General features: G+C 39.2%; 109 protein-coding genes, 1 rRNA gene, 2 pseudogenes and 1 riboswitch (1 of these 113 running past the window's edge). Of the genes and pseudogenes, 54 read left to right on the top strand and 58 right to left on the bottom strand.

Annotation, left to right across the window (positions count from 1 at the left end):
• On the bottom strand, nucleotides 1-266 hold the beginning of the coding sequence (locus tag FTU62_RS05315) for a LysR substrate-binding domain-containing protein (RefSeq protein WP_078190935.1). 628 nt of this gene lie to the left of the window's left edge; the window shows 266 of its 894 coding nt (coding positions 1-266); the start codon lies at nucleotides 264-266; its stop codon lies off the left edge, out of view.
• A 190-nt stretch (nucleotides 267-456) separates the two neighbouring features.
• Here FTU62_RS05315 and FTU62_RS05310 point away from each other — a divergent pair, with 190 nt between their 5' ends.
• The gene (locus FTU62_RS05310) at nucleotides 457-1,158 is read left to right on the top strand and encodes an HAD family phosphatase (RefSeq protein WP_180102060.1); all 702 of its coding nucleotides are present in this window, start codon (nucleotides 457-459) and stop codon (nucleotides 1,156-1,158) included.
• A gap of 90 nt (nucleotides 1,159-1,248) precedes the next feature.
• Here FTU62_RS05310 and FTU62_RS05305 read toward each other — a convergent pair whose 3' ends face one another.
• From FTU62_RS05305 to FTU62_RS05290, 4 genes are all read right to left on the bottom strand, one after another.
• Nucleotides 1,249-1,566, bottom strand: coding sequence for a hypothetical protein (locus FTU62_RS05305; protein ID WP_373686486.1), 318 nt, complete (start codon nucleotides 1,564-1,566; stop codon nucleotides 1,249-1,251).
• Nucleotides 1,567-1,789: 223 nt separating this feature from the next.
• Entirely contained in the window at nucleotides 1,790-3,289 is a 1,500-nt protein-coding gene (locus FTU62_RS05300; RefSeq protein ID WP_171319206.1) for a succinate CoA transferase, read from the bottom strand.
• A 133-nt stretch (nucleotides 3,290-3,422) separates the two neighbouring features.
• A complete protein-coding gene (locus tag FTU62_RS05295; protein WP_180008861.1) occupies nucleotides 3,423-4,592 on the bottom strand; it encodes a thiolase family protein in 1,170 nt (389 codons plus the stop codon).
• Between the two features lie 101 nt (nucleotides 4,593-4,693).
• Complete coding sequence (locus FTU62_RS05290; RefSeq protein WP_180102059.1) at nucleotides 4,694-6,472, bottom strand: acyl-CoA dehydrogenase C-terminal domain-containing protein; 1,779 nt, start codon at nucleotides 6,470-6,472, stop codon at nucleotides 4,694-4,696.
• A 605-nt stretch (nucleotides 6,473-7,077) separates the two neighbouring features.
• Here FTU62_RS05290 and FTU62_RS05285 point away from each other — a divergent pair.
• Nucleotides 7,078-7,683: a TetR/AcrR family transcriptional regulator gene (locus tag FTU62_RS05285; protein WP_078190941.1), complete on the top strand. Its 606-nt coding sequence runs from the start codon at nucleotides 7,078-7,080 to the stop codon at nucleotides 7,681-7,683.
• Nucleotides 7,684-7,749: 66 nt separating this feature from the next.
• On the opposite strand, the gene FTU62_RS05280 is transcribed toward FTU62_RS05285, so the two are convergent.
• The 5 genes and pseudogenes from FTU62_RS05280 to cysK form a co-directional block, all read right to left on the bottom strand.
• On the bottom strand, nucleotides 7,750-7,944 hold the full coding sequence (locus tag FTU62_RS05280) for a heavy-metal-associated domain-containing protein (protein WP_078190942.1): 195 nt from the start codon (nucleotides 7,942-7,944) through the stop codon (nucleotides 7,750-7,752).
• Between the two features lie 66 nt (nucleotides 7,945-8,010).
• The gene (gene cueR / locus FTU62_RS05275; RefSeq protein ID WP_180102058.1) at nucleotides 8,011-8,430 is read right to left on the bottom strand and encodes a Cu(I)-responsive transcriptional regulator; all 420 of its coding nucleotides are present in this window, start codon (nucleotides 8,428-8,430) and stop codon (nucleotides 8,011-8,013) included.
• 1 nt (nucleotide 8,431) lies between these two features.
• Nucleotides 8,432-10,870: a copper-translocating P-type ATPase gene (locus FTU62_RS05270; RefSeq protein ID WP_373886326.1), complete on the bottom strand. Its 2,439-nt coding sequence runs from the start codon at nucleotides 10,868-10,870 to the stop codon at nucleotides 8,432-8,434.
• A gap of 72 nt (nucleotides 10,871-10,942) precedes the next feature.
• Nucleotides 10,943-11,050: pseudogene (locus FTU62_RS17605) on the bottom strand (cation transporter); the annotation flags it as partial.
• A gap of 625 nt (nucleotides 11,051-11,675) precedes the next feature.
• Nucleotides 11,676-12,674 (bottom strand): cysteine synthase A, encoded by a 999-nt coding sequence (gene cysK / locus FTU62_RS05265; protein WP_180102056.1) that lies wholly within the window; start codon nucleotides 12,672-12,674, stop codon nucleotides 11,676-11,678.
• Nucleotides 12,675-12,956: 282 nt separating this feature from the next.
• Between cysK and FTU62_RS05260 the strand changes: the two genes are divergently transcribed.
• From FTU62_RS05260 to gcvH, 11 genes are all read left to right on the top strand, one after another.
• Nucleotides 12,957-13,274, top strand: coding sequence for a helix-turn-helix transcriptional regulator (locus FTU62_RS05260; protein ID WP_078193801.1), 318 nt, complete (start codon nucleotides 12,957-12,959; stop codon nucleotides 13,272-13,274).
• 302 nt (nucleotides 13,275-13,576) lie between these two features.
• Nucleotides 13,577-15,313, top strand: coding sequence for a SulP family inorganic anion transporter (locus FTU62_RS05255; RefSeq protein WP_180102055.1), 1,737 nt, complete (start codon nucleotides 13,577-13,579; stop codon nucleotides 15,311-15,313).
• Between the two features lie 204 nt (nucleotides 15,314-15,517).
• A complete protein-coding gene (gene sstT, locus FTU62_RS05250; protein ID WP_078193803.1) occupies nucleotides 15,518-16,711 on the top strand; it encodes a serine/threonine transporter SstT in 1,194 nt (397 codons plus the stop codon).
• 34 nt (nucleotides 16,712-16,745) lie between these two features.
• Nucleotides 16,746-17,420, top strand: a complete 675-nt coding sequence (locus FTU62_RS05245; RefSeq protein ID WP_180102054.1) for a YoaK family protein — start codon at nucleotides 16,746-16,748, stop codon at nucleotides 17,418-17,420.
• A 12-nt stretch (nucleotides 17,421-17,432) separates the two neighbouring features.
• A complete protein-coding gene (locus FTU62_RS05240) occupies nucleotides 17,433-17,969 on the top strand; it encodes a DUF2058 domain-containing protein (RefSeq protein WP_168377529.1) in 537 nt (178 codons plus the stop codon).
• Nucleotides 17,970-18,214: 245 nt separating this feature from the next.
• Nucleotides 18,215-19,465: a mechanosensitive ion channel family protein gene (locus tag FTU62_RS05235; protein ID WP_180102053.1), complete on the top strand. Its 1,251-nt coding sequence runs from the start codon at nucleotides 18,215-18,217 to the stop codon at nucleotides 19,463-19,465.
• Nucleotides 19,466-19,780: 315 nt separating this feature from the next.
• Nucleotides 19,781-21,064: a sensor domain-containing diguanylate cyclase gene (locus FTU62_RS05230; protein WP_257223065.1), complete on the top strand. Its 1,284-nt coding sequence runs from the start codon at nucleotides 19,781-19,783 to the stop codon at nucleotides 21,062-21,064.
• Between the two features lie 94 nt (nucleotides 21,065-21,158).
• Nucleotides 21,159-23,033 (top strand): ABC transporter ATP-binding protein, encoded by a 1,875-nt coding sequence (locus FTU62_RS05225; RefSeq protein ID WP_180102052.1) that lies wholly within the window; start codon nucleotides 21,159-21,161, stop codon nucleotides 23,031-23,033.
• Entirely contained in the window at nucleotides 23,011-23,460 is a 450-nt protein-coding gene (locus FTU62_RS05220) for a MaoC family dehydratase (protein WP_180102051.1), read from the top strand. The genes FTU62_RS05225 and FTU62_RS05220 overlap by 23 nt, the downstream gene beginning before the upstream one ends.
• Nucleotides 23,461-23,609: 149 nt before the next feature.
• The gene (locus tag FTU62_RS05215) at nucleotides 23,610-24,638 is read left to right on the top strand and encodes an AraC family transcriptional regulator (protein WP_180102050.1); all 1,029 of its coding nucleotides are present in this window, start codon (nucleotides 23,610-23,612) and stop codon (nucleotides 24,636-24,638) included.
• 72 nt (nucleotides 24,639-24,710) lie between these two features.
• Nucleotides 24,711-25,085, top strand: coding sequence for a glycine cleavage system protein GcvH (gene gcvH / locus FTU62_RS05210; protein ID WP_180102049.1), 375 nt, complete (start codon nucleotides 24,711-24,713; stop codon nucleotides 25,083-25,085).
• Between the two features lie 97 nt (nucleotides 25,086-25,182).
• Here gcvH and FTU62_RS05205 read toward each other — a convergent pair whose 3' ends face one another.
• Entirely contained in the window at nucleotides 25,183-26,373 is a 1,191-nt protein-coding gene (locus FTU62_RS05205) for a PilT/PilU family type 4a pilus ATPase (RefSeq protein WP_180102048.1), read from the bottom strand.
• A gap of 270 nt (nucleotides 26,374-26,643) precedes the next feature.
• Nucleotides 26,644-27,726, bottom strand: a complete 1,083-nt coding sequence (locus FTU62_RS05200) for a 3-deoxy-7-phosphoheptulonate synthase (RefSeq protein WP_180102047.1) — start codon at nucleotides 27,724-27,726, stop codon at nucleotides 26,644-26,646.
• A gap of 699 nt (nucleotides 27,727-28,425) precedes the next feature.
• Here FTU62_RS05200 and FTU62_RS05195 point away from each other — a divergent pair.
• Nucleotides 28,426-30,009 (top strand): annotated as a pseudogene (locus FTU62_RS05195) (ATP-binding cassette domain-containing protein).
• 122 nt (nucleotides 30,010-30,131) lie between these two features.
• On the opposite strand, the gene FTU62_RS05190 reads toward FTU62_RS05195, so the two are convergent.
• The 3 genes from FTU62_RS05190 to FTU62_RS05180 all read right to left on the bottom strand — a co-directional run bounded on the left by FTU62_RS05190 (nucleotide 30,132) and on the right by FTU62_RS05180 (nucleotide 33,732).
• Nucleotides 30,132-31,301, bottom strand: coding sequence for an acyl-CoA desaturase (locus FTU62_RS05190; RefSeq protein ID WP_180102046.1), 1,170 nt, complete (start codon nucleotides 31,299-31,301; stop codon nucleotides 30,132-30,134).
• 35 nt (nucleotides 31,302-31,336) lie between these two features.
• Nucleotides 31,337-32,356: a flavin reductase family protein gene (locus FTU62_RS05185; RefSeq protein ID WP_180102045.1), complete on the bottom strand. Its 1,020-nt coding sequence runs from the start codon at nucleotides 32,354-32,356 to the stop codon at nucleotides 31,337-31,339.
• 260 nt (nucleotides 32,357-32,616) lie between these two features.
• Complete coding sequence (locus FTU62_RS05180; RefSeq protein ID WP_078193885.1) at nucleotides 32,617-33,732, bottom strand: S-(hydroxymethyl)glutathione dehydrogenase/class III alcohol dehydrogenase; 1,116 nt, start codon at nucleotides 33,730-33,732, stop codon at nucleotides 32,617-32,619.
• A 125-nt stretch (nucleotides 33,733-33,857) separates the two neighbouring features.
• On the opposite strand from FTU62_RS05180, the gene FTU62_RS05175 reads away from it, so the two are divergent.
• A complete protein-coding gene (locus FTU62_RS05175) occupies nucleotides 33,858-35,414 on the top strand; it encodes a phospholipase D family protein (protein ID WP_180102044.1) in 1,557 nt (518 codons plus the stop codon).
• A gap of 71 nt (nucleotides 35,415-35,485) precedes the next feature.
• Here FTU62_RS05175 and FTU62_RS05170 read toward each other — a convergent pair whose 3' ends face one another.
• Nucleotides 35,486-36,175 (bottom strand): class I SAM-dependent methyltransferase, encoded by a 690-nt coding sequence (locus FTU62_RS05170; RefSeq protein WP_218948585.1) that lies wholly within the window; start codon nucleotides 36,173-36,175, stop codon nucleotides 35,486-35,488.
• Nucleotides 36,176-36,313: 138 nt separating this feature from the next.
• Between FTU62_RS05170 and FTU62_RS05165 the strand changes: the two genes are divergently transcribed.
• Nucleotides 36,314-36,751 carry a hypothetical protein gene (locus tag FTU62_RS05165; RefSeq protein ID WP_180035746.1) on the top strand — a complete coding sequence of 146 codons (438 nt, stop codon included), beginning with the start codon at nucleotides 36,314-36,316 and terminating at the stop codon, nucleotides 36,749-36,751.
• 107 nt (nucleotides 36,752-36,858) lie between these two features.
• On the opposite strand, the gene FTU62_RS05160 is transcribed toward FTU62_RS05165, so the two are convergent.
• Both FTU62_RS05160 and FTU62_RS05155 read right to left on the bottom strand, forming a co-directional pair.
• A complete protein-coding gene (locus tag FTU62_RS05160; protein ID WP_180102043.1) occupies nucleotides 36,859-37,467 on the bottom strand; it encodes a uracil-DNA glycosylase family protein in 609 nt (202 codons plus the stop codon).
• A gap of 39 nt (nucleotides 37,468-37,506) precedes the next feature.
• On the bottom strand, nucleotides 37,507-38,223 hold the full coding sequence (locus tag FTU62_RS05155) for an SGNH/GDSL hydrolase family protein (protein ID WP_180102042.1): 717 nt from the start codon (nucleotides 38,221-38,223) through the stop codon (nucleotides 37,507-37,509).
• 227 nt (nucleotides 38,224-38,450) lie between these two features.
• Between FTU62_RS05155 and FTU62_RS05150 the strand changes: the two genes are divergently transcribed.
• A complete protein-coding gene (locus tag FTU62_RS05150; RefSeq protein ID WP_180102041.1) occupies nucleotides 38,451-39,815 on the top strand; it encodes an alpha/beta hydrolase-fold protein in 1,365 nt (454 codons plus the stop codon).
• Nucleotides 39,816-39,879: 64 nt separating this feature from the next.
• On the opposite strand, the gene FTU62_RS05145 is transcribed toward FTU62_RS05150, so the two are convergent.
• The 5 genes from FTU62_RS05145 to FTU62_RS05125 all read right to left on the bottom strand — a co-directional run bounded on the left by FTU62_RS05145 (nucleotide 39,880) and on the right by FTU62_RS05125 (nucleotide 45,158).
• A complete protein-coding gene (locus FTU62_RS05145) occupies nucleotides 39,880-40,926 on the bottom strand; it encodes a fatty acid desaturase (RefSeq protein ID WP_180102140.1) in 1,047 nt (348 codons plus the stop codon).
• Between the two features lie 300 nt (nucleotides 40,927-41,226).
• Nucleotides 41,227-41,970 (bottom strand): SDR family oxidoreductase, encoded by a 744-nt coding sequence (locus tag FTU62_RS05140; RefSeq protein WP_078190968.1) that lies wholly within the window; start codon nucleotides 41,968-41,970, stop codon nucleotides 41,227-41,229.
• Nucleotides 41,971-41,989: 19 nt separating this feature from the next.
• Complete coding sequence (locus FTU62_RS05135) at nucleotides 41,990-42,688, bottom strand: histidine phosphatase family protein (RefSeq protein WP_078193820.1); 699 nt, start codon at nucleotides 42,686-42,688, stop codon at nucleotides 41,990-41,992.
• Nucleotides 42,685-43,806, bottom strand: coding sequence for a phosphotransferase family protein (locus FTU62_RS05130; RefSeq protein WP_180102040.1), 1,122 nt, complete (start codon nucleotides 43,804-43,806; stop codon nucleotides 42,685-42,687). The genes FTU62_RS05135 and FTU62_RS05130 overlap by 4 nt, the downstream gene beginning before the upstream one ends.
• Before the next feature lie 110 nt (nucleotides 43,807-43,916).
• A complete protein-coding gene (locus tag FTU62_RS05125) occupies nucleotides 43,917-45,158 on the bottom strand; it encodes an acyl-CoA dehydrogenase family protein (protein ID WP_180102039.1) in 1,242 nt (413 codons plus the stop codon).
• Nucleotides 45,159-45,251: 93 nt separating this feature from the next.
• Here FTU62_RS05125 and FTU62_RS05120 point away from each other — a divergent pair, with 93 nt between their 5' ends.
• The 5 genes from FTU62_RS05120 to FTU62_RS05100 all read left to right on the top strand — a co-directional run bounded on the left by FTU62_RS05120 (nucleotide 45,252) and on the right by FTU62_RS05100 (nucleotide 49,674).
• On the top strand, nucleotides 45,252-46,169 hold the full coding sequence (locus FTU62_RS05120) for a LysR family transcriptional regulator (RefSeq protein WP_180102038.1): 918 nt from the start codon (nucleotides 45,252-45,254) through the stop codon (nucleotides 46,167-46,169).
• Nucleotides 46,170-46,386: 217 nt separating this feature from the next.
• A complete protein-coding gene (locus FTU62_RS05115) occupies nucleotides 46,387-46,941 on the top strand; it encodes a thermonuclease family protein (RefSeq protein WP_180102037.1) in 555 nt (184 codons plus the stop codon).
• Between the two features lie 139 nt (nucleotides 46,942-47,080).
• Entirely contained in the window at nucleotides 47,081-47,854 is a 774-nt protein-coding gene (locus tag FTU62_RS05110; RefSeq protein WP_180102036.1) for a DUF805 domain-containing protein, read from the top strand.
• A gap of 190 nt (nucleotides 47,855-48,044) precedes the next feature.
• Complete coding sequence (locus FTU62_RS05105; protein ID WP_180102035.1) at nucleotides 48,045-48,491, top strand: MarR family winged helix-turn-helix transcriptional regulator; 447 nt, start codon at nucleotides 48,045-48,047, stop codon at nucleotides 48,489-48,491.
• On the top strand, nucleotides 48,475-49,674 hold the full coding sequence (locus FTU62_RS05100) for an MFS transporter (RefSeq protein ID WP_180102034.1): 1,200 nt from the start codon (nucleotides 48,475-48,477) through the stop codon (nucleotides 49,672-49,674). Before FTU62_RS05105 ends, FTU62_RS05100 begins: the two co-directional genes overlap by 17 nt.
• Nucleotides 49,675-49,681: 7 nt before the next feature.
• On the opposite strand, the gene FTU62_RS05095 is transcribed toward FTU62_RS05100, so the two are convergent.
• Nucleotides 49,682-50,668 carry a GlxA family transcriptional regulator gene (locus FTU62_RS05095; protein ID WP_180102033.1) on the bottom strand — a complete coding sequence of 329 codons (987 nt, stop codon included), beginning with the start codon at nucleotides 50,666-50,668 and terminating at the stop codon, nucleotides 49,682-49,684.
• 122 nt (nucleotides 50,669-50,790) lie between these two features.
• Here FTU62_RS05095 and FTU62_RS05090 point away from each other — a divergent pair, with 122 nt between their 5' ends.
• Nucleotides 50,791-52,578 carry an acyl-CoA dehydrogenase gene (locus FTU62_RS05090; RefSeq protein WP_180102032.1) on the top strand — a complete coding sequence of 596 codons (1,788 nt, stop codon included), beginning with the start codon at nucleotides 50,791-50,793 and terminating at the stop codon, nucleotides 52,576-52,578.
• Nucleotides 52,579-52,734: 156 nt separating this feature from the next.
• Here the strand turns inward: FTU62_RS05090 and FTU62_RS05085 are convergent, their stop codons facing one another.
• The 5 genes from FTU62_RS05085 to FTU62_RS05065 all read right to left on the bottom strand — a co-directional run bounded on the left by FTU62_RS05085 (nucleotide 52,735) and on the right by FTU62_RS05065 (nucleotide 58,109).
• Complete coding sequence (locus FTU62_RS05085) at nucleotides 52,735-53,337, bottom strand: nitroreductase family protein (RefSeq protein WP_180102031.1); 603 nt, start codon at nucleotides 53,335-53,337, stop codon at nucleotides 52,735-52,737.
• A 205-nt stretch (nucleotides 53,338-53,542) separates the two neighbouring features.
• Nucleotides 53,543-54,034, bottom strand: a complete 492-nt coding sequence (locus FTU62_RS05080) for a hypothetical protein (RefSeq protein ID WP_180102030.1) — start codon at nucleotides 54,032-54,034, stop codon at nucleotides 53,543-53,545.
• A gap of 359 nt (nucleotides 54,035-54,393) precedes the next feature.
• A complete protein-coding gene (fumC, locus tag FTU62_RS05075) occupies nucleotides 54,394-55,788 on the bottom strand; it encodes a class II fumarate hydratase (protein WP_180102029.1) in 1,395 nt (464 codons plus the stop codon).
• A gap of 199 nt (nucleotides 55,789-55,987) precedes the next feature.
• A complete protein-coding gene (locus FTU62_RS05070) occupies nucleotides 55,988-56,995 on the bottom strand; it encodes an SDR family NAD(P)-dependent oxidoreductase (RefSeq protein WP_180011423.1) in 1,008 nt (335 codons plus the stop codon).
• Between the two features lie 517 nt (nucleotides 56,996-57,512).
• Entirely contained in the window at nucleotides 57,513-58,109 is a 597-nt protein-coding gene (locus FTU62_RS05065; RefSeq protein ID WP_180102028.1) for a phosphatase PAP2 family protein, read from the bottom strand.
• A 314-nt stretch (nucleotides 58,110-58,423) separates the two neighbouring features.
• Between FTU62_RS05065 and tusD the strand changes: the two genes are divergently transcribed.
• From tusD to FTU62_RS05045, 4 genes are read left to right on the top strand one after another with little or no spacing between them, the layout of a single operon-like run.
• The gene (gene tusD, locus FTU62_RS05060; protein ID WP_180102027.1) at nucleotides 58,424-58,792 is read left to right on the top strand and encodes a sulfurtransferase complex subunit TusD; all 369 of its coding nucleotides are present in this window, start codon (nucleotides 58,424-58,426) and stop codon (nucleotides 58,790-58,792) included.
• A gap of 44 nt (nucleotides 58,793-58,836) precedes the next feature.
• Entirely contained in the window at nucleotides 58,837-59,187 is a 351-nt protein-coding gene (locus FTU62_RS05055; protein ID WP_111884337.1) for a hypothetical protein, read from the top strand.
• A 13-nt stretch (nucleotides 59,188-59,200) separates the two neighbouring features.
• Nucleotides 59,201-59,488, top strand: coding sequence for a DsrH/TusB family sulfur metabolism protein (locus FTU62_RS05050; RefSeq protein WP_180102026.1), 288 nt, complete (start codon nucleotides 59,201-59,203; stop codon nucleotides 59,486-59,488).
• Between the two features lie 48 nt (nucleotides 59,489-59,536).
• Nucleotides 59,537-59,848, top strand: a complete 312-nt coding sequence (locus FTU62_RS05045) for a TusE/DsrC/DsvC family sulfur relay protein (RefSeq protein WP_111884335.1) — start codon at nucleotides 59,537-59,539, stop codon at nucleotides 59,846-59,848.
• Between the two features lie 82 nt (nucleotides 59,849-59,930).
• On the opposite strand, the gene FTU62_RS05040 is transcribed toward FTU62_RS05045, so the two are convergent.
• Nucleotides 59,931-60,410: a helix-turn-helix domain-containing protein gene (locus tag FTU62_RS05040; protein ID WP_078191046.1), complete on the bottom strand. Its 480-nt coding sequence runs from the start codon at nucleotides 60,408-60,410 to the stop codon at nucleotides 59,931-59,933.
• A gap of 149 nt (nucleotides 60,411-60,559) precedes the next feature.
• A complete protein-coding gene (locus FTU62_RS05035) occupies nucleotides 60,560-61,459 on the bottom strand; it encodes a LysR family transcriptional regulator (RefSeq protein ID WP_180102025.1) in 900 nt (299 codons plus the stop codon).
• Nucleotides 61,460-61,556: 97 nt separating this feature from the next.
• Between FTU62_RS05035 and FTU62_RS05030 the strand changes: the two genes are divergently transcribed.
• Nucleotides 61,557-62,009, top strand: coding sequence for a CidA/LrgA family protein (locus FTU62_RS05030; RefSeq protein WP_111884333.1), 453 nt, complete (start codon nucleotides 61,557-61,559; stop codon nucleotides 62,007-62,009).
• Nucleotides 62,006-62,716 (top strand): LrgB family protein, encoded by a 711-nt coding sequence (locus tag FTU62_RS05025; protein WP_180102024.1) that lies wholly within the window; start codon nucleotides 62,006-62,008, stop codon nucleotides 62,714-62,716. Before FTU62_RS05030 ends, FTU62_RS05025 begins: the two co-directional genes overlap by 4 nt.
• A 67-nt stretch (nucleotides 62,717-62,783) precedes the next feature.
• Here FTU62_RS05025 and FTU62_RS05020 read toward each other — a convergent pair whose 3' ends face one another.
• The 15 genes from FTU62_RS05020 to FTU62_RS04950 all read right to left on the bottom strand — a co-directional run bounded on the left by FTU62_RS05020 (nucleotide 62,784) and on the right by FTU62_RS04950 (nucleotide 80,851).
• Nucleotides 62,784-63,530, bottom strand: coding sequence for an adenosylcobinamide-GDP ribazoletransferase (locus tag FTU62_RS05020; RefSeq protein WP_180102023.1), 747 nt, complete (start codon nucleotides 63,528-63,530; stop codon nucleotides 62,784-62,786).
• Entirely contained in the window at nucleotides 63,527-64,150 is a 624-nt protein-coding gene (locus tag FTU62_RS05015; protein WP_180102022.1) for a histidine phosphatase family protein, read from the bottom strand. Before FTU62_RS05015 ends, FTU62_RS05020 begins: the two co-directional genes overlap by 4 nt.
• On the bottom strand, nucleotides 64,151-65,203 hold the full coding sequence (gene cobT / locus FTU62_RS05010; RefSeq protein WP_180102021.1) for a nicotinate-nucleotide--dimethylbenzimidazole phosphoribosyltransferase: 1,053 nt from the start codon (nucleotides 65,201-65,203) through the stop codon (nucleotides 64,151-64,153).
• Nucleotides 65,200-65,721, bottom strand: coding sequence for a bifunctional adenosylcobinamide kinase/adenosylcobinamide-phosphate guanylyltransferase (gene cobU, locus FTU62_RS05005; RefSeq protein WP_180102020.1), 522 nt, complete (start codon nucleotides 65,719-65,721; stop codon nucleotides 65,200-65,202). The genes cobT and cobU overlap by 4 nt, the downstream gene beginning before the upstream one ends.
• Nucleotides 65,718-66,392 (bottom strand): 2'-5' RNA ligase family protein, encoded by a 675-nt coding sequence (locus tag FTU62_RS05000; protein ID WP_180102019.1) that lies wholly within the window; start codon nucleotides 66,390-66,392, stop codon nucleotides 65,718-65,720. The genes cobU and FTU62_RS05000 overlap by 4 nt, the downstream gene beginning before the upstream one ends.
• A gap of 190 nt (nucleotides 66,393-66,582) precedes the next feature.
• A complete protein-coding gene (mtlD, locus tag FTU62_RS04995) occupies nucleotides 66,583-68,754 on the bottom strand; it encodes a bifunctional mannitol-1-phosphate dehydrogenase/phosphatase (RefSeq protein WP_180102018.1) in 2,172 nt (723 codons plus the stop codon).
• A gap of 234 nt (nucleotides 68,755-68,988) precedes the next feature.
• On the bottom strand, nucleotides 68,989-70,209 hold the full coding sequence (locus FTU62_RS04990; RefSeq protein ID WP_180102017.1) for an MFS transporter: 1,221 nt from the start codon (nucleotides 70,207-70,209) through the stop codon (nucleotides 68,989-68,991).
• A 111-nt stretch (nucleotides 70,210-70,320) separates the two neighbouring features.
• Entirely contained in the window at nucleotides 70,321-72,588 is a 2,268-nt protein-coding gene (locus FTU62_RS04985; RefSeq protein WP_180102016.1) for a TonB-dependent receptor, read from the bottom strand.
• A gap of 15 nt (nucleotides 72,589-72,603) precedes the next feature.
• On the bottom strand, nucleotides 72,604-73,875 hold the full coding sequence (locus tag FTU62_RS04980) for an MFS transporter (RefSeq protein ID WP_257223074.1): 1,272 nt from the start codon (nucleotides 73,873-73,875) through the stop codon (nucleotides 72,604-72,606).
• Nucleotides 73,851-74,243, bottom strand: a complete 393-nt coding sequence (locus FTU62_RS04975) for a hypothetical protein (RefSeq protein WP_180102014.1) — start codon at nucleotides 74,241-74,243, stop codon at nucleotides 73,851-73,853. Before FTU62_RS04975 ends, FTU62_RS04980 begins: the two co-directional genes overlap by 25 nt.
• On the bottom strand, nucleotides 74,240-74,872 hold the full coding sequence (locus tag FTU62_RS04970; RefSeq protein ID WP_180102013.1) for a GNAT family N-acetyltransferase: 633 nt from the start codon (nucleotides 74,870-74,872) through the stop codon (nucleotides 74,240-74,242). The genes FTU62_RS04975 and FTU62_RS04970 overlap by 4 nt, the downstream gene beginning before the upstream one ends.
• Before the next feature lie 54 nt (nucleotides 74,873-74,926).
• Nucleotides 74,927-76,762, bottom strand: coding sequence for an IucA/IucC family siderophore biosynthesis protein (locus FTU62_RS04965; RefSeq protein WP_180102012.1), 1,836 nt, complete (start codon nucleotides 76,760-76,762; stop codon nucleotides 74,927-74,929).
• Nucleotides 76,762-78,219, bottom strand: a complete 1,458-nt coding sequence (locus tag FTU62_RS04960) for a lysine N(6)-hydroxylase/L-ornithine N(5)-oxygenase family protein (protein ID WP_180102011.1) — start codon at nucleotides 78,217-78,219, stop codon at nucleotides 76,762-76,764. The genes FTU62_RS04965 and FTU62_RS04960 overlap by 1 nt, the downstream gene beginning before the upstream one ends.
• Nucleotides 78,212-79,996 (bottom strand): IucA/IucC family siderophore biosynthesis protein, encoded by a 1,785-nt coding sequence (locus FTU62_RS04955; RefSeq protein WP_180102010.1) that lies wholly within the window; start codon nucleotides 79,994-79,996, stop codon nucleotides 78,212-78,214. The genes FTU62_RS04960 and FTU62_RS04955 overlap by 8 nt, the downstream gene beginning before the upstream one ends.
• A gap of 585 nt (nucleotides 79,997-80,581) precedes the next feature.
• A complete protein-coding gene (locus FTU62_RS04950; protein WP_180102009.1) occupies nucleotides 80,582-80,851 on the bottom strand; it encodes a hypothetical protein in 270 nt (89 codons plus the stop codon).
• A 464-nt stretch (nucleotides 80,852-81,315) separates the two neighbouring features.
• On the opposite strand from FTU62_RS04950, the gene FTU62_RS04945 reads away from it, so the two are divergent.
• Complete coding sequence (locus tag FTU62_RS04945; RefSeq protein WP_180102008.1) at nucleotides 81,316-81,993, top strand: hypothetical protein; 678 nt, start codon at nucleotides 81,316-81,318, stop codon at nucleotides 81,991-81,993.
• Between the two features lie 363 nt (nucleotides 81,994-82,356).
• Here FTU62_RS04945 and ybaK read toward each other — a convergent pair whose 3' ends face one another.
• Nucleotides 82,357-82,824: a Cys-tRNA(Pro) deacylase gene (ybaK, locus tag FTU62_RS04940; protein WP_180022788.1), complete on the bottom strand. Its 468-nt coding sequence runs from the start codon at nucleotides 82,822-82,824 to the stop codon at nucleotides 82,357-82,359.
• Nucleotides 82,825-82,977: 153 nt separating this feature from the next.
• On the opposite strand from ybaK, the gene FTU62_RS04935 reads away from it, so the two are divergent.
• The 7 genes from FTU62_RS04935 (at nucleotide 82,978) to FTU62_RS04905 (ending at nucleotide 89,851) form a co-directional block, all read left to right on the top strand.
• Nucleotides 82,978-83,880 carry an acyl-CoA thioesterase II gene (locus FTU62_RS04935; RefSeq protein WP_180102007.1) on the top strand — a complete coding sequence of 301 codons (903 nt, stop codon included), beginning with the start codon at nucleotides 82,978-82,980 and terminating at the stop codon, nucleotides 83,878-83,880.
• Between the two features lie 81 nt (nucleotides 83,881-83,961).
• A complete protein-coding gene (locus FTU62_RS04930) occupies nucleotides 83,962-84,597 on the top strand; it encodes a CDP-alcohol phosphatidyltransferase family protein (protein ID WP_180102006.1) in 636 nt (211 codons plus the stop codon).
• 47 nt (nucleotides 84,598-84,644) lie between these two features.
• Nucleotides 84,645-86,399: a bifunctional alpha/beta hydrolase/class I SAM-dependent methyltransferase gene (locus tag FTU62_RS04925; RefSeq protein ID WP_180102005.1), complete on the top strand. Its 1,755-nt coding sequence runs from the start codon at nucleotides 84,645-84,647 to the stop codon at nucleotides 86,397-86,399.
• Between the two features lie 18 nt (nucleotides 86,400-86,417).
• Nucleotides 86,418-87,770 carry a phosphatase PAP2/dual specificity phosphatase family protein gene (locus FTU62_RS04920; protein ID WP_180102004.1) on the top strand — a complete coding sequence of 451 codons (1,353 nt, stop codon included), beginning with the start codon at nucleotides 86,418-86,420 and terminating at the stop codon, nucleotides 87,768-87,770.
• Nucleotides 87,767-88,195: a hypothetical protein gene (locus FTU62_RS04915; RefSeq protein WP_180102003.1), complete on the top strand. Its 429-nt coding sequence runs from the start codon at nucleotides 87,767-87,769 to the stop codon at nucleotides 88,193-88,195. Before FTU62_RS04920 ends, FTU62_RS04915 begins: the two co-directional genes overlap by 4 nt.
• Before the next feature lie 61 nt (nucleotides 88,196-88,256).
• Nucleotides 88,257-88,907 (top strand): 1-acyl-sn-glycerol-3-phosphate acyltransferase, encoded by a 651-nt coding sequence (locus tag FTU62_RS04910; RefSeq protein ID WP_180060120.1) that lies wholly within the window; start codon nucleotides 88,257-88,259, stop codon nucleotides 88,905-88,907.
• The gene (locus FTU62_RS04905) at nucleotides 88,907-89,851 is read left to right on the top strand and encodes a phosphatidate cytidylyltransferase (protein ID WP_180102002.1); all 945 of its coding nucleotides are present in this window, start codon (nucleotides 88,907-88,909) and stop codon (nucleotides 89,849-89,851) included. Before FTU62_RS04910 ends, FTU62_RS04905 begins: the two co-directional genes overlap by 1 nt.
• 460 nt (nucleotides 89,852-90,311) lie before the next feature.
• Here the strand turns inward: FTU62_RS04905 and FTU62_RS04900 are convergent, their stop codons facing one another.
• Entirely contained in the window at nucleotides 90,312-91,526 is a 1,215-nt protein-coding gene (locus tag FTU62_RS04900) for an alkane 1-monooxygenase (RefSeq protein ID WP_180102001.1), read from the bottom strand.
• 181 nt (nucleotides 91,527-91,707) lie between these two features.
• Here FTU62_RS04900 and FTU62_RS04895 point away from each other — a divergent pair, with 181 nt between their 5' ends.
• Entirely contained in the window at nucleotides 91,708-92,658 is a 951-nt protein-coding gene (locus FTU62_RS04895; RefSeq protein ID WP_180102000.1) for an AraC family transcriptional regulator, read from the top strand.
• A 370-nt stretch (nucleotides 92,659-93,028) separates the two neighbouring features.
• Here FTU62_RS04895 and lpxB read toward each other — a convergent pair whose 3' ends face one another.
• A complete protein-coding gene (gene lpxB, locus FTU62_RS04890; protein ID WP_180101999.1) occupies nucleotides 93,029-94,201 on the bottom strand; it encodes a lipid-A-disaccharide synthase in 1,173 nt (390 codons plus the stop codon).
• 139 nt (nucleotides 94,202-94,340) lie between these two features.
• Nucleotides 94,341-94,568, bottom strand: a complete 228-nt coding sequence (locus FTU62_RS17600; RefSeq protein ID WP_180101998.1) for a helix-turn-helix domain-containing protein — start codon at nucleotides 94,566-94,568, stop codon at nucleotides 94,341-94,343.
• 386 nt (nucleotides 94,569-94,954) lie between these two features.
• Here FTU62_RS17600 and FTU62_RS04880 point away from each other — a divergent pair, with 386 nt between their 5' ends.
• From FTU62_RS04880 to FTU62_RS04870, 3 genes are all read left to right on the top strand, one after another.
• Nucleotides 94,955-95,851, top strand: coding sequence for a sulfite exporter TauE/SafE family protein (locus FTU62_RS04880; protein ID WP_078193863.1), 897 nt, complete (start codon nucleotides 94,955-94,957; stop codon nucleotides 95,849-95,851).
• Nucleotides 95,852-95,978: 127 nt separating this feature from the next.
• Entirely contained in the window at nucleotides 95,979-97,070 is a 1,092-nt protein-coding gene (locus tag FTU62_RS04875) for a 3-deoxy-7-phosphoheptulonate synthase (protein ID WP_143221612.1), read from the top strand.
• Nucleotides 97,071-97,127: 57 nt separating this feature from the next.
• Nucleotides 97,128-97,652 carry a protein tyrosine phosphatase family protein gene (locus tag FTU62_RS04870; RefSeq protein WP_078191020.1) on the top strand — a complete coding sequence of 175 codons (525 nt, stop codon included), beginning with the start codon at nucleotides 97,128-97,130 and terminating at the stop codon, nucleotides 97,650-97,652.
• Here FTU62_RS04870 and ispF read toward each other — a convergent pair.
• Nucleotides 97,640-98,128, bottom strand: coding sequence for a 2-C-methyl-D-erythritol 2,4-cyclodiphosphate synthase (gene ispF, locus FTU62_RS04865; protein ID WP_078193864.1), 489 nt, complete (start codon nucleotides 98,126-98,128; stop codon nucleotides 97,640-97,642). The genes FTU62_RS04870 and ispF overlap by 13 nt on opposite strands.
• A 100-nt stretch (nucleotides 98,129-98,228) precedes the next feature.
• Between ispF and FTU62_RS04860 the strand changes: the two genes are divergently transcribed.
• Nucleotides 98,229-98,879 (top strand): hypothetical protein, encoded by a 651-nt coding sequence (locus FTU62_RS04860; protein ID WP_180101997.1) that lies wholly within the window; start codon nucleotides 98,229-98,231, stop codon nucleotides 98,877-98,879.
• 93 nt (nucleotides 98,880-98,972) lie between these two features.
• On the opposite strand, the gene FTU62_RS04855 is transcribed toward FTU62_RS04860, so the two are convergent.
• A complete protein-coding gene (locus tag FTU62_RS04855) occupies nucleotides 98,973-100,214 on the bottom strand; it encodes a D-amino acid dehydrogenase (protein ID WP_180101996.1) in 1,242 nt (413 codons plus the stop codon).
• A 134-nt stretch (nucleotides 100,215-100,348) separates the two neighbouring features.
• Nucleotides 100,349-100,439, bottom strand: a riboswitch (glycine riboswitch).
• A gap of 229 nt (nucleotides 100,440-100,668) precedes the next feature.
• Between FTU62_RS04855 and FTU62_RS04850 the strand changes: the two genes are divergently transcribed.
• Nucleotides 100,669-101,442, top strand: coding sequence for a hypothetical protein (locus FTU62_RS04850; protein ID WP_111884305.1), 774 nt, complete (start codon nucleotides 100,669-100,671; stop codon nucleotides 101,440-101,442).
• A 175-nt stretch (nucleotides 101,443-101,617) separates the two neighbouring features.
• A complete protein-coding gene (locus FTU62_RS04845; protein ID WP_180101995.1) occupies nucleotides 101,618-102,145 on the top strand; it encodes a hypothetical protein in 528 nt (175 codons plus the stop codon).
• Nucleotides 102,146-102,245: 100 nt separating this feature from the next.
• Here FTU62_RS04845 and FTU62_RS04840 read toward each other — a convergent pair whose 3' ends face one another.
• From FTU62_RS04840 to prmB, 4 genes are all read right to left on the bottom strand, one after another.
• Entirely contained in the window at nucleotides 102,246-102,458 is a 213-nt protein-coding gene (locus FTU62_RS04840; protein WP_180101994.1) for a hypothetical protein, read from the bottom strand.
• Between the two features lie 110 nt (nucleotides 102,459-102,568).
• A complete protein-coding gene (locus FTU62_RS04835; RefSeq protein WP_180101993.1) occupies nucleotides 102,569-102,760 on the bottom strand; it encodes a hypothetical protein in 192 nt (63 codons plus the stop codon).
• A 409-nt stretch (nucleotides 102,761-103,169) separates the two neighbouring features.
• Complete coding sequence (gene aroC / locus FTU62_RS04830; RefSeq protein WP_180101992.1) at nucleotides 103,170-104,264, bottom strand: chorismate synthase; 1,095 nt, start codon at nucleotides 104,262-104,264, stop codon at nucleotides 103,170-103,172.
• 13 nt (nucleotides 104,265-104,277) lie between these two features.
• A complete protein-coding gene (gene prmB, locus FTU62_RS04825; RefSeq protein ID WP_078193871.1) occupies nucleotides 104,278-105,288 on the bottom strand; it encodes a 50S ribosomal protein L3 N(5)-glutamine methyltransferase in 1,011 nt (336 codons plus the stop codon).
• Nucleotides 105,289-105,599: 311 nt separating this feature from the next.
• On the opposite strand from prmB, the gene FTU62_RS04820 reads away from it, so the two are divergent.
• The 10 genes from FTU62_RS04820 to FTU62_RS04775 all read left to right on the top strand — a co-directional run bounded on the left by FTU62_RS04820 (nucleotide 105,600) and on the right by FTU62_RS04775 (nucleotide 114,535).
• Complete coding sequence (locus FTU62_RS04820) at nucleotides 105,600-105,905, top strand: hypothetical protein (RefSeq protein ID WP_078191029.1); 306 nt, start codon at nucleotides 105,600-105,602, stop codon at nucleotides 105,903-105,905.
• A 157-nt stretch (nucleotides 105,906-106,062) separates the two neighbouring features.
• On the top strand, nucleotides 106,063-107,436 hold the full coding sequence (locus tag FTU62_RS04815) for an AarF/ABC1/UbiB kinase family protein (protein ID WP_180101991.1): 1,374 nt from the start codon (nucleotides 106,063-106,065) through the stop codon (nucleotides 107,434-107,436).
• Nucleotides 107,437-107,677: 241 nt separating this feature from the next.
• Nucleotides 107,678-108,964, top strand: coding sequence for an acyl-CoA dehydrogenase family protein (locus FTU62_RS04810; protein ID WP_180078946.1), 1,287 nt, complete (start codon nucleotides 107,678-107,680; stop codon nucleotides 108,962-108,964).
• A 29-nt stretch (nucleotides 108,965-108,993) separates the two neighbouring features.
• Nucleotides 108,994-110,193, top strand: a complete 1,200-nt coding sequence (locus FTU62_RS04805) for an acyl-CoA dehydrogenase family protein (protein WP_180101990.1) — start codon at nucleotides 108,994-108,996, stop codon at nucleotides 110,191-110,193.
• A gap of 89 nt (nucleotides 110,194-110,282) precedes the next feature.
• A complete protein-coding gene (locus tag FTU62_RS04800) occupies nucleotides 110,283-110,768 on the top strand; it encodes a GNAT family N-acetyltransferase (protein WP_078193892.1) in 486 nt (161 codons plus the stop codon).
• Between the two features lie 342 nt (nucleotides 110,769-111,110).
• Entirely contained in the window at nucleotides 111,111-111,695 is a 585-nt protein-coding gene (locus FTU62_RS04795) for a lytic transglycosylase domain-containing protein (RefSeq protein WP_180101989.1), read from the top strand.
• Nucleotides 111,696-112,175: 480 nt separating this feature from the next.
• A complete protein-coding gene (locus FTU62_RS04790; RefSeq protein WP_078193877.1) occupies nucleotides 112,176-112,535 on the top strand; it encodes a hypothetical protein in 360 nt (119 codons plus the stop codon).
• Nucleotides 112,536-112,587: 52 nt separating this feature from the next.
• Nucleotides 112,588-113,547 carry a hypothetical protein gene (locus FTU62_RS04785; RefSeq protein ID WP_111884298.1) on the top strand — a complete coding sequence of 320 codons (960 nt, stop codon included), beginning with the start codon at nucleotides 112,588-112,590 and terminating at the stop codon, nucleotides 113,545-113,547.
• Between the two features lie 9 nt (nucleotides 113,548-113,556).
• Complete coding sequence (locus FTU62_RS04780; protein ID WP_078193879.1) at nucleotides 113,557-114,093, top strand: ATP/GTP-binding protein; 537 nt, start codon at nucleotides 113,557-113,559, stop codon at nucleotides 114,091-114,093.
• A gap of 10 nt (nucleotides 114,094-114,103) precedes the next feature.
• Complete coding sequence (locus FTU62_RS04775) at nucleotides 114,104-114,535, top strand: roadblock/LC7 domain-containing protein (RefSeq protein WP_180035694.1); 432 nt, start codon at nucleotides 114,104-114,106, stop codon at nucleotides 114,533-114,535.
• A gap of 11 nt (nucleotides 114,536-114,546) precedes the next feature.
• Here the strand turns inward: FTU62_RS04775 and FTU62_RS04770 are convergent, their stop codons facing one another.
• Entirely contained in the window at nucleotides 114,547-114,987 is a 441-nt protein-coding gene (locus FTU62_RS04770) for a hypothetical protein (RefSeq protein WP_180035693.1), read from the bottom strand.
• Between the two features lie 250 nt (nucleotides 114,988-115,237).
• Nucleotides 115,238-115,343 (bottom strand): 5S ribosomal RNA (rrf, locus tag FTU62_RS04765); the annotation flags it as partial.

Raw genomic sequence — 115,343 nt, 5'->3', positions numbered from 1 at the left:
TCAAAATTAATCGTAAAATTATTAATGGCTTCGACTTTACTCAAGGCTTCGCTGACTAAAGGAAATAATTGACGCGATAACTCCGTAGGCACCATTTCATTACCAATACGTAAAAATAAGGGGTCGTTATAATGCTGTCGTATTTTATTTAAAATATTACTGACTGTAGGCTGACTCATCTGCAAGTGTTCAGCAGCTTGTGACACATTTTTGTACTTATAAACATGAAAAAAAATGCTAAGAAGTTTACAGTCCAATTCAAACACGAAAGATTTAATCCCTAATTAAATATTGCAAGTTATGCTGTGCATCATCTGCTGAATTATACAAAAAGCCAATAACGAAATATTACTTTTATTGCAGATGAAACGCCAGTTTAGCCTGCTCAGTTGCATTTGGCTTTTCAACACTCCAATCAGTCCGCATAATAGACCCAGCACGAATTTGGATATCAACATGCTTCAAGGAAAAAAACTGGTTTGTTTTGATTTAGATGGCACACTTATCGACTCTGTTGGCGTGTGGAATCAGGTTGATGCAGATTTGATTCAACAGTTGACTGGACAAACCATCCAATTGGATTTAATTCAACGTGAACGTGACATTCAGCTGCAATTATTTAAAAACACACCAGACCCTTACTTAATGTACTGTAACTATCTAAAAGATACTTATAAGATTGAACAACACACAGCAGATCAAATCAAACAGCAACGATATACCATTTCACAGCATTTTTTAGAACATATCATCTTGCTTAAACCACATGCAGCGTTATTTGTTCAACAGCTCATTCAGCAAGGCATTCAGGTGGCAATTACCACCACGACCAGCTTGCAAAATATTTATCGATATCAAAAAAATATCAACATTTATCCAAAGCTGCATTTTGAAAATAGTTTTGATCTGATCCTGACCCGTGAAAGTGTCAAAAATATTAAGCCGCATCCTGAAGTCTATTTACAGGCGATTGAACATTTTGCCGTTCAACCTGAAGAATGTTTAATTTTTGAAGATTCACTCATTGGTGTAGAAGCCGCAAATGCTGCGGGTATTGAAGTCGTTGCCGTGTATGATGCATATTCAGAACACGAAATTGAGCAAATCAAAAATAAAGCGGATTATTTTATCCATGATTTCTCTTCGGTTTTGAACTGAGTTAAAGCAAATAAACATTCGCTTTAAAGTTAAAAAAGCAGCCCAATTTAGAGGCTGCTTTTGATATTTTTGCATCAATAGATAATTGATCTATTTTACTTTTTTATAAATTGATCCAGACCCGACTAAATTTCCAGTTTTTTCGTCAATCGCAAATTCAACAGCACCTGTCCCAGAGTTTACAGCCAGTAACCCAGATTCAGCAACAGACGCAGGTACAGGATTTTTCTTTTCAGATTTACCACTTTGTTTATCTTTTAAAGTATTAGTAATGAAATAGTTTTCACCATTTTTACTAATAATCAGCGCATTTTCAAGTTGCGGATCTACTGCGGTATTTTGCCATGTTCCTGCATAATCAGGCGCTGGACTTTGTTTACATGCACTGAGGAGAACTGCGAACAACATCGCAGAAAAAAATTGAATCTTTTTCAAAATACTGACCTTCTTTGTCAATGAGTTTTGCATTATAGAAAGCCTTGAAGAGAACTTAAGACCGTTCATGTTGTGCAAAAGTTTCAAACTAAGTGGCGCTGTTTTTCTTTTGTCATGTTTTGAAACATTTGTAGTCTTTCATAATAAATAAGCCCACTTGATCGTGGGCTTATTTAAATATTTTCAATCTTTAGATTTATACGATTTGACGCATTGAACCGGTTTCTTCAAATGTGGCATGCCAAGACAAAGCCTCTTTTAAAATATGCGGCGTTTGACCACCAAGCTCACATGCGCGTTCAAAGTAGCTCAACAATGCTGCGCGATAATCTGGATGTGCACAGATTTCAATGACTTTACGTGCACGCTCACGTGGTGAAAGACCACGTAAATCTGCCAAGCCCTGCTCTGTAACCACGATGTCAACGTCATGGTCAGTATGGTCGGTATGACTCACCATTGGCACCACAGATGAAATCGCACCACCTTTTGCAATCGACTTGGTTACGAAAATGGCAATGTGCGCATGACGAGTAAAGTCTCCTGAACCGCCAATACCGTTCATCATTTTCGTACCCGTCACATGGGTCGAATTTACGTTTCCGTAAATATCAAACTCAAGCGCAGTATTAATCGCAATAATGCCTAAACGTCGAATGATTTCAGGGTTATTGGATAGCTCTTGTGGACGTAACACAATTTTGTCTTTGTACTGATCAAAATTGTTCATCACATGCTGTGCACAAGGCTCAGACAGCGTCATTGAACAGCCTGAGGCAAATTTCATTTTTCCAGAATCAATTAGCTGGAAAGTACAGTCTTGTAGTACTTCTGAATACATTTCCAAATCATGGAAATTAGAATGCTCAAAACCAGCAAATACAGCATTGGCAATCGAACCCACACCTGACTGTAGCGGGCCTAAATTTTCAGGCAAACGCCCTGCTGCTACTTCACCTTCAAAGAAATCAATCAGGTGCTGAGCAATCGCTAGGGTTTCAGCATCAGGTTCATCCATTTTAAACTGGGTATCTGGCAGATCATTCAACACAATAGCTGAAATCTTATCGGGGCTGACATTGATCCCAATCGTACCGATACGTTCACCGACCTGAGTCAGTGGAATTGGCCCACGGTTTGGTCGCGCTTTCGGCACATAAATATCATGTACACCTTCTAGCACTGGGTTAATCGTATTATCAATTTCAATAATCACATGATCTGCCATTTCAATGAAATTGGCTGAGTTACCACATGAACCTGTCGGAATAACTTGACCATCTTCTGTAATTGCAGTCGCTGCAATAACGGCCACATTAATGCGCGGTAAATTATGATGACGAATATTATCGGCCATTTCAGACAAGTGTTGGTCAATATACATGACCTCGCCAGCGTTAATGGCTTTACGTAAACCAGGATCTGCCTGATACGGATAACGACGTTCTATCGCATGCGCCGCATTGAGGCGACCATCGATACTATTTCCTAAACTAGCACCCGTTGCCAACGTGATACGAAGAGGATGTGAAACTGCATGATCTGCAAGTGCCAATGGAACCGTCTTTGCCTCACCTGCACCACCAAAACCACTTAAACCAACCACTGAACCATCTTGAATTAACTCAATCGCTTTTTCAGCAGACATTACTTTGTCGCGAAGGGAGAGTAAGCGAATGCGATCTAAACCATTCATAATTAAATCTCAAAAAATAAATATCTCAAAATAAACATCTTTTTTCGCCATCCCAGCGAACTGAGATAACGTTTGTTATTGCTTATCTAAAAACGTACTTATCTAAAAGCTTACTTATATAAATTGAGGCAAATTAAATCAGTTCAACCGCAATTGCAGTTGCTTCACCGCCACCAATACACAGTGCTGCGACACCTTTTTTACCGCCAGTGCGTTTTAAGGCATGAATCAGCGTCACAATAATACGTGAACCTGATGAACCTAGTGGGTGACCAAGTGAGCAAGCACCACCATGAATGTTCACTTTTGCTTCATCTAAGTTAAATCCATCAATCGCCAGCATTGTAACCATGGCAAATGCTTCATTGACTTCCCACAGGTCAACTTCTTGTGCATCCCAACCGGCTTGTGCAAGTACTTTCTCAATAGCACCGACTGGAGCAATCGTGAACTCTGACGGATGCTGTGAATTTGTAGCATAAGCAACGACTTTTGCTAGTGGTTTTAAACCACGTGCTTGAGCCGTTTCTTCTGATGTAACCACCAAAGCAGATGCACCGTCAGAAATTGAGCTGGCATTGGCAGCTGTGATCGTGCCGTCTTTTTTGAATGCAGGACGCAGTGTAGGGATTTTTTCAGGCTTAGCACTTAAAGGCTGTTCATCTGTGTCAACAACGACGTCACCTTTACGGCTTTTAACAGTAACTGGTACGATTTCATTTTTGAAGAAACCGCCTTGAATCGCTGCAACGGCTTTATTGAGTGAGTTGATGGCAAAAGCATCTTGCTGTTCACGGGTATAGCCTTTTTTATCTGCCATATCTTGTGCCAGAATACCCATCGATAAACCTGTCTCAGCATCTTCTAAGCCTTCTTGGAACATGTGATCTGTGGTTTTACCATGACCCATACGATAGCCTGAACGCGCTTTTTCAAGTAAATATGGCGCATTTGACATCGACTCCATACCACCAGCAACCACAATATTAGCAGAACCGGCTTTAATCGCATCAGCTGCTTGCATCACTGCCTTCATGCCTGAACCACAAATTTTATTAATCGTGGTGGCACCCGTTGTATCTGGTAAGCCTGCTTGACGCATCGCTTGGCGTGCAGGACCTTGTTTAAGACCAGCCGGTAATACACAGCCAAAAATAACTTCGTCAATATCTGTAGGTTCTAAACCTGCACGTGCAACAACAGCCTGAATCGCTGCAGCACCTAAGTCTGGGGCTGTACAAGATGAAAGTGAACCCTGAAAACCACCCATCGCTGTACGTACGCCATCTACAATTACAATCATTTCTTATTTCATCCTGTTTTAAATCTTTTAACCCCAAGGAACCATGACTGGTTCCTCAGATTTTCCATCTTAATGTTTTTCACAGTGGTTTCGATGAAACCTTAAGATTGAGCGGTGAAGTATTCTTCAGATAGCTGCATGATAAGTTCAGAACCTGCTTTAATGCGTTGAGCACGAGCAGCAAGGTCAGGTAGAACTTTATCAACATAGAAATCTGCGAGTACCAGTTTGTTTTGGAAGAAGCTCTCTGTTTTTGCTGCCGCAGCTTTGCTAATACGTGCAAACATATAAACAAAGCTGAGTAAACCAACTGCATGCAGATAATCGACTGCAACCGAACTGCTAAAGTCTAGTGTAGTTTTAGATTGTTCAATAATGAATTGCGTTAATGCTTCAACTTCGTCAGAAACTTGCAATGCTGCAGATTTAACTTTTGAATCTGCCATGGTTGCAGCAAAATCACGAATTTCAGTAATGTATTCGGCAATAAATGCACCATTACATTTCGTGGTTTTGCGTCCAATTAAATCAATCGCTTGTACGCCATTTGTGCCTTCGTAAATCTGCGAAATACGTAAGTCACGAATGCATTGCTCCATGCCCCATTCACGGATATAGCCATGACCACCAAAGCACATTTGCGCTTCTAAAGTAGCTTGTAGGGCTGTATCTGTTAGGTAGGCTTTTGCAATAGGTGTCAATAAAGCCACGCGGTCATTGGCTTTTTTCACTGCAGCTTCGTCAGTTGAATATTTTGTAATATCCAGTTGCTGACCAACATACACAGCAAATGCACGCGATGCTTCGTTGTTGGCGCGTACATTCAACAACATACGACGTACATCACCATGTACTAAAATAGAGTCTGCTGGTTTTTCAGGAGATTTCACACCTGTCGCAGAACGACCTTGTAGACGATCAGTCGCATACTGTGCAGCATTTTGGTAAGCAAATTCTGCTGCGCCAATCCCTTGGATACCCATCGATAAACGTTCGTAGTTCATCATGACAAACATCGCCGCAAGACCTTCGTTTTCTTTACCAACGATATAACCTTTGGCACCATCAAAGTTCATAACACACGTTGCAGAACCTTTAATACCCATCTTGTGTTCAATTGAACCCGCTGAAACAGCATTACGTTCACCGACTGAGCCATCGGCATTGACATGGAATTTTGGAACGATAAACAATGAAATACCACGTGAACCCGCAGGTGCATTTGGCGTTTTTGCTAACACAAGATGGATGATGTTTTCACACAGATCATGTTCACCACTGGTGATGAAAATTTTCGTGCCTGTAATATTAAATGAACCATCTTCATTCGGCTCTGCTTTGGTTTTAATGATCCCCAAATCAGTCCCTGAATGTGGTTCAGTTAAACACATAGTGCCTGACCATTCACCCGTATAAAATTTTGGAAGATAGGTTTCTTTTTGCTCTTGCGAAGCACGGTCATTAATCGCCATACCTGCACCCACAGTCAGCAGTGGATACAACATAAATGATGGATTGGTACTCCAAATCATTTCGTCAGCAAGTACTGTCAACATTTTCGGCATGTTTTGGCCGCCCCATTCTTCAGAAGCGCCTAAACCAACCCAACCACCTTCAGCGAATTGTTTAAAAGCGTCTTTAAACCCTGTAGGCGTAGTAACAACACCATTACTAAACTGCGCACCACCTTCTTCATCTGCAGTACGGTTCAAGTCTAGAATAACGTTTTTAGAAAACTTAGCCATTTCTTCTAAAATGGCATTTGCAGTCGCCATATCAATATGAGCTAAGTTTTCATTTGACTGCCAGAACTCATCTGCATTGAATACATCATTTAAGATGAAGTCCATGTCCTTTAACGGCGCATTGTATATTGGCATTGTACTTTCCTTTTCTACAGGCTTTGTCAGCGTCTTTGACAAAGTACTTTTTTAAAGTTGCACGCTCCCGCACAAAATCATCAAATCAATTTTGTGTGGATTTTTTAAAGATCTGTTTTTTCAGATAGATATCTAAAATGGATATAGATAATGTGTTTTTACCGACAAGTGGAAAATAACCACCTGATATTTTGAGCAGCATTATTTTATTACAATTAAATAAATTTATTGAATTGAATAAATTTATAATTGGTAATTGATTAAAACCAAACATAATAGTACCTATAATCATGTTTAATTTAGGGTGTATTAATAACATAACAACCAAGACCGTTTTGTTAAATGCTGCTTTTGTTGTAAAAGCGAAAAGACAATAAATTAAAAAAAATAAAAATGGAATTTTATTTCAAAAAAATGACCTCAAGGGTTCAGTTTTATTGACATTAATTTTATGCTATGAATTCTATATGTTTTACGCACTCTACTAATGTGTTTATTTTTAAACCAATTTATGTAATATTTGAGACCATAGTGGAATGTAAGATTCACAAGATTTAGCTTAAGCTAGGCTTGTTCACCCTCAAGATGTTTATGGAACAGTTATCATGAGTTCAGTACGCCAACAAAATTTTATCCTTCGCAAGGAAAAAATTTTAGCCATGGCAGAAACCCTGCTATTAGATAATAATCAAGACATCACCTTAAGTGAGTTAGCTTGTGAACTAGATATTGCCAAAGGCACGATTTATAAACATTTTAAAAGTAAAAACCAATTATATTTAGAACTGATTATTTTAAATGAAAAAAGATTATTAGAAATTTCAAAAAAATATAATCATGATATTAAAACTTATGTTTCACAATATATGCTTTATAATATGTTGAATTCTAATAGAACTATATTATTACATGTCATTGAAGAACGCTTAACCAATAATGAACGTAAATTAAAAGAGTTATTTGAAGAGCTCTATCGTGTTCGTGAAGAACGTATTATTGAAATTAAGGATATGACCAGTGATTATCTAAAATCACTTGAAAGCGCAATGTCGATACGTGATTATTTATCTTATATTTGGACGGTCACTTATGGTGCATCCCTACTCCTCAATTCAACGCATTATCAAAAATCAATCGGTTCACGTGAACGCTTAATCAAGCTATATATTAATCAGGCGCTGATGACGCCAGATAAAATTTCAGCCGTATAGAATTGATTTATAAATAAAAAAGCCGAACAATTGTTCGGCTTTTTTATTCATTAAACAATATCTAGGTTATGCAATCACAGGTGGGAAGCCATCTTCGGTTAAAGCGCTAATCAATTGCTCTGCACTGGCACTAGATTCAACGTCAACTAATTTTGTAGCTACATCAATAGTGACCGTTGCATTTTCGTCTAAGTCTTTAATCGTTGCTGTTACGCTACGGGCACAACCACCGCATGTCATATTATCAATACGAAATTTCATGATATTCATCCTTCTTTTCTAATAACAACACTATAAACCTTGCCACGATTGTAAGGTCAAGCGGATTTAAATCTTTGCTGTATGGCAGCACTCAGCCATGCCCGTTTCGATTTGCTTTAAAATCGTACAATCGGCTTGATCATTACCGGCACAGCCATCTACAGATTGTTGCAAGATCTCAACCATGGCCTGTAAGTCTGCGATTTTTTGATTTAAGGTCTGGATATGTTTTAACGCCAATGCTTTAACTTCTACACTTTGCCGACTTTGATTTTTCCAAAGTCCAAGTAAATCTTTCATTTGTTCAGAAGAAAAACCTAAATCACGCGCATGTCTTAAGAAACTCAAGGTTTTAATATCGGCTTCTGAATAAATTCGATAGCCGGCATCGGTGCGCTGCGCATTATTTAACAGCCCAATCGATTCATAATAGCGGATCATTTTTGCAGAAATGCCCGAAGCTTTTGCTGCTTGTCCAATATTCATCTCAAGACTCCTGAAAAACTGGCCCTTTAAATGCTTTTAAACGTAAGGCATTTGACACAACAAACACCGATGAAAGTGCCATTGCACCTGCGGCGAACATAGGTGAAAGCAATATGCCAAAGAATGGATATAACACACCTGCAGCGACAGGAATCAATGCTGCATTGTAAATAAATGCCCAAAATAGGTTTTGGCGAATATTATTCATCGTCGCAGTACTCAGTGCGATCGCTGTCGGTACCATTTGTAAATTACCCGACATAAGCACAACGTCCGCGGCCTCTATCGCCACATCTGTCCCTGTACCAATCGCCATGCCGACATCTGCTTGCGCAAGTGCAGGCGCATCATTAATGCCATCGCCGACAAAACAAACAACACCATGTTCTTTTTGCAATTGTTGTACAGATTGCACTTTTTGGTCTGGCATTACTTCAGCGATCACATGATCAATCTTCAACTGTCGTGCTATGGCAGTGGCAGTATGTCGGTTATCGCCTGTAATCATGGCCACTTTCAGCCCTAAATCATGCAAAGCTTGAATGGCTGTAAAGGTTGTAGCTTTGATCGGGTCGGCTACAGCAACAATAGCAGCAAGCTGTTGATCGATCGATACATAGAGCGGGGTTTTCCCTTCATTGCCCATGCGTTCCGCCAGTGATGAAAAGATTTGTGTATCTAAACCAAGTTTATGCATCAAATGATCTGCACCGATAAAAATGCTTTGTCCTTCAACAACGGCCTGAATCCCAGCACCAGTCACGGAATCAAAATGCTCAACCTCTAAAAGTTGCACTTGCATCTCTTTTGCAGCTTGAACAATGGCATATGCAATCGGATGCTCAGATTTCTGCTCTACAGAGACCAATAACTGAAATACGCGATCTTTATCAAAAGCTTCAGTGACTTCAAAATCTGTCAGTTTCGGTTTACCTTCCGTCAATGTCCCTGTTTTATCGGCTGCAACCACTTGAGTATTTTTGAGTTGTTGTAAGGCTTCACCTTTACGGAACAATACTCCAAGCTCTGCAGCTCGCCCTGTACCGACCATAATAGACGTTGGTGTTGCCAAACCCATTGCACATGGACATGCGATGATCAGTACTGCTACAGCATTGACTAAGGCATAGGTTAAATTCGGTTCAGGTCCAACTACATACCAAACTAAAAAGGTGATCAACGCCAACGCCATTACCACCGGTACAAACCATAACGTGACTTTATCCACCAAAGCTTGAATCGGTAATTTTGAACCCTGAGCCTGTTCAACCATATGGATAATTTGTGCCAAAACAGTATCTTGACCTACCGCAGTGGCTTGTATTTTCAAGGCCCCATTTTGGTTAATCGTTCCACCGACAACTTGATCACCGGCTTTTTTCTCGACAGGAATTGGCTCGCCACTGATCATGGATTCATCAATATAACTGTTCCCAGACACTACAGCACCATCGACTGGGCAACGTTCACCAGGCCGTATTTCAATCAACATACCTGTTTCAACATCACTAATCGGCAAATCTATATAGCTACTAGATTGCTCAACACGTGCTGTTTTGGGTTGCATGCCGACTAAGTATTGAATAGCTTGCGAGGTTTTACCTTTGGCTTTCGCCTCCATAAAACGCCCCAAAAGAATCAACGCCACAATTACTGCGGCTGCTTCAAAGTACACATGAACCGTACCTTGCGGTAATAATTGCGGAGCAAATGTTGCAACACAAGAAAAACTATAAGCAGATAAAGTCCCGACTGCGACCAAAGAATTCATATCTGGGGCAAGTCGCGCAAGTGCTGGTATGCCGTGCTGATAAAAGCGTCTTCCGGGTAGGATTAACACCAAAGTGGTTAATATAAACTGAATATACCAACTATTTTGTGTCCCTAAATTATGCGCAATAAAATGATGAAAAGCTGGAATCATGTGTGATCCCATCTCCAAGATAAAAACAGGAACAGCGAGTACCAATGCGATGATTAAATCACGTTTGAGTAACCGAGCTTCGTCGGCTTTTTTTTCTGCCATTGTCGGTTGTTGCTGCGTAGCAATGCTAGCACTGTATCCCGCTTTTTTAACTGCCGCGATCAATTCTTGTGTTTTTGAAGCGGGAGCCTGAACAAAGGCTTTTTCACTGGCTAAATTTACCGTTGCTTTATTGACACCGTCTACAGCGTTTAAGGCTTTTTCAACCCGTGCCACACATGAAGCACAGGTCATTCCATCAATATTTAATTCAATATTGGGCTGTGCAATATGAAAACCTGCTTTTTCTACAGACTTCGCCAATGCAGAATTTTCAACAGATGCCAATGCCGTAATCGTGGCTTTTTCAGTTGCCAAATTCACTTTTGCATCGATGACTTCTGGAACTGTCTTTAATGCTTTTTCAACACGTGCAACACACGATGCGCAAGTCATCCCTTCAATTTCAAGCTCAATCTGCTTCTGTGCAACACCAAAACCTGCCTTTTCAACGGCCTGAATTACAGCAGAATAATCCACATTTTTATCACTCTGAACATGTGCTGTTTCAGTGGCTAAATTCACTTGAGCATCAGTGATGCCATCGACTTTTTTTAAGGCTTTTTCCACCCGTGCCACACAAGAAGCACAGGTCATCCCTTCAATAGCAAGTGTGCCATCAAAAAGTTTGTGTTCTGTCGAATCTGTCATGGCAACATCCCAATCATATGTGCTTGTTTTAGGCTATAGCTTAAACTTTACCACAATGGGAAGGTCAAGTTTTTCTGACTCACAGCAAGGCTTTTTTTTACGATATAAAAAATTGCGAATATTCAAAAATATAATCAATAATATTGAATAATCATTTTTCAATTAGTTTGTTTTTCTGATATTAAAACTACACATTTCCTCATTATTCAGTAAGATAGAGATTCGTGACCACCAAACGAATTACTCTCTTTCGCATGTACAAACTGTCGAACATTTGCTTTAACTGCGCATATTTGTGTGCTTTTTTATTTTTAATTTTAAGTTGGAGTCTAGATCATATTGATGTTTGGCTCACTCAAGTGGTTATCCCTGCTGTCACGATATGCATACTCTTAGGCTTCCTGTTTAAATACATCGCTAGAAAGTTAGGACATGAACCGCCTAAACGAAAAATTAAACAACAAAATCCCAAAAACGATGATCAAGACGCGGCTTAAGACACTTATAAATAGCAAAATCATCAATAAAAAAGCCCATTCAAATGAACGGGCTTTTTTTCATGTCAGAATTATTAGTCAGCACTAATATCTTCAAATAAAACTGAAGAAAGGTAACGTTCACCACCATCCGGTAAAATGACCACAATGGTTTTGCCTGCATTCTCAGGACGTGCAGCAAGTTTTGCCGCAGCTGCCATTGCCGCGCCACTAGAGATACCCACTAAAATACCGTCATGAGTAGCCGTTTTACGCGCCCACTCAATTGCTTCAGCACTTTCAATACCGATCACTTCATCAACAAGGTCTAGATCTAAGTTACCCGGAATAAAGTTAGCGCCAATCCCCTGAATTTTGTGTGGCCCTGGAGTCAGTGTTTCGCCTTTTTTCGCTTGGGCAATAATCGGAGATTCAGCCGGTTCTACCGCAACAGAATAAAGCGGCTGATGTTTCACTTTTTCAAAATAGCTTGAAATGCCTGAAATCGTACCGCCTGTACCTACACCTGAAACTAAAATATCCACTTTACCACCGGTCGCTTCCCAAATTTCTGGGCCAGTGGTCAATTCATGAATTTTAGGGTTTGCAGGGTTTTCAAACTGTTGTGGTAAATAATACGTTTCAGGATGTTCAGCAACGAGGCGCTGTGCTTCTTCGACCGCACCTTTCATGCCTTTAGCAGGTTCAGTCAATACGAGATTTGCACCAAAAGACTTTAACACCTTACGGCGTTCAATACTCATACTTGCTGGCATGGTTAATGTAATTGCATAACCTTTCGCTGCTGCAACAAATGCCAAAGCAATCCCTGTATTGCCACTTGTAGGTTCTACAATATGCATACCCGGTTTTAATAAGCCTTTTTCTTCTGCATCTGCAATGAGAGCTGCACCTACACGACATTTCACTGAAAATGCTGGGTTACGGCTTTCAACTTTAGCCAAGACCGTTGCATCTGACTGAATCGCACGATTAATACGAACCAAAGGTGTATTACCAATCGCTTCAGCGTTATTACTATATACCGCGATACCTAAATTACTCGTTGCTGGAAAAGCTGAATCTGTTGTCATGACTATTTATCCCTTGTGTATTTATTGAATACGATCTTTAGATGATACAATTATTTTCAAAGTGTGCATGATTTTTTAAGCTAATGTCTTATATTTATGTGCATTTTGTGAAAGCTTGCACTAAAATCAAGCAATAAATTTAACTGATTAACTAAATTTAAACTTATAAAAATTAATGATATTTGATTTCATAAAAAACCATAGAAATTGTCTTATTTATTCAATGTATTAAGCCGTGATATCCGTATACTTGAGCTGTTGTTAATCGTATGGACATATCCAATGAATACCGATCTGGAAATCACTACTATGCGTGATTCTGCCGAATTAGTCGTGGGCGTTTTAAAGTCGCTGGCAAATACGGATCGTCTACTAATTTTATGTCATCTAGCACAGCAAGAATTGAATGTGTCTCAGATTGAAGAAATCACTGATATTAAACAGCCAACCCTCTCACAACAACTGATGATGTTACGCAAAAGTGATGTTGTGACCACGCGTCGTGATGGAAAGCAAATTTATTATTCAATCAAAGATGCAAATTTAGTTCAAGTTCTCAATACTCTTTACCAATTGTATTGTAACCAATCTTATAAATAACACTCAGTTATTTTAAAATTTCAAGCCAGACATGCTGTTCTTGCACCACTATAGATGAATTATCGCAATGGACAGCAATTCAATACCTTAATTTACCCTCCAGACTTCTTTTAAATATCAATAATTATTTCGAATATCCTAAGCTTTAAAACAGCTTATCCTTTTCATTAATTCATTTAGAATGATGGTTTCTTATATATCCCACAAATGTACTGCAATGTTGTACGCTCAAAATTTATTGCACAAGACTTCTTAGCATTTTTTATGCATAATATATATGAAATTGTGATTTAGATAAGTTTATGTCAGATTTAAAACCTCATATCTTACAGAAATTTCCAGCTTGGCAGTGGTTACAGCACTACAGCCCCGTGAAATTTAAATCTGATGTACTTGCTTCGCTGATCGTGATTGCCATGTTGGTTCCTCAAGGTATGGCCTATTCCATGCTGGCAGGTTTACCTCCAATCATGGGTTTATATGCCAGTATTTTACCGATGATTGTCTACGCCCTCATTGGTGGAAGCTCAACCTTATCGATAGGCCCTGTGGCAATCATTTCGATGATGACTTTCGCCACGCTCAATCCGCTATTTGAAGTTGGTTCGCCTGTTTATATTGAAGCAGCTACACTTTTGGCCTTAATGGTCGGCCTGATTTCTCTGCTGCTAGGTGTACTACGTTTTGGTTTTTTAATTCAGCTGATCAGTCATCCTGTCATTAAAAGCTTCATTATTGCCTCGGCTCTGCTCATTGCACTAGGTCAGTTTAAGTTTCTTGTCGATGTCCCGCTAAAAGCCAACAACATCCCTGAGTTTGTTTTGAGTCTGTGGGAATACCTGAGTTTGACTCACTTCACTTCACTCATTTTTGGTGTGCTGGCCATACTGTTTTTAATCTATGTACCAAAAATGTTGGCCACTCAATCAATTCAATCTCGATTCGGCTCTACTGCCTTTCTAAGTAAAGCACTTCCATTGATACTAGTGGTGATCTCAATTGCATCGGTGATGTTATTTGACCTGCAAAATGTCGGCATTAAAACCGTCGGTGAAATTCCTTCAGGATTTCCACCCTTAAGCTTTCCACATTGGAACTGGGAACTGGTACAAACCTTACTGCCCGGTGCAACAATGATTGCCATGATCAGTTTTGTTGAGTCACTGTCTATTGCCCAAGCCACTGCCTTACAACAACGCAGCCAACTCAATAGTAACCAAGAGTTGATCGCTTTAGGTTTAGCCAATCTAAGCGCAGGTGTTAGCTCTGCCTTTCCTGTGACGGGTAGCTTATCGCGTACAGTTGTTAATGCAGATGCAGGTGCAAAAACACCGATGGCTGGCGTGTTGTCGTCATTGCTGATTATCGTTGTCAGTCTCTACTTCACTGGTTTTTTCCAAGACTTACCTTTAGTCATTTTGGCGGCCACGATTATTGTTTCTATTTGGAAATTAGTCGACTTTAAACCTTTTGTGGATACATGGCGTTATTCAAAAGCTGATGGTATTGCGATGTGGGTGACCTTTTTCGGTGTGGTGTGTATCGACATTTCTACTGGTCTCATTATTGGTATTATTTCTACCTTTATTCTGTTGTTATGGCGCATTAGTCGTCCACATATTGCGGTGATCGGCTTGGTTGAGGGCACACAGCACTTCCGCAATGTACAGCGCCATCATGTCTATACCGCACCACATATACTCTCGCTCCGTATAGATGAAAATATCTCGTTTTTAAATGCCAATACGCTTAAAGGTTTCTTGATCAATGAAGTCAGTGAAAATATTGATCTAGAGCATGTTGTTATCAACTGCTCAAGCGTCAGTTCAATTGACCTCAGTGCCTTAGAAATGTTGGAAGATTTAAATGCTGAATTATCAAAATTAGATATTCGACTGTATTTTTCCGAGGTCAAAGGTCCTGTCATGGACAAATTGCAGCACTCAAAATTACTCGCGCATTTGAGTGGTCAAATTTTTCTCACCCACTATCAAGCCGTTACAGAGCTTGCGACAGCCAGTTCTGAGTACCAAATTTAAAGGCCTATTAGCTCACTGTTTAATCAATGCGAATTTGATAAACAGTGAGTTTTGAAGGGTTTACATTTTAATACACAAAAATAGATTATAAAAAACAAAGGTTTATTTTTAAATTAAATTATTTTTTAAGCATGCGACATTTTCGTATAAAATACAGGGCTAATTTTCATCATTTTGTCATTGTAATTCTGACAAGGCTCTCCTATGTTTTCAGCATTTACACGCTTGAGTTTAGTAACCCGAATTATTATCGCCATTATTTTAGGTGTATTGGTTGCTGTTGTTGCTCCAGGCGTTGCACCCTATTTAAGTTTGCTTGGTGATTTATTCATTAAGGCATTGAAATCCGTAGCACCGATACTGGTCTTTGTACTTGTGCTGTCATCCATTGCAAATTTCAAAGTGGGTAGTAGTAATGCATATATTAAACCAATTATATTGATGTACGCTATTGGTATGTTCCTTGCTGCTTTAAGTTCAGTAGTAGCAAGCCTATTATTCCCTAGTACATTAATTCTTGATGTTGCTGCAGAAAACCTTGTGCCGCCAGGCAGTCTTGCTGAAATATTGAAAAACTTATTATTAAGTTTTGTCGCAAACCCTGTTACAGCAATTTCTGAAGCAAATTTCATTGGTATTTTGGCTTGGGCTGTTGCCTTAGGTATTGCATTTCGTCATGCATCAGAGAACACCAAAGTCTTTTTATCTGACGCTGCTGATGCAGTGAATAAAGTGATCCGTTTAGTGATTAACTTTGCACCTATAGGTATCTTCGGTTTGGTTGCTGTTACATTTGCCGACTCAGGTCTAAAAACGCTTGTTAGTTATGCGCACTTACTTGCGGTATTACTCGGTACCATGTTCTTTGTAGCTTTGGTCATTAACCCACTAATGGTGGCATTTATGACTCGCTCAAACCCGTTCCCATTGGTTTTCCAATGTCTACGTGAAAGTGGTATCACTGCATTCTTTACACGTAGTTCCGCTGCAAACATTCCAGTTAACTTAGACCTTGCAAAGCGTCTTGGTGTACCAGAGTCAACTGCAAGCGTAGCGATTCCTTTAGGTGCAACTGTCAATATGGCAGGTGCATCGGTCACAATTACAGTCCTCACACTAGCAGCAGTTCATACTTTGGGCATTTCTGTTGATTTCAGCACAATGTTGATTTTATCAGTCGTTGCTACCGTTTCTGCATGTGGTGCTTCAGGTGTGGCTGGTGGTTCATTATTACTTATTCCAGTGGCTTGTGGTCTGTTTGGTATTTCAAGCGATATCGCGATGCAAGTTGTAGCCATTGGTATGGTTATTAGCGTACTTCAAGATTCAACTGAAACCGCTTTAAACTCTTCGACTGACGTATTATTTACAGCTGCAGTAGACCGTGGTTTAAGATAATATCCTGATATTGGATACTTTTTAAGGCGAGGCCATGCCTTTACAGACTTTACCGCTTTGGATACAACTGGGTGCTTTTTTCCTCGCAGTGAATGCAGGAATGATTAATGTACTTGGACTGGTGACCATCTTGCACCAGTCAGTATCTCACATGACCGGTAATGTCAGTATGTTAGCCATGGCCTTCATTGCATGGCAGCCAAATACGATTATTTATTTGATTTTAGTCTTGCTCTGTTATGTGATTGGCTCATTTTATAGTGGGCTTATTCTTGGAAATAGTCACTTTAGCTTAACCAGACGTTATGGCGTCCCATTAAGCTTGGTGGCTTTTTTTATTGTCCTGTGTTGGCTACTATTGCCTTATTTTCCACGTTACGCTTTGCTTTGGGCATGTGTGGCGATGGGTGTACAAAATGCAATGGTTAGCCACTATAAAGGTACCATTATTCGTACCACACACCTTTCTGGTGTTTTGACGGACTTAGGTTTGGCTTTGGGTTATAAAGCCCGTGGACTTCCGGTTGAGTCGAAACGTGTGGTCTTACATTTATTAATTTTGGCGGGATTTATCGTCGGTGGCATACTTGCCAGTTGGCTTTATCCTTATTTAAAATTAAACGCATTCTTGATTCCTGCCGCACTCAGTTTAATCATGAGCGCGGTATATTGGATCATCTATTTTCATTATCGACATATACACGATTAGTTGGAACGTACTATGGTTAAAAATGCATTACAGGCGCAACTGCTTAAAGCAGGTCTGGTCGATAATAAAAAGGCAAAAAAATTGTCTAAACAAGCCGTACATGAAAAACGTACTGGTGAAAGTAAAGATGCTGAAATCAAGGCGAAAATTGAGCAAGATCAGCAGCAGAAAATGGCCAAAGATCATGCTTTAGAGCAGGATCGTAAAGCAGTTTTGCAAGAAAAAGAATTAAAAGCTGCCATCATGCAAATGATTAATCAGCATAAAATTCGTGATACCGATGGCGAATCGACCTATCAATTTATCGATGATGCCAAGATCAAAAAGCTTTATATCAATCAGCAAATTTATAATGCCTTGGTTGCTGGCAGTCTTGTTATTGCACGGGAAAATAGCAACTATGCTTTTTTACCAAAAGAATTAGCCGACCGTATTAATGCGAAAATGGAAGGCTTTATTATTGTGAATAATTCTGAAGTGAATGAGCAAACCACGGATGAAGAAGATCCATATGCAGCTTATGTAATTCCTGATGATTTAATGTGGTAAGCATTTCATATCGCTAATGAAGCTCCTAATTAGGGGGCTTTTTTTAGCTCAACATTTATTTATTTTAGTTCATCAATTAGGTTATACCTTCAAAAAATCATTTTTAGCACAAATAAGTAACATTATGGACTATACATGTCGTAACTCCGTAAAGTTTACGAGTATAAAATTGCTTATATAACCATCATAATTACAATAGTTTGATCATTAAGCCTTTCATTTACTTCAATAAGAGTAGGATAATTTTGGAAAAATTTCAGTTCATTAAAAATATTCAAGATTGGTCAGATCAATACCCTTGGTTAGAAATGCTGACATCGCTCAGTTTCATTATTATTTTTGCCATCATTGCAAATTTTATCGCCAAGCAAATTGTGGTGCGTGGAATTCGTAAGCTCGTTTCTAAAATGGCCTTTAGCCATAGTCAAATTTTGTCAGAACATAGTGTGATTAAACGCTTTGCTAACATTGTTCCAGCAATTGTGATCTTAAATGGCATAACTACAGTCCCACATTTATCTGTGAAATTTATTTCAATCGTGCAGATGGCTTGTCAGGCTTTTATCTTCTTGACCATTGCTTTGGCCATTTCTGAATTATTGAATATTTTTAATCTGATTTACCAACGTAATCCAAAATCTAGAAACAAACCGATTAAAGGCTATTTGCAGTTGGTCAAATTGATCATTTTTTTGGTGTGTGGCCTGATGATTTTAGGTACTTTCCTGAAAAAAGATGTATTTACATTACTCGCAGGCTTTGGTGCTATGGCGGCCGTGCTCATGTTGGTTTTTCAGAACACCATTTTGTCACTGGTGGCTTCGGTACAAATTTCTTCTTATGATATGGTGCGAATTGGTGACTGGATTGAGATGCCGTCGCTTAATGCAGATGGCGATGTCATTGATATGTCATTACATACTATAACCGTACAGAACTTTGATAAGACTTTTACCACGATTCCAACCAATAAATTGGTGACTGATACCTTTAAAAACTGGCGTGGTATGGCTCAGTCAGGTGTTCGTCGTATCAAACGCTCACTTTATATTGATCAAAGCTCTATTCATTTCATGACACAGGATGAGCAAAACAAACTCAAAGAATTTTTATTATTAGATCAATATCTTGATCATAAGCATGAAGAGCTTGCTCAGTTTAATCAGCAACTTTCAAATCAATCGAAATATAATCAGCGCCGTTTAACCAATCTTGGGACCTTTCGTGCCTATGTAGAATTCTACTTACAACAGCATTCAGGCATTGCCCAACACCAAACGATTTTGGTGCGTCAGTTACAACCCACGAGTGAAGGCATACCTTTAGAGATTTATGCTTTTAGTAAAACAATTGCATGGAAAGATTATGAAGCGATTCAATCTGATATCTTTGACCATCTGATTGCAATCACACCTGAGTTTGGTCTTAAAATCTATCAAGCTCCTTCTAGTGCCGATTTTAAAGACCTCGTTCAACCAAATGCCGATAGAAGCTAAGAGCTAAACTTTCCTCTCCCCATGTATATTCAAAGAAGAAATTCTGCAAATTTAAAAAGTCACAATGGCTTTTGAATATACATGGGGCTATCGGTTACCCCCCCTCTACTTCCGCAATTACTTTAGATCATGCGATATAAGGAATAAAATCGAATCAGATAAATGCGCTAATCGCTCGATTCCTTAAAAATATAATTCATCCGAAACAACTAAATATAATTAAAAAATCAGAACAAATACTATACAAATGTAGACATTTTTAGATACTATTTGTTAACAGTTGCATAAAAACGCTTCTAAAATAGGAACTTGATCATGGAAGGCCCCAATCAACCTTCTCGGAAATCAGTTAAAAACGAATCACAATTACTCATAGAATCGATGAATCGCACTTCTGCCAAACATACGCTCATACAGGCAGAAGCATGTGACCTAGAGAATCGTGTCCGTATTGAGCGTGCTTTATCCGACCCGATTGCACGTATTCCGGCACAGTTTAAAAATGCTTATTACAAATTTTTGTACTATAACCAGAAAGACTATTTAAAACTGGTCAACTATTTCGCTCAATTGGCTTTTTTAATCTATTTTTGGGCAGATCGCTATGTCCTGCCAGACGTAGAAATGCTTTCAGGTGTGATTCGTATCATTGCCATTATTGGTGCATTTAGCCTGAACTATGTTCTGTTTAAATATATCAAACAGATTAAATTGCTCGATTTGATTTTGCCACTCGCCACTTGCCTTTCAGCGATACTCTGGTTTGAGATATTACTTCAGTCGCAAAATGAACTGGTGCATAGTTATCAATATGCTGCCATTATTTTGATTGTATTGGGTAATTTAAGTATTCATGTGCATTTTCGCCCTTCGATCATCACCTCAGCCATGATCACGGCAGCGATCCTTTTTGGCGCATGGCGCATTAATGATTTTGGTGATTTTACAATATTTTTATTGGTGTACGTTCCTGTGCTGCTGTTCAGTATGTATATCTGCTGGAACTCTACGCTCAACTCTCGTAAAACGTTTCTAAGAGCGCTGCTAGATGACTGGAACTTTCATACCCTGCGCAAAATTGCCCATACGGATGAATTAACCCAGTTAAGCAATCGTCGCCAATTTGTACATGCCGCCAATAAAAAAATCCAAGAAACCCCGATGACGGTCTGTACCAGTCTGTTGATTTTTGATGTCGATCATTTTAAAGCGATTAATGATCAATACGGACATGATGTCGGCGATCAAGTGCTATGCCAAATTGCTGAAATTGCACGGAAAGAAATGCGTTTTTACGATATATTGGCGCGTTTCGGGGGTGAAGAATTTATTGTACTTTTGCCTTATACCGTCCCAGAAGATGCATTAAAAATTGCTGAACGGTTAAGACATAAAATGGAACAATACCAGTTTTATATAGATGGTCAATTGCTGAAATTTTCGATCTCCATTGGTGTTTCCAAAATTGACCCTGACCACGCCAAACTTGATCAGTTAATTAAACAGGCCGATATTGCTCTATACGAAGCAAAACGCCAAGGTCGTAATCGGGTTGTACATTTTAATTCTATGAACTTTTGCAGCCAAGCTTTTAAGTAAATAAACAAATCAAAATGGAGAAAAACCAGCGAATCCATTACACTCAGAGCTGAAGAAAGAAAGATTAATTACAGTAAAATCTCAGGTTATCTGCATGCTTAAATGGTTTGAAAATTTAGTTGACGCTTATCCTGAACAGGACTTGAATAAACCATTGCCGACAAAATTTTTCCCCTTTGTATGGCAAGCTGCGACGGGTGTAAAAAAATACCTATTGTTATTGGTACTCTGTACAGCTGGTGTAGCGAGTTTTGAAGCATTGCTTTATTCCAAAATTGGCGATTTAGTCAATTGGATCAGTAAGTCTCAACCTGAAACCTTTTTACAGCAGCACCAGACCAATCTGACCATTTTGAGCTTTATTTTATTGGCAAATATCTTCTTTTCTTGCCTTCAAACCATTATTAAACATCAGATTCTATATAGCACCTTTCCAATGCGCCTACGTTGGAGATTTCATAACTTATTACTGAAACAAAGTTTAGATTTCTTCCACAACGACTTTGCAGGTCGTTTATCTGCCAAAGTCATGCAAACTTCACTGGCTGTACGTGAGTTTTGGATTATTCTTGGTGACATGTTGGCCTATGTCTTCATTTACCTGATTTCGATCACCGTGATTTTAGGTGCTATATCGCCACTGTTGATTGTTCCATTATTACTTTGGCTGGCTTTATTTATTGGTTCTGCATGCTATTTCATCCCAAAATTAAGCAAAATTTCAAATGAACAAGCCAATGCACGCGCAGTAATGACTGGTCGTGTCACCGATGCCTACACCAATATTCAAACGGTGAAATTGTTTGCCCATGCAGGACGCGAAAGCCAATATGCCAAAGCCTCTATGAAAGAGTTTATGGTGACGGTGTATAAGCAAATGCGTCTTGCAGCAAAATACAATATCGCGACGAATTTGCTGATCATAGTTTTATATGGTGGTGTACTTGGAACAGCTGTTTGGCTTTGGATGGATGGTCAAGCTGAGCTTGGGGTCATTGCAGCAGCGACCGCCATGATTTTAAAACTCAGTAGTATTTCCGAGTTTATGATGTGGCAAACGTCTGCCCTTTTTGAAAATGTCGGGACAATTCAAGATGGTATGAAGACTATGGGCCGCCCGATTCATATTCAAGATAAACCTGATGCAACCGACTTAAAAGTACAGCAAGGCGAAATTAAATTTGAAGATGTCAGTTTTGCTTATAATGATAAAAAGGTCATCAATCAATTTAATTTAACCATTCGACCAGGTGAAAAAATCGGTATAGTCGGGCGTTCAGGTGCCGGAAAATCGACATTAATTCAACTTTTACTCCACTTTTACGATATCAACCATGGTCGTATTTCGATTGATGGCCAAAATATAGAAGATATTACCCAAGATAGCTTGAGAAAAAATATTGCTTTGGTGACCCAAGACACCTCGTTATTGCATCGCACGGTTGAAGAAAATATTAAATATGGCCGTCCGAATGCGACTGATGAAGAAATGTATGATGCAGTACGCAAAGCGAAAGCTGATGAATTCATTCCTCAATTGATCGATTTACGTGGTCAACGTGGCTATGACGCATTTGTTGGTGAACGTGGTGTTAAATTATCTGGCGGTCAGCGTCAACGTATTGCAATTGCTCGAGTATTTTTAAAAGACGCACCAATTTTAATTTTAGATGAAGCCACAAGTGCGCTCGATTCAGAAGTCGAAGCTGCGATTCAATCGAGTTTAGATGATTTGATGCAAGGCAAAACTGTGATTGCCATTGCGCATCGACTCTCAACAATTGCGCAAATGGACCGATTGATTGTCTTGGATCAAGGACATATTGCTGAGCAAGGCACCCATGAAGAGCTTGTCGCTTTGAATGGTATTTATGCACACTTGTGGCAGCGTCAAACCGGTGGATTTTTAATAGAACAACATAAAGTAGAATCAAAGGAAGATGAAAATGCTGTATCTGGAAGACCTTAAAGTTGGTGATCACTTTAGCAGTCGTGAATATGAAATGACTGTTGAAGAAATAAAAAAATTTGCCAACGCTTATGATCCTCAGGAATTTCATACAGATGAAGTCAAAGCCCAACAGCACCCGATCTTTCAAGGGCTAGCGGCAAGTGGTTGGCATACTGCTGCTGTAACAATGCGCTTATGGACTGAATGTTTCCCTGTGGCTTATGGCTTAATTGGCTCTGAATCAAGTCTGCGTTGGCCGCGCCCAACACGTCCGGGGGATAAAATTCGTGTAGAAGTTGAAATATCAGCAATTACTCCGTCGAAAAGTAAGACAGACCGCGGCATTGTGACCTATGTTACTCAAGCGCTCAATCAGCACAATGACGTTCTTTATATGTCTACGACCAAAATTGTGGTCTTTTCCAAAGATTTTAAACAGAATTAATCCTTAACGGCCTACTTTACAACGCTAAGGTAGGCCGCTATAAATAATTGAGCCTAGTCAGTTTGTCCAACAATTTTTGTGGGATACAACACAGAATCATGCCAATATAAGCTTGAACAGAAGAAAAAACCGCATTGCAACGGAACGCTATGAAAACAATTAATTCCCGTCAGGATCAGGGTATTCCCGGAGTATATGGATTGCTCCTATTAGATGTGGTCTCTCGATGGGGCTACACTGCAGAGACATTATTTAGTCCCTTCGGATTAAACAGCGAACAATTGGCTGAACCAGATTTCCGTATTCCAACACCCATCGCCAATCAATTGGTAGAGCACGCACTACGATTAACTGGTGAGCCAACTTTAGGTTTTCATTTGGGCAACCAAATGCGCATCTCAATTCATGGTTTTATTGGCTATGCCATCATGACGGCGAATGACATAACCGATGCCTTAGTCTTGGCAAACCGTTTTATTCAGTTACGCATGCCCTTTTTACAGCTTTTTTTCTCGACATTTGGAACCAAAGCGACTGTTCAACTACAAACCGACGTGACGATTGAGCCTTTACGTACTGAGATTTCAATTGCCTTAATTTTTGGCATGATCAGCATGGGCAAAGCAATTACCGGTGTGGATTATTCTGCGGGAGAAATTGATTTTGATTTCCCTCAACCTGAAGGTTTTGAGCGGTTTATTGCCAAATATCCACGACACCAATTTAGATTTGATCAGCCACATCTCTTACTTAGTTTTGATAAGCAATATTTAACCAATAAATTGGTCCATGCAGACCCGATTGCCAGTCAAATCGCGATTAATCAATGTGAAGCTGAACTTTCTGCTTTGGGCGAACGCCACCGTATTGCCATGCGCGTTCGTGACATTTTAACTAACTCTGAGCAGCACTATTTAAGTATTGAAAGTGTTGCTGAACGGCTACACATGTCCGATCGAACCCTTAAACGCCAACTTGCTGCCGAAGGGACTTCATTTTCAACATTGGTTGACGAAGTTCGCTACCGTCATGCTACTTCGCTTCTATCACGGACTGACTTTACCTTAGAGCAAATTGCTGATGAATTGGGCTATAGCGATGTCGCCAATTTTAGCCGTGCATTTAAACGCTGGAGTGGTCGTAGCCCAAGCAATTGGCGTAAAGATCCGTACTTATAAGTCTTTTGTTTTACGTAAAAAGCATGTATAACTCATGCCAAAAATGAATTTAATGGATTTAAGGAGTTATCAATGAATCATCCTTCAGATTTAAAGTACGCAAGTACACATGAATGGGTGCGAATTGAAGGTGACCTTGTTGTAACAGGCATTTCTGATCATGCACAAGACGCATTGGGTGATTTAGTTTATGTTGAAGCACCAGATGTTGGTCAACATATCACTGCTGGCGAACAAGCGGGTGTGGTTGAGTCGGTAAAAACCGCTTCTGATATTCATGCACTGGTTTCTGGTGTAGTCGTTGAAGTCAATCCGGACCTTGAAGATGATCCTGATTTTGTAAACGATGCGCCTTATAGCAAAGGCTGGATTTATAAAATTAAACCAGACAATATGGCTGATGTTGATAATTTATTGACCAGCGAACAATATGAAGCTGGCCTGTAAATATTTCTAATATCTAAAAAATCAGCCCTCAGGCTGATTTTTTTATTTCAATATGATAGCTGAATTGGCTTATATACCATTTGTATGAATATGCAGCTTATATTTCTTCCGAAGCTTCGGTACTTTCAGGTTCTTCTTTCTTTTCTTCAACCATACTAAAGGATTGCGCAGCCGCTGAAGTACCATTTGCACGTGAACTTTTCAGTTTAATTTGCAAACGTAATTCATTGGTTGAATCGGCATTTCTTAAGGCCTCTTCATAAGAAATTGCGCCGTCATTATATAAATCAAATAAAGCTTGGTCGAAAGTTTGCATCCCAAGTTCACGAGATTTAGCCATGATCGCTTTTAATTCATGAAACTCACCTTTCAAAATCAAATCTGAAATAAGCGGCGTGTTTAACATGATTTCAACGGCTGCACGGCGTCCTTTACCATCTTTAGTCCGGATTAAACGCTGCGAAACAATCGCTTTCATATTGCTCGATAAATCCATAAGCAATTGATTTCTTCGCTCCTCTGGGAAGAAGTTAATGATTCGATCTAGGGTTTGATTGGCGTTATTTGAATGTAGCGTACCTAAACATAAATGCCCAGTTTCAGCAAAGGCGATTGCATGTTCCATCGTCTCGGTGTCACGAATTTCACCGATTAAAATCACATCTGGCGCTTGTCGTAGTGTATTTTTTAAGGCGTTATGCCACGAATGACTATCTACACCAACTTCACGATGCGTAATCATGGATTTTTTATGCTTATGCACATATTCCACTGGGTCTTCAACAGTGATGATATGCCCTGCGCTGTTTTCATTTCGATAATCAATCAGCGCCGCTAAAGAGGTTGATTTTCCTGAACCTGTACCACCAACCACTAAAACCAAACCACGTTTTTCCATAATCACGTGCTTAAGCGAAGCCGGTAATTTAAGCTTTTCAAAATTTGGAATTTCTGCGCTAATGGTACGAATGACCATACCTACATGTAACTGTTGCTGAAATACATTGACACGAAAACGTGAAACGTTTGGCACACTAATCGCAAAGTTACATTCTAATTCTTTCTCAAATTCTTTGCGCTGCTTCTCATTCATCAAACTATAGGCGAAAAGCTTTGTTTTCTCAGCATCAAGCGCTTGCTGCCCAAAAGGTTTCATCATGCCTTGATGTTTAATACTTGGTGGAAAATCTGCCGTAATAAATAAATCAGAACCACCATATTCAACCACTTTTGTTAACATGTGGAACATAAAACGGCGTGCTTCTTCCAACAATTCAGCAGTGTACATCAACTTCCCCAATATAAAATTTCAAACACCCAAGCACAGATTGTCATTATTTCTGGCGCTGTATTGGGCTTAGACATTATTGTGCATAAAAAGTGTAACTCACTCAAACATAAAATACTGAATTATCAGTATATATTTTAGGAAATATGCCATTTTTCAATTTTTATATTGAAGTAAGCAACAAAGGATTTTTCAAAATAAAAGCCTTAGAACAATCAATGTTCTAAGGCTTTGGGCTAAATCAATTCAGACTGAGTATGCTCTGGATTGTTAAGCACTACGTTTGATTTGTGATGCACGAAGTTCATTCGCAACCTGTTGAATTAAATCAATGGTTTTGTCCCAACCTAAGCATCCATCTGTTACAGACTGACCATAAGTCATGTCACAACTAATTTTTTGATTACCATCCACTAAATGACTTTCTAACATCACACCACGCACTTGGGTATGCTCACGCTCCGCAACAATTGTGCGTAATACTTCAGGTTGCTTCATTGGATCTTTATGGCTATTACCATGACTACAATCGATCACTAAAGCTGGTAAATCGCCTTTTGCTTTACTGCGAATTTTGTCTATTTCAGCCAAACTATAATTTGGACCTGTATTAGAACCACGTAAAATCAAATGTGCTTGCGGGTTGCCAACGGATTCTAAAATACACGGTAAGCCGGCTTGACTCATACCTAAAAACTGGTGTGGATGCGAAGCAGATTGAATGGCATCTAAAGCAATTTGGATTGAGCCATCTGTTCCGTTTTTGAAACCAATACTGTATGGCATATGACTCGAGATTTCACGATGAATTTGTGATTCGCTGGTACGCGCACCGATTGCACCCCAAGCCAAAAGGTCATCAAAATAACCCGTCGCCATTGGGCTTAAAATTTCAGAGGCAATTGGCAAACCCATTTCAATAATTTGTAAGTACAGCTCACGTGATTTTTCTAAGCCCAACTGCATATTAGATGAACCATCTAAACTTGGGTCATACATATAGCCTTTCCAGCCCACTGTAGTACGTGGTTTCTCAATGTATGCGCGCATCACAAGAAAAATTTGATCTGAAACCTGTGCCTGTAATTGTTTTAATTTTTCAGCATATTCCAACGCAGCAATCGGATCATGGATTGAACATGGACCTGTAATAATCATTAGACGCGGGTCTTGACCCGTCAAAATATTTTGAATCGTTGCACGATGTGCAGCAATTTGTTCTGCAGCATGAACTGATAAAGGTAATTGTTGTTTCAGTTGATGTGGCAAGCTCAAAAGCGTTTCTTTTGGCCGTGTAGATTTCTGAATTTCTGAATTTTGAGTTTGTTGTAAAGCTGTATTTAGCGCATTCATTGGTTCTATTCCTTTGGACTGTACGTATAAACAGTCCGATCTTTTATCTGAGCGTTATGGGACTTTGGGACTTCAAGGCTTTAGACATAGACTGACTAAAGTAAAACCAATAACCGTTGCTAAAATATGAATTATTTACTGTAAACATGAGATTTCTCCAAAAATATTATAAAAATCAAGACATAAAAAAACCTGATCAGGGTTGCCGATCAGGTATAAACTTGGTGGGCAACCTTTTTCATGCCCGAACGCGTTCAGGCAATTATCTAAACTGCCAGAAGTAATAATATGCGTTTGAGATTAAAGGTTGCTTTAACATCTTGATTTCATCAAAAAGTATCTGTCTGAAAATTAAAATACGCTGTATTCATCGGTTTGACAATAGTTTTTTGCTATTTTGTTGTATTAAATAACTCTGCTGTCAATTATAGCGACCTATTTTTAAAATTTGATGTATTGATTAATAAATAAACATTTATTAGACTGCACAACATTAGGCTGTTTAAAGCTTTTTTCCATTTATTTTTAATTCGAGTATTTGCCAATGAAGTAAGCCCTGTTTTTTCATCATCAAATCCATTTTTTTGATGTGCAAACACATGGCTAATGACTTCGACTGCATTTTCTCAAATATTGTCTTTTTTATAGAATAAAATTAGTTATTTGTATTGCGCATCTTTGCTATCGCAAGGTGCATCTATGACTCAAACGGCTTGTACAATTTCCAAATTAAGCTTGGAATTTCCATCCAAAACACTTTTTAAAAACCTGAAATTTAACCTCAATCAACAATAACTTTCGGCATGTGTTGGTCGCAATGGTTTAGGAAAATCCTGCATCCTTAAAATCTTATATGAGCAAAATCTGAAAGATCTCCCCTATGAAGGTGAAATTTCATGGAATTTACCACATGCCTATTTATCACAATTTTCTCGACTAGAAGCTGACACGATTGCTTCTGCACTCGGTGTGGAAGACTTATATGACGCATTTCAACGTATCGAAATAGGCAGCACAAGTTTTGAAGATTTTGAGCTGACTGAAAACCAATGGCACCGTCCTGCACTATGGCAGCAACAACTTAAGCAGGCGTCACTTCCGACTGATTTAAATTTCCCTGTCGCTCAGCTAAGTGAGGGGCAAAAAACCAAATTGGCATTGTGTGCATTATTTTTAAAAACTGACCATTATTTACTTTTGGATGAACCTAGTAACCATTTAGATGCATCCTCACGCTTATGGCTCATCGATCGTTTAAAAAACCATCCTGCGGGTGCATTCGTCGTCAGTCATGATCGAGAATTGCTGCAACATGTAGAGCATATCTATGCTTTAAATGAGTTTGGACTCAGGCATGTTACTGGCAACTATGAAGACTACGTTCAACAAAATGATTTGCAAAATAAAGCCTTACAGCGTAATGCTTTACAGCAGCAGCGTGAGTTAAAACAACTCAAATCACAGCAACACGAAACACAGCTGAAAGCGCAAAAACGAGAACAACAAGGTCATACACTACGCAAGTCGGGCTCCCAAGCTAAAGTATTACTCGATTTTAAAAAGGAACAAGCCAGTCAAAGCCTCGCGACAGTTCAAATGCAACAGCAGAAGCAATTGGAAGAAAAGAAATCTCAACTGATTCAGTCACAGCAACAACTTGAGCATGTCAAAGAGCAGCAATTCGTTTTTCAACATCACGCTGAAAAAACAGGAGAAATCTTAAGAGTTAAACATTTTCATCGCAAAACATCTCAGCACCAGCCTTTCGACTTGGCCTTACAGGCAGGTGAAAAAATTCATTTAAAAGGAAAAAATGGTATTGGTAAATCTACATTTCTAAAGTATTTGAGTCAGACCACATCACAGTCTAGCCATGAAACGTTTTTGTCTGTGCATACCCTGTATTTAGATCAAAACTTGAGTAATTTATCACCAGAACTGAGTGTTTTGGACAATTTGGCAAAGTTTAATCCTGAGGTTTCGTCAACGGAATGGCGTAATCAACTCGGTCAACTTAGAATCCGTGGTCAAAAAGCGGAACTGCCATTTCACTGTTTAAGTGGTGGTGAGCGTTTAAAAGTGACCTTGTTGGGCTTAAATTATTTAACACCGAATATTGAGCTTTTATTGTTAGATGAACCTGAAAATCACTTAGATATAGAGTCTAGAATGTTATTGGCTCAAGCCATTCAGCATTATACAGGTGCGGTGATCCTCGTTTCACATGATGCATATTTTGTAGAATCTTGTGGCATTCAGAATAGCGTGCAATTAGTTGAATAACTCTCGCTCGCTAGATATATCTAAAAAAGCCAAAGTAGATGAACGCTACTTTGGCGAATTTAATGCTTTAGAAATCATCCATTGGAAGCATTAAGGGCAATATTGCTAAACAATACTGTATTTTAACACCCGATTTTCTTCATGATTTTTTGTTTAAGGCGCTGCTGAAGTGAAGCTGAACGTTCCTTAAGCTCGGCACGCCAGTCATTTGGCACTGAACATTTCGCGAGTCGAACCCAAACGCTGGCAAACTGTTTGATAAAACTGGCTTCGTTGTAGTGAATACCATATTCCTCACAGAGTGCTTTAATTTTAGGTGCGGCTTCTGCATAGCGGTTTGCAGGCATATCTGGGAATAAATGGTGTTCAATTTGGTGACTCAAATTACCACTGAGTATATGCAACCATTGTGTTCCACTAAAATTACTTGAGCCACGAATTTGACGGAGATACCACTCTGCTCGAGTTTCATTTTCGGTATTATCCATCTCAAAGTTTTCCGCATCTTCTGTAAAATGGCCATTAAATATGACAGCGGAAGCCCATAAGCTACGAATCACGTTGGCTACAGCATTTCCTGCAAATACCGGAATGGCATTGGGACCTGCAATAAGCGGGAAAAACACATAATCTTTAATCACTTGGCGCTTAATTTTCTGACGTACATCGGCCGCTTCATGCCATACATCTTTCCAAGTTTTGGTTTTATACGCAATAACATCTTCTAAATGTAAACGTTGAATGCCGACATACCACTCAAAGAAAACCATGAGTTGGGCTGCCAGTGGAATATTGAAAAGAAAACGTGGCTCCCACTTTTGCGATTCACTCACACGAATTAAACCATAACCGACATCATGGTCCATCCCCACAATATTGGTATATGTATGATGCACATAGTTATGGGTATATTTCCAGTCTTGACCCGTGGCAATGGTATCCCAATCATAATTAGCACCATTTAAACTCGGGTCATTTAACCAATCAAACTGACCATGCATCACATTATGACCGAGTTCCATGTTCTCTACGATTTTAGAAATACCCAATAAACCCGTACCGAGTAACCATACTGGTGGAATCCAACCTGCAAACATCAACATGCCACGAGATGCGATCTCGCTATAACGGACAAAATTACGAATTTTATAAATATACGCTGCATCTTTTTCACCTACACTCTGCATGATTTCACGTCGTATTTGCTCGACTTTTTCGCCAAATTCAGCAGTTTGTTCTGGAGATAAATAACGTGACTTACTATTCGGACGAATATATATCGATTGATTCATGTTGACGCCCCTGATTTATTTTTATACGGCTTAGATTAGAGTTGAATACGTACAGGTGAAATTGCCTGAGAGACACATAACTTGATTTGCGTGTTATTCGCATGATCGATTTCGCCAGTAAGTAAGTTTTTCACTGAACCCTGCAATTTCGTACACGAACAAGTATTACAAATACCCATCCGACAACCATGCGCAGGTTTTAAACCGGCTTTTTCAGCACTTTCAAGTAAGTTACCTTCTGCTAAAAAATCTTGTTGGGCTAAACTAAAAGTGACAGGTTGAGCAGGCACTGAATCATCAGCAATCATCTGAAAATATTCTGTATTTAAATAATCTGAAAGCTTGAACTCACGATACAGTTGCTCAATGCTTTGCATCATTGGCGCTGCACCACAGGCATAGCAATCTCGCTGCTTAAAATCGGGCACCATGTGATTTAGCATCTCTGGTGAGATATGCAATTTGGTTTTCAGCGTATTAATCGCATGTAAATGTGCATGGTTAGATTGCTTCGCTAGTTGAATCAATTCATCCAAATAAGCATCATCTCGATTGAAATAAATCAGTTCAACCGTACGCCCAAGCTGAATCGCTTGTTTAAACAAAGCCATGATTGAGGTAATACCACTACCTGAAGCAAGCAGTAAAATTGGTCGATCCGAATTTAGCTTTAGGCCAAACTCACCTTGCGGTTGCGATAATTCAACAACATCACCTGTTTTTAATTGAGTTAAGCAGTTGGAAACTTTGCCTTGTTGTTTGACGGCAATCACCACGTGACGAGATGTATTTATTTCGACGATGCTATAGCTACGTTGATGACGTACACCATCTTTGACCACTGTCACTAGAATACATTGGCCTGGTCGATAGTTTGCTGCTTTAAAGTTGTGATTCGCTAAAAAACTCAGTTCATAAAACCCGATCCCCACACAACGTGATTTGACCAATTGTGCTTTTACACGTTTGTAGGCCCAAATTGCATCAAATTTTTCTGCAATAAAATCAATAAAATCTTCCCGAATCCACTCAGGCTTGTAACTTGTAGTTGTCATTTTTTGCCTCGGATAATGCATTAATATACATTTGTTTTTAAATTATGCTTACCTTATGTTTAGTGCTAATTTCCCACCATGTGAATTCGGGACAAAATCTATCATTTGGCATTTTTTATCATTTTATGTCTAACAATCTGTCACTTTTTGCAAATCCTAATTTGAAGTTTTGATTTGTTATAACGACACAAATAAAAAAACTAGGCAAAAGCCTAGTTTTTAAATAGTGAAAATTAACGCATTAATATTTAAATCAATGTTTAGTCTTCAAAATGTACAACGGAGCGAATTGATTTACCTTCATGCATTAAATCAAAGGCTTCATTGATTTTATCCAGCCCCATAGTATGGGTCACGAATGGTTCAAGTTTGATCTCGCCTGACATGGCTTCTTCTACCATACCCGGTAATTGTGAACGACCTTTAACACCACCAAAAGCAGTGCCTTTCCAAGTACGGCCAGTAACCAATTGGAATGGACGGGTTGAAATTTCTTGACCTGCACCTGCCACACCAATAATCACAGATTGACCCCAACCACGGTGAGCACATTCCAAAGCAGAGCGCATCACATTGGTATTGCCAATACATTCAAATGAATGGTCGACACCCCAGCCGGTCATTTCTACAATCACTTCCTGTACAGGACGATCATAATCTTTTGGATTAACAAAATCCGTCGCGCCAAATTCTTCAGCCAGTTTGAATTTATCAGGATTGGTATCTACGGCAATGATACGACCTGCTTTGGCTTTTTTAGCACCTTGTACCACAGCCAAACCAATACCACCTAAACCAAAGACTGCAACTGAATCACCTTCCTGAACTTTAGCGGTATTTTTAACTGCACCAAGGCCTGTTGTTACGCCGCAACCCAACAAACATACATGTTCGTGGTTCGCTTCAGGGTTAATTTTTGCCAAAGAAACTTCTGCAACCACAGTATATTCAGAGAATGTTGAACAGCCCATATAGTGATAAATCGGCTGACCATTATAAGAAAAACGTGTTGTGCCATCCGGCATTAAACCTTTCCCTTGTGTTGCTCGTACCGATACACAAAGATTTGTTTTACCCGATTTACAGAATAAACATTCACCACATTCTGCAGTATAAAGTGGAATAACATGATCACCTGGTTGCACTGAAGTCACACCTTCACCGACTTCAACCACAACACCTGCACCTTCATGCCCTAAAATTGCTGGAAATACGCCTTCAGGATCATCACCCGACAATGTAAATGCATCTGTATGACACACACCTGTATGGCTAATTTTGACTAAAACCTCACCTGCTTTAGGTGGTGCCACATCAATTTCAACAATTTCTAAAGGCTGACCCGGTCCAAAAGCAACGGCTGCACGTGATTTCATGTCTAAAAACATCCTGTATGGCTTATATTAACAGATGAGTTACAGTAACCTCTTTTTAAGCCTAGATACAACCTTAAAACATGATGTTATGATGAATTTTTCAAGGAATGATTAATGCTATTCGAATGATACAATTACGTGAAATAAGTTGTACTGTCGGTTTAACTGTTTCCATCAGCCTATTAACTGGATGCAGCTTACCTAGCAATCAGTCAAAAAAAGATGTCCCTATACAATCACATGCAGAAAAATGGATTACGTCTGCTACGGATTTAGAAAAATTAGAACAAAAACAAACGGCTTATTTAGCATTAGATGATGCCTTCTTAAGCATTGCTTCTCGCCTACATTTGATTCGAAATGCAAAATACACCATCGATTTGCAATATTACATTTGGGAAAATGATGCTATTGGGCATCTGATGTTTCAAGAATTACTGCATGCCGCTGACCGTGGAGTAAAAGTAAGGTTATTAATTGATGATCAAAACGGGACAAAACTCGATCCGACCTTACAAAGCCTTTCAGCTCATCCTAACATTTCAATCAAACTATTTAATCCCTATAAATTCAGAAAATTACGTGTCATTGATTATGCATTTCGCTTAAAGCACATTAACCATCGTATGCATAATAAATTAATTATTGCCGATGGTTTTATGGGCGTAACTGGCGGTCGTAACATCAGTAATGAATATTTTGATGCCAGTGAAAGTTTTCAATTTACAGATTTGGATATCCTTTTCTATGGGGAAGCCATTCAACAAGCCAATCAAGTGTTTTTGAACTTTTGGAATGATGATTTAAGTTATTCTGTTCAGCAATGGATTGGTGCAGGTACAAAAGAAGACTTAAATCAATTAAGACAAACGTACCAAGAAAACTCTACAACGTTGACTAAAGATCAACAGCGCATTAACTATGCACAGCAACAACTGGCGGCTCAGCTTAAACTAAGACCGGTGAATTGGGCTGAAGCTCATTTTATTGCGGATAGTCCGAATAAAATACGTGGTGAAGCCAAAGAACAAGAATTGATTTATAACCAATTTTCGACCTTGATGGGACAGCCAAAAGAACGTATAGAATTGGTTTCAGCTTATTTTGTTCCCACGCAACAAGGAACTGACTTTCTAACGGGTCTTGCAGGTAAAAATGTAGAAGTCCGTGTGTTAACCAATTCATTTTTAGCCAATGACGTCGCTGTCGTTCATGCGTTTTATCAGAAATATCGCAAAGACTTACTCGAAAATGGCGTGAAACTATATGAATTTAAACCTTATATAGAGCGTTCAAAACGCACATGGTATGAGGTCATAACTGGAAATATCATCCCCGCAAAAGGCAAAAATGCCTCTAGTTTGCATGCAAAATTTTTCGATATCGACGGAATGGTGTTTATTGGATCATTTAACTTTGATCCACGTTCCGCAAATTTAAATTCGGAAGTTGGCCTTGTCGTTAAGTCTGATCGATTACAAAACGATATTTCTGCCGCATTAAACCAATATTTACCGCAAATTGCGTATGAATTAAAACTGGATGAAAACGGCGAAATCATTTGGTTAGAGCATCAAAAAAATGGAAAAACCAAAACCTATACCCATGAACCTGAAACAACTCGATTCCAACGATTTAGTATAAAAGCAGTGTCATACCTCCCGATTGAATGGATGATGTAATGACAACGTACTGCTAAATGATTGAATTGCCCTCGTCGAGGCTATTTATTGAAATAATCTGATAAGTTCGATCAAGTCAAAAACGGTCTTAGTCTGTCTCGTTCATATGAGTGCTGGCTTTTGAAAAGAACCAAACCATTGACTTCACCCAGACATTCCACTTGGCCATAATTGGCTGCTTTCAGCGCGGCTAAATGTTCCTCAACTGACATATACAACTCATGATTTTGCTGTGCATGTGGTGCATATAAATGATCACATACAAAATACACGCCTTGTGTGTTTAACAACGTTTTTACAGTCCGATGAAACTCTGCTGCATACGCCTTATGCCTCAATTCATGTAAGGCCTGATGAATAATAATCACATCAAAGGTGCTGTTTTGATTGAAGTGAAGTGATTCTTCCCAAGCAGATTGTTTGAAATCCCCTGTTATAAAATTACATTTTAAGCGTTGCGCTGCACTTAGTTTTCCTTTTGCCAAGTCATGCATAGCTTCGGAAAAATCAAATGCTGTGTAATCTATATTTGGACAATGATTGATTAAAAACTCTGCCAAATAGCCTGGGCCTGAACCGAGTTCAAGCACGTGCGCATTCGGGTTTAAAGCCAAAATAGAGTCGACATACATTTGAAAGATGTCATAACGCCACGGTCGTTTAAGATTCACTTCAGCGGCCCATTGTTTAGCTTCGATTGGATCTTTTAAGTCTATGGGGCTGTGCACATCATTTATGTGAATATTATTTTCGCAATTCATTTATCTTAGACTTAATTTAGATAGATTGAATGCTATTTATACATAAAATATCTCAATAAAAGCAAAGGTTTTACTCACACTTGATGATGCTTTAACATCCACCGCTTATTTTGTTTTATCTCCCCCTAAAGTTTTCTAATGCAATTTTTTGATTTAAGCCGCCAATTTAATTTAAGTGATATTTTAACGCCTTTTACGACACTTCCTGAACTTGGTCATCAAGAATGGTTTTTGTCGAAAGTTCGGGTTGAGCATGACTGCTTATCTGACAATGACATAATTGAAGGCCAAGCTGTACTTAAATCTAATCACAATATTCAAATTGAGTTGGAATGGTTAATTCAAGATACAGGTCATGAATTACAGCTTTTATTTAAAGGCATTGAAACTGCAGCTAGCGAAGAAACTTTGGTGATCGTGAAAGGCGCGCAAATTGTAGATGATGCAAACAAAAAAGTTTCATCCCAGACTCTGAGTTTATGGATCGATGGCACTTTACTGCCTATGCTGCCTCATATTCGCAAAGAAATTAAAGCGCGTTTAAACCTTTGGGATTATGTTGAATATGATGGCTAAGGAATTGGTGTTTATCCATTATTAAGATGCCACCTTTTAATCATTGAATGTTTGCCTGTTTAAATGAGACATAAATTTCAAGGTATCTCACAATAACGTAAACTTCCCTAAAGTAAGCCTATATCTTTAAATAAGCTTTGATAGGCTTCAGCTTTTTTTTCCAGTGCTAGTGGATAAGCTCTAGATGATGATGGCATACGGTATAAAGTCAAATCTCTGCCTGCAAATTCGGTATGAACAGCATGCCCAATGTGTGGTTTTTCCGTATTTTCTGGCATAGAGAGCATTAAAGTATCAGTCGCTTTGTCTCCTGTCGTCATAATACTATGGCAATTAGGCATCTGCCTAAGAAGCTTCGCAATATCGGTTTGCTGATGGAGCTGTAAAAACTTGTCTGATGCATTGCCTTTCAAACGAATCACTTGATAGGCCGTATCAAAAATGCCTATGCCTTTTTGATTTAAAAAATCTCGAATGCGCTGTTCTTTAAAAGTCTTGCTATCTACATTGAGAAAATAATTTTTATCCTGAAAAAAACATAGGCCAAAGATTTTCCACATGTCATTTTGGAAATTTGGATAATAAAAATCCATCTTCCAGCGTGTTTTGGGTGGAGGAAAACTCCCTAGCATCAAGAGTTTCCCATTTGATGGCAAAAATGGCGCTAAAGGATGCGTTTCGATTTGCGGATTCACGTCTGAAATATCTTTACTCATATAGATGTAACTTCACCAAGTGATTGAATCATATATTATCTATGAAAATTGTTCAGTGATATGTTTCGCTATTTTTTCAGCCCATAACTGATAAATTTCTTTACTCGGGTGAAAGCCGTCTTTGGCCATTTTTAATTTTTTTTCACGATACTCGTGTAAATCGTATTGAATTAATCTCATATTCGCTTGAGTATTAACATAATTTTTTAAAAGCGCATTCATCTTTTGCGAATATTGTCCAAACAACCATGACAATGGAAACGGTAAAGCTGGAAACGCATCCATTGGTGGCACACCTGAAATGATCAATAGCTGTGGATGAAACCTTTCCTCGACAGCTTGATATAAACGCTGCTGGAGCTTCAACCATTGGTCTGGCTGTTTTAAAGCTGTGACATCATTGACACCAACAGAGCTGATCACGACATCAAAGTTCTGCATAGTGACATTGTCCAAAGCATTGATGATTTGCTGGCTGTTATGCCCCGTTGTGGCTTCAAGACAAAAGTGAACTTGATAATCAGGCGATAAAATTTTAAGCAATTGTCCCAATAACGCATCCGACTGATGCTCGACGCCGACACCTGCTGCCGCTGAGTCACCAAGGATCAATACCGATAATGGCCGATTACCCTGACCAATCATTCCACAGCGCTCTCCCACCGGTTCTGCTAAACGTGGGGTATTTTTTTTTACACGGTAACCTTGGATCAGTAATGCAGGTAACAGCAGCAGTGTTGATACTTTGAGTAGCATAATATTTAGCAATGATTGAGAGCTTGTCGTCTTCATTATTTTAAATAGTTTAAGAAACAAAGCATTGACTCTATTGTTATTTTTCTACATTTTCTTTTGTTAAAAGCATCATTCTGCGGCATATTGCTAGTTTTTTATATTAATAATGATTATCATTTATTGGTTTTCATCCTACCTATTTTATTATTTCAATGAAAAAACTTTCCCCACTTTTTTTAGCATGCTCTATGAGCATTGCTGTTTCTTCTGCTTTTGCCCAAACTCAAAATTCACCCGCTTTAACCGATACAATAGAAAAAAAATATTTCCCCTATGCTGCTGCATGTGAAGATGTTAAAGCGCGAAGCCAAATATTATTAAACCTACAACATCAGTTAGATCAAAATCCAAAACAACATGCTCAAATTCTCGAAGATTTTTGGAAGCGTGTAGAGCTTATGGGTACACCAATCATTGAAAACTATGATGAAAAACATGACCGTATAATTTTTTTATGGAAAGGTGCGCAGCATAATGTTCGTCTTATTGGTGGCCCGAGTAATGACCATGAATGGTTAACACGCCTACCAAATACCGATATTTGGTTTAAAGAATCCATCATTGATCATCGTTATATTGGCAGTTATAGCTTTGCTGTCGACTTACCGAACTTAGAAGGTTATCTGTCAAATTATTGTCCGCATCTGAATCCAAAACTTAAAGAATCAAGAACGCAGCGTCGTGCTGTGATACAAGTACAACGCATTGATCCTTTCAACAAAAACACTTATCTCGCAAGTGATGACACATCAGGCTTGCGTAATGAAAATTTAGTGGCGCTTAAAGATGCCCCGCCTTTTATTGATCCAAAACAATATCCAAATGTGCACCAGCCCCAATTACAAGAGTTTGTTCTAGACAGCAAAATTTTGAATAACTCACGTAAAATCCAAATTTACCAATCTAAAGCTAAGAAAAATCAAAGCTATATCACCGCTATATTTTTTGATGGTCAGCAATATAATGAATTACTGAATGTTCCAAAGGCGTTAGACATTTTAGTTGAACAAGGTCAGTTACCGCCAATTCAAGCCATATTTGTTTCTCCACCGAATGATCAGGAACGACCTAAAGAATTAACACCAAATGAAAAATTTTCAGCATTTTTTAGTGATGAACTGATGCCTTGGATTCAAAAAAATGCACCTGCAAAAGTCGATTCGAAGAAAACGGTACTACTTGGGTCAAGTCTTGGCGGTTTAAGTTCAGCTTATTTAGCCTTAGACAATCCAAATCAAATTAGTCATGTCGTACCGTTATCTGGATCATTTTGGTGGCAAAATGCGCCGACAGACCTCCCTAATGGCATGAGTAAAATCATTCGGGATAAAAACTCACAACCTAAACAGCATTGGTTTATTACTGCCAATAGTTATGAGAGTTCACGCAATAATAATGAACTGAGTATTTTAGAGACTTCGCCTATTGTTGCAGCCGACTTAAAAAGCAAAGGTCATGATGTACATTACCAATCGTATATCGGCGGACATTCCTACGCGGTATGGCAAATTGCCTTACAAGATGCATTCAAACATTTTTTTGCGCAAAAGTAGTTTATAAACGTTTAGATCATAAAAAAGCCCTCAATTGAGGGCTTTTTTTGAAGATGGTACTGATTTAATTCCAGCGGTTTATGCGTTTAAAGGTTCCAAAATCATTGAAACGTACACCAACCTCACGCATGACTTGGTGTGCAGTTTTTGCGGTTAGATGACGAATATAAAACGGCTCTTTGACCACAAAATGGTGGATGGCATGGGTCGAACCAAAGTTAAAGCAAAATAATTGCATTGGGAACAACCACCACGGATTTAACACCTGAGTTTGTTTAATGACATCGCGTGGGTCAATATCACCATAATAATGCATATTTGAGCTGATAAATTGTAAGCAGAAAGAGCGTATAAAGTTCGGAATAATCCAAACAACGGCTAGAAAATTAATCGTTGGAATTAATTTCACTAAATTGACTGACCAACTAATACTTTGTCCTAACATTGGAGCAATACCATTCACCACATGATAAATGACAAATACATACCAAATGCCGTAATAAACAAAACTTAAAGGAAAAAAACCAGTCAGTTGAGAGAACAATGCAGTTTTACGTTCTTTTTCAGGTTGTTTTTCAATGAATTTCCCAATCATTTTGATCATTTGAAATGGGCGCAAATAAACCGTCATCAATTGATCGCTAATGACCAATAGACGACGTAATCCCCAAGGCATGCCATTACTAATGCCCCGTTCTTCCAAATCGTATTCTGAACCTGAATATTTATGGTGGTTGAGATGCAAACGACGACGTGCCCAAGGACTAATGGTATTCGGACGTGCTAACCACACCAAGGCCAACATGAGATGGTGAGCCCACGGCGTCTTTTTAAAGTACATATAATGAATCAGGTCATGTTCTAATTCATGTGTCAGTGAAGCAAACATCGCCACCAAAATCACACAAGCCCATGCCGGTAAAATGCCAACAGCAAACGCCCACGCTGAACCCAACATTCCTAGTAGCGCAAAAATAAGGATGGTTGCGCCTATAAAGTTTTGATGTTTTAAAATGGGATACTGTTGACGTAAGTCTTCACCAGCTTTCGTTACGACAGTTCTGACTTTGTTAATTCGCTGTTGATCTGTCATATCGGAAGACATAGACATAGACATAGTACAAACCTAAAAATTAATGAACAGTTGTACATTAAAGCAAATTAAAAAAAAGGAAATCGCTATTTTGAGAACAAATCATCGTCTGTTCAAATATTCAACATTTTATTTATTTTCAATATCTTATTTATAAATAATCTGAGTAATTACTCCAATTTTTCTTTGTAAAGTCAGCTGCTTTTAATATCTTTTCATCACAGGTTTTATGTATTCCTTTTTAAACTACAGAGGATGACGAATATCATTTGAGAATAATAAAGCCCCAAAATTGGAGCTTTATTATTGCATAAAGGTTTAACCCAATTTATTCACGATCTTTAACGGCAATACTTTCATCGCAAGACCTAAAGGTAACCATGGCCATTGTGGTACATAGGCTTTAACCGGTGCTTTCTCAATTGCTTTTGCTAAAAGATGTGAACCCGTTTTTTCGTCGACTTCAAATGGTAGTTTTTTCGCACCTTCATTGATCTCCGTACGAATATAACCAGGGAAAATAGTCGTCACTTTAATTGGGGTATCAATCAGCTCTGCACGAATACCTTCAGCTAGAGCAGCAACACCTGCTTTACTTGCACCATAAGCCGTTAAATGTTTAGGCATACCACGCATAGCACTCATCGACGAAATCACCACCAAATGCCCTGCATTTTGGCTACGGAAAATTTCAACCGCAGCTTCGCATTGCGCCAAAGCAGAGATAAAGTTAGTTTCAACTGTGGCGCGGTTAATTTCAAAATTACCTTTACCAATACGACGACCTTCACCGACACCTGCGTTGACAATAACACGGTCAATACTGCCAAAATCTGCTTTAAAGGCACGGAACACTTCAAACACTTGATCGTAATTTGTGACATCGAGGGTTTTCGCAATCACTTTGATGCCATATTGGCTTTCCAATTCCTGTTTTAGTGTTTCTAGACGCTCTAAACGACGTGCACAAATGGCTAAGTTGTAGCCTTTTTGTGCAAACTCGCGTGCCATTCCTGCACCAATCCCTGAGCTTGCACCTGTAATTAAAATTGTTTTAGCCATGATAATTCCTTTGTTTATCTTAGATCCAAGTCAATAAATTTGGATCAACTGCTTTTATAAAATGATGTTCATTTAAACTGAGTAATTGCGGTTCATTTCCGACTAAACGCAGTGTTGTCATACTGGTATTGGCAATGGCCCAATTGAGTGCAAATGTTTTTTCAGGACTCAGCCCTAAAATTTTACCGACTGCAACGGAGATCACTCCACCTGAACTAAACACAACGGCATAACGCGGTTTGGTTTCAGCCAGTTGAGTGCATAACTTTTCTAGCGCTGTTTCGACTCGACTTTTAAAATGTGGCCAAGATTCATCATATTCATGATGAAATTCTCCGCCTGTCCAACGTTCAATGGCACCTTCAAAAATTTTAGATAAATAAGCACGCGGGTTTTCATGCTTAGATACATCTTCTTTTAATAAATGCGGCTGGTTAAATCGAGGTTCATATTGAGCAAAAACTTGCTGATGATTAAATTCATTCCACGCGTTATCTGTATCAACTTGTGCTTCTGGAAAGCATTCAGCCAATGCAAGATTGGCTGTTTGTTGATGACGTTGCATGGAGCCCGCAACCACATAAGGACTTTCTTTTAAAATACGGTCGAAATACTGTCCCAGCACCTTAGCCTGTAGCTCACCGTTGGGAGAAAGCTTGTCATAGCTTTCCGCACCAAAAGAAGCCTGACCGTGCCGAATTAAATATATCGTGGTCATTTCCCTAAAATATCCTTCATTTTTTCAATATATTTTTGTGCCACGTCATTGGCTTCAAGTTTTTGCAAACCAATAAGTTTTAAGGCACGAATATGCAAAGCATGGATCACAATCCAAAAATCTTTAAATGCCGGATTATTGGTTTGCTTGTGGTAAAAGCGATAATAAATTTGCTGTGCAATTACCGCTAAACGGAAAATGCCGAACACTTCATAAAAGGTCCAATTGTCCGTTTGAAGACCAGTTTTTTCTAAGTAATATTCAACGACTTCTTTACGGCTAAACATACCTTTCAAGTTAGTCGGCTGGCGTCGAGTCGCTTTAAAAATTGCGTTATCGCCACTTTCAACCCAATACGCTAAAGCTGAACCCAAGTCCATCAATGGATCGCCAAGCGTAGCCATTTCCCAATCCAATACGCTAATCACTTGGGTAGGATCATTTGGATCTAATATCACGTTATCAAAACGCCAATCGTTATGAATTACACAGGTTTTAGAGTCAGCAGGAATATTGTCTTTGAGCCAATTACGGACATATTTAAAAGAAGGAACATTTAAGGTTTTGGCTTTTTCATAGCGTGCGTCCCAACCTTCCACTTGACGACGACAGTATCCGTCGCCCTTACCTATTTTTTCTAAAGCGGTGCCTTCATAAGGCACTTGATGCAGTTCAATTAACTTATCGATGACGTTGGTACACAACGCTCGAACTTGAGTTTCATCAAAATTAATTTCTTTGGGTAAGTTTGCACGTGGAATGATACCTTCTACGCGTTTCATTACATAGAAATCACAGCCAATCACTGATTCGTCCTGACATAGTGCCACCATCTCAGGGAGTACAGGATAAAATTCAGATAATGCCTTCTGAACGTTATACTCACGTGCCATATCATGTGCAGACTTGGCTTTGGTGCCTTTCGGTGGACGACGTAAGATTAAATCAGCATTGTCGTATTTTAAGCGATAAGTCCAATTTGACGCGCCACCTGAATATTGAGTGACTTCTACAGGCCCTTCTATTTCAACGCCATGTTCAATCAACCAATTTCCTACAGCACGGACATCCAGTTCTTCACCCTCACGAACTGAACCGCCTACATCGATCACTGACATGCTTTTCTTCCTAAACTTGAATCTATCATGATGATAAAAATATAATTTTCTATAGTTTTATAGCATGGACAACTCGGGGTTGCCATGCCAAATATGTGACTACAACTTGTTTATTTTTTACGGCGGCTGCTGTAACCGCGCTTTGCCAATTCTAATTTAGCAATCATACCTTTATGCACTTCATCAGGGCCATCAGCTAGACGCAGTGAACGTGCTTGCGCAAAGAAACCTGTGAGCGGTGTATCTCGAGAAACTCCAGCACCACCGTGGATTTGAATCGCCATATCGACAACTTTTTCTAAGACACTCGGCGCAACTACTTTAATTGCAGAAATCTCGGTTAATGCAGCCATATTCCCTAGAGTATCCATTTTATATGCTGCATAAAGGGTCAGTAAACGTGCCTGATCAATCGCAACACGTGCTTCTGCTACGCGTTCTAAATTGCCACCGAGTTTTAAAATTTCTTTACCAAAAGCAGTACGGCTCATACCGCGGTCAATCATCAGTTCTAGCGATTTTTCGGCAGCACCAATACAACGCATACAATGATGAATACGGCCTGGGCCTAAACGACCTTGTGCAATTTCAAAACCTTGACCTGCGCCGCCAATGAAGTTTGCAACAGGAACACGAACATTTGTGAAGCTAATTTCACCATGTCCATGTGGCGCATCATAGTCGCCAAAGACCGGAAGCATACGTTCTATTTTGACTCCATCCGTATCTACTGGTACTAAAACCATAGAATGCTGATGATGACGGTCTTTGCTTTCATCTGGTGTATGCGCCATAAAAATAATAATTTTGGCATTTGGATCACCTAAACCTGAAGACCACCATTTACGTCCATTCAACACAATTTCGTCGCCTTCAACGACAGCCGTAGCTTCCATATTGGTGGCATCACTTGAAGCAACAGCAGGTTCTGTCATACAAAATACTGAACGGATTGTGCCGTCTAGTAATGGTGTTAACCATTGCTGCTTTTGTTGTTCCGTGCCATAGCGCCATATCACTTCCATATTTCCGCTGTCAGGTGCATTGCAATTAAATACTGTAGGTGCAAGTAAGCTACGGCCTGATAGTTCTGCGATGTGCGCATATTCTTGTACAGATAAGCCTTGCCCAAGTTCAGGACAAGGTAAGAACATATTCCATAAGCCTGCAGCTTTGGCTTTATCCTTTAAAACCTCTAACTGTGCTGGCCATTGCCATTTGGTCCAATCACCACCTTGGTTCAGCTCATGAACTTCTGCCCAAAATTCAGTTTCTACAGGCTCAATTTCATCTTTAATAAATTTTTTTGCTCTTTCAATATAATCTTGTGCACGTGCTGAAAGTTCAAACATGACAACATCCTTTAAATATTCTGTTCTTTACGCTTTACAACACCATAACCTGAAATCTAATATGAACAAAATGATTTAATTCAATAGATGAACATGAATAGTATTCATAAAAACACCGTCATCGATATGGGGGTTTTTCACCGTATGGATATTAATTTATATCCACTGTATATCGCAATTTATGAGCAAAAAAGCATTTCAAAAGCTGCGCAAATTTTGTGTATCACTCAGTCTGCAGCGAGTCATGCGCTTCAACGTTTAAGACAACATTTACAAGATGACTTATTTGTACGTGCTGGGGCAAAAATGCTTCCGACCCCATTTGCCGAGCAAATTTATCCTGTAATTAAAAATGCGCTTATTGCGATTCAAAGCATTTCTATCCAAAAACAACAATTTACTCCTTCAATGGTACAGAGCTTGAAAATTGCGGTACATGATGAAATTGAACCGATCATTTTTCCCAAGTTAGTTGAACACTTTCAACAGCAACAGTTTCAGATCCAATTTTCCAGTATCAAATTAGATCGCAAAACCATTGTGGCTGATCTTGCTGCACAGCAAATCGATTTTGCGATTGACCTTGAGCAAAACTTTGGTGAAAAGATCAATTTTCAAACCTTGGTTGAAGACCAATTCGTGATTTGTAGTCAACACCCTAAGATGGATGAGTCTATTTATCTTTCTGCTCCTCACATTGGGGTTTCTTCCCGACGTGCAGGTGTATTAGTCGAGGATATTTATTTAAATCGTAAAAAACACTCCAGAGAAATTTTTTTACGCTGTCAGCATTACTCTACTGCTCTACAAATTTTGGCACAGCAACCTAAAGCAATATTGACGATTCCACAAAATATTTTGACGCATTTACAGGTTGCTCCCGAACTGAATATTTTTGATGTACCTGTCTACTTACCGAAAATTAAACTAGGGATGTATTGGCATAATGATTTGGAATTAAATTCACGGCATGTTTTTTTGCGAAGCCAAATTTCTAAAATTTTTGCTTAGGCTATTTTATGATGGTATATTAATTTGCTTAGGCTATTTAAATGGGTTTAGATTGAATTCTGGGTGATGAAACTTGCTGTATATTTATAGATCAAATGCTGATTATTTAAGGTATTTTTAACTGACCGTCGGTTTATTCGACAGCCATAAATCATGAGTTCTTATAAAATCTAAATTCCTGTTTTTATGCGATATGAGCTCGTTCATATCATTGTGTATGCTTTCAAATCTCTCCGCGAATTGGCTCATGGCGTTAGGTGCAGTATTGTGCCTGATCACAGTCTATGTTCTCTATAAAGTCACTATATTCTTAAAGGATTTTTTTCAACCTTTTAAGAAAGGAAAATCGTACCTCTGCCGTGTATCTGATATTAGTGATGGCGATACCCTCACCTGCTATCGGATGAATCTGAGACGTTCTAAAACCAAACTTCGCTTTGCTTATGTGGATGCGCCAGAATCGACACAAGCCTACGGTAAAGAGTCAGCCCGCCTGATCAAATCCATGGTTTATAAGAAATTTGTCCGTGTAAAAATCACTGATATAGACCGTTATGGCCGCTGCGTTGGGGTCATTTATCGCTATCGTAAATGCATGAATGAAGAAATGGTAAAACGTGGTGCTGCGTGGGTGTACGAAGAATACATCCGTGACCAAAAGCATTTGCACTATATGATGAATTTACAAAGCAAAGCACGTAAACAAAAGAAAGGTTTGTGGAAAGCCAGTCGTCCAATGCGCCCTAAAGAGTATCGTAAATTACATAAATAACAGACCACAGTGCAGCATGGCTAAGGAATATTTGATGACTTAGCCATGTCTAATATTTGACCTTTTTTTACTTCGCTATACAATAATGCTGCCCTTTTGGGCATAGAAAATAAATTAGATAATTAAAATTGGAATAATAATGACTGAACTTACTTCAAGCGAATTGAATCCGTTTCAACAAGATCAAAATATTCAGCCTCAAATTCAAAAAGCCGATCATCCCCTGTCTCCTGAGGGACGTTTTGGCCGCCTGTCTTATTTAGCGTGGTTATTTATCATTAGTATGATTTATACCTGCCTATTGGGCATCAGCGTCGCGCTAGGTCTTTTTGCATTTTTCAATTCAGCAGAACGTAGTATTGAAGCACTTTTTAATTCATTTTTAGGACTCAGTGCGATCGCTCTCATTGTCGTTTCCATTATTGCAATGTTTGTCGCAATGATCTGCATTACGATTCGTCGTTTACATGATCTAAATAAAAGCGGTTGGCTCTGTTTAATTTTTCTCATCCCACTGGTCGGAACCATCTTTAGCATTTATGTGATGGCTGCAAAAGGCACCGAAGGTGAAAATAAATATGGCATAAAACGTCCAACGGAGCAAACAGAGAAAGTTATTGGGTCATTGTATCTAATCCTGATGATTGTTTATTTATTGGTCATGATCCCATTGATGTTCAATATGCAAAGTATGATGAACAATTTAGAACAAGCGCAATTACAAGAACAAGCAATGATGTCTGATAGTGAACCTGAATTAACGGATGAACAAATTGCGGCTTATTTAGAGCAAGCCGAATCAGAAGGTGTAGAACTTGCTTATGCAGATGGTGAAAGTGTAGAAATTTCAGAAAATGCAGACAGTTCAGCGGAAGATGCTGCAATTGCAGCTGCAGAAGCTTCTGTAGAATAAACACGTATTGTTTAAGGTATCAATTCAATGATATACATTGAATGATAAGCTTTAAATGAAATGTTATGCAAAAAAACCTGTGTGCGCACAGGTTTTTTTATACCTGTTTTTTATGCTTTGAGTTGTTCACTTGAATTCAAAATAAATAAGGCATAAAGTTGCGATAATTTAGTTACCCTAGTTAACTATCATGAATTCCACATTAGGTTTCCGCTCTTCACTTCTACGCTGTGCGCGTTTGATGAGTGATGAAATCAACACGATTTTATTGCCCTATCAATTGAACTATTCGCTTTGGCAAGTCATGTTTGTCATCCGTGAAAAAACCGCTTGTACATCTATTGAAATGGCGGAATATTTAAACGTATCCAAGCCATCTATCACAAAGCGAGTCAAAATTCTTGCACAGATGGATATTTTGAGTCACGTACAAACTGACGATAAACGTCAAAAGAAAATGAAGCTCAGCGAGACTGGACGTGAGTTATTTCAGCAATGTGCAAAAGACATAGATGCCTTTGAGCAGCGCCTGATCGCGCCATTAGCTAGCCAAGATATCCAACGCTCCATTCAAATTTTACACCGTGTCATGCAAGAACTTGAACAAAACACTGTAGGTGATGATCATGCAAGATAAAGCACCACTTTGGACTCGAAATTTTATTTTAGTCAGCGCCATTAACTTCCAATTGGTTTTAACCTTTTATCTCTTGGTTGTGGTGATCGTGGGCTATGCGGTGGCTGAATTAGGTGCGACAACTGCTCAAGCCGGTCTAGTTTCAGGCTTGTTCATTGTCGGCACATTGGTCGGGCGTTTATTGGTGGGTAAGTTCCTAGAGCGTTTTGGTCGTAAAACAACACTGATCGTTGGTTTAATTGGCTTTTTAATTTTTTCTGGTTTTTACTTCATTCAGTTTGGCGTCGGCATGTTGCTTTTCATACGCTTTATGCATGGCTTTATGATGGGTATGGCATCAACAGTGCTGGGTACCTTAATTGCCCAAATCTTACCAGCGACACGTCGCGGTGAAGGCATTGGCTACTACAGCATGAGTAGTACTTTAGGTACGGCTATTGGGCCATTTCTTGCCATTTGGATGATGTTACATATTGGTTATCATGCGATTTTTATCGTTTCTACGATTATCGCATTGAGCTGCCTATTGGTTGCCTTACTGATTCAAGTGCCCGATTTACCCAAAATCAATAAACCTCTTGATACTGTTGAAGCCGTCAAAAAACCAAGTTGGATTGCTCAATTCGTAGAGCCTAAAGCATTACCTATATCATTCATCATGCTTTTCGCTTCAATCTGCTATTCAGGTGTTTTATCTTTCATTAACTTCTATGCCAAAGAAATCGATTTGGTTGAAACAGCCTCGTTTTTCTTTTTGATGTATGCCATTGCGATTTTAATTTCTCGCCCATTTACCGGCCCGTTGATGGACCGTAAAGGTGAAAATGTAGTGATCTACCCTGCTTTTGTGATTATGGGCGTGGCATTGGTATTACTCAGCATCACTCAGAGTTCATGGATGCTTTTACTTTGTGCAGGCCTACTTGGACTCGGTTATGGCAATATTCAGTCGGTCTGCCAAACAGTTGCGGTAAAAAGTGCGCCGCTTGAACGTATGGGCTTTGCCACTTCGACTTTCTTTATCTTTTTGGATGCCGGCTTAGGCTTTGGACCATACTTTATCGGTAAATTGCTCGACCATATTGGCTACTCACAATTGTATTTGTATAGCGCATTTGCTGCCTTTGCATGTATGGGTGCTTACTACATTTTACATGGTCGTTATACTGTTCGAACTGCTTAAACTATAGCTAAACATCAAATCGTCGGCTGAAACGTCGACGATATTCTAAGGGGCTCAGCCCAGTTTTTTTCTGAAATAACCTTCGAAATGAGCTTGGGTCACTATAGCCAACATCTCGCATAATCAGATCTAAAGCATGTCCCGTTTCTTCTAAACGCTTTCGTGCAGCTTCAATCCGTATCGATTGTAAGTACTGATTCGGTGGAATATCCAAAGCCGCTTTAAAATGTCGAATCAATGTCCTCGTTGTCACATTAAACTGCGCCGCAAGTTCATCTAAGACTATATTTTCATGATAATGCTGTTCCAACCAATCTTGAACTTTTTGCACTAAACCATCCTGATGCGGTTTAGATATTTTCAATAATGAATAGGACAACTGACTATCACGACGATAATCCAATACAAATGATTTTGCCGTATGGATTGCCGTTTCAAAACCATAAAAACGTTCTATTAGGTGTAGTCCCAAATCAAACCATGCTAAGCCGCCGCCTGCACAATAGATATTTTGATCATGGCTAATCAGCTGATCTGCATTCAGTTTCACCAAAGGATAGCGTTCACGAAACATTTGCTGAAAGCCCCAATGCGTCGTTGCCTGCTTACCATCTAAAAGCCCTGCTTCTGCCAGAAAAAAATTACCCGTACAATTTCCTGCGATCAGTCCGCTCTGCAATTGCCGAGTTTTTAATAACTCGATTAGTGCTGAATTTTGCGCTAAAACATCTAAAATCGCCGCGCCTATCGTTGGAACAATAATGATATCTGCATCTGTTATTTCAGAAAATGCTAAATCTGCATAAAGCTTGATGCCATTGATACATTGCACAGCTTGACCATGTTGTGAGGCAATTTTGACCTGAAATAGCCGCTGCACATTTTGTTTTTGGATCCGGTTCCAACTGACTCCCGCCATTGCAAATAAATCAATGACCCCAGTAATCGCGGAAGCTAAAGCGCCATCAAATGCTAAAATTATGATTTTCTTCATTTAAAGTTCAAATTATCAAAATGTCATTTTTGACTTATTAAGTGTCATTATTGACAATTCTATATCTAAAAATCAACTGCTAGGCTTAAGCCATAAAATTCGACCCGATTAGAGATTGAGCAATGGCGCAGTTAATCAATGACAAAGATTTAAATTTTTTGCTATTTGACGTGTTTAAAGCGCAAGACTTAACGCATTACCCACGTTTTGCTGAGCATGATGCTGAAACCTTCAAAAGCATCCTAGAAACTGCACAAGGTATTGCTCAAGACTTTTTTGCACCTCATAACGCAACAGCCGATCAAAACGAACCTACCTTTGATGGTCAACAGGTTAAAACCATTGCAGAAGTCAAAACGGCATGGAAGCAATTTGCAGATGCCGGCTTGCTTTGTGCGCAGCATGATTATGATGCAGGCGGTATGCAACTTCCGACTTTGATCAACATGGCTGCAAATGCTTATTTCATGTCAGCAAATCCTTCATCAGTGGCTTATTCATTTCTAACCGCTGCGGCTGCAAATGTGATTCAAGCTTTCGGTACGACTGAACAAAAAGATAGGTTTGTACCGCATATGTTCAGTGGTCGCTTTGCTGGAACGATGGCCATGACTGAACCTGATGTAGGTTCATCTTTGGGTGATTTGACCACAAAAGCCATACCACAAGCCGATGGTACTTACCTTATCAAAGGCCAAAAGATGTTTATTTCAGGAGGTGACCAAGACATCACTGAAAATATTGTCCATTTGGTCCTTGCTCGCATCCAAGATGCACCTCAGGGCGTAAAAGGTATATCTCTGTTTATTGTTCCGAAGTTTAAAACCCTGAGCGATGGTTCACTTGCAGGCGCCAATGACGTTCAACTGGCTGGCTTATTACATAAAATGGGCTACAGAGGTACAACATCGACAGTACTGAGCTTTGGTGAAAAAGACCAATGTACAGGCTATCTGATTGGTGAAGCAGGTGCTGGTCTTAAATATATGTTTAAGATGATGAATGAAGCACGAGTCGGTGTCGGCTTAGGTGCAGCCATGATTGGATACCGTGGCTATTTAGAGTCACTCGAATATGCCAAAAACCGTCCACAAGGTCGCTTAGTATCAGATAAAAATCCTGCCTCAAAACCTGTCAATATTATTCAACATACAGATGTTAAACGGATGCTTTTGGCACAAAAATCCTATGTGGAAGGTGCACTTGCATTATGCCTATTTGCTGCACGTTTAATTGATGAACATCAAGCCGCTAACAACGAAGACAGTGCGTTGTTATTAGATTTGATTATCCCTGTCGTCAAATCATTCCCTTCCGCCTATGGACCAAAAGCCAATGATTTAGCCATTCAAGTTTTAGGTGGTGCGGGCTATACCCGTGAATATCCACTTGAACAATGCTATCGCGACAATCGCTTAAATCCGATCCATGAAGGTACATTTGGGATTCAATCTTTGGATTTGTTGGGTCGTAAGCTTTGGCAGCACAACAGCAAAGGTTTGATGCTGTTATTAGAACGTATGCAAAATACAATTGATCAAGCTCAACATGCTAAAATTCAGGCGCTTGCAGCAATTTTTTCAGCGCATTTAAACACGGTGAAGAAAACCACACAAAGTTTGGGACAAGTCCTCGCCCAAGGTCGTGTCGATCAGGCACTGGGAAATTCTGCGTTGTATCTAGACATGATGGGCAAAGTCATCATTTCATGGCTATGGCTTGAAATGGCCAATCAAGCCCTTGTGAAATTTGAACATTCCGATTTAGCTGAAGATCAACAATACTTAGCTGGTAAATTACAAGCCGCGCAATATTTTATCCGTTGGGAGTTACCTGAAATAGAACATCAAGCCAAGTTATTGCTAGAACTTGATGATACTTGCCTCAACATGCAAGAAAGTTGGTTCTAGCCACTTGTTTAGCTCAGTCCTCAATGGGCTAATCTGGACAAGGTTTTCACGGATGAAAATCTTGTCCAACCCTATCTATTTCAATAAAAACTGCTATAAAAAGAGGAACTTATTTTTCGTTCCTTTTTTATCAAAATTGAGTGCTATACGCTGCCATTATTGAAAGACTTTAAATCGAACGGCATCATCCATATAACCTTTTTCTTTCGCTTCACCTTCCACTGAACCAAAAACCAATTGAGCACGAAGTTTCCAATGCGCAGGAATGTCCCATTCAGCATGCACTTGTTCATCCACAATTGGGTTGTAATGCTGTAGTGATGCACCTAAACCTTCGGTGTGCAACGCTGTCCAAGTCGCAAATTGGGCAATGGCAGTTGAGTGTTCTGCCCAAATCGGAAAGTTTTCTGCATAAGACGGAAATTGTGCTTGTAGACCACTGACCACATCCAAATCTTCAAAGAACAGAACCGTACCCAAACCTGCTGCAAAACTTGCCATTTTCGCAGTCGTCTTCGCAGCACTTGCTTCATCTTTTGCATAAGATTTTAATTTGTCAGCGACTAAGCCCCAAAATTTTTCGCTTTCACCGTTAAATAAAATAACAGCACGAGAAGATTGTGAGTTAAATGAAGACGGGCTTTGTTTAATCGCTGATTGGATCAAATCAGTTAAATATTCTGTGCTTTGGCTTACATTGTCCCCAATAGCATAAATAGTGCGACGTTTGCGAATCAGGTCAATAAACTGATTTGACATATAAAATGGTCCTTTATAATAAAATGTGCAGATGAGTCAGATACATTTGGAATGATAAGTATCGCGACTTTCCAAATGTTGGAATGCTTCAGTTACTTGATGGGTCACTATGAAACAGTCACTTGCCGAAGTAAATCTGAAGTTCTGCTGTACATATAAAAAATCCTCCTAAGCGGAGGATTTTTCGACTAAAACTTTATAAAGTTTAGAATTTTGCTTCTAGCACTTTCGCTGACACTTGGTTTTTCCAAAGCTCACGTAAAGTCGGTAGATAGAATTTTTCACCTAGCTCGACCAACTCTGCATCAATCAAACCATGAACTTCGTGCATGAATAAATAATCAAGTTCAACAGTTTGTAATTTTGACTGTGCTTTTTTATATTCTTTGCGCTTTTGCTGTGCTTTTTTTACCAAGTTATCTGCATAAGCACGGTCTTTATATTGGGCAATAGCGTTCAAACGTAGTTCGATTACGCCCCACCCACTGAGTAGCAATTTAAATTTTTCAAAATCTGCCGTTGTTGATTCCCAGCTCATTTCTTCTAGATTTTCATTTTCAGGCAAAACTGGTAGCAAAAGCTCCATAACACTTGGGAAAATCTTTTTAAAATTCAAAACAAATTTAACAGGATGCTCGCCCGGATAGTCTTTAAATTGAACGTTCTTTTGGACATCTGTCAAATAGATGGTGAGCATTGTGGGAAATCCTTAAATAAAACACTGTCTTGCAAATATTTATTCAAACAAATGTCAAATAGCAACGAAAACAGAAAAAGAAAGGCATTTTAACAAGTGTGCCAATGAATTCAAAGCCCAATCCAATGAATTACTCGCTTCATCATCAGGCCTTTCTTCATTCTGTTCGTTGCCCTATTTTTAATAAACAGTCCTGTTTATATACATACATTTCAAGATGTATGATTCAAAAAAATATGTGTTAGCCAGTATTCAGCGATAAAAAGAATTAAAAAGTTATCCAATAAAAAGAGAGGCTGAATATGAATCAGCCCCTCTTTTTATTTTCAAACACTCTAGATGAATGATCTCAAAACAATTTATTTGGTATTGGGTGAAACCATTTGCTCAGGACGAACCACTTCATCAAATTGCTCTGCAGTGACTAAACCGAGTTCTACCGCAACTTGTTTTAAGGTTTTACCTTCTTTATATGCAGTTTTAGCAACTTTCGCAGCATTTTCATAACCAATTACAGGATTGAGTGCCGTAACTAACATTAATGAATCATGTAAGAAATGATCGATTTTTTCACGGTTTGGCTCAATGCCTACTGCACAGTGGTCATTAAAGCTATTACATGCATCACCGAGGAGTTGAATAGATTGCAATAAGTTAAAAGCAATAACAGGCATAAACACGTTTAATTCAAAGTTACCCGATGCACCGGCAACATTAATGGTTGTGTCATTTCCAAGTACTTGAGCAACCACCATTGTCATGGCTTCACTTTGAGTTGGATTGACCTTACCTGGCATGATGCTTGAGCCTGGCTCATTTTCTGGAATGCGTAGCTCACCAAAACCACAGCGTGGGCCACTGGCTAACCAGCGCACATCATTGGCGATTTTATTTAAACTTACAGCAAGTGTTTTTAACGCCCCCGATGCAAATACAGCAGCATCACGTCCTGCAAGTGCTTCAAATTTGTTGGGTGCAGTTACAAATGGCAGACCCGTTTGTTTCGCAAGTTCTGCTGCTGCTTTTACAGCATATTCAGGATGTGCATTCAGACCTGTGCCGACCGCTGTACCACCTAGTGGTAATTCATACAGTCCTTCTAAAGCTTGATTTAAACGCTTCAAACCATGATCGAGCTGTGAAACATAGCCGCTAAACTCTTGGCCTAATGTTAAAGGCGTTGCGTCCTGTAAATGTGTACGGCCAATTTTAACAATATCTTTAAAATCGTTAGATTTTGCTTCTAAGGTATTACGCAGTTTCGTTACAGCAGGAATTAAAAGCTCATTGATTTGTAGACTTGCAGCCACATGAATTGCGGTTGGGAATGAATCGTTGGTCGATTGAGCACGATTGACATGATCATTGGGATGGACAGGTTTTTGTGAGCCCAACGGATTACCCAGTTTTTGATTGGCAATATTGGCAATTACCTCATTACAGTTCATGTTACTTTGCGTACCTGAACCAGTTTGCCAAACTACCAGTGGAAATTGTGCATCCCACTGCCCTGAGATCACTTCTTCGGCTGCATTGATGATATAACCAGAAAGTTCCTGAGGGATTTGACCCAATGCTGCGTTGGTGATCGCAGCTGATTTTTTAACGAGACCCATTGCACGAATCATTGGACGTGGTAAACGTTCACCACCAATTTTAAAGTTTTGCAAACTACGCTGTGTTTGTGCACCCCACATCGCATCGCTAGGTACTTCAACATCGCCCATTGTGTCATGTTCAATACGTGTTTGCATAAATGACCTCATATCCTTATCTATAAAACTTGAACGTCTATGCAGAATTAAACTCTGCTGATAAATACAGTTTAGGTAATTTGCCTAGATTTGTAAATAATAACCATTATCAATTATAAGTGGTTTATTTGATTATCTTTATCGTGATTTTATAAAGAAAATCATGCACGACGATTAAATTTACCCAATACAAGACGAGTTAATTCCCTCTTAATGTTTGTTGATAGAAACGCCATTCATCTTCTAGCATTTTCTTTAAATCTTGTTCAGGCTGCCAATCAAAAGTACTTTTCGCTTTCTGTGTACTTGCCCCAAGCTGGTCATATTCATGGCTTGGGTAAAAACTAGATTCGACCGTCTTAATCTCCGCCTGTGTCACTTCTGAAAGCGTATCTAATAGTTGCTGTATCGAAACCAACTCACCTGAAATATTAAAGGCCTCACAGGCGAATTGCTGCTGCGACAACCATTGCAAACATTGCCACACCGCCTTACAGCAGTCGAGTACATGCAAGAAACTCCGTTCCACAGTACCATCTTCAGTTTTAGCTTGTTTGCGAAGTTCAATAAAGTCTCGTTGTAAAGCCCCGACTTGCATCGCAAGCGGTACGATATTTTTTGGCAATGGCGCAACAAACTCACCTAAAACTGCATGCTCGAAAGCACCTGCGACGTTTCCTAAACGCAAAATCGCAATTTTCCACTCATTATCAGTACGTGCCGTATCCCGTATAATTTCTTCCACCATTTGTTGAGATTTCACATAGGGATTTGGATAGGTAAAATTGATTTCTGTGTCTTCTGTTAATTCTGCCGACGACTGACCATATACCGCTAAACTTGATAAATGGATCAGTGTTCGTACACCTGTTCGCTGCATGGCACGCAGCAAACTCATGATACAACTGACATTATCATTATAATATTCAAGTGGTTTAAGGACGGATTCTTCCAATGACTTAAAGCCTGCCGTATGAATGACAGCATCGACGGTATATTGTTCAAATACTTTATTGAGTGCGGGAGTATTGCGAATATCGAGTTTGACAAAAGGGACATACATGCCTGAAATAAATTCTAGTCGTTCAAGTGTTTGTAAATTTGCATTGGATAAATTATCCACAATAATGACTTCTTGACCTTGAGCCATTAAACTCAAGGCTATATGTGAGCCTATAAAGCCTAAACCACCAGTCACTAAAATCATTGTTTAGATACTCCTTATAGTTATCAAGCTTTTACAACTCTTTGGCATCATCTTGGTGTCGCCACCAACTTATCTACAGATCTAAATTTTGAAACTTCGCCTCAGCATTTTTCATGAGCCGAACAATCTGCAAGAGCATTCTAGTTTTATCTTACTGCTTTAGAATTTTGACTGTGTTGCAGTTATGGATATTAACTGTATTTGATTTACGACAAATGACCTAGCTAACGATCAATTTTGAAGACATTACAAGTTTTCGTGGCATTTGAGTTGAAGGCTTTTTGAAGAAGATATTTAATAATAGTCGTACAACAAAGCATATTTCGCAGCAAAAAAAGTATTAGAAGTAATCTACTCTAATGAGCAAATGGAATTGAGCAGTCTGACTATTTTTGAGGTCGAGAAGCAGGATGTGAACGCCAGATGAATCATCATAAATATTCATCTGGCAAGATGTTGGCAATGTAACTGTAACAGCAGCAAAAGTTTGAAATCGCAAATATCTAAGCAACTTAATTTAGCGGATATAACCTTTTTTGATCAAGGCTGAAAATAAAAATTCATAAACTTTTAAGATCATGCTCACCAAATAAAACCCATATTTTCGCCATAAAGACAGTCCGACAAAATTAAGCAAAACAGCAATGATCAACGCGCCTGCCATATCCATTGGATAATGCACACCCAAATAGACTCTCGACCACGCCACAAGAAAAGCGGAAGCTAGAAATACATAGCCGACAGCTTTTTGCTTTGAAAAAATATAAGAAAATGCAATCGTACTAAAAAACAGCATGTGATCACTCGGGAATGATCCATTCGGTGAATGTTCTATAATCGTGCGTCCAACATCCAAGACAAATGGTCTAGGATAGTAAAAGAAACTTGAAATCACTTGGCTGATTAGAAATGCGACAATTGTAAAAACAGTGGCTTTAACGATTTGTTTTTTGGTGTCAAAACTGCCTTTAAACCAAGCCAAAAACATCAAGAGAATCACGATATAAAATAGATCATTGGCTATAAATATGGCGAAAGAAATGGTGAAATCTAAAGCATTGTCCGAAGCATTGATTGAATTAAATAAACTTAAATTAAATTTCTCTATATTCATGAGATGGTTTAAAAAATGAAAAGATCATAGCACTCAGCAAAATCAAAAATTGCATTTTATTCATATAAAGATTTTTCAGTATGTAACCGCACAGTTTATTTATGAAAAACTGACGGCTTGAGGCTGAATCCAAATTAAACCCAATGTTATACCAATCGTTCTATTTGAAGAAAAATTTGCAATGGCAGTGCTGCCTAAATAAGCAAAACTTTGCAAATGTTCAGATCATTGAGTAAATCATTGTATACTAGCTTTTTCTTCTGAACTCAGAACAAACTGTCGATCTAGACCGTTTATTCATTTAGTGAATTTCAATGAGTACTCTATTACTAATTACCTCCTCACCTACTTCGATATTGGCTTGGCATGCTTTGGGTCTTGCCCAAGCGCTGAAGCAGAAAGGCGAAAACTTTCGGGTTTTTTTCTATCAAGATGGTGTAAATGTCGCAAATGCCCTGCAATGGGTGCCAGATGATCAACGCAAATTCAGTAGTGAATGGCAAAAACTCGGCATTCGTTTACCTGTTTGCGTAAGTGCAGCTCTCGCACGTGGGATCACAGATCAGGAAAATGCACACCGTCACAATATTCAGCAACATAATCTAGCTGAGCAATTTGAACTTGTGGGCCTAGGCGAACTTGCCGATGCCGTACAAGCTGCTGACCGTTTATTGCAATTCTAAAAATTTTATTGCCGCGCATTTGTAGCATTGAAAAGGAAAATTACGTGAAATCTGTACTGGTTGTTTTAACCCATGCAAATCTTGCAAGCTTACAAGTACATGAAAGTCTTTCTGCGACCATGGTGCTTGCAACCTTCGGCTGTAACGTAAAAGTGTTGCTCAAAGATGCTGCGCTAAGCTTACTTCAAGCCGAACAAGAGTTTAGTCAACTCAAGCATGCATTTAAACTCGCATCCAACATGGTTGATAGCTTTGAGTTTTATGATCTCACCCCGATTTATATTGAACAAAAAAATTCACAGCATCCATTTGTGATCAACAGTGAGCAAGAACTTGAGTTTGTTCAATTCAATACTGAATTAATTCAACAATTTGATCATGTGTTGTATTGGTAAAAGAGGAATGATGATGTCAAATTCTACGCTGTATTTAGTCCAAGCCAGCTATGCCAATACCCTACAGCACATCCAGCAGTTAGCCAGTTTAATCAACCCTGAAGATTCAATCATCCTGATGGGTGAAGCAGTCTTACATATTGCAGATGAACAAATTCAGCAATTTGGCACATGTTATGTACTCGAAAATGATGCTGAGATTTTAAGTAAAAGTATGAATTATAGTCATATGAAAGTAATCGACTATGCCGCTTTTACTGATCTATGCCTTAGATTTAAAAGATGTATTTCACTCAAATAAATTGAGTAAAAGCGACCTATTTTTACAATCTTCTCTTTTGGAATGAATATGAATCTTGAATTAGACCAAGATGGCCATTTGGTGGATTACACTATTTGGAATGAAGCTGTTGCCCAAGAACTGGCTAAAAGTTTAGAGCTTGAGTTAAGCCCTTGGCATTTTGAAGTTTTACAAGCTGTACGACAGTTTTATCAACAGTTTGGTCACTCGCCGGCAACTCGCCCACTCATTAAATTTTTAATGAAAACGGTGAGCGCTGATATTAATAATGCGGTGTTACAAGACAAATTTAACACCGGTTTGGTCGCTCGACATTTAAGTCGTTTAGCGGGCATCCCTAAACCTGCAAATTGTTTGTGATTTTAAAGCAACCCAAATACCGCTTAGGCTAATTTGGCTAAATAGATGCAAATCAGCATCTTGAAGAAAGCCATAAAACAGCTTAGGCAGGTTTTAATTGATTTAGAGCGATGTAATAGGCTTGGGTAAATATCGGTTTGACCTGTTTGGCTTGGATCGGTTCGGCACAACATGAGCACACTAAAACCGGTTTAAATTTTTGCCCACATGCCTGATGTACATATTCAACTGGAGATCCCAAGCCCTGATCCATATATTGATCGGCCCAATGGGTCATAGCTAAAAGGATTGGATACAAGTCTAAGCCTTTTTGCGTCAGTCGATATTCAAAACGTTCCTGACGTTCGACATAAGCAACTTTGGTTAAAATACCTTCTTCAACCAAACGCTTTAATCGGTCAGATAACACATGACGCGTCACACCGAGATTTTGTTGAAAGTCATCAAAACGTCGAATGCCCATAAATGCATTACGGATAATCAACATGGTCCAACGATCCCCTAGCACTGAAAGTGCACGAGCGATTGAACACGGTTGTTGACCTATATCATCCCATTTCATTTTATGAACCATCAAAAATAACGACCGACACCCAATTTAATTCATGCCTGTTGATTTTGCAAAATCCTTTTCAATAATCTTTGTTGTACAAATCGTAAAATCCACCATCGTTTCAACGCATTCATTTTATCTATTGATCTGTAAATGAACTAAAAATGTATTTTGTCTTTATTGTCCTCAATTATTTCTAGCCATGCACGCGTTGCGGGACTCATGGCAACAGTGGTATTCCAGGCCATACTGAGTTTCCAGTCTAGGTTTGGATTTTCTAATTCAGCCATATGGTATTTTGCCGCATCAAGTTGTTCACAATAAATTTTTGGCAGGAGTGCAATCCCGACATTTGAATCTACCATTTTGGCGATGAAGTCCCACTGGCTACTTTTACACACTACATTGGGCTCAAATCCGACGTAATTTGCCGCCTGTATAATGATGTCATTGAGTGTGAAGGTATCGTCATACAATAAAAAGGATTCTTCTTTTAATTCAATCAACGAAACGTTTTTTCGCTTACGCCACTGTGAGTTTTTTTTAGATAATAAACATAAAGGTGACTCCATCACTGGAATACCACTTAACACCGGTTTCAAGTGACCCAAAATGATCCCGACATCGACCTGTTTTTTTAAAATGGCATTTTCAATACCTGTTGCCCCTACCTCAAAAAAGCTCAATTCAATATTCGGGTATTTTTTATGAAACAGCGCGATTAACTGACTAAACAATACCGATGCCAATGGCGGTAAACCTAGAGTCAGTTTACCTTGTTTTAAGGCACGAACTTGGGTGACTGTATCAAGCATCCGTTGTTGTTCATTCAAAATCACTAAAGCATGCTGATAAATCTGCTCTCCCATATAGGTGAGCTGTGCTTCCCTTTTTCGACCTGCTTCTCCTTTATGAAATAAAGGCACGCCGATCTCGTCTTCTAACTGACGAATTAATTTGCTAATGGTCGGCTGAGTGACAAAAAGCGCTTCAGCTGCATGACTGAAACTCTGTTTTTGCACGATGGTCACAAAGACTTTTAAGCTTTTAATGTCCATTATTATTCCATTCAAGCATAATTAATAATTAATTATTCATAATTATACAGGTTATGCACTTTTAAAATAGCGTCATCTCCTATTCTGCTGTTGTCTCATGGATACGTTTCCACAATCTACTTCCAAATTTACCCAGTTTCTTAAAACTTTAGCGCAGCTAAGTTTATTGATATTGATCTGGTGGATTGGCTCTTGCATTCAATCTTGGTTTAACTTGCCGATCTCTGCTGGCGTGATTGGTTTATTGCTGCTATTAGCTGCATTGTTGAGTGGTTTATTTAAAATGCAGTGGGTCAAACAAGGCTCAGATTTTATTTTGGCTGAACTGGTTCTATTCTTTATCCCCTGTGTAGTTGGATTAATTAAATATCAAGATTTATTACTCAGCTCTGGCTGGCAGTTAATTTTAGCCGTGGTACTGGGTACCGTCTGTGTCATGGTGTTTACAGCATTTACGGTTTATTGGGGCTTTAAACTCGAGGCAAAACTTAAAGCGAAACACCAAACTGCGACAGATCATGATGTCAACACAGCAGGAAAAACCTTATGAACGATTTTGGGTTGAACAGCATCTCTGTATTGTTTTTCGTCCTGACCCTAATCGGTTATATTTTGGCGAAAAAGCTACATCGTAAGTTACCGTATATGGTTCTTTCCCCTGCACTATTCGTCCCGTTTGTGCTGATTATACTCATGCTTTGCTTTCATATTTCATATGACACCTATATGCAAGAAAGCCAATGGATTGTATGGATGCTCGGCCCTGCCACTGTGGCCTTTGCTATTCCCATCTATGAATATCGACAAATTATCCGTCAGCATACGCTGAGCATTAGTTTGGGCATCGTGATTGGTATGTTAGCAGGGATTATTAGTGCTTTTTATTTGGCACAGTTGTTTCAATTTGACCAAGAAACGTCTTATAGCTTAATGGCACGTTCCATTTCTACGCCCTTTGCCATGGAACTTACCTCGAATATTGGAGGTTCAGTAGAATTGGTGATTCTATTTACCATGATTACTGGGATTGCTGGCGTGGCTATGGCTGACCTAGTTTTGGCTGGGCTTAAATTGCATTCACGCTTTGCACAAGGTGCGGCTCTTGGCAATGCTGCACACGGATTTGGTACAAGTAAAGCATTATCACGTCATAAAGAAGAAGGTGTTGCAGCCTGCTTGAGCATGGTACTTGCTGGAGTATTTATGGTATTGCTTGGGCCATCGCTTATTCATTTGATTATTTATCTATTAGGATAAAATAAAAAGCCCAGTGCATTAGCTGGGCTTTTTTTAAATCAGGAGTTAAGTCATTTCACTGTAAAAACTAAGCAATTACATAATGTAGTGCTATGACAAACGCTAAAAGACTCGACACTTCTGTGATTTCAATCGCGGCACCAATTGTATCGCCCGTCACGCCACCTATACGCTGAATAAATTTCCATCGCAAATACAGTAAAGTACAAATAAACGCGAATATACTCACCACTCCAAGCCAGTTAAAATACAAACATGCACTTAGGCAGAGTATAAAGACCAGGTATGCCGACTTTCGTGGAATAGTTGCTGCTATCGATGAGCCTAAGCCTTTTTCGCGAACATACTGAGTTGTTAAAAACAAAAATAAAGGGGCTAAACGACCCAAGCCTGGAAATACTATTAATGCCAAATACATTTGCTGTTGTAGCAAAACATAAAGTGCCGACCATTTCAGTAAGCAAATCACGAGGAGGCTCAACACACCAATCGGCCCACATGCAGGGTCTTTCATGATGTTAAGTGTACGCTCGGCATCACCAAAGCCACCGACCCACGCATCTGCCGTATCAGCTAAACCATCTAGATGTAACCCACCTGTGAGCCAAATCCAAACTACCAGCAAAATACTACTGAGTAAGATAATCGGCAGACTATGCAATGTAAAAGCAAGCAAGGCAAGAATGCCACCGATCAACAATCCCACCGCAGGATAAAACAATAAAGACTGTCCATTTTGCTGTTTCGATGGCATCGCTTTAAGTTGAATCGGAAAAGTCGTGAGAAACTGTAGAGCAATCCAAAAAGGTGTCATTCACTTTGCTCCAAAAGACGGATATTTGCGCGATTTTGCACAATGAATGAATTTAATTGTCCCAATTCGGCAGTCATTTTTAATAAATCATCTAAGTGACTATGCTGTGCCATACATTTCAATAATTTAATCACGCCACCATGGGAAACCAATAAAACGCGGTGCCAATGATGCTGTTGAGCCTGCAAAACTAGCTCATCTAGACCGCTTAATATCCGATGTTGAAATTGCTGAAGACTTTCTGCATTCGGTGGCGTAAATGTGCTTGGACTTTGCCAAAACTGTGCGAGTAACTCTGGAGTGTTTTCATAGATATGCTTGGTTGATACCGCTTCCCAGTCGCCAAAATGCATTTCTTGAAACTTCGCATTTTCAAACATTGGACATTTAAGTTGTTGAGACAAATCTAAAGCAAATAAACGGCAGCGCTGTAAGTCAGAAGTAATGATGACATCCCAGCTCGCTAAACCGTGTGTATGAATGACGTTCAATACATCATCTATGGTCTGCTGCATCTGCTGCCAACCTTTTTGCGTCAAAGCATCATCTGTAGAGCCACGTAAGGTATGGCTCAGTTCAGTCTCACCATGACGCAATATATCTAAACGGAAATGTTCCATTTAAACTTTTTCACCAATCACAGCAGCTTGTGCAAAAGTCGCCATGTTGTTATGTAAACGACATGCCAAACGAATTAAACCCAAGGCCGCACCGGCACCGCTGCCTTCACCTAAACGTAAATTCAACTTTAAGAGTGGTTCAGCTTCAAGGGCTTGAAGTAAACGCTGGTGCCCATATTCAGCCGATTGATGACCAAAAAGCATCCACTCACGTACAGCAGGATTTAAACGAACAGCGACCAAGGCCGAAACCGTACTAATAAATCCATCCACGACCATTGCCAGACCCAATTGCGCACAGCGAATGTACGCTCCAACCATCGCGGCAATTTCCAAACCACCTACGGCACATAGGGCTTTAAAGACATCTTGGCCGACATAGTCCTGATGTAAAGCCAAGGCCTGATCAATCACTTGTTTCTTATGTGCCAATTGTTCAGCACGAATACCTGTACCAACACCTGTCAATTTTTCGGCCGGCTCATTAAATAAAAAACATGCAACAGCAGAAGCAGAACAGGTATTGCCAATGCCCATTTCCCCTGCGACATAAATTGACGCACCTGCAGCGATAGCATCTTCAACACTTTTACGGCCGAGATTCATCGCTTCAATACATTGTGATTCGCTCATCGCAACAGTTTTAGCAAAATTTGCTGTACCCGCTGCAATACAGTAGCGCTCTACCCCTGCATATTCATAAGCTTCGCCTACCGAACCACAGTCAATCACTTGTAGTTTGGCTTGATACTCACGTGCAATGACACTAATACATGCACCACCGGTCGTGAAGTTTTGTAGCATTTGGCGTGTGACAGCTTGAGGATAGGCCGAAATATTTTCTTCCATCACGCCATGATCACCTGCAAAGATGGTGATCCATGGGAAATCGATATTGGGCTGATCTGTGTTTTGTAATGATGCAAGTTGCACCGCTACATTTTCAAGTTCTGAAAGTGAGCCCGTAGGTTTAGTTAGCTGTAACTGGTGTTTTACCGCCTGTTGCTTAGCTTCGATACTCGGATTTTGACAGGGTTCTTGCCACCAGTTCATGCTTTATCTCCTTTTAAGATTATTGGAAAACCTGCAACACAAAACACCACATGGTCAGCAATTTGACCAATTTGTTGATGTAAGCGCCCAGATTCATCGACGAATTTTCGACTGATTTGTCCCATGGGAACAATGCCTAGTCCAGTTTCGTTACTGACTAAAATAATGTCCGACTTTAATGTCGGTAGCACCGTAAGTAATTTTTGGCATTGTTGCTGTTGAAAGTCTGCTTGTTCATGCATCAATAAATTACTCATCCACAGCGTTAAACAATCGATAAGAATGGTTTGATGAGCTTGGTCTATTTCAACTAAGCGATCGGCTAAATACAAAGGCTCTTCAATCAGCCTCCAATGCTCTGGGCGGTCGGCTTGATGATGCTGAATTCGCTCCTGCATTTCCTCATCATAGGCTTGTGCTGTAGCCACATAGATGACGGCTTGAGCACTTTCTTTGGCTTTTTGTTCTGCAAGTCGGCTCTTACCTGAACGTGCCCCACCCAAAATGAAATGAATCATGACTGTGCCATCTCTATATTTTGTATAAAATGATGTTGATAATAAGGACTCAACGCCCCTTGTAGTACTTGAGCCTGATAATGACCAAAAGTCAGTTGCTCGCTTTCAAAATCAAAGCTGTGCTGTTCAATTTGTTGGCTTCTTTCAAAAATATCATCGCTATTCCATGCCTGTTTATACAAGCCCAATGTGATATGCGGACAATATTCGATTGGTGCAATTTCATTCGAAGTTAAATTCAAAGCTTGACGTAGATGGTCTAACTTACGATCTACATCCATAATTTCAATAAATAGAGCACTTTGAAAGCTATTGATCTGACCTGTACGTAACCGAATATTAGATAGCGATAACTGTCGAAGTTGTTGTTGGTGCAGTGCCAATTCATCTGCTGAGAAATTATCATTCCATCGTTGTTCAGAATGATCGATTAATTGGGTTTTATTCAGCTCTTGAAAAAAACCACAAATAAACACGGTGATATGAAATTGGCGCGTATTCGGCGTGTATAAAAGATCTGAAAACTGAGCTCGAAGTGCTGTGAGATATGCCAATAATTTAGGATCCTGTATTTCTATATACCACAAAGCATAGTGCTGACGACCTTGATGCCAATCAGGATAATCCTGATTGAGCGTCGGTACGACTTGCGTTGAAGGTTTTAGAAACACAGATAAATCACTTTAAATTCAATCTGCTTTATTAAAGCATGAATCAAAACAGACTTTGCCCAATTTTGATTTAGTAATATTCAGTTAGAACTGAAATTCATTCATCTAAGAGCTTTATTCAATAAAAAATGCCGAGTCATACTCAGCATTTTTGATTCAACATATATTGCGCACAGATAAGCATTATATTTTAGGCAAATTTCGCAGTATCTTTCTGATCTTGTGTTACAGCATGGTTTTTCCAAGATGTAAACTGCTCTGTGGACTGATCAGAAAAATGCTGCAACTGTATCATTACATTGGCCTCAATCTTTTCGATCCGTTGCAGTTGTTCAAGTTCGTTGGTCTTTTTCAGTTCTGAAAATTGCAACTGGATAAAGTTGATAGCCTGATCCATCGTACATTGATTTACACTCACGGCATACATCAAACCATAGACAATCCCTTGTTGTAGATGTGTTGTCTCCAGTCCATATTTCACATTGGTCGCCAACGAGCCCAACACTCGTTCATTAATTGCAAGTTTACGTAAAGGATCTCGTGCCACACGCGCACATGGGTCTTTATACGCATGTTCACAAGAGTTTATAAAGCTTTCTGCCAGTCGTGTTAAATCAAAAGCACGATTAGGTAAGCATCGTGCTAAACCAGCCTGCACCTCGTCAATGAGTTCATGCATAAATTGATCAACACGATGATCTGCAAGTGCCACACCTATGGTTTGATGATTGAACAGTGCAGATTGCCAAGCCAACATGGCATGTACGCCATTCCATAAGCGATTTTTGATTAGCTGAATATCTTCAATATGATCGACCAAAATCATTTGACGCATTTTTTCTAACAAAGGACTGTTATTTTCTACATAGATCGGCATGTCAGATTCTGCGTTAAATAAAATTAAATCCATGCTTTGCAATATATGACTTGGGTGGAAATTTCGGCGCATATCCTCAACATATAAAGTGGCTTGACGTTCCTGATCAGGATTTAATTTCGTCGCATCTTCTAAGTCTAATTGAGCATCCACTTCAACTTCATCCAATTGAAATTGTTTGAAAATATTATATTTTATACGGAGCTGACGATATAAGTTTTGGTCACTTAACTTAGATACCATGCGGTTGACCACGGTATCGCAAAAATAGTGTTGTTGCATGATTTTCTCTGCAACAACCGCTCCAGCAAGCTCAGTTAAAGCCTGTTTTAAATGTGTCATTAATAAATGTTTTGCCCCGACTTTGTTCAAAATAATGAGCATCGTTAGGGGTTCGATGGCTTTCTCATCATGTGCAATATGTCGTGCATACAGGCCTTGTGCAATGGTATTGGCTTCTTCCGCAATCGCTTTTTCAGGCAAACAGATGGCAACCAAACTCGACTCTGTGTACATCTCTTGCATCTGCTGAATATTTTCAGCATCAATGACTGCCATGTTTTCAATGCGTTCGTCATAAGACAATTGACCATAGCGAATACAATAGGTACCAAATGCATTGACCGCAGAGCGATATAAAGGGTTACGAGTCGATGCATAGATTTTTTTCGGGCGAGTATAACCATCCCAATGCGACAAAATTTGTGCTAAATAACCACCACCAATCGCCCCAAAACCATGAATACCAACAGTGAGCTGATTAAGGGTTTGTGGAAAAGCCTCTTGCACATGCGGCATCTCTAAATGCGCAGTGAACGGGTCAAGTTCCGTCAAACAGTCATACATACATTCATAATAATATTTGGCTTTGGACAGCATGTTTTGATTGGGCGATTTAATATCTTTAAACAGTACGGTAATACCGCCAGCGTCAAAGGCCGAAGTCACACCATTTTCCGAGTCTTCAAACATCAAACAATCAGCAGGATTTAAATTCAGCTTTGCGGCAGCACGCATAAATATTTCAGGATGTGGCTTACCATTTTCAACTTCATCGCCACAGACTAAGACATCAAAGAACTTATACACATTGGCATTGATGAGATATTCTTCTGCGATTGCACGGCGACTCGATGTTGCGACGGCCATCCTCAGTCCTGACTTGCGTAAGCGTTCTAATACTTGAACCAAGCCTTTTTTGATCGGTACACCAAACTGACGAACATGCTCCAGCTCTAATTCATCTGCGCGTTTGCGAATATCTGCGTATGGAATGTTTTCATCATATTCGGCTTGGGCCAATCGATGCGCGCTTTGTGCACTTAGCCCCAAACAATTCATCAGATAAGATTCGGAAAACTCAACCCCGGTCAATTCAAGAGATGCCTGTTTCAATGTTTGAAACCGTAAACGTTCAGTATCAAACATTGTTCCATCCATATCAAAAATGGCGCCCAGAACCAAATCATTATTAAATTTAAGCATTTAACCTCCGTTATTTTTTATGTGAAAAGAATAACGGAGAAAACTATTGATTCAGTACTTTGAGAATTAATGAAACAATTGTGATTATTTTTTAATCAAAGTACTTGCTTTAAACATCTATTTTGTAAGATCAATCACCGATCAAGTAACATCATGTAATCAAAACTCACGATTGTCAGGATGGTACGGTCTACACAGTGATCTATTGCTGTAAATATACAATTCACTGCAATTTCACTCAGTCACTCGCTTCACGGTTTGAGTTTTGGCTTGAAATAAAAAGAATACGATTAAACCAAGCATCACTAAAAATAAAAAATAATACGGAAATTCTTTGTGCCACTGGTATAAACCCGTACTAATCAATGGCCCAACAACAAAGCTCAAAGCCTGAGTGGCTGTACACCAACTTGCCACCTTGGTCTGTAACGCACTGGGCGCCGTTTGCGCTGCACCCGTTGTAAATGCAGGGATTAAACACGCAACCGATATACCATATAACAGGTACGTGGCTTGAAATATCCGTAATTCATTGGTGAAAACCGAAATCAGCAAGGCTGCTACCATGCTAAACAGCCCAACCCACAGTAAGCGATATACGGACCAATTTAAATACTTAGAAATAAGCGTTTGCATAATCACCAAAGCAATACCTACGACGAGAGAACATTCTGCAAAATGCACTGCGCCTTCTGCAGCAGTCATATTAAAGCGGTCTTGAATATAAAACCCGGCCGTTAAATTTACGGTCACGATGGCAAGATAGAGACTAAATCCCAACATTAACCATGGATAGCATTGCTGAATGCTCAAATCTGTAGATGGTGACTCATGCTTTTCTGTCACTGGCTTTTCAACGCTATGCTGTTCGGTATGTCGGTCAAAGCTGAACACCAAGACCACAGAAATCAACGCTAAAATAATGATTGCTGCCCAAAGCGGCGTCATGATTCCACCAAAGCCCAGCAGCAAGGTGGTTAGAAATGGACCAATGATCACGCCTGCACTGTTTAATGCACCGAATTTTGACATTGCTTGTGAACGCTGCTGCTCATTGTTAAAACGAGTCATCACATAAGTTTGCAAGGCAATCTGTGGCATCGCCATAAATACCCCAGTCGCTGCGCGTGACAACATCAATAAACTAAACAGCAGCAACATCCCTATCTGAACAGTAAGGCCATACATCAACACGGCTGTAAATAGCCCCCATGTCACAGCCATGCCCACAAAACCGATACTCAACAGTTGATAAATCGAAAACTTGGATTGATTTTTTGAAATGTAAATCGCACCGATAGCCATCAGCAGCGCACCGACGGAAACCATTGCTCCGCCTTGCAGTTCAGAAAGCTTTAACTCTCGAACCAATGGCGCCAACAGCGGCAATATCATCGAGAAACTTGCACCATTGGCAAGACTGGCAGCAATAAACAGTTTGCTATTTCGATCCATTATTTTTGTTATCCATTTTTAATGGCTACGTTATAAACAATAGAGGTGACTTAAGCCACCTCTATTTTGTAAGTCACGATACCGTGCTTTAAACCCGATTCAGGATTTAAATTAGTATTTCACCGTATAACTTAAACCGTAGGTACGACCTTGAGCTGCTAGGCTAGAAATTGGGCCATAGACAGTTTCAACCGACTGGCTGTATACCGACTTATAATCCGTATTCCACACGTTGTAGACACCAAAGCCCACATTACCCGGTCCTACTTTTGCATTGGCAATCACGTCCATCGTTGCAAAGCCTTTAATTGCCGCTGCTGGAGCATATCCATATTTCACAGCGTCTTTTTGGGCTTTGTCTGTACCGCCAATCGCTAAAGCTTGAACACGTAGGCTCATGTCATTATCAAATTGCCATTCTGAAAATGCTGTTCCTTTTAAAGGTGCTACACGAATAGCATCCAACTCTTGCCAGTCACCTTGGGTATTTTTAAATTGGCCCGTGGTATATGCAACTGTGCCCCCAACCGTCCAATTTGGTTGAACTTGATAACTGGCATTGGCTTCGACACCATAGATACGCTCATCGGTATCAATAACATCAATGGTGTAATTCGGCGCACCAAATTTCAGGCTTTTATCTGAGTCATTATAAAAAGCCGTCACTCCTGCATTTAAACCACCGGCATTTTGTACACGCCAACCGAGTTCATAGTTATTGACTTTAATCGGGTCAATGGTTTGGCTATTAATCACAGAATTTGCTGGCACATCGCGCAGCATACGTTGCACATCGGGCAAGTTTGAACCTTGTGAGAAATTCGCAAACACTTGCTGTGCATCAGTTAAGTGATACACCGCGCCAACATTAAAGAGCGTTGCATCATGTTTTACTTTGCCGCCATTCAGTGTTTTCGCCACATAACCTGGGGTTAAATCTTCAGTAATGGCTTCCATATAAGGCACAGATGAATCGACATCACTCTCTACCCGCTCATGGCGAATGCCGGCCTGTAAGCCAAGACGGTCGGTTAATTCATATTGCGCTTGGGCAAATACGCCAAGTTTTTCTGTTTCAACATCTGGGCCAAAGGCATAATAGTTAAACGGCTGATAACTCAGACCATTACTTTGAATAAATGTAGCACTGTCATACATTTGGATATTTTGTTGATCTTTTTCATTTTCATAGTCCACACCATAGGTTAGCCCCAGTTCACGACCATTTAAGTTAAGATCTTTTTGTAGAGCAACACGCGCGCCTAAAACATCGATATCGGTTTCTGACTGATACACCAAGAAGAGTTCAGGTGCCATTTGACGTGCAGATGGGAACCACCGTGCCTTTTCATTTCGATAATACGTTTCAGCATTTAGACGATGCCCTAAAATATCTTGATTTTCATATTGTGCGTTGACGCTATAACGTTCAGTTTGGGGTTGTTCGGCAAGTTGTAAGCCTTTTACCGCATTTAAAGACAACGGCAGCTTGCCACCCACGGGCTGTGAGCGCAGCGCATTTAAATTTGGACCATAGTCAGGGCCGTAGTCACTATCTTGCTCATCATTATAATATTGCGCGCCAAAACTCAGCGTTTGACCATCGGAAATTTTCCAACTGACACGACCATTTAGATCTAAAGTGTCGGTATCTTGACGGTCTGTTTGTGCAATTTCAGGTCCAATACGGTTGCCATGACTATCCTGTATTTCGCCACGTTTGGTATAGCTTGCACCTAAAGTTCCGCGTAAATTGCCTTGATTAAAGTTCATGGTTTGTGCAGCTTCATAAGCTAGCGCATCAGACTTAAAATTATTACCAGAAGTGACACCGACTTTCGTTTCAAAACTCAGCGGTTCCGATCCACCTCGTTTGGTGATGATATTGATAATACCGCCTGTTGCACCTGAACCATAAATACTACTTGCACCTGAGACCACTTCAATTCGTTCAATCATCGACGGGCTAATACTTGCCAGTTGTCGAGATCCATCACGATATCCCGTTTGCGGCACACCATCGATCATGTATTGCACCACACGTCCACGCATGGTCATCCCATAGTTAGACGTTGTACCACTTGATGGAGTCAGTGATGGCACCAATAAACCGACAATATCAGCTGTGCTTTTACCTGCATTGGCTTGTTTTTCAATTTCTTCTTTAGGAATGCTGTACACCGTACCCGCAATATCGGCAATGCTTTTCGCAGAACGAGTTGCCGTCACAACAATCGGTGCCATTTTAGTAGCTTCTGTAGTTTGTGTTTCAACTGCTGTATTTTGTGCAGTGTCTGTCGTGACGTCTTGTGCATAAAGCTGAGTGCAAATTGCAAGGCTGAGACAAGTCAATTGCATCGGTAGAGCTAAACGTTTCATATTCTTTTCCATTTCTTAGAGTTCCGATTGAGTCGGAAGTGTTTGAGTTTTTAAATTTTGTGTTTTTAAAACAATGCGTTGGCTAAGTAAGACACTGATTACTGAGCCGATTGCCAGTACTAGATAAAAATGTCCATAGCCTAATGATTTTGCGAGAAAGCCTGAAAATGCACCGCCAATGAAGTAAACGAGCAATTCAAAGCACACTAATATGGTGAAATCGGTACCCGCCTGTTCTTTAGAACTGGTCTGCATGAAATAGGCATAGAGTGATGTCATGGCGATATAACGAATGGCTAGCATCAGCACAACAAATACACCTAAAAGCAGATGCCATTGATTCAACCACCCCAACACAACGGCTGTCCCAATGACGGCATATAGCAATGTACGTAACCATCCTGCCCAGACCAACAACTGCGTCGCTTTGATTTTTTTCAGCAACATAGCTGCACTAACGGCTGCAATCAGACCAACACCGGCACCGACCACAGACATCAACACCCCGATCTGAGACAGTGACCATTTTTGATCGATCAACATGGGATTCAGCATTGCCATAGCGGGTGCTTCCACCACGCGATAACAAACAATGAGCAGCAAGGCCCAACGAATCTCAGGTCGTTTAAACGCTTGTCGTAGGCTTGGTTTGGCTTTGGCAAGTTGAGTTTCTGGTTCTTCTTGAATAAAAAACACAGCAAACATGGTTAAAAATGTCAGCAGCGCTAAAGTTGTGAGCGCTGACTGCCAACCCCAATATTGGTAAATCCATAAAGTCGCAGCGCCACCGAGCATACTACCGACGGCCACCCCAATACTTTGTGCCATACTGCCCAGACGGTAATTGCCTTCGGTAAATTTCTCTACCGTATAACCATCAATCGCAATATCTTGCGTTGCCGCAAACGTTGAAATCCATAAACCAACAATGACAAATAAAGTCAGCCCATAAGAAAACTGCGTAAAGGCTAAAACCAGTACCCCCAGTACCAATGCGATTTGCGTAAACAACAACCATGTTTTACGTTTACCGAGTTTTTTGACATAGAGCTGATCGATCCAAGGCGCCCAAAAAAACTTGAATGCCCATGGAATATAAAGCAGCGATAACATGCCGATCCAGCGTAAATCTACCCCTTGATGTCGTAAAATGGCAGGCAAAGCCACATTGTAAAAATACAAAGGTAATGCATGTGCTAAGTACAAAATGATCACGACGCTCAAACTCAGGACTGAAATTTGAGATGGTGAAATTGCATGATTTAATTTTCTTGAGTGTTGTTGCATATCCACCTCTGCACTGCCCATTGCAGCGCATCAGACTGTTCTAATGAAACGTAATAAGGCACACGCCACGCTGCATGCAGTGCGGGTGTGTTTAAACGTTTGAAGTCATCTGGATCTTGCGCAATACGCACCAGACCCAAACAATATTGAAAAAAGAGATGTTTAAACTTCTTGTACCAAACGGCCTGTATTTGCCGATATTCTTCAGGAAAAGTTGTTCCCTCAGCCGTTTGCATAACCAAAACAAAGCGCTGACTTTTCAGAAAAAAGCGCTCAACTTGAGTCAACCATTGTTCAAACTCTTCCACTGAAACATGCGCTGAAAAGCGCATGTCCAGTATGTGCATATGGGTGCAGCGATAACTCATGACACCGCCTTAGCTAGTTGCTGATGCTGAAATGCCTTGGAGTCGTTTAAGTAATGACCGAATTTTGCATAAAAAGTTTCTCTAAAGCAGTAATACAACATGGCAGTCTTTTCAGGCATTGGGATTAGGCGCTGCGCTTCATAGCACATGTCTTCAACTACGACGGCATAAGGCTTCACACTATGATCAGGCTCTCCCACAATCTTGGCTGATGCGGCATTTTCAAAGATATAAAAACTCAATAAACGCATGACGGGACGTAAATAGCCTTTACCAAAAACGGACTTTTCACCAAATAACAAATGCCAACCTAGATCTAGCTCGTCACCGTCGTAGTACAAACCTAAACGATCCCGTTTTCCCTCGTAAATCTCTGTGTAGCCCACATCTTCACCGTCTACCCCTACGATCAAAATTCGGTGATGATCATCTGCCAGCATTTTTTCGTAATACACTTTTAGTTCAGTTTCTGACTTATTGAGTTGCCACTGTGGAATCACATGCGGTTCATGCATCCATTTATGAACCAAAGCCATATCTTCTGGATATTGCATTTGTCGTAAGTAGTATTGCGTCTCATTCTCATAGTATTCATAAAAATCAGGTAGTTGTCGTGATAACGTTGTCATGATCTCGTCCTTTAAGTTTGTTTAATATTTTCTGTTCTTAGCTCAAAAATCTGCTTATGACGCAATACGGTTGGTTGTCATTTTCTGCTTAGCAATATGCAGTTGTTTCGCCCACTGATTTAAAGTGTTTGGACTTACAGGGTTTGCAATTGGATCTAAAAATACAGGTACTGGTCGTTCTGCTTCGTCGTTATAACTGGTGGTAAACAGTCGTACTCGGTTCAGACAAATTTTCTCGAAACTTGGACGGAACATACTGAATTTTTCAATACGATCTGCCAATTCAGGATGCGCCTGATGAAATTCATCGATCACGGTGGAGATGGTCTGCCAAAATTCAAGTTCTGTATGCTCTGGATAATCTTCAAGGAAGACATTACAGATATAGCGGTAATGCACCATGAATAAACCTGTAAAGATAAAGTGACTAAGTTCTTCAGCAGGATGGCGCAGTAAAATTTGCCCTTCGGGTGGTAAATTTTCGAGTTCTGGAAAATCTTCATCAACTAAATTGACATCATCAATAAAGTCCTTCAGCACCATTTTTTTCGGTAAACCATTTTCATGGATTAACATGGTGTTTTCACCGTGCGGAGAAAAAGCTAAACCATATTTGTATAAGCAAATCAGTAGTGGTGTTACGCAGACTTCAGCAAAACGCTTCAGCCATTGCAAAGGCGTCAAACCTGAAGCCTGAATCAACACATATAAAATAGACCGACCATTTATGTCTCGATGCAACAATGCTGCTTGGGAAAGTGCTAATTGATGCTCACCGATACAAGGCTCGACACTTTCACGCCATAAGCAACCAAACAATTCTTTATATTGGTAAGGTGCACCATCTATCTGATCAAAACATGGCTGTTGTAATGTGAGACTTGCAACTTCGCCTAAAAATGCTACCTGTGTTTTTTGCAGGTCTACATCTTGATGTTGAATGTCCTTCAGCCACGCGGTCACTGCCGGTGCAGCCAAATTTCGTTTTGAAGGCAGACCTCGATATACCGCGGTATTAAAGATACTGACGGGTAACTTCACATAATGCCGTTCAGGATGACTGGTATTGCATAAAGTACGAATTGATTGCATTGGCACATAGTCGTCTTGTCCAATTTCCAATTCGACAATGCGCTGATCAACGATTTCATTGGCATAGGTCGGGATTAACCACTGATGCCATTGCCATGCATGTACAGGAATAAAGAAATACTCAGCAGCATTTAAGGCTTTGTCCGCCAATTGCTGTTGAAAATCGTGTAATTGCGCAGAATTCAATTCATGGCGATATAAGCTTTGCGCATCCCAAGCCTCGGTAGAACGAAACTTAGCTAAATCACGATGAACAGCTAACCACAGAACTTTAACCGTTGGAGAAATCTCTGGTGCGGAGCTTAAATAATCATCATAGCCAAAGCCCATACGGCCTTTACTCATAATGAGCCAAGGGTGTCCACGCAACATGCCTTCAATTTGATAGTGCGGTGCTGACAGCACAGCCTGACTCAGCAATCGCTGTTCATCAAAAACGTGTGCTTCAGCCAACCATGTATTGTTCATCTCTTTAATCAAATAGGCCTTGGTAAATGGTTTCACCTCAGCTTGATTTGAAAAAGCACGAATAAATTCATGCAGATTCCATGCAGGCTCTGTTGTCGATTCACTTAACTCTCGAACGCTCCCTTCAACAATACGCCAGTGCCCAAGCAGAAACTGCGTCGCGTCAAATTGATACGTTTTGTCATCCAGATTGAGTTGCCAAGTGTTATTTTCCACTGGCTGAATCTGAATAATTTCTTCATATAAAAATTCAGCAATCGCCATTTCAATCAGTCTTTGCCCTGCACGGCGCCACTGCGTTTGATTTATCTGTAATTTTGCAAATGTCATTATAATTTCTCGAGTTTAACCGTATTCTGTTCTTGCTTATTCGGCATGGTCGTATTGCGGTTCATTGCATAGTTGGCAATGGTTTTTTTTACGGATATTGGTCTTTGGATATTGGTTGGCGCTGATTTCTTCACAATGCCCATACTGTGCATTTCATCATTATCACTGGGTGAAAAATGTTGGAAACTTTGCGCTTGATCACCCAAATCGTATAAGTTAAAACCCAATAATTGATTGGCAATGATCGCTGCACGGTGAGCACCCAGCCCTAAATCTGGTGTTCCTACGCCGTGGCTGTGCATTTCCTGATTTTGAACAAAGATCTCCCCAACAGCGTCATGCTGTACGCGGTAGTCCTGACTGATTTTCCAGCGACCGAATTCATCACATTGAATCAGTGGTTTTAGATATTTGAGATATTGCCACTCTGGACTGTGATATCCCGTTGAAGCCACGACAAAGTCCGCATCCAGATAGAATTGTTCTGCCGTGACTTTATGCTGAAACTGCAAACGGATGCCCGCACCATGAGGCTCGGCATCGACCAAACCCACCTGAGCATGTAAATGCGTCTGTTGAATATTTTGACCAATACTCCGGTGATATAGTTTTTGGTAAATATCACGGATGGTTTTTGCACTGATGCCCTTATATAACAAACTTTGTTGCTTCAATAGTTCGGCTTTATTTTCAGGACTTAGTTGATAAAAATGCGTAGTATAATCCGGACTAAAATACTCTAAACCAAGCGGCGCATATTCCATCGGGAAAAACCCATTAGAACGGGTCAGCCAATGCAATTTAAACTGCGCTATTGTCGTCTGATCCTGCAAATATTGACGATCAAACAGATCCATAAAGACTTCGGCCGAAGACTGGCCTGATCCCAGTACAACCACATTCCCTTTCAAGTGATTTAACGCTGCATTGCAATAATTTGCAGAATGTAAGCAGCGCTCCGGATATTGCTGTTGTATGTCTTTTAGACACTGTGGTAAATGCGGAACATTACCCGAACCAATGACCAAATTTCGGCATTGATAACGTCTAAAACGTCCATCTTGCTCAACCATGACTTCAAAGCCTTGCTCTTGGGCATAAATGGCTTTTACGGTTGATTGATATTGAATATGCTCTAGTTGGTCTGCAACCCATTGACAATAATGGTTATATTCACGTCTAGGAATCTGAGCTTGTTCTAAAAAATAGAATTTGTATAAACGCTGCTGCGCCTTTAAGTAATTTAAAAAACTAAAAGGACTGGTTGGATCGACCATGGAAACCAGATCGGCCATAAACGGCACTTGCAGTACTGTATTGGGCAATTGCATACCCGCATGCCAGTCGAACTGTGGTTTCTTTTCAAAAAATTGATACTGCAAATGATTTTGCTTATGTAGCAAACTCGCCAAACTAAGGTTAAATGGCCCTAAGCCTATCCCAATAAAATCAAGCATATTGCACATCCTTCTGTTCCACACATAAAGGATTTGGCAACTGTACATAAACCGATTGCTGATCGACTGGGGCAATCAATTCATCCAGCTCATACAAGCGCGTCAACAGATTACCCTTATACGGCAAGGTCGGCTGATAAAGTAATGAATGAATCAATGAACTTTCTGGATATGCCCGATGTAAGTCCAACAGTTCATTTTGCAATATTGATATCAACACTTGCTCTGTGACATATCCAGTTGCACCAATTGCATTGATAATGCCGAATAAAGTATTACCAAAGAAATAATAGCTAAAGCGCTCATCGACAAAGGCTTTGGAACCCACGGCATGCGCTTTTTCTTGCAACGCTGGAAATGCGCTTAAGACCTCACCTGCTAGTTCTTCGATATAGTAAAAGCCTTGATTGTCACGCAGCCATAGATATTTAGGCATTGCATTTTCAAGCTCAAGTAAGACATTTTGCTGATGTGATTCAAAGGCCATTCCGTATTGATGGTACAAATACATTAATGGTTTTAGACTGATAGCTAAGAATTGTTTAAACCAATTGATCGCAATGGCGCTTTGATCAAGTTCAGGTTGTTGTTTTTCGATTTGTTCAAATAAGGCATTAAAACGGCTTTTCGGCTGTGCAGGATGCTCTTGGCACAATGACGCAATACAACTCACCTGCTGCTTTTCACTGAAAGGCTGATCACGGAAGATGCAAATAGTTTCTTCGACGATTTCATCATCTATGCTCAATGCCATCCACGCAGGATCATTCACCGCTTTGAGCGTTGGGCATTGTTGTAAAATACGTTCACCGAGACTTGAATGCCAAAGTCGATGGGTCATTTCACCACGGTGGCATTCTTTGGCAAGGTTGACTCGGATTGAATTGGTGATCATTACAGAAAGTGATGGTTTTAACATCCACGGCGCTGCAAAACTTGCCATGGTGCGTACCGAAGTCGTTGGGGAAAATGCCCAACCTTTCTCGCCAAAATCGATAATTTTTAATTTGGTTTTTAAACTTTTAAACCATGATTTTGACTGTAAATAACGTGCTTGCCAAGGATGCAAAGGCAATAACTTATAATGCGAATAAGCATTCAGTAGTGCTTGATCTGTTTCTGATAAATGCCATTGCAATTCGCTTTTCAATTGCGCTGATACAGCTTGATCTAAAGCTGAACCTTCTTGAATATATTCTGGAGCCACCAACCAATAATGCAGTTGGCTGAGACCTTTGGCTTCTGGCGAATACCTTTCCCAATCTTCATGCACAAAACCGACCCGACTTTTCGGTGCAGGATGCATGCTGTGCCCTAAAATTAAAGCTTGTTCCGATTCAGTGAAACTTTGTTCCGCTTGGACCAAAGCCTCAAAATCATGTTCACGTAGTGTCAAAAATTGAATAAGCGCTTCACGACTTTCGATCCAACGTTCTAATAATGATGAAGTATCCAGTGTATGACCTGACTCTTGTACGAGCTGTTCAAGTAATAAACTCGCGATCGCGGTGATACTAAATGACTGTTTCTGTCCCTTGTTAAAGACGTGTGGGAGATCTGCAAGACGATGTCTACCAACAAGGCTGACATAAGATAGTGGTACAAATAACTGTGATTGAATGCAATCTAAAGGGATGCATAACAACGTCAAGCCTTGGCTAAACGTCAATTGTGATGAATTCTGTTGATACTTTTCCAGTAAAATACCTTTACCGGTTTCTTGTGAGTATGCATTGACAAGATGCTGCATCGCCAAGCGATTAGCAAGCTCTTTCATCTGACCATATCCTCTATTTTTAAGCTTTTCCAAGCTTTGTCATGTAATTATGTTTCTTTAACTGTGCAAATAATGCTTAGTACGCTGGCCAGCGTGAAACCATGTTAATGATAATCATTATTGTTAATAATTGCATTTTTGTGAAAATTTGCTACAGGATTGCAAATTTGGTCTTATCTCTATGTATTTAAAAATTAATTTTTTTAATATGAACTTTTCTGTTTTTATTTATACAATTTTCTGAAATGGAACTAAATGATAATGTTCTCATTTAGCATTGAACAAATAAATCATATTGCTTATTTTTTAGCCGAATTATCACATTGTGCAACTTAAACTAAAAACCCATGTCTTTTACATGGGTTTTTATATTCTGCTTTTAACCAAGCTTTTATTTAAATCAAGGAACGAAATGTGCAGTTAAATTTTAATCATTGAAGACTTTAACTAACACCATACTGGCCATACATCCTTATTGCCAATTAGCATGTATTTCATAACAAACACCTACTGATTTCTGATCAATATCTTCTATTCAGACTGGTTATACAGCATGAATTATGTACTCCAACGATTTGGTTGAAATCAATCAATTGATTTAACAACCCAATCCAAAAACTTGTGCTTATCAAAAAAGTCTGGCGCAGCATTCGCAAATATACTTTTTTCTCTGTTGTTAAAGATTCCTTTGTAATAAAAAGACCTATCTGCGGTAAATTTTGAGTCATCCCCTTCATGCAATTCTCTAAAGAAGATCGATAACTGCATAAATCGACTTTTAGATGCTAAACTGTGTTTTTCTAATACAAAATTATAGATTTGCTCAATAATCGCTTTAGTATTTGAATAAGGCATTTTGTTGTCTCTTAATTTGATCACACTTTCAAATTACAGCTTTTAAATTAAAATACAACTATTTTAGTCGGATTTTAAATACCTATTTTTTATAAGTATTTTTATAATTAAACACCTTTAAGTGCTATTAATGAATCAACCTCTAAACATGAAGTTTTACTAAATTCTACTTCTGCGACTACAAACATTTTCGTTACTCAAAGCTAACTCTGAAAACAACAAAAAAGCCCACCTGTTTCCAGATGAGCTTACAACTACTTCCAATAGTGGGATACAGATAAAAAGAAAGCATCACTTGGAAGTTGCAATATCACTTTACCAGAGCCAAACTTACAACTCGTTGAGGTTGAATTAACATTAGGATACGCAGTGAAACCAGCAGATAGTGTGGGATACGTAACTCCTATTCCTCCATATTAGAAATATACTTTTAAACTAAATTCAGCAGCTAAGCGTGTAAACTAATGAAACAAATAATATTTCCATTATTACTATCAATCCTTCCACTTTCAGCTTGTGGTAATTCAAGTGAAACAGCCTCCCCTGCACAAAGCTCAACAACTAGAGCTGATGCTGAGCTTTCTCCAGAAAGTAAAGAAATCATCAATGAATATAATCAGATACTAATTCAATCTCAAAGTGAACTGGACCCTCAAAAAACCAATCAAAAGCTCAAAAAAATTCTACCTAAAATTTCTAAAATTAACTCAGAGAATGAACAAAATAACCTTTCACTAAACATCAATATACGTCTTGGCAATTATGAAGAAGCCTTTGCTATTACAAATAGAATTTTAGAAAAAAAAGAAACAACCAATATGAAAAATTTTCAATGTTTACTCATTGAAGTTTTAAACAAACCAAAAAAGGATATTGAAGACTGTTATTTATACAACGCTAATTTATATAAAAAACAGTTAGATAATATGCCCAAAAATGATCTCTATTACGACCAAACAGAATGGGCTTACTATGCGAGCTTATTCCATGCAGGTAAAACAGAATATAAATCTAAATTAAAGCTGCTTGTGGACTCAAAAAAAGCTCCAGAAGACAAAGAAATATATGAGTCGCTCTATGAAATAGAAACTATTCCTGACGGTAGAAAATCTATCTTAAATAATTACAAATCCCAAATGTAATGCAAAAAAACCAGCCCATGGTTGGTTTACAACATTATTAATATATATGCAAAGCTGCCAACCCTCATTTCACATCAAATCTGGCATCAATTTCTGCGCGCTCGGTATTTCTCATATCAATTCAAGAAGCACCATATATATACCTACTAATAATCAAATTTAGCCTACAATCCTAAATTTAGTACCCTGTATATCGAATATAAAAAGCTGCACCATGTCCAATAAATCCGTGACACTTGATGCTTTATCGAACCACAAAGCCGCTCAATGCGGCTTTTGTTATTTTAGTGGTTTGGGAATAGTGGATAATATTGTGAGTAACACCACTAAATTCAATTGATTTTAGGGAATCATAAACTCCGTTTAGACATCTATCACATCAGCAAAGTTTGCGCCCAAAACTTTTGCTAAATCTTCGGGTTTTAAACCAATATCCAAACCACGCTTACCGCCACTCACATAGATTTTAGCTAAGTTCTGTGCAGAAGCATCGATCACAGTTTTTAAGCGTTTTTTCTGTCCAACTGGACTAATACCACCAACCAAATAACCGGTTAAACGCTCTGCATCTTTTGGGTCAGCCATTTTGAGTTTTTTACAGCCAAATGCTGTGGCCACTTTTTTCAAATTCAGCTGATATTCCACTGGCAATACGGCAACAAAGTAATTTTTATCGTCCGTAACCATCAAGGTTTTAAAGACTTCTTCGACCGTTAAACCAAGTTTTTCCGCAGCTTCTAAACCAAAACTTTTTGCTTCTGGGTCATGATCATATTCATGAATTGTAAAGTCGATTTTATTAGATTTTAAGAGTTTACATGCAGGTGTCATCGCTTTTTCGTCATTCCATTCGGACAACTAAGAAAACTCGATTATAAGCCTATTCTCGAAAGACTGGCGAAGACTTTTATATTTTTCATGAACACGACTTGTGCAATAAGTTTGAGTTGAATACATTTAAACAAAGCAAAAATTTTAAAAAATATGACAACGCTAACTCAAGACCTCATCCAATTATTATCTGTAGTACCCAAAGATCAGGGCTACTTTTTAGCACAAAGTAAACCTCTGTTTGGTGGCCATATTTTTGGTGGACAATTACTTGCTCAGAGTATAATCAGTGCATCCTATACCTGCACACTCCCACTTCACTCTTTACATGCCAACTTTATTTCTGCGGGTCATGCAAATCAGCCCGTCTTATTTAAAGTCGAAAATTTACGTGATAGCCATAGTTTTTCTACACAACAAGTGACCGCCATACAGCATGGCAAACCAATATATATGGTGATGTTATCCTATATGAAAAACGAAACTGGTATGGAGTATCAAATACCTGAACCAGATCTGATCCCACAGTTTCCACCAAGTATGCTCAAAGAAGAGCAATTCTATAAAGCGCAAATCCAATCATCTATTTCACCTGAATATCTATCCACATTTTTACAGCCTTTTCAGCTTATATCTAAACCAATTGAATACGTGCTGACAGATTTGCCACCGTCCGGTCAAGCTTCTGTCTTAAATCAAAATCAATATGCAGAATATTTAAAACTCCATGATGCCTTGGATGCACAATTTGACCAACTTCATATACATCAGGCCATTGCAGCATACTATTCAGACTATAATTTATATTCTGCGGCGCTCAAAACACATGGTTTAAATTATCTGTCTCCTGAACTCATCGCAACCAGCCTTGATCATTCGATGTATTTTCATCATACCTTTCGGGTGGATGATTGGATTTTCTATGACATGAATACCACTCGAACCTCGCAATCACGTGGGCTTACTCATGGGCAAATGTGGCAAGATGGAAAATTAGTCGCAAGCACCACACAAGAAAATTTAATGCGTTATACAGGCGAATCGTCAGCCTTGTGACAATCTTTAACATTCAAATTCTTGTTAAGTTAAGCATCAAGCGTATAAAATTCATGCAAATCATACCGCTATAACAATAATATGCCTTCGATCTACCAACTTAAACCTGCATTTCAAAAACTGCTTCGACCTTTGGTTAAATCACTTCATCATCTTGGTATTACAGCAAATCAAGTAACCCTACTGGCAATGTTCATTTCGCTAGCTGTGGCATTTTTTATTTATATCTATTTCTCTCACAACGGTATTGGTATTTTACTGTTGATTTTCCCCGTGTGGATGCTTATTCGAATGGGCTTCAATGCCATAGATGGCATGCTGGCACGTGAGTTCAACCAACAATCCAAACTCGGTGCATTTTATAATGAATTATGTGATGTGATTTCTGACTCAGCACTCTATTTTAGTTTAATTTGTTTTGCTTTTATTCAAGCCGAACTGCTAATTTTGACCTGTTTTCTCGCCATACTTGCTGAATATACAGGTGTGATGGCGCCATTAGTGGGTCAAGAACGTCGCTACGATGGTCCAATGGGAAAAAGTGACCGTGCTTTTGTATTTAGTATCATCTGTATCGTGATCGTGACTTCTTCTATATTTAACTTCGGTTTAAATACATTGTCTCTTATTTGCAATAGTATTTTGATTATTATCATCTTTTTATTATTTATCACGATTTATAACCGCATTAAAAATAGCATTATCAACCCACAATAAATTTCAGTTTAGATCGTCAGTCGATTTATTATTTTGAGAACAACACAATGTATAACAATACTCAGCATACCTTTACGAGCCATGATGGAACATCCTTGTTTTATCAACATTGGGAAAATAGCAGTTTAAAAAGCAACCGTAAGAAAAAAGCGGTGATCTTATTTCATCGTGGCCATGAACATTCGGGACGAATGGCGCATTTGGTTAATGAATTGAATTTGCCTGATTTTGATTTTTTCGCTTGGGATGCGCGAGGTCACGGCAATACCCCAGGTGAACGTGGTGATGCACCTAGCTTTTCTGCATGCGTTCAGGACATTCAATATTTTATTCAGCATATTGAACAAACTTACCAAATTCGATCAGAAAATATAGCAATTGTAGCTCAAAGCGTTGGTGCTGTTTTAGCCGCGACATGGGTGCATGATTATGCCCCTAAAATCCGTGCTTTATGCCTTGCCTCGCCTGCATTTGACATCAAACTCTATGTGCCTTTTGCAAAACCCGGCTTAACACTCATAAATAAATTCGCTGGCAACTTTTTTATTAATAGTTATGTCAAAGCCAAAATGTTGACTCACGATACTGCACGTGCGCAGAGTTATGACACTGACCCGCAAATCGCTCGGGCCATATCGGTCCGTATGCTGCTGGGTCTATATGCAGCCTCAGATCGAATCGTTAAAGATGCACAAAATATTTTTGTTCCTACACAGGTTTTATGTTCGGGATCTGACTACGTGGTGCATCAAAAACCGCAATTGGCGTTTTATCAAAAACTCCCTCATCCAATGAAGGAATTTCACGTCTTAGATGGTTTTTATCATGATACCTTGGGTGAAAAACATCGCAAAATCGCCACAGATAAAATCCATCGCTTTATTCAACAATGTTTTAAACAACCCTATTCCGCACCTAAACTTTTAGATGCAGATAAAATTGGCCCGAGCTGTGCTGTAGCAGAAACCTTAAGTTCAACGCTTCCAAAACATTCTTTAAAACATGCATTTTGGAGCTTAACCAAACAAAATCTTAAAATTGGTAGTCTCTTTTCCAAGGGTTTAAAAATTGGTGAAGAGACAGGATATGACTCCGGCAGTACCTTAGATTTTGTCTACAGAGATAAATCAGAAAGCCAAAATGCACTGGGTAAAATCATCGATCGACAATATTTAAATGCGATTGGTTGGCGTGGTATTCGCGTTAGAAAACAAAATATTGAAGCGCTATTAACGAAATATGCTTCTAAGTTAAATGATGCCCAACTCGCGGTACGGATTATGGATATTGCAGCAGGCCATGGCCGATATATTTTAGATGCTGTACAAAAACTGCCTCAACAGCCTGAATCCATCCTGCTTAGAGACTATAGCTCGATCAATGTACAAGCTGGTCAAGCAATGATTGAGCAAAGAGGTTTAAGCCAGATTGCCAAATTTGTAGAAGCGGATGCCTTTGATACCACTTCTTTAGCCAGTGTTGAACCTAAACCTACTTTAGCCGTGGTCTCAGGTTTATACGAATTATTTAGTGAAAATGATTTACTTAGACAGTCCTTATCCGGCTTAAGTCAGGCCATTGAGAAAGATGGTTATCTCATCTACACAGGTCAAATTTGGCATCCACAACAAGAGTTTATTGCCCGTGCTCTGACCTCACATCGCCAAGGAGATGCATGGGTCATGCGTTTACGCTCACAAGCAGAAATGGATGCCTTGGTTGAGCAAGCAGGATTCAAGAAAATCGATCAAGTCATTGATGAGTTTGGTATTTTCACCGTTTCAGTTGCACAAAAAATTTAAGCTTGGACGGTCAATCTTATGCATAAACTGGATACGGAAACAGGAACTTGGAAATACGGCCTACTGTGTTTGGCATTTCTGGCACCTTTTTTCTTCTTAAGTTATGGTTTTGCCAATCAATACGCTGCGGGTTTAGCGTCTGTACCTGTTATCGTCTTTGAATGGGAAAAATATATTCCACTTTGGCCATGGAGTATTGTGCCTTATTGGTCGATTGATCTGTTCTATGGATTGTCTTTATTACTTTGTTGGAATAAGTTTGAATTAAAACAACATGTCCTGCGACTATTTTCGGCACAAATCCTTTCAATCAGCTGCTTTTTAATTTTCCCGCTACGTTTTAGCTTTGAACGCCCCGAACTCACAGGTTTTTTCGGCCTATGGTTTGATGTCTTGATGGGCTTTGATAAACCGTTTAATCAAGCACCTTCCCTGCACATTGTGCTACTGGTGATACTTTGGGATTTTTTCCGTCGGCATAGCACAGGCAAACTAAAATATCTGGTAGATGGTTGGTCCTTTTTGATTGGTCTCTCAGTTCTAACCACTTGGCAGCACCATTTTATAGATATCCCAACGGGTTTATTGGTCGGTGCCTTATGTTTATGGCTATTCCCGATGGCTGGCTCTGCGCCATGGGTTCAAAATAAACAAAGTCGGCTAAGCTTAAAGCACATTAAAATCGGCATCCTTTATCTGTTTGCTGCCTTATTGTGTAGCGCAATCGCACATGCAAAAGGTTGGTGGCTTTGGCTGCTCTATCCTGCAAGCAGTCTGCTTTTAGTTTCGTTTGCATATTTATTCAATCGACCCCATTTTTTTCAAAAACTCAGTCATGGTGATATGACTATTGCTGCAAAAATATTGTTTGCGCCTTACTTTGTATTTGCTTGGATCAATAGCCGAATCTGGACTTATCGCCATCCTGAAGATTCTAAAATCATCAAAATCAATCAGAGTTATATTTATTTAGGTCGCTATCCGTCCAAACAGGTCATGCAACAATATGATGCTTTACTCGATTGTTGCGCAGAATTGCCCACTTATCCAAAGTGCTCTTATGCCCAAAACTTGTGTTTAGACCTGATTCCTTTACAGGCCAATCAGCTGCATCATGCTGTAGAGTCTTTAGAACTACTCTTAAAATCTAATAACAATGATGAAGCACAAAACATCTTGGTCTTCTGTGCTTTGGGATATTCACGAAGTAGTGCTGTAGTTGCCGCATTATTATTGAAACAACATCCTGAATATTCAGTCGAAGATGTTTTACGGATTATTCGCCATAACCGTCCGTGGGTCGTGCTTAAAGCACCGCAAATAAAACATTTAAATACTTATCGTTTAAAACTTAAAGGACTTGCACCATGAATTTACAACTTGTGGTGCTGTCAAAGTTGTTGCAATCCACCACTGGATTGCTCATCTCAGCTTATGTGGCAGCCATTTTCACGCTCTGGCTCATCATCCAGTTTGGCAATGTAATGCTATTCGATTTGCTATATGTATTGATTTGTCTAGTTTTGCTAGGAATACAGCATTATTTAAGCTTGAGAATCAAATTTGATTCGGCACTGTTAGCCACTGTCGCTGAATACAGCCAAACCCAAAGCCTAGAACAAACCACCAAAGAGCTGGACTTAAGCTTAATTAACCTAAAATTAATGCCTACAAATAAATGTGGCCGCGCATGGGAACTACGTGAGTTAGGTTGTCTGGCTTTATTTAAATGGCAGATCGTAGTCCTTTGCTTGCAATACATCGCATTCATCTGCATATTTTTACTGTATAAATAATTCACAATAATTTGAAGCTATGCCAAATCCATTAGACACTTCAGGGAATGCTCACTCACCAATGAAAGGTAATTTTTTAAGCCGTTCAATTGCTCGCTATATTGCCTTTCTCACTCGTCGTGGGGCGCGGCTACTCACGGGCGCGCGGAGTCTATGGGTCGGGTGCAAACCGGTTATGAAACAGCGTATTTATTATGCAAATCATAATAGCCATATCGATTTTATTTTGCTTTGGTCATCACTGCCGACAGATCTCAGACGGAAGACGCGTCCTGTAGCGGCTTCGGATTATTGGTTAAAAGATGGCTTTCGACGTTTTCTCATTCAAGATACGTTTACTGGCGTCACTATTCAGCGAAATCGAGAGCAAAATCAAGATCCATTAGAACCGATCAAAACCGTATTAGCACAAGGTGACTCGATTATTTTCTTTCCTGAAGGCACTCGGAATTTAAATGATGACGTTGAATTATTAGAGTTTAAAAGCGGTTTATTCCATCTCAAAAATCAATTTCCTGATGTTGAAATCGTACCAGTGTGGATCTCTAATTTAAAACGTGTCATGCCTAAAGGCGCGCTTATACCATTGCCATTATTATCTACCGTTATTTTTGGCAAACCTTTAGAAGCCCATAATGAACACAGTAAAACTGAGTTTTTAAACTACGCTCAGGAAGAATTACTCAAATTAAAAGCATTGGAGTATCAATAATGGAATTCACCAATGCGCAAATGACCTATGTATTGTTTGGTATCTTTGCAGTTATTTTGATTATTGCCTCAACCATTGGCTCAATACTAAAATTTAAAGCGGGTTATGCACCAGCACCGGTCATCGACAATTTAAATGCGCGGATCAATGCATGGTGGGTCATGTTGTTGGTACTTGGTGTAGCAATTTCATTAGGCAAAATTGCCTTTGTGATCCTGTTTGCGTTGATTTCACTCTTTGCTTTACGTGAATTTATCAGTTTACTCCCAACCCGTCGCGGTGATTATCTTCCGTTGCTGATCGCTTTTTATTTTGTCATCCCTTACCAGTATTACTTGGTGTATATCGACTGGTACGGGCTATATTCTATTTTTATTCCGCTGTATGTATTTCTTCTTATCCCAATCGCTACACTCAAAGCCGAAGATACCACGCGATTTTTAGAACGCAGTTCAAAAATTCAATGGGGGCTGATGATCAGCGTATTCTGTATTTCGCATGTGCCTGCGCTATTAAACCTCAAACTTCCCGGATTTGAGGGTGAAAAAATTTGGCTAGCAATCTGGCTGATCATGGTGGTACAAGCCTCCGATGTCTTGCAATATGTCTGTGGCAAGCTATTTGGAAAGCACAAAGTCGCACCGATACTTTCACCATCTAAAACTGTTGAGGGGTTAATCGGAGGCATTGCTTTAGCTACTGCTCTAGGTGTTGCCATGTCATGGCTTACACCCTTCAGCTATCTACAGGCTGCATGTATTGGATTTATTGTTTGCATATTTGGCTTCTTTGGTGGTCTTGTCATGTCAGCCATTAAACGCGATCGTGGTGTAAAAGATTGGGGACAGCTCATCCAAGGCCATGGTGGCATGCTCGACCGAATTGATTCAATCTGCTTTTCTGCACCGATTTTTTTCCACATTTTGCGCTATTGGTTGTCTTAAGAAGTGACTAAGTTTCAAATAGAAAATTTGGGATTTTAAATGATGTTACGTATGTAGAATTAATTTCACATTTTAAAAATGATTTTTACGTCAATGCGACGGTGTCTTACATCTAAGGATTGAATAAAGGTATTAGCCTTCGGCTGGAGATACTCTTACGAAACGTTGTTTCTCATTCGGCAAAATGAGAAGCGAAGCTTCGCAAGGAAACCATATTGCGGTGCAATGCACCTCACCGACAAAACTCGTTCACTAACGTCTAATTATTCAAAGAATCGCAGAAACATTTTTGATTACAATAAGTCTTGTCTCAAACAATTTCGGATGACGTTACCGTGTATCGTTCTTTTATTTGAATCAACGTGCGCTTCTGATGTTACTGCGTAGCATCGGTTAATAATACGCACAATAAAAAATCCCAACTAAACAAGCTTGGGATTCTTCTCATCAGGTATTCGATTTAAACGTCTGAAATTGCAAACTTTTTAAAAATACTTGCACGACGTTTAGGATGAATATTGGCTTTAGTTAAATCGCCTTGGTAGTGATCATAGACACGTTTATCCATCATCTTAAACCAAATAGAGGGTACTAAAGCAGGAATTAGCATAGTGGCATAGCCGCTAGGCAACTCTGGCGCTTCATCAAAATGTCTTAAAGCCTGAAATGGACGAGTCGGATATGCATGATGGTCTGAATGTCGCTGTAATTGATACAAAAATAGATTGGTCACAATATTATTGTTATTCCAACTATGTTCAGGCATGGTGCGCGCATAGCTTCCATCCGATTTTTGCTCACGCTTCAGGCCATAATGTTCAATATAATTAATAATTTCAAAAAGGCTGATTCCATAAAAGGCCTGTGTAACTAAATACGGTGTCACACCTTTACCAAACATTTTCAGCATCGCGGCATGAAAACCTGCACTCATCGCCCAACCATGAAACAGTTCATTGTCCTTCGAAAAGAAACTTAAACCTTTACGTTTTAAGCGTTGTTTCTCAATCTGCACCGCCGATTTAATTCCACCAAATACCGTGCGTGGCCAAAACTCATAAAAGGTTTCACCCATTTTTGAAGATGCAGGATCTTCAGGCGTTGCCGCACGTTTATGGTGCCCATAAGGATGTTCAATGCGGAAATGGCTATAGCCCAAAGGCGCGAGCGTCGCATGTGCCCAATAATGGTCTTTTTTATGTGGTCGATGGCAGAGTTCATGTGCTGTATTTACGCCAACACCATTGATGGCACCCATCGAAATCCCAAGTAGAAGTTGATCTAATAATGAAACATCTTTACGGGTAACCACATAGCCTGCAAAAGCATTCGCTGCCATTTGCAGTGGAATAAATAGTTTGACGATCCGATCATAATAGGGATCATTCACTAAAACTTTGATGTCATCATCTGTCGGGTTATTGGCATCATCACCGATCAGTGCATCCAGTGCATCCAGTGCAGGAATAATGACATGCAGTAGAAGCGGCCCGCCCATGGCAAATAGTTTTTTTGTCGGTTTGGGACCAAAATGATAACCCGCCAAAATCCCCATACCAATGACTGGTAAACCTGGACTCAATAGCCAACCATAACGTTTTTTATCTAAAATACTACCAATTTTGCTTTCTAACTGAGCGAGCTGCTGTTCATTTAATTTTACTTGTGCATTCATGCGCTAGACTTCCCTATTTACTTCTTCTGTGTTTATATTCGTAAAATATGGGCAGCCAGAACAGTTTTAAGCGTCCAAAAAAACTATGCGATCGTCTTTGGCATTTAAGGATAAATGTTGACCTTTAAACACATAGTGACCATCTATAAATAGAAAATTAATATGAGTAAATATTTGAAATATGGATGCTTTAAGTAAAATTTTTGATGATATTCATCTCCACCGATCTGAATATATTTATTTGAGATCAAAGCATCCTTGGGCTTTTCATTTTCAAGATCTTAACGCCATGGTTGCGTATGTGGTGATTCAAGGTCAGTGTGTTGTGCATATAGATCAAGAGCAGGTCTTACTTGAAGCTGGCGATCTTTGCCTTATTCCCTCAGGGCAAAATCATCACTGCAAATCTATACAGTCTGATGTCTTGGTCGAATCAATAAACATCACGCCACTGTTTCAAGAGCAACGAAATAAAACCATTGAATTAAATTCTGCCGAATCTCATGAAGCAGAAGAATTATTTGTACTCGCGATCCGTGGACATGTCGACAGCATTATGGCAAAGCCTTTAGTAAATGCCCTCCCCACGCTGTTACATACACCACACATTATGAGCAGTACCGCACCGGAATGGTTGCAAATTGGCTTACATTTTCTGGCCGTTGAAGCGCATCAGATCCGTCCAGGCCGCGACAAAATTTTGGATCATCTGGTGAGTATTTTATTTATCGAATGTGTGCGTGATTATATTGCAGCCTTGTCAGATTCAAGCAGTTGGTTGCATGCCTTGAGTCATCCTGAATTATCCAACGCTTTGGCCGCGATTCATGAACAACCACAGCATGCTTGGACCGTCGAAAGCTTGGCAGAACAATGTTGCATGTCACGTTCTAAATTTGCCAGTTTATTCACTCAAATGCTCGGTGAATCTCCACTCGCCTATTTGCAGCAACATCGTTTGCGACTAGCAACACAGCACTTACAAATGGGGCAACTGACTATTCAGCAAATTGCCCATCGTATCGGTTACTCATCTGAAACGGCATTTAGCCAAACTTTTAAAAAGTTTTATGATCTAACACCGAGCCAGTATCGACAGCAGCATCAACTCGCAAAAACTGAGTCACCTTAGAGGTTTATTTAACTGACGTTACGCACATAAAAGTAATTTTGCATTTTTAAAATGATTTTTAATTTTATTCGACGGAGTCTTACATCTAGGGATTGAATAAAGGGATTAGCCTTCGGCTGGAGGTACTCTTACGAAACGTTGTTTCTCATTCGGCAAAATGAGAAGCGAAGCTTCGCAAGGAAACCATCTTACGGTGCAATGCACCTCACCGACAAAACTCGTTCACTAGCGTCAAATTACTCAAAGTATCGCAAAAACTTTTTTGATTAGAAGTAGTCCTGCGTCGAACAGTTGCGGATGACGTTACCGTGTATCATACTTTTATTTAAATTAAATTACGCTCCTGATGTTACTGCGTAACATCAGTTATTTAATTTAAAAGCTTTAAAATCGCTTCCACAGGGTTTTCACTGTTGCCTGAAAGCAGTTGTTTATGCATGGTGATGTGCTGCATCACTTGAATTTGCGATTTTTCAACATCCATCAAGCTTTCAATTTCTGCTGCTAATTTTTCAGGCGTTGCATCATGTTGGATGAGTTCCTGAATCACCTTTTTGCCCGCAATAATATTTGGCAATGAATAATACGGAATTTTGATCAGCAATTTCACCACATGATAGGTCAGCCAATTTAACTTATAAAAGGTTACCATTGGGCGGTGTAAAAGCATCGCTTCTAAAGTCGCTGTACCCGAAGCCAAAGCTACAATATTCGATGCGTTCATCACCTGACGACCAATTTTAGATTCGGTATCGGTGTTTTCCATCAAGCGAACTTTGGCTTGTAATGCTTCAGGATACTGCTTGAGCAACAATTCGATTTGCTGTTTACGTGCATCATTGATTGCAGGAATCAGGAACACATAGTCTGGATGCTGCTCCGTCAAAATCTGTGCGGCAGACAGCACCAAAGGCCCTAAGCGCTCAATTTCACCGCGACGGCTGCCCGGAAGTAATGCAATGTGTTTTTGATGCTCATCTAAGCCTAACTCGTGTTTAGCCGCAACGAGTGGATTATCTAAAGGCAACTGACTTGCCAATGGGTGTCCGACAAATGCAGCCGGAACTTGCCATTTTTGAAAAAATACTTTTTCGAAAGGAAATAAACAAAGGACTAAATCAATACTCGCCTTGATGCCATGCACACGGCCTTGGCGCCACGCCCACACTGAAGGACTAACATATTGCACTGTTTTAATTGGTAGCTGTTTTTGCTTCATGCTCTTAGATAAACGCAAATTAAAATCCGGTGCATCTATCCCTACAAAAACATCGACAGGGTTTTCAGTCCATTTTTCAACCAGACCATCACGTACAGCAAAGAGTTTTTTAATATCTTTTAAGACTTCAACGATCCCCATCACCGATAAAATATCCATCGGATAATAGCTGTTAAAGCCTTCTGCAATCATTTGCGGACCACCAATGCCTTCAAATTCCGCATCGATCCCTTGCTCTCGAAAACTACGGATAAGCTTGGCGCCTAATGTATCCCCCGATACTTCCCCAACCACGATGCCAATTTTAAGTTTCCGATTTTGCAAAAGTCTGTCCTTTTAACTCAATTTTCTTTAGCTATAGATTCTATACGAGTCCTTCACAAAGTTAATAGATTTCCTGAAAAAAGCTGCACAGCTCTAATTCACCATTTTAGAAATATTCCTCACTGTGCTTAGCTACTAACTAAAATTTTTTATACCAATGGTTCTGATTTCTACCGTATTTACTCTTAAACAATTTACGAAATAGTACTGCGGTTTTAAAACCCGTGCTTTCCGCAAGTTTATCAACTGAATAATCTGTCAATTCGAGCAATTCAGCCCCACATCGCAGTCTTTCATTATTTAACCAAGTGACAATAGGTCGTTCTGACGCATGTTTAAAATGTCTAGTTAGTGTCCTTCTACTCATATTCGAATAATGGCGAAACCTTATCTTTTTAAGGAGTATAAATTTTGCAGGACTGGACTTTAAGTTCACAGTCGCATATATCGATAAATAACTAATTAAAGACTAGAAAAATAAACCTACGGTGCGTTTTTTGGTATTAGATATGCATTTCAGATAGTCATCACCTTATATTCTAAATACATGATTTCACTGCAGCATAATCTCCATTTGAACTATCAACCAGTTGAGAAAGCCGAAATCAATAACTTAGCTTATATAAAATTTATTAATTTCCAAATTAAATTATTCTTTATCTATTTTTTTCACAAGTAAATCACTAATCGAGACAACGACTTATATTAATTAGTCATAAGATATGCACGTTTTTCGATATTTGGCATTCAGCGATGGTCGGTCCTTTAGAGTTCATTCTGGCAGGTGTGATTGTAGGTTTCTGCGTAGGTATTACCGGTGTTGGTGGTGGTTCATTGATGACCCCGATCCTGATTAGCCTATATAAAATTGAACCCCACATTGCGATCGGTACAGATCTACTGTATGCCGCAATTTCAAAATTTTGTGGTTCTTTAGTCCATGCCCGTAAAATGAATATCGTTTGGACCATTGTCATTTGGCTTGCAGTCGGCAGTATCCCTGCGTCTTTTGCGACCCATTGGGTACTGGAAAACTATCTCAGCCAATCGACACATTACAAAACCGTCTTAACCATGTTTTTAGGTTTTATGCTGACGATTACAGGGATCTCAATTATTTTCCGTGGTCATATCGAAAAATTCTTTAATAAATTTCGAAAAACTGATCAGTTAGATGATATGAGTGCGGATCTTGAACGTATCAATTTCCAAGCTAAAAATAAGCGTGCATATATCATCATCATGGGGATTATTTTAGGCGTATTCGTTACCCTATCGTCTGTTGGTGCAGGTGCCTTCGGTATTATGGCTTTGGTACTTATGTTCCCGAACTTACCGATGATTCGTATTATCGGCTCTGACGTCGTACATGCCGTGCTTCTTACACTGGTTGCAGGCTTGGGTCATATGAGCTCAGGTAATGTCGATTTTCATTTATTGGGTTGGTTATTGGTGGGTTCTATTCCTGCAATTGTGGTCGGAACTTTAATCAGCTCACGTTTACCTGAAAAAGTCATTCGTAAAGTCTTAGGCATTACCTTGTTTGTTTTAGGCATGAATTTCATCATTAATCCAGTAAAATCAAAACCTGTCGAAAAACCAACAACTGCAATGTTGATCGCACCGACGGTGAATAGTCAGCAGGTTTAAATTAACTGCCCGATTCATCACTTTTTTTTCAGAGACTTATTGATCTTTTTTATAACATTTGAATGCTATATTCATGTTATATTCGGCTCACGAAACAACCTTTTGTATAATCAAACCAGTGACGGCAATGAATACTTTACAGTCAAATTCTATTACCCAAAACGACATTGATGACGTGAATGTAAAAAGCATTCAGCCTCTTGTTACTCCTGCAGAACTAAAAAAAGAGCTACCTCTGACTGAAACTGCCTATCAAACAGTCCTTAAGGGCCGTGAAACTGTACGTAATATTTTAGATGGAAATGACAAACGTCTTTTTGTTGTCATTGGTCCATGTTCAATTCACGACACAGTCGCTGCACATGATTATGCTGACCGTTTAAAAGTTTTAAGTGACAAAATCCAAGATACGATTTATGTCGTGATGCGTGTGTATTTTGAAAAACCACGTACCACTGTGGGTTGGAAAGGTCTGATTAATGACCCAGACATGAACGATTCTTTCAACATCGAAAAAGGCTTACGTATTGGTCGTAAACTTTTACTTGAATTGAATGAAAAAGGTTTGCCTTGTGCAACTGAAGCGCTCGATCCAAACTCACCACAGTACTACCAAGATCTTATCTCTTGGTCAGCAATTGGTGCGCGTACCACTGAAAGCCAAACACATCGTGAAATGTCTTCTGGCCTTTCTTCACCAGTTGGCTTTAAAAATGGTACAGATGGCGGTTTAACCGTTGCGACCAATGCCATGCAATCTGTTAAACATGGTCATAGCTTCTTGGGCTTAAGCGACCAAGGTCAAGTTTCTGTTATTCGTACCAGTGGTAACCCTTATGCACACGTTGTACTTCGTGGTGGTAACGGTAAGCCAAACTACGACGCAGGTTCTGTTGCAGATGCCGAAGCGGCATTAGCCAAAGCAAAAGTTAGTGGCAAAATCATGATTGATACCAGTCATGCAAACTCAAACAAAGACCCGTACCTACAACCCCTTGTTCTGAAAAATATTACTGAACAAATCCTTGACGGAAACAAGTCAATCGTGGGTATTATGGTAGAAAGTCACTTAAAAGGTGGTCGTCAGGATATTCCTGCCAACCTATGTGACCTCGAATATGGTAAATCAGTGACTGATGGCTGTATCGATTGGGATACGACTGAAAAAGTCTTGTTAGAGATGCATGAAGCACTTAAAGACGTGTTACCGACACGCTAAGTGAATGAAAAACGCCATCTTCGAGATGGCGTTTTACTTTGAAGGATTATTTGTCAGATGAATGAAATCGAAAATGCGTTAAGTCACATTGAAAACTTCCAATATATACATGAACACTTATTAACGTCAGGACAACCATCTCCTTCTGAGCTTCAAACAATCAAAGAATATGGTGTTTCAACAGTTATCAATTTAGCATTGACTGATGCATCCAATCATATCGAGCATGAAGACCGCATTTGCCTAGATCTAGGCCTGAACTATATCCAAGTTCCAATCTCTTGGGATACCCCTTCAGATGATCAATGCCTTCTAGTACTCGATATGATTGACCATTTGGTTCAAGGTCAAACGGTTTGGCTACACTGTGCGAAAAACTTCCGTGTCAGCAGTTTGATGTATTTATATCGTCAATACTATATGGATGTTGATATGCCAAAGGCTCAAGATTTGATGCATCAAATTTGGGAACCCAATGAAACATGGACAGGTTTAATCCATGCGGTTGCCTTACAACTTCAAGGCCGTAAAGCAACTCAAGATTTACAACATGCACTGATCCATCCAGATCATTTTGCGTGAGAAATCAGTACTGTTGCAGTAGAAAGAATACCTTCTTGGCGACCAGTAAACCCTAATTTTTCGGTGGTGGTCGCTTTGATGCTAATTTGTGTAACTTCAACATCCATAACATTTGCGATACTTTGACGCATTTCTAAATTATGTTTTGCTAGTTTAGGGCGCTCACAAGCCACGGTAATATCAGCATTATTAAGTACATATCCACGATCTAAAATCATTTGGTAGACGTGTTTTAAAAGTACTCGACTATCTGCACCTTTAAATTTTGGATCTGTATCTGGAAAATGCTGACCAATATCTCCGAGTGCCAAAGCTCCTAATAATGCATCACAAAGCGCGTGCAGTACCACATCACCATCTGAATGTGCTTTGAGTCCATGTGTATGTGGAATTTGAACACCAGCAAGCGTTACAAAGTCACCTTCTTCAAATGCATGTACATCCATGCCCTGACCGATACGAATTTGAGCTATCATGCTTGAGTTCCTTGAGAAAATAATGATTGAAATCTTGTATTCACGCTTTCTATTTCGCTATAGTGTGGGCAAGCGCAACATAGTGAAAGTATAAGCGATCATGCTGTTGAAAACTGAAATAAATATCATCAAAAAATTCGGACTGGTTCTGCTAATAGGTTCTGGCCTAGCGACGTTTACGCATGCAGAAAAAATTAACTGCGATCATGCCAATACTCAGGCAAAAAAAAATTATTGTTCTGACCGTTTTAAAGAACAGCGTGAAAAGCTAAATGGGCTTTTTTTAACAGCGCAGTTGATTACCGATGCCCCAATACGCTTACTGATAGATACGCAAAAATTATGGTATAGCCGAGTTCAGCAATGCAAAAACTTGGAGTGTTTTAAACAACAATTTGAGCTTCGCCATGAAGATTTGAATATTTATACCTCAATGAACCAAAGCTTAACGCAGCATTATCTTAAATTTGAAAATGGCCATTTTGCGACATCACCTGTACATTTAAAGGTACATCAACTGGGCAAAGACAGCATCAAAATAGAAGGCATTGCCTATCGTAATCCGAACAATCGAGTTGAAACACAAACCATTCCATTTTTAGCTTACACAACACCCGAACAAAAAAATCAAATCACCGATAATGAACACGACTGCAAATATCAGTTCAATTACAGTAAAGCCTTACTCTCAGTAAAAACTGAACAAAAAGGCTGTGAACGTTTTGCAGGGATTTATCGTTTATATGATTAAGATCAAATTCGAATGACTTAGAAACATAAAAAAAAGCCTCAACGTTGAGGCTTTTTTTATGTCTACAATTTTTTGATGTCTACAATATGTCAGTTAAATCGGATGTGTTTGCTGCACTTGCTGGCTGATCATTGCAGCTGTTGCCGCAGATAAGGTCCATCCAAGGTGACCATGCCCTGTATTATAGAAAATATGGTCACGCTTACCTGCATGCACTACAGGCATCATATTGGGCATCATTGGTCGTAAACCCGCCCACGGCACCACATGTTCTGTTGATAGGTTAAAGTTACGATTTGACCAATCAATTAAGGGCTGAATGCGATCTGCGCGAATGTCTCGGTTATAGCCATTAAACTCTGCCGTACCTGCAACACGGAGTCGATTTGCACCTAAGCGTGAAGTCACAATTTTGGCACTTTCATCCAACAGACTTACCCAAGGCGCATTGGCCTGACTTTGTTCATCATTTAAATTAATGGTGATTGAATATCCTTTGACTGGATACACATTTACGCGATCACCGAGTTTATGTGCAAGTTCATAACTACCTACACCACCACAGACCACCACAGCATCTGCTTCAAGTATGGTATCAGCATCAGGATGTTCCATATTTTCATCACTCCCTTTTAACCGAACATTGACGCCTTTTGCATGATGCTCAAAATCAGTCACCTCAAAGCCCCACATATATTTCACATCAAAGCGTTCTGTTGCTTTGGCAAGCTGCGTCGTAAATTTATGGATATCTCCCGTAGCATCCCCGGGACAATAAAATCCACCATAATATTCACCTGTCAGACTAGGTTCAATATCACGGATTTCAGCTAATGTCACAGGATGACGCTCTAAACCACCCTCACAGAGCATATTATTAACTTGAGTCGCCACCTCATAATCATGTTGATTATGAAAGAAATGTAAAATGCCGCGTTTTTCTAAATCAAACTGTAAGTTTTCATGCTCAGCTATTTCAAATAAACGCTGACGTGCCATCAAGGCGAGACGAACGGTCTCGTGAGTATTTTCACGATAATCTTTAATATGCCCCATAAACTCAAAGAGCCATGAATATTTGTGTAGATTAAAACTTGGATTTAATAATAATGGCGCGGTTTTTTGTGACATCCATTTGATGCCTTTCACCACCGTTGCTTTTTGGTTCCAGACTTCAGCATTACACGCTGATAATTGTCCACCATTGGCAAACGACGTTTCCATCGCAGGATAAAGATGTTTATCGACCACAGTGACACGATAACCGAGTAATCCGAGTTCGTAAGCTGTCGTTACCCCAGTAATACCTGCACCAATCACAACAATATGACACATATAGGCTCCTTAGAAATTATATTTCCTATGTTCGCCCCATCTGTCATTGTTACCTGAGAGCTTTGGTTCCTTGCGAAGCAACGTGAACCTTCCCCTTCGGTGAGTAGGTCTAGCCTACTTCTCTCCAGATCTTTTATATGATTACAGTCCTTTTGCCTGAGAGTTTCCTGGGGGAACTTGCTCCTTCGGCGAGCACGATCTGTGCTTCTCTCCTGCAATCATCCATTCATTTTTATTCGGCATTCATCTTGGTATTGCCTTAGTTAGATATGAGCAATATTTGTACCAAATCTCAAGTCCTATTTGGGTCAATATTGTTAAATATTATTTTTATATCGATTTAAGTTGTTAGGTTATAAATTTAAAATCATTTTTTCTAAACCTAAATACTTCATCTTTAAAATAAAGGTTTAAAATATTAAATGAAATTTATAACTAGAAAGATTGAAGTTTTATGTCGGATTCTACGCTTTTCTCTCGCTTTGCATCTGTGATCAAAACACATTCTATTGAAGAATTAACCCAAAGTGATTTACTCCTTCTTAAGACTCTGGGGCCTGTTCAAAGTTTTTATGCACCATTCGAGGCCATAAATCATGATGCAAAAGTGGTCATCGTCGGCATCTGCCCAGGCCAACAACAATGGCGTAATTCATTAATCGCAGCAAAGGTCGGCTTAGAACAGCAAGTATCTGAGGAAAACATTCTTAAACTTGCCAAGAATAGTGGTGCTTTTAGTGGCCCTATTCGCAAAAATTTAACTCAACTGCTAGATCATATTGGATTACACAATCAATTAGGCATACAGACCACTGCTGAGCTATTTAGCATTCATCAAGATAAGGTGCAAATGTGCTCGGTTTTACAGCAATGCATTTTGGTCAATGGAAAAAATTATGCTGGCTCAACACCTGCAATGCTAAAAAATGAATTATTAAAACAACATATTGATGATTATTTTATTCCTATGGTCCAACAGCTTCCTAACGCAATTTATATCCCGCTAGGCAAAGGTGTAGATGAGGTTTTAAATTATGTAAGCAGCTTAGGCTATTTAAATGATCAACAGATTTTAGCTGGACTTCCCCATCCATCAGGTGCAAATGCCGAACGGATCAAATATTTTTTAGGTGAAAAACCACGTGAACAATTATCTCGACAAACCAATCCCGAGCAGATTGATAGCGCGAAATCACAGATTTTGCTTAAGATATCTAAATTTCTATGAAGTTCGCTTAACATCACTGAAAAATATTATTTATTTGAATATCAACCACTTATATCAAAGCAGTGCTCGAACAAAACTAGAAAAGTGTGATGTATTTTACTTTTTTTGTTTTTCTGTGTGAATATGTACCAAAATAAATATTGCTCATAAAAATAACGCTAACATGGAAATACGCATGAAAAATTATTTAGTTCTAGGATTCACACTCCTACTACTCACGGGTTGTATTACCGTACCTAAAAATAAACCTGAAACAAGAACCTTGAAGCTAAAAGGTGTGAATACCGTTGAAAACAGCAAAGTGATCCAACGGACCATTACTCGAGGTCAGTTACTATGTGAAGCTGGGCAAAAATGTCCTGAACTTGCAATTGATTGGCAAATAAACAAAGGTGAGTATGCACTTTCACTGCATTCTTATGATCAACAGCAGCTTGATATGAGTGAAATATCTTTTGTGATTGACGGCAAAGTTTTGTCTTATCCTGCAATAGGTCAAACAAATTATCGTCGCTTAGATAATTCAAATGTGATTGATTCTTCTAATACCGTGATGATCCCAGATACTGTGCTTAAACAATTCTGTGACGCAAAAGATATTGCGGTGATTATGAATACCAACCAAGGTGAAATCGCACACTATATGCTAAAAAACCAAAAATCATCAGATGCCTACCGACTATTTTTACGTGCTTACTCTTAAGCCCAAATAGTCTAAAATATCCCAAAAGATAGTCTATGTCTTCTTTTGGGATTTTTTATTCATCTCATCTTATAAATTAATCAAATGCATCACATGGTCTTTATTTTATTCGTTTAATTAATTGTTTAATTGTCAGTTCACAAATCGGTTGACCTACCTCTAGATGAAGAGGATAGGCTTGATTTTCATCTGTTATGTTATAGCCACGTCGTTGATAATATTTTATTAATTCTAAACGCCGATCAATCACATACATCACAAATTCTTCAACATTGGGTTCCATCAACATCGCTTGTTGTTCTGCAAATTGCAATAATTTTTTCCAAAGCCCTAAGGTTGCTCATTTGGATGAATTGCAAAATGACCAATTTCACAGCTCATACCCTGCATTTGAATACCAATACACCCCATGATCTGAGTATTTTACGATTCCATCACATATAGATGAAAATCCTTTTTTTGTAAGAGTTGACTGAGTTGAGAGACATTTATTCGATTTCCTCGAACAATATGATGTTCCGTGGTCCAACTCTTGGGATGATTTTCCCGATAGGCTATATTCATTAAGCTTTCGAGCTGCTGAATATCACCAAGTAAAGCTTTTCGTATATTCATATTTTTAGCTATTTATTTTCATGGGTCTATTTTACTGAAATAAAAAAACCAGACAATTGTCTGGTTTTTTTATGCAATTTGCTCATCAGTGTGACTTGCTAAAGCTATTCACCAACAGCATCGGAACAAAAAGCAGTGCTTTGTTATTTATCCTCTGTGACGCGCTAACGTTACTCACCATACCGCGTTCGGAACAAAGTAACGCTTTGTTATTTATCCACTGTGACTCGCTAACGCTACTCACCAACCGCGTTCGGAACAAAGCAGCGCTTTGTTATTTATCCACTGTGACTCGCTAACGCTATTCACTAACCGCGTTCGGAACAAAGCAACGCTTTGTTATTTATCTACTGTGACTCGCTAACGCTACTCACCAACCGCGTTCGGAACAAAGCAGCGCTTTGTTTCCTCACTTGGGTTCAATTGGGGCAAATGGTGCAACTACATCCGCATTTTGGGCACGGTTACGCATGAAGTGATCCATGAGCACAATTGCTAACATCGCCTCTGCAATTGGTGTCGCGCGAACACCGACACAAGGATCATGGCGACCTTTGGTCAACACATCTGTATCTTCACGATTAATCGTAATGGTTTTACCCGGCGTAGTAATGGAAGCTGTTGGTTTCAAGGCGATCGCAACACGAATGTCTTGACCACTCGAAATACCGCCCAAAATGCCGCCTGCATGGTTTGCCAAGAAACCATCCGTAGTTAACTCATCACGTGTTTCATGACCAAACTGCTCAGCAACGCCAAAGCCATCACCAATTTCAACACCTTTTACGGCATTTATAGACATCATGGCATGTGCAATATCTGCATCTAAACGATTAAATACAGGCTCGCCCCAACCGACTGGCACTTGCGTCGCAATAATTTCCAGTTTGGCGCCACAGCTCGTTCCTTGTTCACGAAGTGAAGTTACGAGAGCCTCAAAACGTGGGACAGCATCTGCATCACCACAGAAAAATGGGTTATTTGGAACTTCATTCCAGTCCAATTTCTCTGCTTTTTCGGTACCAATTTGGGTTACATGACCACGAATTTCTATGCCGAATTTCTCAAACAAGAATTTTTTAGCAATCGCACCCGCAGCAACACGCATCGCAGTTTCACGAGCACTCGAGCGACCACCACCACGATAATCACGGAAACCATACTTATGTGTATACGTATAGTCTGCATGACCCGGACGGAAAGTTTGCGCGATGTTGCCATAATCTTTTGATTTTTGATCTGTGTTACGGATCAATAGACCAATCGATGTACCGGTTGTTTTGCCTTCAAATACGCCTGAAATAATTTCAACTTCATCGGGTTCTTTACGCTGAGTCGCAAACTTAGATGTGCCCGGCTTACGACGATCCAGATCCTTTTGCAAATCGGCTTCAGTCAGTTCAATACCCGGTGGAACCCCATCCACAATGGCCATCAGACCAACGCCATGAGATTCACCACAAGTCGTTACACGGAAGAGTTGCCCTATACTATTACCTGCCATGTCAAACGACTCCTTATGCTTGAACAGATTGAATAAATAAATCTCGGTATTCGCGGCATTGAGCAGCAGTCAATGCAAAGATACCTGTACCGCCTTTTTGGAACTGTAACCAGTAAAAATCAACGGTATTGAAGTTTTGACGCATTGCCCATTCTGAGTTACCCACTTCGATCACAATTAAGCCATCTTCAGTCAGGTAATCTGCAGCTTGTGCCAACATTTTACGTACAAGATCCAAACCATCTTGACCCGCAGCAAGCGCCATTTCAGGTTCATGGTGGAATTCTTCTGGTAAATCTGCCATGTCTTCAGCATCCACATACGGTGGATTCGACACGATTAAATCATATTGATTTTCTGCTGGAATTTTGGCGAATAAATCAGACTCAAGTAAAGCCACTTGATATTGTTTATTGTGGTGTTCACAGTTAATTTGTGCCACTTCAAGCGCATCTTTAGATAAATCTGTTGCATCAACTTCAGCGTCTGGGAATGCATATGCTAAAGCAATCGCGATACAACCCGAACCCGTACACATATCTAAAATGCGCTGAGGAGTTTTTGGATTGGCATTTTCAGGTAGATTATTAACCGCAGCACCCATTTCGCCATTTTCACCTAAGCAATATGGCGCAAAACGGTTTTCAATCAATTCCGCGATTGGAGAACGTGGAATCAGTACACGTTCATCGACATAAAATGGCTTACCAAAGAAATATGACAAGTTTAGTAAATAAGACGTCGGAACTTTTTCATTAATACGACGTTCTAACAATGCTAAAAATTCTGCAACTTCACTAGGCAATAATTTCGCATCTAAGATTTCCGCATCTGCATTCCAATCTAGAGATAACGTTTGTAAAACCAATGCTGAGCTTTCAGCAAAATAGTCTTCTGTACCTTGTCCTAAGTGGGCATCATATTGACGTAAAGCTGTTACCCCAAAGCGGATATAATCACGAATTGTAGATAGGTTTTCAGCTGCTTCCTGTAAATGTTCAGGGCTAATAGTCGGTCGATCCACTTAAGGCGTCTCCAGTTCATAATTTTTTAAACGCCCTATGATACCTTGTTTTAATGCTATTTATAATAAAAATACGGCATTATTCACCGCTTGAAAGCATTTCATAACCGTATATATGAGGTCTGATACATTCGCTGAAATGAAATGTGTACTTTATGCCTTTCTTCAGCATGCTATAAAACCTAATAGATAAAAATTACGAATAAAAACCAATTCAAGCTCAATTGTTTAGCAATTTGTACTTGATCCCAAGCTTTAATTTCTTAAAATCATCCCCATACAAACAGTTAAATTTTAAATGCGGAGCTCCAATGAGCTATAAGCACAATAACCTCATGGCTATGCGTCAAAGCTATTGGGAAGACACTCAGTCTTTAAACGTGCAAACTGAAAAGGCATTTTTTCAGCAACTACTGATCGAACATCAAGTTTTCCCTGATGCGAGTCTAGAAAACGCACGTACCCTATTTTTTAGCTTACCGAGCATTATTATTGTCAAAGGTTATGCTGCCGGATTTAAAGACGAATCTGTCCAACATCTTATTCATCAACATATTGAAGAACATAAAGCTGCATTGATGCAAAATGATACGGTAAAAATCAAATATCGTTTATAGTTTTATTTCCAATGTGCCTGTCTACATGGCATCTTGCTTAAGTTTGCAAATGCTTACTGCATATTCAGTAAGTTGAACTATTTTAATACGTTAAGAAACGTTAAAATTAGCTACAATGTATTTTTCTGCGAATTGCTGATTAAAGGATTTAATTTACATGTCAGATCAGAACGATAAGCTCAAACACTTGAAAACGTCTTCTATGGATCGACGCTTATCTATCGCAAAGGCATCGCTACTTGCGGGAACTCGTTGGGCAGCATCAAACGCCACTTCTATTTTTTCGAGTGAGGAAGAAAAAGAGAAAAAGCGTAAAAAAGCCATGAAAGATCAGGCTGAATATCTCGTCGCAGAAATTGGTAAATTAAAAGGTTCGATTGTAAAAATTGGGCAAATGATGGCGTTGTATGGTGAACATTTTCTGCCTGAAGAAATCACGCAAGCCCTCAATACCCTGAACAATCAGACAGTTGCATTGGCATGGCCAGCCATCAAAGTCCAATTACAGAATCAACTTGGCTCAAAACTTGATGATCTCGTGATTGATCATGAGCCACTTGGCACAGCATCTTTGGCACAGGTTCACCGTGCAAAACGCAAATCTGATGGTTTAGAATTGGTTTTAAAAATCCAGTATCCGGGTGTGGCAGATGCAATCGATTCGGATATGAATCTATTTAAAAACATGCTCAAACTGACACGAATGGTTCCTCAAACCCGTGAATTTGATCAGTGGTTTGATGAAGTTCGTGAAATGATGCATCGTGAAGTAAATTATAAAATCGAAGCAGATACCACTCGCCGTTTTGCTGCACGCTTAAAAGAAGACCCACGCTATATCGTGCCGCAAATCATTGAAGGTTATTCAACACCTCAAGTACTGTGTATGACCTTTGAACGTGGTGTACCGATTAACAGCCCAGTAATGCTGTCACTTCCTCAAGAGCGCCGTAACGCCTTAGGTGAAGCTTCACTTGAAATTGCCGTACGCGAAATTTTTGAATGGGGTGAAATGCAAACCGACCCAAACTTCGGAAACTATTTGGTCCGTTTGGGCAACGGTGCGGATGTACCAGATAAAATCGTACTCCTCGACTTTGGTGCGATCCGTCAGTTCGATGAGCATCTATTAGGCGTTGCGCGTAATTTGATTACCGCGGGTTATCACCATAGCTCTGAGCAAATGGTCAAAGCGATGACAGGTTATGAGTTCTTTGATGGTATTCCACAAAGTATTAAACCTGATATGGCTAAAGTCTTTTTGTTAGCGACAGAGGCATTTAGTAGCACTGCAAATAACCCAAACATCCCTGCTGGTGTTATGGACGAACAACAACGCTATGACTGGAAAAAAAGCCAATTACATAGCCGTGTGATGCAACAAGCGTCAAAATCGATGGCATCTCGCTATTTCTCAGTTCCACCTAAAGAGTTTATGTTTATTAGCCGTAAATTTATCGGTGCATATACCTTTATGACCGTCATTGAAGCAAAAACCAATGTTCGTCGTATGATTCAAAAATATCAATAATCATTCAATACAGACCTTAAAACTTGGCTGACTCAAATGTCAGCTAAGTCAATTTTAAAATAACAATACTTTTAAGCCTTTTTACTTTTCTATTCTTAATTAATCATTTAGCAATCGAATCCCACCTAATCTCGCCGTTTATCTTTGACAATCATGCATGTCATTTATGACATGGTTTTTCTATCTTTGGCATGTCAGCATTAAATAAGAACAACGCAAATGGAAAACAACAATGACCAATATGGTAAACAAGGCACAAGGATTTGGACTCTCACTTTTAACTAAAATTGCCGGTAGTGATGTACTCGATCAGTTTAAACTGCGCAAATTTGTTGAAAAATCTTTGTATCAAAGCTCAAAAGCTGGTTTTAAAACCTTGAGCCAGACACAAAAAGCATTTCAGACCAACAAAGGTGTGCATAAGCAACGTTTGCCAAATCAACAAAAATCATTATTTGATTTAAACCTGACTGAAGAACAGCAAATGACTGCTGATGCGATGCAGCAGTTTGCCACAGAAGTTTTGTATCCACTTGCTCATCAAGCCGATCAAGAGGAAAAATTTCCTAAAGCGTTATGGCAACATATCCAAGATCTAGGTCTAAATTATTATGCCTTACCTGAAGATTTGGGTGGCGTTGCAGCAGAAAAAAACATCATTAGCAATATCTTAATTGCGGAACAATTGGCTGAAGGTGACTTTAGTTTAACAGCAGGTTTACTGTCGACGTGTAGCTGTATCAATGCCATCACCCAATGGGGTTCAGAATCTGTTCAAGCAACCTATTTAGCGACATTTGCAGATGATTCAACCCTCCGTGCAAGCTTTGCAGTTCAAGAGGCAACGGCGGCATTTAATCCCTATCAACTTAAAACTCAGGCGATTGCTGATGGCCAGCAGTATAAAATCAGTGGGGAGAAAACCTTAGTCCTTCTAGGCGAACAGGCAGATGTGCTGTTGGTGAGTGCCATGCTGAATGGGCAGCCTGAAGTTTTTATTGTGCAACGCGACCAGAGCATTAGCGCAAAAAAAACACCTGCTATGGGTTTGAAAGCCACTGAAACGGTAACTTTAAAATTTGATCAGACCCCTGCCCAACGCTTAGGTGATCAAGATTTCAACTATACCTCATTTATCGATCTTGGCAATTTAATGTGGTGTGCAATGGCTGTTGGTACCGCAACTGCAGTGAAAAAGTATTGCATTCAATATGCCAACGAACGTACAGCTTTTGGAGAGCCAATTTCACATCGTCAAAGTGTGGCATTTATGATTGCAGATATGGCAATCGAAATTGATGCCATGCATATGCTCATCCTAAACGCAGCAAGTCTAGCCGAAGCTGGCAAGCCCTTTCATCGTGAAGCCTATTTAGCCCGCGTATTATGTGCTGAAAAGTCGATGAAAATTGGGACCGATGGCGTGCAAATATTAGGTGGTCACGGCTTTACCAAAGAACATCCCGTAGAACGTTGGTATCGAGACTTACGTGCCACAGCGATTCTTCAATCTGGCTTACATGCTTAATTCAGCAAAATAAAAACAAGGAAATGTCCATGAACTTACAAAATCCGAAAAAATTTAAATTGCTGATCGAACAAGCCCATGAAGTCGCTTTAAATGTTCTACGTCCTATTTCACGTAAATATGACAAAGCTGAACATGCCTATCCTAAAGAGTTAGACATGTTATCTTCCCTCGTCGACGGTATGAATGATGGCGGAGATGGCATGAATGCAGGTGCTGCCGTCAACAAACGTGGCGACACAGACACGGGTAATAAAAACGGTGTCAATATGTCGACTGCACTCAGTATCATCGAGATGTGCTATGGAGATACAGGTCTGTTGCTCAGTATGCCTCGACAAGGGCTTGGAAACTCGGCTATTGCCGCAGTAGCCAATGATGAACAACTAGAACGCTTAAAAGGAACTTGGGCCGCTATGGCCATTACAGAACCCAATTGCGGCTCTGATTCTGCTGCTATTCGGACAACAGCGACGAAAGATGGCGATGAATACATTCTCAATGGGGAAAAAATCTTTGTTACCTCGGGTGAGCGTGCTGATTCCGTGGTGGTTTGGGCAACGCTAGATAAAAAATTAGGTCGTGCAGCGATTAAATCCTTTGTTGTTGAAAAAGGTACGCCGGGCATGACTGTAGAACGCTTAGAACATAAATTGGGTATTAAAGCCTCTGATACTGCTGCCATTAGTTTTGTAGATTGTCGTGTCCCTGCTGCAAACTTATTAGGCAATGCTGAAATTGATGTAGCAAAGGGTTTTGCTGGGGTTATGGAAACTTTTGATAATACTCGGCCGCTGGTTGCTGCGATGGCTATAGGCTGTGCAAAGGCATCTTTAGAGCGAATTAAAGAAATCTTCAAAGATGAACTAGATGAGCAGTATTCAACACCGATCTTACAAAGCTCGAATATTGCTGCACAAATCTACCGTATGGAAGCAGACTGGGAAGCAGCACGTCTACTCATGCTCAAAGCTGCATGGATGGCTGACAACAAAAAACCAAACTCACGTGAAGCATCCATCGCTAAAGCAAAAGCAGGCCGTGTTGGTAATGAAATCACATTAAAATGTGTAGAGCTCGCAGCTGCAGTTGGTTATAACGAAGATGAATTATTGGAAAAATGGGCACGTGATTCAAAAATCCTTGATATATTTGAAGGAACACAGCAAATTCAACAATTAATCGTTGCACGACGTGAACTGGGTAAAAGTTCAAGCGAATTAAAATAATTACTTTGCTTGAGCAATTTGAAACTTAAAGATGGATTTTTATATAGGATCAGTCTATAAACAATCCATCTTTTTGTTTTTCGATGATTATGTTTCAGATCCGACCACTTCAACTTGAAGACAATGCAAGCATTGCCAATGTCATTCGCACAGTTTCCAAAGAATTTGGATTAGCACCTGAATCAGGATTTGCCGTTGCAGATCCAATTTTAGATGATTTATATCACGTCTATGCGCAAGCAAATGCACAATATTGGGTTATTGAAAATCAACACGGTACAATTTTAGGTGGTGGCGGCCTTTCTCCTTTAGCTGGAGATTCAAGCATTTTAGAAATCCAAAAAATGTATTTTTTGCCTGAATTACGTGGTCATGGTTTAGCCAAAGATATTTTAGAACTTTGTTTTCAATTTGCCAAAGATCATAATTTTAAAGCGTGTTATTTAGAAACCACACATACACTTGGGCAAGCGGTGAAACTCTATGAAAAAGTAGGATTTCAACACTTACAAGCTCCCAAGGGCAATACAGGTCATAGCCAAGCATGTGAAATTTGGATGCTTAAAACGCTTTAATAAACTTAGATTTAATTAATTTCGCTGAAAAGGTTTTAGAGCTTTTTCAAATAGAGATATTTAATGAGTGGATATTCAAGTTTTTTATAATTAAAGATCTCCGCTTTTGAATAACCCACAATCTTAAGTAAGTAAGAATGTAAAGAGAGAAATACTAACTCAATTAACACGATCTGCTTTTCTCTCTTCACTTAGACAATCATGTAATTTGAGTACATTTCCATCAATTTTTACAATTACACTGTATAGAGCAACTTAAGAAAATATTGACCTCTGAGTCTCCAGTTCATACTATCACTTTAGAAATTACACTTAGCCATGATTATTTTAAAGTGAATATAAATGCAGAATGTACTGAATAAAACTTGCCTTTCAACTCGTCTTTCGTCGCTCCTAAGCGCTCACAGCTTAAAGTTTTCAACTGTTATTATATCTGTAACCCTGATTTCTGGATGTTCATCACTCGGTGGTGGCTCTGTAGAAAAACGTGCTGTTAAACTTTCATCAGGGATCCAAAAGGCCTATTCAGTCAATCCTGAAACTGCAAATCGAGTGTCACCCTACATTGTGCAAACTGCTGATCAATACAACTTAGATCCTTTACTACTGGCTGCTGTTATTCGCCAAGAATCAACTTTCCGCCCTTATGTCAGTTCACCTGCAGGTGCAGTCGGTTTAACTCAGGTGATGCCACGTTATTGGCAAGCAACATGCCCTGGGGATTTATATGACGAATTAACCAATATTAATTGTGGGTCATTTATTTTAACTAAATATAAAAATGCCGCTGGCAGCATGCCAAAAGCTTTAGCCTACTATAATGTCGGACCTACCGCTTATAACACCAATCGAAAAATGAAAAAACAAGGCAAACGTTATGCAAAACAAGTGAAACAACATCGAAATAATTTAAAAAGTGCATTATAAGAAGTAAAGTTCAATCCTATTACCCCATGATTGAACTTTTAACATATATCACAAATACTTGAATTTAATAGACTTAAATCACAAATATAGATTCTAGAATAATATTATATGATGTATTTTAATGAGCAATAAACAAACAAACAGCATATATTTTTAATATTTATTTCATCTTATATAATCGTTTTTGTATATTAAATTAATGAAATAATACATTAAATCTATTAATAAAAAAACTCTTATAAAACAACAACCTTAATTGAATTTCATATACAACAATTCTATAAAAAGTTTAAATATTCTACACAATACTATAACTTTTAGCCGCCAAGAATCTTTTAAACATCATTTTTACTTTATTTATTATTAACAATAATCAACCAGCTGATTTTTTTAGCATTGTTTATTCATTATTTTTAGCTAATATCATATAGGTCAGTAAAACTATATTACTGATTAACATATAATTTATTGGGGTTAATAATGGCCAAATTATCTTTAAACGCTTTAACAGACATTGACGGTTTTATTGCTGCAGCTTTGGTTGACAGCGAAAGTGGCCTTGCTATGGCGACACAAGGCAATAACGACATCGATTTAGAATTAGCTGCTGCTGGTAATACTGAAGTTGTCCGCTCAAAGCGTAAAGTTGCCAAAGCGTTGAATTTAAATGACTCTATTGAAGACATTCTAATTACTCTGGGTAAACAATATCACTTAATCCGCCCACTCGACTCAAATGAAGCATTATTTCTTTACCTCGTATTAGACCGTAGTAAATCAAACCTTGCTATGGCTCGCCATGAACTTAAACATTTCGAAAAAGAATTAGATTTTTCTTAATTTAAAGTTGGGTTATTTCACAAGAAATAACCCAGTTTTTCTGGACCATTTCGTGAATAGCACATTATATATTTCTATCTTTGGCTTAAATCTAAATGTTATCAATGACATTAAATCTATTATTTCAAATAAGCTATCTGAAACTTTTACTATTCATTGGACAAACATTGCAGATTCGAAACTCCAAGTCCTATTAATCAATGATGACTTTATCGACCTGCCGAATATAAATAAAATAAGGCACGAAGCTTTAATCATACTTAAACTTAAAAAAAATGAATTGAAAGCAAATCAAATCGAACACGATACCCTGTTTTTACCCCTAACAAATACCAATCAATTTGAGCATTGGTTAGAGCATTCAGTTGCGTTAAGGTTCCGAGACATTAATCCTGTAAATGTGTCCAATCCTATTGTTGTTCAAGACACAAAACCTAAATTAAATGCACTCCAGATCTCACAGGCTTTTAAAGATTTAAATAAACATCAACGTCAACTATTGCTTTTAGATCAAAAACCAATCGCACTCATTGATAACTTAAGCAATGAGTTTTGGATAGAACAAAATATACAAATCACACAAAATTCTGAAATCACACTCATTTCAGCAGATACAAATACAGTTGTCACTTTTAAATATGGGTTGGAATCAATAAATTTACAGCATGGATTATGGCAATTTGTTTGGGATTACGTAGATGATACTCCCCCCAATTACACAAGCCACTATAAACTTTTGCATTGGCCACAGCCTATACATTGTGCTGAGCGACAATCACTATTGAAAATATCCGCTTTTTTTATGGAAGGTAGTTCTACTCAATATATTGCTGAACAAATACATTTGAGCCAAAACATTATCAATCGCTATTTATTTGCATGCCACATTGCTGTAATCATAGAAGAGATACCAGCCATGGCGAGTGTATATCATAGCCAAAAAACAGCTCAAGAATCTTCAAATCCACTACAGAGTTTTTTCCGTAGTCTTCGAAAAAAATTAGGAATCTAAAATTTCATTATGATTTTACAGCAATACAAGATCGTATTTGCCGGAACGATGGGTGCCGGAAAAACCACTGCTATTCAAAGTATTTCTGATATTCCTGTACTGAGTACAGAAGCGCTTAATACTGATCAAAATGCGCATCAAAAAATGTTGACTACTGTTGGAATCGATTACGGTGAACTTACTCTCGCCGATGGTACTAAACTTGGTTTATATGGTACACCGGGCCAAGAAAGATTTAACTTTATATGGAATACCATTTGTAACGGCGCGATTGGTACAATTATTTTGATTGATCATACACATGACCATCCAATTCAGCAGCTGAATGATTATTTAAATTATTTTTCTGAAAATAATGAAAACATCATCATCGCGATTACACATTTAGATAGTACTCAGTATAAATCCACCAAACTTTATAAAGAATGGCAAGATTCACAACAGATACATCACCCCATTTTTTATATCGATGCTAGAAATAAAAAAGACATTCTTTTTATTCTAGAAGCACTTATTGCAAAAGCCGAAGTTCAACTTTCAATCTGATGAAGATATTATGAATACAGCAATTCGTACAACACGTTCAGCACCACTACAGCTTATTGAACAAGCACATAAACTCATGAAGGAGTTAATTTCTGATGTGTCCGGTGTTGAATATATGATGTTATGTTCAACTGATGGTTTTGAATTAAAATCTATAGAAAAGAAAAATATTGAAAATTCTGGAAAACTTGCAGCTGTAAGCAGTTCAATCTTAGCAATGGTTCAAGCTTTTACTAATGAAATTAATTTAGTCGGTTGTCAAACCATTACATTAGATGCAGAAAATGGTAAAGCATTACTCACAGCGATCTCTCACCCTCAGCACCCTATGATATTAGTTGTCTTGACATCAAAAAATGTATTATTAGGGCAATTATTATATTCTTTAAAAAGAGTGAGTAATGAACTAAGCGAATATCAACTGTCAAATACATTCACCTAGTCCAATTCAATTTATTTCATCGATTCACGCATTTTATCTTCATCAAAATATTGTGCAAATGATGCAATACGTTTTTCAACAACTGGATTTTTCATCAGGTTCTCAGCTGCACGATTCCCCAATAGTTCAAATGCTTTACCCAAAGCATTTGTTCCTTCATTTTCTGTAACAGCTTTGATTTCAGCATTACAACGTTTAGTAAATAAATCTTGAAATAAATTTGCCATATTTTTATCAATCTTTTGCATCTCAGCGGACGTCACTTTACTATACTTAGAAATTTCTGGATGTGCTGAAAATGCCAAATAAATCCAAGCCGTTAAGTTCTGACTCTCTTCTGCTGAAATTTTATTTACCAAACATTCACTTAGTTTATCCTGATACACACCAGCTGTAGTATTTAAAGAAACAAATGCAAATAAAACTATAGTTAATAATTTTTTTAAAAACATCTTAAATACCCTATATATTATTAATGAAATAAACGATTTTATTATATTGATTTATTACACATTTTCATTAGCAAAAGATTTTAAAATGATATAGATGGATTGAGCATTTTAGTTTTATTTTCTTTAAATATCTCTCGTTTTCTTATTTTTTGAATTTGCTTCTCTTATTATTTTCTATTTTGATAACTTTCCCTTTTTCCCCACATAAAAAAACACCCCCTGCACTAGCCAGGGGGTGTTTCGAATAATGAGCTGGCGATGACTTACTCTCACATGGGTAACCCCACACTACCATCAGCGCTAAGAGGTTTCACTTCTGAGTTCGGGAAGGGATCAGGTGGTTCACTCTTGCTATT

Origin of the sequence: Acinetobacter sp. YH12126 (assembly GCF_013418745.1) — a bacterium.
Classification (GTDB): Bacteria; Pseudomonadota; Gammaproteobacteria; order Pseudomonadales; family Moraxellaceae; genus Acinetobacter; species Acinetobacter amyesii.
This window is presented reverse-complemented; position numbering and strand designations above follow the sequence as displayed.

Excerpts from the sequence above, each read along its gene's own strand:
- FTU62_RS05310 (WP_180102060.1), top strand. The coding sequence starts at position 457 with ATGCTTCAAGGAAAAAAACTGGTTTGTTTTGATTTAGATGGCACACTT.
- FTU62_RS05305 (WP_373686486.1), bottom strand. The coding sequence starts at position 1,566 with ATGTTGTTCGCAGTTCTCCTCAGTGCATGTAAACAAAGTCCAGCGCCT.
- FTU62_RS05300 (WP_171319206.1), bottom strand. The coding sequence starts at position 3,289 with ATGAATGGTTTAGATCGCATTCGCTTACTCTCCCTTCGCGACAAAGTA.
- FTU62_RS05295 (WP_180008861.1), bottom strand. The coding sequence starts at position 4,592 with ATGATTGTAATTGTAGATGGCGTACGTACAGCGATGGGTGGTTTTCAG.
- FTU62_RS05290 (WP_180102059.1), bottom strand. The coding sequence starts at position 6,472 with ATGCCAATATACAATGCGCCGTTAAAGGACATGGACTTCATCTTAAAT.
- FTU62_RS05285 (WP_078190941.1), top strand. The coding sequence starts at position 7,078 with ATGAGTTCAGTACGCCAACAAAATTTTATCCTTCGCAAGGAAAAAATT.
- FTU62_RS05280 (WP_078190942.1), bottom strand. The coding sequence starts at position 7,944 with ATGAAATTTCGTATTGATAATATGACATGCGGTGGTTGTGCCCGTAGC.
- cueR (WP_180102058.1), bottom strand. The coding sequence starts at position 8,430 with ATGAATATTGGACAAGCAGCAAAAGCTTCGGGCATTTCTGCAAAAATG.
- cysK (WP_180102056.1), bottom strand. The coding sequence starts at position 12,674 with ATGACAACAGATTCAGCTTTTCCAGCAACGAGTAATTTAGGTATCGCG.
- FTU62_RS05260 (WP_078193801.1), top strand. The coding sequence starts at position 12,957 with ATGAATACCGATCTGGAAATCACTACTATGCGTGATTCTGCCGAATTA.
- FTU62_RS05255 (WP_180102055.1), top strand. The coding sequence starts at position 13,577 with ATGTCAGATTTAAAACCTCATATCTTACAGAAATTTCCAGCTTGGCAG.
- sstT (WP_078193803.1), top strand. The coding sequence starts at position 15,518 with ATGTTTTCAGCATTTACACGCTTGAGTTTAGTAACCCGAATTATTATC.
- FTU62_RS05245 (WP_180102054.1), top strand. The coding sequence starts at position 16,746 with ATGCCTTTACAGACTTTACCGCTTTGGATACAACTGGGTGCTTTTTTC.
- FTU62_RS05240 (WP_168377529.1), top strand. The coding sequence starts at position 17,433 with ATGGTTAAAAATGCATTACAGGCGCAACTGCTTAAAGCAGGTCTGGTC.
- FTU62_RS05230 (WP_257223065.1), top strand. The coding sequence starts at position 19,781 with ATGGAAGGCCCCAATCAACCTTCTCGGAAATCAGTTAAAAACGAATCA.
- FTU62_RS05225 (WP_180102052.1), top strand. The coding sequence starts at position 21,159 with ATGCTTAAATGGTTTGAAAATTTAGTTGACGCTTATCCTGAACAGGAC.
- FTU62_RS05220 (WP_180102051.1), top strand. The coding sequence starts at position 23,011 with ATGCTGTATCTGGAAGACCTTAAAGTTGGTGATCACTTTAGCAGTCGT.
- FTU62_RS05215 (WP_180102050.1), top strand. The coding sequence starts at position 23,610 with ATGAAAACAATTAATTCCCGTCAGGATCAGGGTATTCCCGGAGTATAT.
- gcvH (WP_180102049.1), top strand. The coding sequence starts at position 24,711 with ATGAATCATCCTTCAGATTTAAAGTACGCAAGTACACATGAATGGGTG.
- FTU62_RS05205 (WP_180102048.1), bottom strand. The coding sequence starts at position 26,373 with ATGTACACTGCTGAATTGTTGGAAGAAGCACGCCGTTTTATGTTCCAC.
- FTU62_RS05200 (WP_180102047.1), bottom strand. The coding sequence starts at position 27,726 with ATGAATGCGCTAAATACAGCTTTACAACAAACTCAAAATTCAGAAATT.
- FTU62_RS05190 (WP_180102046.1), bottom strand. The coding sequence starts at position 31,301 with ATGAATCAATCGATATATATTCGTCCGAATAGTAAGTCACGTTATTTA.
- FTU62_RS05185 (WP_180102045.1), bottom strand. The coding sequence starts at position 32,356 with ATGACAACTACAAGTTACAAGCCTGAGTGGATTCGGGAAGATTTTATT.
- FTU62_RS05180 (WP_078193885.1), bottom strand. The coding sequence starts at position 33,732 with ATGAAATCACGTGCAGCCGTTGCTTTTGGACCGGGTCAGCCTTTAGAA.
- FTU62_RS05175 (WP_180102044.1), top strand. The coding sequence starts at position 33,858 with ATGATACAATTACGTGAAATAAGTTGTACTGTCGGTTTAACTGTTTCC.
- FTU62_RS05170 (WP_218948585.1), bottom strand. The coding sequence starts at position 36,175 with ATGAATTGCGAAAATAATATTCACATAAATGATGTGCACAGCCCCATA.
- FTU62_RS05165 (WP_180035746.1), top strand. The coding sequence starts at position 36,314 with ATGCAATTTTTTGATTTAAGCCGCCAATTTAATTTAAGTGATATTTTA.
- FTU62_RS05160 (WP_180102043.1), bottom strand. The coding sequence starts at position 37,467 with ATGAGTAAAGATATTTCAGACGTGAATCCGCAAATCGAAACGCATCCT.
- FTU62_RS05155 (WP_180102042.1), bottom strand. The coding sequence starts at position 38,223 with ATGCTACTCAAAGTATCAACACTGCTGCTGTTACCTGCATTACTGATC.
- FTU62_RS05150 (WP_180102041.1), top strand. The coding sequence starts at position 38,451 with ATGAGCATTGCTGTTTCTTCTGCTTTTGCCCAAACTCAAAATTCACCC.
- FTU62_RS05145 (WP_180102140.1), bottom strand. The coding sequence starts at position 40,926 with ATGTCTATGTCTTCCGATATGACAGATCAACAGCGAATTAACAAAGTC.
- FTU62_RS05140 (WP_078190968.1), bottom strand. The coding sequence starts at position 41,970 with ATGGCTAAAACAATTTTAATTACAGGTGCAAGCTCAGGGATTGGTGCA.
- FTU62_RS05135 (WP_078193820.1), bottom strand. The coding sequence starts at position 42,688 with ATGACCACGATATATTTAATTCGGCACGGTCAGGCTTCTTTTGGTGCG.
- FTU62_RS05130 (WP_180102040.1), bottom strand. The coding sequence starts at position 43,806 with ATGTCAGTGATCGATGTAGGCGGTTCAGTTCGTGAGGGTGAAGAACTG.
- FTU62_RS05125 (WP_180102039.1), bottom strand. The coding sequence starts at position 45,158 with ATGTTTGAACTTTCAGCACGTGCACAAGATTATATTGAAAGAGCAAAA.
- FTU62_RS05120 (WP_180102038.1), top strand. The coding sequence starts at position 45,252 with ATGAATAGTATTCATAAAAACACCGTCATCGATATGGGGGTTTTTCAC.
- FTU62_RS05115 (WP_180102037.1), top strand. The coding sequence starts at position 46,387 with ATGCTTTCAAATCTCTCCGCGAATTGGCTCATGGCGTTAGGTGCAGTA.
- FTU62_RS05110 (WP_180102036.1), top strand. The coding sequence starts at position 47,081 with ATGACTGAACTTACTTCAAGCGAATTGAATCCGTTTCAACAAGATCAA.
- FTU62_RS05105 (WP_180102035.1), top strand. The coding sequence starts at position 48,045 with ATGAATTCCACATTAGGTTTCCGCTCTTCACTTCTACGCTGTGCGCGT.
- FTU62_RS05100 (WP_180102034.1), top strand. The coding sequence starts at position 48,475 with ATGATCATGCAAGATAAAGCACCACTTTGGACTCGAAATTTTATTTTA.
- FTU62_RS05095 (WP_180102033.1), bottom strand. The coding sequence starts at position 50,668 with ATGAAGAAAATCATAATTTTAGCATTTGATGGCGCTTTAGCTTCCGCG.
- FTU62_RS05090 (WP_180102032.1), top strand. The coding sequence starts at position 50,791 with ATGGCGCAGTTAATCAATGACAAAGATTTAAATTTTTTGCTATTTGAC.
- FTU62_RS05085 (WP_180102031.1), bottom strand. The coding sequence starts at position 53,337 with ATGTCAAATCAGTTTATTGACCTGATTCGCAAACGTCGCACTATTTAT.
- FTU62_RS05080 (WP_180102030.1), bottom strand. The coding sequence starts at position 54,034 with ATGCTCACCATCTATTTGACAGATGTCCAAAAGAACGTTCAATTTAAA.
- fumC (WP_180102029.1), bottom strand. The coding sequence starts at position 55,788 with ATGCAAACACGTATTGAACATGACACAATGGGCGATGTTGAAGTACCT.
- FTU62_RS05070 (WP_180011423.1), bottom strand. The coding sequence starts at position 56,995 with ATGATTTTAGTGACTGGTGGTTTAGGCTTTATAGGCTCACATATAGCC.
- FTU62_RS05065 (WP_180102028.1), bottom strand. The coding sequence starts at position 58,109 with ATGAATATAGAGAAATTTAATTTAAGTTTATTTAATTCAATCAATGCT.
- tusD (WP_180102027.1), top strand. The coding sequence starts at position 58,424 with ATGAGTACTCTATTACTAATTACCTCCTCACCTACTTCGATATTGGCT.
- FTU62_RS05050 (WP_180102026.1), top strand. The coding sequence starts at position 59,201 with ATGTCAAATTCTACGCTGTATTTAGTCCAAGCCAGCTATGCCAATACC.
- FTU62_RS05045 (WP_111884335.1), top strand. The coding sequence starts at position 59,537 with ATGAATCTTGAATTAGACCAAGATGGCCATTTGGTGGATTACACTATT.
- FTU62_RS05040 (WP_078191046.1), bottom strand. The coding sequence starts at position 60,410 with ATGAAATGGGATGATATAGGTCAACAACCGTGTTCAATCGCTCGTGCA.
- FTU62_RS05035 (WP_180102025.1), bottom strand. The coding sequence starts at position 61,459 with ATGGACATTAAAAGCTTAAAAGTCTTTGTGACCATCGTGCAAAAACAG.
- FTU62_RS05030 (WP_111884333.1), top strand. The coding sequence starts at position 61,557 with ATGGATACGTTTCCACAATCTACTTCCAAATTTACCCAGTTTCTTAAA.
- FTU62_RS05025 (WP_180102024.1), top strand. The coding sequence starts at position 62,006 with ATGAACGATTTTGGGTTGAACAGCATCTCTGTATTGTTTTTCGTCCTG.
- FTU62_RS05020 (WP_180102023.1), bottom strand. The coding sequence starts at position 63,530 with ATGACACCTTTTTGGATTGCTCTACAGTTTCTCACGACTTTTCCGATT.
- FTU62_RS05015 (WP_180102022.1), bottom strand. The coding sequence starts at position 64,150 with ATGGAACATTTCCGTTTAGATATATTGCGTCATGGTGAGACTGAACTG.
- cobT (WP_180102021.1), bottom strand. The coding sequence starts at position 65,203 with ATGAACTGGTGGCAAGAACCCTGTCAAAATCCGAGTATCGAAGCTAAG.
- cobU (WP_180102020.1), bottom strand. The coding sequence starts at position 65,721 with ATGATTCATTTCATTTTGGGTGGGGCACGTTCAGGTAAGAGCCGACTT.
- mtlD (WP_180102018.1), bottom strand. The coding sequence starts at position 68,754 with ATGCTTAAATTTAATAATGATTTGGTTCTGGGCGCCATTTTTGATATG.
- FTU62_RS04990 (WP_180102017.1), bottom strand. The coding sequence starts at position 70,209 with ATGGATCGAAATAGCAAACTGTTTATTGCTGCCAGTCTTGCCAATGGT.
- FTU62_RS04985 (WP_180102016.1), bottom strand. The coding sequence starts at position 72,588 with ATGAAACGTTTAGCTCTACCGATGCAATTGACTTGTCTCAGCCTTGCA.
- FTU62_RS04980 (WP_257223074.1), bottom strand. The coding sequence starts at position 73,875 with ATGCAACAACACTCAAGAAAATTAAATCATGCAATTTCACCATCTCAA.
- FTU62_RS04975 (WP_180102014.1), bottom strand. The coding sequence starts at position 74,243 with ATGAGTTATCGCTGCACCCATATGCACATACTGGACATGCGCTTTTCA.
- FTU62_RS04970 (WP_180102013.1), bottom strand. The coding sequence starts at position 74,872 with ATGACAACGTTATCACGACAACTACCTGATTTTTATGAATACTATGAG.
- FTU62_RS04965 (WP_180102012.1), bottom strand. The coding sequence starts at position 76,762 with ATGACATTTGCAAAATTACAGATAAATCAAACGCAGTGGCGCCGTGCA.
- FTU62_RS04960 (WP_180102011.1), bottom strand. The coding sequence starts at position 78,219 with ATGCTTGATTTTATTGGGATAGGCTTAGGGCCATTTAACCTTAGTTTG.
- FTU62_RS04955 (WP_180102010.1), bottom strand. The coding sequence starts at position 79,996 with ATGAAAGAGCTTGCTAATCGCTTGGCGATGCAGCATCTTGTCAATGCA.
- FTU62_RS04950 (WP_180102009.1), bottom strand. The coding sequence starts at position 80,851 with ATGCCTTATTCAAATACTAAAGCGATTATTGAGCAAATCTATAATTTT.
- FTU62_RS04945 (WP_180102008.1), top strand. The coding sequence starts at position 81,316 with ATGAAACAAATAATATTTCCATTATTACTATCAATCCTTCCACTTTCA.
- ybaK (WP_180022788.1), bottom strand. The coding sequence starts at position 82,824 with ATGACACCTGCATGTAAACTCTTAAAATCTAATAAAATCGACTTTACA.
- FTU62_RS04935 (WP_180102007.1), top strand. The coding sequence starts at position 82,978 with ATGACAACGCTAACTCAAGACCTCATCCAATTATTATCTGTAGTACCC.
- FTU62_RS04930 (WP_180102006.1), top strand. The coding sequence starts at position 83,962 with ATGCCTTCGATCTACCAACTTAAACCTGCATTTCAAAAACTGCTTCGA.
- FTU62_RS04925 (WP_180102005.1), top strand. The coding sequence starts at position 84,645 with ATGTATAACAATACTCAGCATACCTTTACGAGCCATGATGGAACATCC.
- FTU62_RS04920 (WP_180102004.1), top strand. The coding sequence starts at position 86,418 with ATGCATAAACTGGATACGGAAACAGGAACTTGGAAATACGGCCTACTG.
- FTU62_RS04915 (WP_180102003.1), top strand. The coding sequence starts at position 87,767 with ATGAATTTACAACTTGTGGTGCTGTCAAAGTTGTTGCAATCCACCACT.
- FTU62_RS04910 (WP_180060120.1), top strand. The coding sequence starts at position 88,257 with ATGAAAGGTAATTTTTTAAGCCGTTCAATTGCTCGCTATATTGCCTTT.
- FTU62_RS04905 (WP_180102002.1), top strand. The coding sequence starts at position 88,907 with ATGGAATTCACCAATGCGCAAATGACCTATGTATTGTTTGGTATCTTT.
- FTU62_RS04900 (WP_180102001.1), bottom strand. The coding sequence starts at position 91,526 with ATGAATGCACAAGTAAAATTAAATGAACAGCAGCTCGCTCAGTTAGAA.
- FTU62_RS04895 (WP_180102000.1), top strand. The coding sequence starts at position 91,708 with ATGGATGCTTTAAGTAAAATTTTTGATGATATTCATCTCCACCGATCT.
- FTU62_RS17600 (WP_180101998.1), bottom strand. The coding sequence starts at position 94,568 with ATGAGTAGAAGGACACTAACTAGACATTTTAAACATGCGTCAGAACGA.
- FTU62_RS04880 (WP_078193863.1), top strand. The coding sequence starts at position 94,955 with ATGGTCGGTCCTTTAGAGTTCATTCTGGCAGGTGTGATTGTAGGTTTC.
- FTU62_RS04875 (WP_143221612.1), top strand. The coding sequence starts at position 95,979 with ATGAATACTTTACAGTCAAATTCTATTACCCAAAACGACATTGATGAC.
- FTU62_RS04870 (WP_078191020.1), top strand. The coding sequence starts at position 97,128 with ATGAATGAAATCGAAAATGCGTTAAGTCACATTGAAAACTTCCAATAT.
- ispF (WP_078193864.1), bottom strand. The coding sequence starts at position 98,128 with ATGATAGCTCAAATTCGTATCGGTCAGGGCATGGATGTACATGCATTT.
- FTU62_RS04860 (WP_180101997.1), top strand. The coding sequence starts at position 98,229 with ATGCTGTTGAAAACTGAAATAAATATCATCAAAAAATTCGGACTGGTT.
- FTU62_RS04855 (WP_180101996.1), bottom strand. The coding sequence starts at position 100,214 with ATGTGTCATATTGTTGTGATTGGTGCAGGTATTACTGGGGTAACGACA.
- FTU62_RS04850 (WP_111884305.1), top strand. The coding sequence starts at position 100,669 with ATGTCGGATTCTACGCTTTTCTCTCGCTTTGCATCTGTGATCAAAACA.
- FTU62_RS04845 (WP_180101995.1), top strand. The coding sequence starts at position 101,618 with ATGAAAAATTATTTAGTTCTAGGATTCACACTCCTACTACTCACGGGT.
- FTU62_RS04835 (WP_180101993.1), bottom strand. The coding sequence starts at position 102,760 with ATGAATATACGAAAAGCTTTACTTGGTGATATTCAGCAGCTCGAAAGC.
- aroC (WP_180101992.1), bottom strand. The coding sequence starts at position 104,264 with ATGGCAGGTAATAGTATAGGGCAACTCTTCCGTGTAACGACTTGTGGT.
- FTU62_RS04820 (WP_078191029.1), top strand. The coding sequence starts at position 105,600 with ATGAGCTATAAGCACAATAACCTCATGGCTATGCGTCAAAGCTATTGG.
- FTU62_RS04815 (WP_180101991.1), top strand. The coding sequence starts at position 106,063 with ATGTCAGATCAGAACGATAAGCTCAAACACTTGAAAACGTCTTCTATG.
- FTU62_RS04810 (WP_180078946.1), top strand. The coding sequence starts at position 107,678 with ATGGTAAACAAGGCACAAGGATTTGGACTCTCACTTTTAACTAAAATT.
- FTU62_RS04805 (WP_180101990.1), top strand. The coding sequence starts at position 108,994 with ATGAACTTACAAAATCCGAAAAAATTTAAATTGCTGATCGAACAAGCC.
- FTU62_RS04800 (WP_078193892.1), top strand. The coding sequence starts at position 110,283 with ATGTTTCAGATCCGACCACTTCAACTTGAAGACAATGCAAGCATTGCC.
- FTU62_RS04795 (WP_180101989.1), top strand. The coding sequence starts at position 111,111 with ATGCAGAATGTACTGAATAAAACTTGCCTTTCAACTCGTCTTTCGTCG.
- FTU62_RS04790 (WP_078193877.1), top strand. The coding sequence starts at position 112,176 with ATGGCCAAATTATCTTTAAACGCTTTAACAGACATTGACGGTTTTATT.
- FTU62_RS04780 (WP_078193879.1), top strand. The coding sequence starts at position 113,557 with ATGATTTTACAGCAATACAAGATCGTATTTGCCGGAACGATGGGTGCC.
- FTU62_RS04775 (WP_180035694.1), top strand. The coding sequence starts at position 114,104 with ATGAATACAGCAATTCGTACAACACGTTCAGCACCACTACAGCTTATT.
- FTU62_RS04770 (WP_180035693.1), bottom strand. The coding sequence starts at position 114,987 with ATGTTTTTAAAAAAATTATTAACTATAGTTTTATTTGCATTTGTTTCT.